Annotated in this window: 107 protein-coding genes and 7 pseudogenes (1 of these 114 only partly in view); 43 read left to right on the top strand and 71 right to left on the bottom strand. The window is 69.1% G+C overall.

The window, feature by feature from the left end; all coding sequences use genetic code 11:
• Together OG522_RS40255 and OG522_RS40260 are read left to right on the top strand one after the other, a co-directional pair.
• Positions 1 to 176: pseudogene (locus OG522_RS40255) on the top strand (IS5 family transposase) (it extends 824 nt beyond the left edge of the window).
• Positions 177 to 348: 172 nt separating this feature from the next.
• Entirely contained in the window at positions 349 to 852 is a 504-nt protein-coding gene (locus OG522_RS40260; protein WP_329468461.1) for a hypothetical protein, read from the top strand.
• A gap of 74 nt (positions 853 to 926) precedes the next feature.
• Here OG522_RS40260 and OG522_RS40265 read toward each other — a convergent pair whose 3' ends face one another.
• On the bottom strand, positions 927 to 1,445 hold the full coding sequence (locus OG522_RS40265) for a nitroreductase family deazaflavin-dependent oxidoreductase (RefSeq protein WP_329468463.1): 519 nt from the start codon (positions 1,443 to 1,445) through the stop codon (positions 927 to 929).
• Between the two features lie 287 nt (positions 1,446 to 1,732).
• Here OG522_RS40265 and OG522_RS40270 point away from each other — a divergent pair, with 287 nt between their 5' ends.
• The 3 genes from OG522_RS40270 (at position 1,733) to OG522_RS40280 (ending at position 3,974) form a co-directional block, all read left to right on the top strand.
• Complete coding sequence (locus OG522_RS40270; RefSeq protein ID WP_329468651.1) at positions 1,733 to 2,731, top strand: PP2C family protein-serine/threonine phosphatase; 999 nt, start codon at positions 1,733 to 1,735, stop codon at positions 2,729 to 2,731.
• Between the two features lie 59 nt (positions 2,732 to 2,790).
• Entirely contained in the window at positions 2,791 to 3,333 is a 543-nt protein-coding gene (locus OG522_RS40275; RefSeq protein WP_329468464.1) for a MarR family winged helix-turn-helix transcriptional regulator, read from the top strand.
• Positions 3,334 to 3,482: 149 nt separating this feature from the next.
• Entirely contained in the window at positions 3,483 to 3,974 is a 492-nt protein-coding gene (locus OG522_RS40280; protein WP_329468466.1) for a hypothetical protein, read from the top strand.
• Between the two features lie 47 nt (positions 3,975 to 4,021).
• Here the strand turns inward: OG522_RS40280 and OG522_RS40285 are convergent, their stop codons facing one another.
• Positions 4,022 to 5,950 (bottom strand): galactose oxidase early set domain-containing protein, encoded by a 1,929-nt coding sequence (locus OG522_RS40285; RefSeq protein ID WP_329468468.1) that lies wholly within the window; start codon positions 5,948 to 5,950, stop codon positions 4,022 to 4,024.
• 381 nt (positions 5,951 to 6,331) lie between these two features.
• Here OG522_RS40285 and OG522_RS40290 point away from each other — a divergent pair, with 381 nt between their 5' ends.
• The 6 genes and pseudogenes from OG522_RS40290 (at position 6,332) to OG522_RS40320 (ending at position 14,517) form a co-directional block, all read left to right on the top strand.
• Positions 6,332 to 6,664 (top strand): FAD-dependent oxidoreductase, encoded by a 333-nt coding sequence (locus OG522_RS40290; RefSeq protein WP_329468470.1) that lies wholly within the window; start codon positions 6,332 to 6,334, stop codon positions 6,662 to 6,664.
• A 170-nt stretch (positions 6,665 to 6,834) separates the two neighbouring features.
• On the top strand, positions 6,835 to 7,935 hold the full coding sequence (locus OG522_RS40295) for an IS110 family transposase (RefSeq protein ID WP_329468427.1): 1,101 nt from the start codon (positions 6,835 to 6,837) through the stop codon (positions 7,933 to 7,935).
• A gap of 13 nt (positions 7,936 to 7,948) precedes the next feature.
• Complete coding sequence (locus tag OG522_RS40300; protein ID WP_329468652.1) at positions 7,949 to 8,875, top strand: FAD-dependent monooxygenase; 927 nt, start codon at positions 7,949 to 7,951, stop codon at positions 8,873 to 8,875.
• Between the two features lie 267 nt (positions 8,876 to 9,142).
• Entirely contained in the window at positions 9,143 to 10,495 is a 1,353-nt protein-coding gene (locus OG522_RS40305; protein WP_329468472.1) for an APC family permease, read from the top strand.
• 1,124 nt (positions 10,496 to 11,619) lie between these two features.
• Positions 11,620 to 12,697, top strand: a pseudogene (locus OG522_RS41495) (IS630 family transposase).
• Positions 12,698 to 12,969: 272 nt separating this feature from the next.
• A complete protein-coding gene (locus OG522_RS40320) occupies positions 12,970 to 14,517 on the top strand; it encodes a Na+/H+ antiporter (RefSeq protein ID WP_329468474.1) in 1,548 nt (515 codons plus the stop codon).
• A 52-nt stretch (positions 14,518 to 14,569) separates the two neighbouring features.
• On the opposite strand, the gene OG522_RS40325 is transcribed toward OG522_RS40320, so the two are convergent.
• The 3 genes from OG522_RS40325 to OG522_RS40335 form a co-directional block, all read right to left on the bottom strand.
• Positions 14,570 to 14,980, bottom strand: coding sequence for a hypothetical protein (locus OG522_RS40325; protein WP_329468476.1), 411 nt, complete (start codon positions 14,978 to 14,980; stop codon positions 14,570 to 14,572).
• A gap of 349 nt (positions 14,981 to 15,329) precedes the next feature.
• Positions 15,330 to 15,698, bottom strand: a complete 369-nt coding sequence (locus OG522_RS40330; RefSeq protein ID WP_329468477.1) for a hypothetical protein — start codon at positions 15,696 to 15,698, stop codon at positions 15,330 to 15,332.
• 30 nt (positions 15,699 to 15,728) lie between these two features.
• Positions 15,729 to 16,157: a MerR family transcriptional regulator gene (locus OG522_RS40335; protein WP_329468479.1), complete on the bottom strand. Its 429-nt coding sequence runs from the start codon at positions 16,155 to 16,157 to the stop codon at positions 15,729 to 15,731.
• Positions 16,158 to 16,583: 426 nt separating this feature from the next.
• Here OG522_RS40335 and OG522_RS40340 point away from each other — a divergent pair, with 426 nt between their 5' ends.
• Positions 16,584 to 18,086: a SulP family inorganic anion transporter gene (locus OG522_RS40340; RefSeq protein ID WP_329468481.1), complete on the top strand. Its 1,503-nt coding sequence runs from the start codon at positions 16,584 to 16,586 to the stop codon at positions 18,084 to 18,086.
• 152 nt (positions 18,087 to 18,238) lie between these two features.
• Here the strand turns inward: OG522_RS40340 and OG522_RS40345 are convergent, their stop codons facing one another.
• The 4 genes and pseudogenes from OG522_RS40345 to OG522_RS40360 all read right to left on the bottom strand — a co-directional run bounded on the left by OG522_RS40345 (position 18,239) and on the right by OG522_RS40360 (position 20,798).
• Positions 18,239 to 18,394 carry a hypothetical protein gene (locus OG522_RS40345; RefSeq protein ID WP_329468482.1) on the bottom strand — a complete coding sequence of 52 codons (156 nt, stop codon included), beginning with the start codon at positions 18,392 to 18,394 and terminating at the stop codon, positions 18,239 to 18,241.
• A gap of 31 nt (positions 18,395 to 18,425) precedes the next feature.
• A complete protein-coding gene (locus OG522_RS40350) occupies positions 18,426 to 19,094 on the bottom strand; it encodes a recombinase family protein (RefSeq protein WP_329468656.1) in 669 nt (222 codons plus the stop codon).
• A gap of 283 nt (positions 19,095 to 19,377) precedes the next feature.
• A pseudogene (locus tag OG522_RS41500) lies at positions 19,378 to 19,482 on the bottom strand (IS6 family transposase); the annotation flags it as partial.
• 1,139 nt (positions 19,483 to 20,621) lie between these two features.
• Positions 20,622 to 20,798 carry a hypothetical protein gene (locus OG522_RS40360; RefSeq protein WP_329468486.1) on the bottom strand — a complete coding sequence of 59 codons (177 nt, stop codon included), beginning with the start codon at positions 20,796 to 20,798 and terminating at the stop codon, positions 20,622 to 20,624.
• A 101-nt stretch (positions 20,799 to 20,899) separates the two neighbouring features.
• On the opposite strand from OG522_RS40360, the gene OG522_RS40365 reads away from it, so the two are divergent.
• From OG522_RS40365 to OG522_RS40385, 4 genes are all read left to right on the top strand, one after another.
• On the top strand, positions 20,900 to 21,943 hold the full coding sequence (locus OG522_RS40365; protein ID WP_329468487.1) for an IS630 family transposase: 1,044 nt from the start codon (positions 20,900 to 20,902) through the stop codon (positions 21,941 to 21,943).
• An 897-nt stretch (positions 21,944 to 22,840) separates the two neighbouring features.
• Complete coding sequence (locus OG522_RS40375) at positions 22,841 to 23,053, top strand: hypothetical protein (protein ID WP_329468489.1); 213 nt, start codon at positions 22,841 to 22,843, stop codon at positions 23,051 to 23,053.
• 540 nt (positions 23,054 to 23,593) lie between these two features.
• Complete coding sequence (locus OG522_RS40380) at positions 23,594 to 23,737, top strand: hypothetical protein (protein ID WP_329468491.1); 144 nt, start codon at positions 23,594 to 23,596, stop codon at positions 23,735 to 23,737.
• A 199-nt stretch (positions 23,738 to 23,936) separates the two neighbouring features.
• Positions 23,937 to 24,728 (top strand): SAM-dependent methyltransferase, encoded by a 792-nt coding sequence (locus OG522_RS40385; RefSeq protein WP_329468657.1) that lies wholly within the window; start codon positions 23,937 to 23,939, stop codon positions 24,726 to 24,728.
• On the opposite strand, the gene OG522_RS40390 is transcribed toward OG522_RS40385, so the two are convergent.
• Together OG522_RS40390 and OG522_RS40395 are read right to left on the bottom strand one after the other, a co-directional pair.
• The gene (locus OG522_RS40390; RefSeq protein ID WP_329468493.1) at positions 24,729 to 25,559 is read right to left on the bottom strand and encodes a DUF5753 domain-containing protein; all 831 of its coding nucleotides are present in this window, start codon (positions 25,557 to 25,559) and stop codon (positions 24,729 to 24,731) included. It abuts the gene before it with no gap.
• Positions 25,560 to 25,771: 212 nt separating this feature from the next.
• Positions 25,772 to 25,987, bottom strand: coding sequence for a DUF397 domain-containing protein (locus tag OG522_RS40395; protein ID WP_329468494.1), 216 nt, complete (start codon positions 25,985 to 25,987; stop codon positions 25,772 to 25,774).
• 601 nt (positions 25,988 to 26,588) lie between these two features.
• Between OG522_RS40395 and OG522_RS40400 the strand changes: the two genes are divergently transcribed.
• Both OG522_RS40400 and OG522_RS40405 read left to right on the top strand, forming a co-directional pair.
• Positions 26,589 to 26,759, top strand: coding sequence for a hypothetical protein (locus tag OG522_RS40400; protein WP_329468495.1), 171 nt, complete (start codon positions 26,589 to 26,591; stop codon positions 26,757 to 26,759).
• Positions 26,760 to 26,900: 141 nt separating this feature from the next.
• Complete coding sequence (locus OG522_RS40405; RefSeq protein ID WP_329468497.1) at positions 26,901 to 27,101, top strand: hypothetical protein; 201 nt, start codon at positions 26,901 to 26,903, stop codon at positions 27,099 to 27,101.
• A 5-nt stretch (positions 27,102 to 27,106) separates the two neighbouring features.
• Here the strand turns inward: OG522_RS40405 and OG522_RS40410 are convergent, their stop codons facing one another.
• Both OG522_RS40410 and OG522_RS40415 read right to left on the bottom strand, forming a co-directional pair.
• The gene (locus OG522_RS40410) at positions 27,107 to 27,301 is read right to left on the bottom strand and encodes a hypothetical protein (RefSeq protein WP_329468498.1); all 195 of its coding nucleotides are present in this window, start codon (positions 27,299 to 27,301) and stop codon (positions 27,107 to 27,109) included.
• A gap of 51 nt (positions 27,302 to 27,352) precedes the next feature.
• Positions 27,353 to 27,646: a hypothetical protein gene (locus OG522_RS40415; RefSeq protein ID WP_329468499.1), complete on the bottom strand. Its 294-nt coding sequence runs from the start codon at positions 27,644 to 27,646 to the stop codon at positions 27,353 to 27,355.
• Positions 27,647 to 27,992: 346 nt separating this feature from the next.
• Between OG522_RS40415 and OG522_RS40420 the strand changes: the two genes are divergently transcribed.
• Positions 27,993 to 29,339 (top strand): IS701 family transposase, encoded by a 1,347-nt coding sequence (locus OG522_RS40420; RefSeq protein WP_329468500.1) that lies wholly within the window; start codon positions 27,993 to 27,995, stop codon positions 29,337 to 29,339.
• Positions 29,340 to 29,465: 126 nt separating this feature from the next.
• On the top strand, positions 29,466 to 31,217 hold the full coding sequence (locus OG522_RS40425) for a DUF2637 domain-containing protein (protein ID WP_329468501.1): 1,752 nt from the start codon (positions 29,466 to 29,468) through the stop codon (positions 31,215 to 31,217).
• Here the strand turns inward: OG522_RS40425 and OG522_RS41505 are convergent.
• The 18 genes and pseudogenes from OG522_RS41505 to OG522_RS40510 all read right to left on the bottom strand — a co-directional run bounded on the left by OG522_RS41505 (position 31,159) and on the right by OG522_RS40510 (position 48,845).
• On the bottom strand, positions 31,159 to 31,809 hold the full coding sequence (locus OG522_RS41505; RefSeq protein ID WP_443074881.1) for a Mu transposase domain-containing protein: 651 nt from the start codon (positions 31,807 to 31,809) through the stop codon (positions 31,159 to 31,161). The genes OG522_RS40425 and OG522_RS41505 overlap by 59 nt on opposite strands.
• Positions 31,755 to 32,027: pseudogene (locus OG522_RS41510) on the bottom strand (transposase family protein); the annotation flags it as partial. The gene OG522_RS41505 and the pseudogene OG522_RS41510, both read right to left, overlap by 55 nt.
• A gap of 250 nt (positions 32,028 to 32,277) precedes the next feature.
• Positions 32,278 to 33,843 (bottom strand): annotated as a pseudogene (locus OG522_RS40435) (ATP-binding response regulator); the annotation flags it as partial.
• A gap of 60 nt (positions 33,844 to 33,903) precedes the next feature.
• Positions 33,904 to 35,688 (bottom strand): annotated as a pseudogene (locus OG522_RS40440) (serine protease); the annotation flags it as partial.
• 5 nt (positions 35,689 to 35,693) lie between these two features.
• Complete coding sequence (locus OG522_RS40445; RefSeq protein ID WP_329468504.1) at positions 35,694 to 36,014, bottom strand: CU044_2847 family protein; 321 nt, start codon at positions 36,012 to 36,014, stop codon at positions 35,694 to 35,696.
• Positions 36,015 to 36,691: 677 nt separating this feature from the next.
• Complete coding sequence (locus OG522_RS40450; RefSeq protein ID WP_329468505.1) at positions 36,692 to 37,396, bottom strand: prepilin peptidase; 705 nt, start codon at positions 37,394 to 37,396, stop codon at positions 36,692 to 36,694.
• Between the two features lie 217 nt (positions 37,397 to 37,613).
• Entirely contained in the window at positions 37,614 to 40,967 is a 3,354-nt protein-coding gene (locus OG522_RS40455; RefSeq protein WP_329468506.1) for a LysM peptidoglycan-binding domain-containing protein, read from the bottom strand.
• Positions 40,968 to 40,976: 9 nt separating this feature from the next.
• Positions 40,977 to 41,426: a hypothetical protein gene (locus tag OG522_RS40460; RefSeq protein WP_329468507.1), complete on the bottom strand. Its 450-nt coding sequence runs from the start codon at positions 41,424 to 41,426 to the stop codon at positions 40,977 to 40,979.
• Complete coding sequence (locus OG522_RS40465; RefSeq protein WP_329468509.1) at positions 41,423 to 41,869, bottom strand: TadE/TadG family type IV pilus assembly protein; 447 nt, start codon at positions 41,867 to 41,869, stop codon at positions 41,423 to 41,425. The genes OG522_RS40460 and OG522_RS40465 overlap by 4 nt, the downstream gene beginning before the upstream one ends.
• Positions 41,869 to 42,222, bottom strand: a complete 354-nt coding sequence (locus OG522_RS40470; RefSeq protein WP_329468511.1) for a pilus assembly protein — start codon at positions 42,220 to 42,222, stop codon at positions 41,869 to 41,871. Before OG522_RS40470 ends, OG522_RS40465 begins: the two co-directional genes overlap by 1 nt.
• Positions 42,223 to 42,272: 50 nt before the next feature.
• Complete coding sequence (locus tag OG522_RS40475) at positions 42,273 to 42,515, bottom strand: hypothetical protein (RefSeq protein WP_329468512.1); 243 nt, start codon at positions 42,513 to 42,515, stop codon at positions 42,273 to 42,275.
• Positions 42,516 to 42,571: 56 nt separating this feature from the next.
• On the bottom strand, positions 42,572 to 43,456 hold the full coding sequence (locus OG522_RS40480; protein WP_329468513.1) for a hypothetical protein: 885 nt from the start codon (positions 43,454 to 43,456) through the stop codon (positions 42,572 to 42,574).
• On the bottom strand, positions 43,453 to 44,364 hold the full coding sequence (locus tag OG522_RS40485; protein ID WP_329468514.1) for a type II secretion system F family protein: 912 nt from the start codon (positions 44,362 to 44,364) through the stop codon (positions 43,453 to 43,455). Before OG522_RS40485 ends, OG522_RS40480 begins: the two co-directional genes overlap by 4 nt.
• The gene (locus OG522_RS40490; RefSeq protein ID WP_329468515.1) at positions 44,361 to 45,731 is read right to left on the bottom strand and encodes a CpaF family protein; all 1,371 of its coding nucleotides are present in this window, start codon (positions 45,729 to 45,731) and stop codon (positions 44,361 to 44,363) included. Before OG522_RS40490 ends, OG522_RS40485 begins: the two co-directional genes overlap by 4 nt.
• Before the next feature lie 100 nt (positions 45,732 to 45,831).
• On the bottom strand, positions 45,832 to 46,677 hold the full coding sequence (locus OG522_RS40495; RefSeq protein WP_329468518.1) for a hypothetical protein: 846 nt from the start codon (positions 46,675 to 46,677) through the stop codon (positions 45,832 to 45,834).
• The gene (locus OG522_RS40500) at positions 46,677 to 47,384 is read right to left on the bottom strand and encodes an SAF domain-containing protein (RefSeq protein ID WP_329468519.1); all 708 of its coding nucleotides are present in this window, start codon (positions 47,382 to 47,384) and stop codon (positions 46,677 to 46,679) included. The genes OG522_RS40495 and OG522_RS40500 overlap by 1 nt, the downstream gene beginning before the upstream one ends.
• Positions 47,385 to 47,409: 25 nt before the next feature.
• A complete protein-coding gene (locus OG522_RS40505) occupies positions 47,410 to 48,039 on the bottom strand; it encodes an ATP/GTP-binding protein (RefSeq protein WP_329468520.1) in 630 nt (209 codons plus the stop codon).
• A 224-nt stretch (positions 48,040 to 48,263) separates the two neighbouring features.
• Positions 48,264 to 48,845 carry a hypothetical protein gene (locus OG522_RS40510; protein ID WP_329468521.1) on the bottom strand — a complete coding sequence of 194 codons (582 nt, stop codon included), beginning with the start codon at positions 48,843 to 48,845 and terminating at the stop codon, positions 48,264 to 48,266.
• A 465-nt stretch (positions 48,846 to 49,310) separates the two neighbouring features.
• On the opposite strand from OG522_RS40510, the gene OG522_RS40515 reads away from it, so the two are divergent.
• Positions 49,311 to 49,556: a hypothetical protein gene (locus OG522_RS40515; protein WP_329468522.1), complete on the top strand. Its 246-nt coding sequence runs from the start codon at positions 49,311 to 49,313 to the stop codon at positions 49,554 to 49,556.
• Between the two features lie 51 nt (positions 49,557 to 49,607).
• Here OG522_RS40515 and OG522_RS40520 read toward each other — a convergent pair whose 3' ends face one another.
• The 10 genes from OG522_RS40520 to OG522_RS40565 are packed head-to-tail and all read right to left on the bottom strand — an operon-like array spanning position 49,608 to position 62,468.
• Positions 49,608 to 50,525, bottom strand: a complete 918-nt coding sequence (locus OG522_RS40520) for a replication-relaxation family protein (protein ID WP_329468659.1) — start codon at positions 50,523 to 50,525, stop codon at positions 49,608 to 49,610.
• 5 nt (positions 50,526 to 50,530) lie between these two features.
• Positions 50,531 to 53,167, bottom strand: coding sequence for an ATP/GTP-binding protein (locus tag OG522_RS40525; RefSeq protein ID WP_329468523.1), 2,637 nt, complete (start codon positions 53,165 to 53,167; stop codon positions 50,531 to 50,533).
• Complete coding sequence (locus tag OG522_RS40530; protein ID WP_329468525.1) at positions 53,143 to 53,814, bottom strand: hypothetical protein; 672 nt, start codon at positions 53,812 to 53,814, stop codon at positions 53,143 to 53,145. Before OG522_RS40530 ends, OG522_RS40525 begins: the two co-directional genes overlap by 25 nt.
• Positions 53,811 to 54,977 carry a C40 family peptidase gene (locus OG522_RS40535; protein ID WP_329468526.1) on the bottom strand — a complete coding sequence of 389 codons (1,167 nt, stop codon included), beginning with the start codon at positions 54,975 to 54,977 and terminating at the stop codon, positions 53,811 to 53,813. The genes OG522_RS40530 and OG522_RS40535 overlap by 4 nt, the downstream gene beginning before the upstream one ends.
• A complete protein-coding gene (locus OG522_RS40540; protein WP_329468527.1) occupies positions 54,974 to 57,604 on the bottom strand; it encodes a hypothetical protein in 2,631 nt (876 codons plus the stop codon). The genes OG522_RS40535 and OG522_RS40540 overlap by 4 nt, the downstream gene beginning before the upstream one ends.
• Positions 57,604 to 57,966, bottom strand: a complete 363-nt coding sequence (locus OG522_RS40545; RefSeq protein ID WP_329468528.1) for a hypothetical protein — start codon at positions 57,964 to 57,966, stop codon at positions 57,604 to 57,606. The genes OG522_RS40540 and OG522_RS40545 overlap by 1 nt, the downstream gene beginning before the upstream one ends.
• Positions 57,963 to 60,647 (bottom strand): ATP-binding protein, encoded by a 2,685-nt coding sequence (locus OG522_RS40550; RefSeq protein WP_329468530.1) that lies wholly within the window; start codon positions 60,645 to 60,647, stop codon positions 57,963 to 57,965. Before OG522_RS40550 ends, OG522_RS40545 begins: the two co-directional genes overlap by 4 nt.
• Positions 60,644 to 61,210 (bottom strand): hypothetical protein, encoded by a 567-nt coding sequence (locus tag OG522_RS40555; RefSeq protein ID WP_329468532.1) that lies wholly within the window; start codon positions 61,208 to 61,210, stop codon positions 60,644 to 60,646. The genes OG522_RS40550 and OG522_RS40555 overlap by 4 nt, the downstream gene beginning before the upstream one ends.
• Positions 61,207 to 61,539 (bottom strand): hypothetical protein, encoded by a 333-nt coding sequence (locus OG522_RS40560; RefSeq protein ID WP_329468534.1) that lies wholly within the window; start codon positions 61,537 to 61,539, stop codon positions 61,207 to 61,209. The genes OG522_RS40555 and OG522_RS40560 overlap by 4 nt, the downstream gene beginning before the upstream one ends.
• A complete protein-coding gene (locus tag OG522_RS40565; RefSeq protein WP_329468535.1) occupies positions 61,536 to 62,468 on the bottom strand; it encodes a conjugal transfer protein in 933 nt (310 codons plus the stop codon). The genes OG522_RS40560 and OG522_RS40565 overlap by 4 nt, the downstream gene beginning before the upstream one ends.
• A 1,099-nt stretch (positions 62,469 to 63,567) precedes the next feature.
• Between OG522_RS40565 and OG522_RS40570 the strand changes: the two genes are divergently transcribed.
• The 3 genes from OG522_RS40570 to OG522_RS40580 all read left to right on the top strand — a co-directional run bounded on the left by OG522_RS40570 (position 63,568) and on the right by OG522_RS40580 (position 66,223).
• A complete protein-coding gene (locus OG522_RS40570) occupies positions 63,568 to 64,659 on the top strand; it encodes a hypothetical protein (protein ID WP_329468537.1) in 1,092 nt (363 codons plus the stop codon).
• A gap of 45 nt (positions 64,660 to 64,704) precedes the next feature.
• Positions 64,705 to 65,763 (top strand): hypothetical protein, encoded by a 1,059-nt coding sequence (locus OG522_RS40575; RefSeq protein WP_329468539.1) that lies wholly within the window; start codon positions 64,705 to 64,707, stop codon positions 65,761 to 65,763.
• Positions 65,764 to 66,076: 313 nt separating this feature from the next.
• On the top strand, positions 66,077 to 66,223 hold the full coding sequence (locus OG522_RS40580) for a hypothetical protein (protein ID WP_329468540.1): 147 nt from the start codon (positions 66,077 to 66,079) through the stop codon (positions 66,221 to 66,223).
• 337 nt (positions 66,224 to 66,560) lie between these two features.
• Here the strand turns inward: OG522_RS40580 and OG522_RS40585 are convergent, their stop codons facing one another.
• Positions 66,561 to 66,878, bottom strand: coding sequence for a hypothetical protein (locus OG522_RS40585; protein ID WP_329468541.1), 318 nt, complete (start codon positions 66,876 to 66,878; stop codon positions 66,561 to 66,563).
• Positions 66,879 to 67,016: 138 nt separating this feature from the next.
• Between OG522_RS40585 and OG522_RS40590 the strand changes: the two genes are divergently transcribed.
• Together OG522_RS40590 and OG522_RS40595 are read left to right on the top strand one after the other, a co-directional pair.
• On the top strand, positions 67,017 to 67,253 hold the full coding sequence (locus OG522_RS40590; protein WP_329468542.1) for an antitoxin MazE7: 237 nt from the start codon (positions 67,017 to 67,019) through the stop codon (positions 67,251 to 67,253).
• 5 nt (positions 67,254 to 67,258) lie between these two features.
• Positions 67,259 to 67,645 carry a toxin Doc gene (locus OG522_RS40595; RefSeq protein ID WP_329468660.1) on the top strand — a complete coding sequence of 129 codons (387 nt, stop codon included), beginning with the start codon at positions 67,259 to 67,261 and terminating at the stop codon, positions 67,643 to 67,645.
• Between the two features lie 228 nt (positions 67,646 to 67,873).
• Here OG522_RS40595 and OG522_RS40600 read toward each other — a convergent pair whose 3' ends face one another.
• On the bottom strand, positions 67,874 to 68,122 hold the full coding sequence (locus OG522_RS40600) for a DUF397 domain-containing protein (RefSeq protein ID WP_329468662.1): 249 nt from the start codon (positions 68,120 to 68,122) through the stop codon (positions 67,874 to 67,876).
• Entirely contained in the window at positions 68,086 to 68,952 is an 867-nt protein-coding gene (locus tag OG522_RS40605) for a helix-turn-helix domain-containing protein (protein WP_329468544.1), read from the bottom strand. Before OG522_RS40605 ends, OG522_RS40600 begins: the two co-directional genes overlap by 37 nt.
• A gap of 420 nt (positions 68,953 to 69,372) precedes the next feature.
• Here OG522_RS40605 and OG522_RS40610 point away from each other — a divergent pair, with 420 nt between their 5' ends.
• The 11 genes from OG522_RS40610 (at position 69,373) to OG522_RS40660 (ending at position 77,720) form a co-directional block, all read left to right on the top strand.
• Positions 69,373 to 69,837, top strand: a complete 465-nt coding sequence (locus OG522_RS40610) for a hypothetical protein (RefSeq protein WP_329468546.1) — start codon at positions 69,373 to 69,375, stop codon at positions 69,835 to 69,837.
• A 127-nt stretch (positions 69,838 to 69,964) separates the two neighbouring features.
• The gene (locus tag OG522_RS40615) at positions 69,965 to 70,150 is read left to right on the top strand and encodes a hypothetical protein (RefSeq protein ID WP_329468548.1); all 186 of its coding nucleotides are present in this window, start codon (positions 69,965 to 69,967) and stop codon (positions 70,148 to 70,150) included.
• A complete protein-coding gene (locus tag OG522_RS40620) occupies positions 70,147 to 70,779 on the top strand; it encodes a class I SAM-dependent methyltransferase (protein ID WP_329468550.1) in 633 nt (210 codons plus the stop codon). Before OG522_RS40615 ends, OG522_RS40620 begins: the two co-directional genes overlap by 4 nt.
• A 234-nt stretch (positions 70,780 to 71,013) precedes the next feature.
• Positions 71,014 to 71,199: a hypothetical protein gene (locus OG522_RS40625; protein ID WP_329468552.1), complete on the top strand. Its 186-nt coding sequence runs from the start codon at positions 71,014 to 71,016 to the stop codon at positions 71,197 to 71,199.
• Between the two features lie 51 nt (positions 71,200 to 71,250).
• Complete coding sequence (locus tag OG522_RS40630) at positions 71,251 to 72,048, top strand: hypothetical protein (protein ID WP_329468554.1); 798 nt, start codon at positions 71,251 to 71,253, stop codon at positions 72,046 to 72,048.
• Between the two features lie 744 nt (positions 72,049 to 72,792).
• Positions 72,793 to 73,548, top strand: a complete 756-nt coding sequence (locus OG522_RS40635) for a hypothetical protein (RefSeq protein WP_329468557.1) — start codon at positions 72,793 to 72,795, stop codon at positions 73,546 to 73,548.
• Entirely contained in the window at positions 73,545 to 74,207 is a 663-nt protein-coding gene (locus tag OG522_RS40640) for a hypothetical protein (RefSeq protein WP_329468559.1), read from the top strand. Before OG522_RS40635 ends, OG522_RS40640 begins: the two co-directional genes overlap by 4 nt.
• A gap of 94 nt (positions 74,208 to 74,301) precedes the next feature.
• The gene (locus OG522_RS40645; protein WP_329468560.1) at positions 74,302 to 75,138 is read left to right on the top strand and encodes a hypothetical protein; all 837 of its coding nucleotides are present in this window, start codon (positions 74,302 to 74,304) and stop codon (positions 75,136 to 75,138) included.
• On the top strand, positions 75,092 to 76,606 hold the full coding sequence (locus tag OG522_RS40650) for a B12-binding domain-containing radical SAM protein (protein ID WP_329468561.1): 1,515 nt from the start codon (positions 75,092 to 75,094) through the stop codon (positions 76,604 to 76,606). Before OG522_RS40645 ends, OG522_RS40650 begins: the two co-directional genes overlap by 47 nt.
• A complete protein-coding gene (tmk, locus tag OG522_RS40655) occupies positions 76,603 to 77,256 on the top strand; it encodes a dTMP kinase (RefSeq protein WP_329468562.1) in 654 nt (217 codons plus the stop codon). Before OG522_RS40650 ends, tmk begins: the two co-directional genes overlap by 4 nt.
• On the top strand, positions 77,253 to 77,720 hold the full coding sequence (locus OG522_RS40660; protein ID WP_329468563.1) for an NUDIX domain-containing protein: 468 nt from the start codon (positions 77,253 to 77,255) through the stop codon (positions 77,718 to 77,720). Before tmk ends, OG522_RS40660 begins: the two co-directional genes overlap by 4 nt.
• Before the next feature lie 366 nt (positions 77,721 to 78,086).
• On the opposite strand, the gene OG522_RS40665 is transcribed toward OG522_RS40660, so the two are convergent.
• The gene (locus tag OG522_RS40665; protein ID WP_329468564.1) at positions 78,087 to 78,860 is read right to left on the bottom strand and encodes a glycosyltransferase family 2 protein; all 774 of its coding nucleotides are present in this window, start codon (positions 78,858 to 78,860) and stop codon (positions 78,087 to 78,089) included.
• Positions 78,861 to 78,925: 65 nt separating this feature from the next.
• On the opposite strand from OG522_RS40665, the gene OG522_RS40670 reads away from it, so the two are divergent.
• Complete coding sequence (locus OG522_RS40670; protein ID WP_329468566.1) at positions 78,926 to 79,204, top strand: hypothetical protein; 279 nt, start codon at positions 78,926 to 78,928, stop codon at positions 79,202 to 79,204.
• 26 nt (positions 79,205 to 79,230) lie between these two features.
• Positions 79,231 to 79,449 carry a hypothetical protein gene (locus OG522_RS40675; RefSeq protein WP_329468664.1) on the top strand — a complete coding sequence of 73 codons (219 nt, stop codon included), beginning with the start codon at positions 79,231 to 79,233 and terminating at the stop codon, positions 79,447 to 79,449.
• A gap of 124 nt (positions 79,450 to 79,573) precedes the next feature.
• Here OG522_RS40675 and OG522_RS40680 read toward each other — a convergent pair whose 3' ends face one another.
• A complete protein-coding gene (locus tag OG522_RS40680) occupies positions 79,574 to 80,881 on the bottom strand; it encodes a helix-turn-helix domain-containing protein (protein WP_329468567.1) in 1,308 nt (435 codons plus the stop codon).
• Positions 80,882 to 81,088: 207 nt separating this feature from the next.
• On the opposite strand from OG522_RS40680, the gene OG522_RS40685 reads away from it, so the two are divergent.
• On the top strand, positions 81,089 to 82,138 hold the full coding sequence (locus OG522_RS40685; RefSeq protein WP_329468666.1) for an NAD-dependent epimerase/dehydratase family protein: 1,050 nt from the start codon (positions 81,089 to 81,091) through the stop codon (positions 82,136 to 82,138).
• Positions 82,139 to 82,143: 5 nt separating this feature from the next.
• Here the strand turns inward: OG522_RS40685 and OG522_RS40690 are convergent, their stop codons facing one another.
• Entirely contained in the window at positions 82,144 to 82,974 is an 831-nt protein-coding gene (locus OG522_RS40690) for a glycosyltransferase family 2 protein (protein WP_329468667.1), read from the bottom strand.
• A gap of 63 nt (positions 82,975 to 83,037) precedes the next feature.
• Between OG522_RS40690 and OG522_RS40695 the strand changes: the two genes are divergently transcribed.
• The 3 genes from OG522_RS40695 (at position 83,038) to OG522_RS40705 (ending at position 85,705) form a co-directional block, all read left to right on the top strand.
• Positions 83,038 to 83,796, top strand: a complete 759-nt coding sequence (locus OG522_RS40695; RefSeq protein ID WP_329468569.1) for a hypothetical protein — start codon at positions 83,038 to 83,040, stop codon at positions 83,794 to 83,796.
• 11 nt (positions 83,797 to 83,807) lie between these two features.
• On the top strand, positions 83,808 to 85,151 hold the full coding sequence (locus OG522_RS40700; RefSeq protein ID WP_329468570.1) for a hypothetical protein: 1,344 nt from the start codon (positions 83,808 to 83,810) through the stop codon (positions 85,149 to 85,151).
• 149 nt (positions 85,152 to 85,300) lie between these two features.
• On the top strand, positions 85,301 to 85,705 hold the full coding sequence (locus OG522_RS40705) for a hypothetical protein (protein ID WP_329468571.1): 405 nt from the start codon (positions 85,301 to 85,303) through the stop codon (positions 85,703 to 85,705).
• Positions 85,706 to 85,841: 136 nt separating this feature from the next.
• Here the strand turns inward: OG522_RS40705 and OG522_RS40710 are convergent, their stop codons facing one another.
• The 24 genes and pseudogenes from OG522_RS40710 to OG522_RS40820 all read right to left on the bottom strand — a co-directional run bounded on the left by OG522_RS40710 (position 85,842) and on the right by OG522_RS40820 (position 107,078).
• The gene (locus OG522_RS40710; RefSeq protein WP_329468572.1) at positions 85,842 to 86,099 is read right to left on the bottom strand and encodes a DUF6221 family protein; all 258 of its coding nucleotides are present in this window, start codon (positions 86,097 to 86,099) and stop codon (positions 85,842 to 85,844) included.
• On the bottom strand, positions 86,084 to 87,010 hold the full coding sequence (locus tag OG522_RS40715; RefSeq protein WP_329468573.1) for a hypothetical protein: 927 nt from the start codon (positions 87,008 to 87,010) through the stop codon (positions 86,084 to 86,086). The genes OG522_RS40710 and OG522_RS40715 overlap by 16 nt, the downstream gene beginning before the upstream one ends.
• Before the next feature lie 265 nt (positions 87,011 to 87,275).
• Positions 87,276 to 88,130 (bottom strand): hypothetical protein, encoded by an 855-nt coding sequence (locus tag OG522_RS40720; RefSeq protein ID WP_329468575.1) that lies wholly within the window; start codon positions 88,128 to 88,130, stop codon positions 87,276 to 87,278.
• 215 nt (positions 88,131 to 88,345) lie between these two features.
• Positions 88,346 to 88,861 carry a DUF7691 family protein gene (locus OG522_RS40725; RefSeq protein ID WP_329468577.1) on the bottom strand — a complete coding sequence of 172 codons (516 nt, stop codon included), beginning with the start codon at positions 88,859 to 88,861 and terminating at the stop codon, positions 88,346 to 88,348.
• Between the two features lie 31 nt (positions 88,862 to 88,892).
• Positions 88,893 to 88,967: pseudogene (locus OG522_RS41515) on the bottom strand (DUF7691 family protein); the annotation flags it as partial.
• A gap of 76 nt (positions 88,968 to 89,043) precedes the next feature.
• The gene (locus OG522_RS40730) at positions 89,044 to 89,265 is read right to left on the bottom strand and encodes a hypothetical protein (RefSeq protein ID WP_329468579.1); all 222 of its coding nucleotides are present in this window, start codon (positions 89,263 to 89,265) and stop codon (positions 89,044 to 89,046) included.
• 78 nt (positions 89,266 to 89,343) lie between these two features.
• The gene (locus tag OG522_RS40735; protein WP_329468581.1) at positions 89,344 to 89,601 is read right to left on the bottom strand and encodes a hypothetical protein; all 258 of its coding nucleotides are present in this window, start codon (positions 89,599 to 89,601) and stop codon (positions 89,344 to 89,346) included.
• A 29-nt stretch (positions 89,602 to 89,630) separates the two neighbouring features.
• On the bottom strand, positions 89,631 to 90,566 hold the full coding sequence (locus OG522_RS40740; RefSeq protein WP_329468583.1) for a hypothetical protein: 936 nt from the start codon (positions 90,564 to 90,566) through the stop codon (positions 89,631 to 89,633).
• Positions 90,567 to 91,327: 761 nt separating this feature from the next.
• Positions 91,328 to 91,528 (bottom strand): hypothetical protein, encoded by a 201-nt coding sequence (locus OG522_RS40745; protein WP_329468584.1) that lies wholly within the window; start codon positions 91,526 to 91,528, stop codon positions 91,328 to 91,330.
• 291 nt (positions 91,529 to 91,819) lie between these two features.
• Positions 91,820 to 92,179: a hypothetical protein gene (locus OG522_RS40750; RefSeq protein ID WP_329468586.1), complete on the bottom strand. Its 360-nt coding sequence runs from the start codon at positions 92,177 to 92,179 to the stop codon at positions 91,820 to 91,822.
• 121 nt (positions 92,180 to 92,300) lie between these two features.
• On the bottom strand, positions 92,301 to 93,320 hold the full coding sequence (locus OG522_RS40755; RefSeq protein ID WP_329468587.1) for a hypothetical protein: 1,020 nt from the start codon (positions 93,318 to 93,320) through the stop codon (positions 92,301 to 92,303).
• A gap of 86 nt (positions 93,321 to 93,406) precedes the next feature.
• Positions 93,407 to 94,060: a hypothetical protein gene (locus OG522_RS40760; protein WP_329468588.1), complete on the bottom strand. Its 654-nt coding sequence runs from the start codon at positions 94,058 to 94,060 to the stop codon at positions 93,407 to 93,409.
• 89 nt (positions 94,061 to 94,149) lie between these two features.
• Entirely contained in the window at positions 94,150 to 95,709 is a 1,560-nt protein-coding gene (locus OG522_RS40765; protein ID WP_329468590.1) for a ParB/RepB/Spo0J family partition protein, read from the bottom strand.
• 113 nt (positions 95,710 to 95,822) lie between these two features.
• Positions 95,823 to 96,290: a hypothetical protein gene (locus OG522_RS40770; protein WP_329468591.1), complete on the bottom strand. Its 468-nt coding sequence runs from the start codon at positions 96,288 to 96,290 to the stop codon at positions 95,823 to 95,825.
• Between the two features lie 241 nt (positions 96,291 to 96,531).
• On the bottom strand, positions 96,532 to 97,668 hold the full coding sequence (locus tag OG522_RS40775; RefSeq protein ID WP_329468593.1) for a DUF6573 family protein: 1,137 nt from the start codon (positions 97,666 to 97,668) through the stop codon (positions 96,532 to 96,534).
• A gap of 173 nt (positions 97,669 to 97,841) precedes the next feature.
• Positions 97,842 to 98,729 (bottom strand): methyltransferase, encoded by an 888-nt coding sequence (locus OG522_RS40780; RefSeq protein ID WP_329468594.1) that lies wholly within the window; start codon positions 98,727 to 98,729, stop codon positions 97,842 to 97,844.
• Positions 98,730 to 98,847: 118 nt separating this feature from the next.
• A complete protein-coding gene (locus OG522_RS40785; RefSeq protein WP_329468596.1) occupies positions 98,848 to 99,438 on the bottom strand; it encodes a hypothetical protein in 591 nt (196 codons plus the stop codon).
• The gene (locus OG522_RS40790) at positions 99,401 to 99,862 is read right to left on the bottom strand and encodes a hypothetical protein (RefSeq protein WP_329468598.1); all 462 of its coding nucleotides are present in this window, start codon (positions 99,860 to 99,862) and stop codon (positions 99,401 to 99,403) included. The genes OG522_RS40785 and OG522_RS40790 overlap by 38 nt, the downstream gene beginning before the upstream one ends.
• A 56-nt stretch (positions 99,863 to 99,918) precedes the next feature.
• Positions 99,919 to 100,344 (bottom strand): hypothetical protein, encoded by a 426-nt coding sequence (locus OG522_RS40795; protein ID WP_329468600.1) that lies wholly within the window; start codon positions 100,342 to 100,344, stop codon positions 99,919 to 99,921.
• Positions 100,345 to 100,404: 60 nt separating this feature from the next.
• Positions 100,405 to 100,725 (bottom strand): LPD29 domain-containing protein, encoded by a 321-nt coding sequence (locus OG522_RS40800; protein ID WP_329468602.1) that lies wholly within the window; start codon positions 100,723 to 100,725, stop codon positions 100,405 to 100,407.
• A gap of 91 nt (positions 100,726 to 100,816) precedes the next feature.
• Entirely contained in the window at positions 100,817 to 101,068 is a 252-nt protein-coding gene (locus OG522_RS40805; protein ID WP_329468604.1) for a hypothetical protein, read from the bottom strand.
• Positions 101,069 to 101,148: 80 nt separating this feature from the next.
• On the bottom strand, positions 101,149 to 105,393 hold the full coding sequence (locus tag OG522_RS40810) for a DUF3560 domain-containing protein (protein WP_329468606.1): 4,245 nt from the start codon (positions 105,391 to 105,393) through the stop codon (positions 101,149 to 101,151).
• A gap of 116 nt (positions 105,394 to 105,509) precedes the next feature.
• Complete coding sequence (locus tag OG522_RS40815; RefSeq protein ID WP_329468608.1) at positions 105,510 to 106,265, bottom strand: hypothetical protein; 756 nt, start codon at positions 106,263 to 106,265, stop codon at positions 105,510 to 105,512.
• 27 nt (positions 106,266 to 106,292) lie between these two features.
• Complete coding sequence (locus tag OG522_RS40820; protein ID WP_329468609.1) at positions 106,293 to 107,078, bottom strand: hypothetical protein; 786 nt, start codon at positions 107,076 to 107,078, stop codon at positions 106,293 to 106,295.
• Positions 107,079 to 108,035: the final 957 nt, after the last annotated feature.

Consider the following 108,035-nt stretch of genomic DNA (forward strand, 5'->3'; position numbering starts at 1 on the left):
CCCGTCGGCCACAAGAGCGGCCTCTACAAGGAAAGGAGAGGAACACTGTAGAGCGCCTGATCAACAAGCTGAAAGCCTGGCGCGGCATCGCCACCCGCTACGACAAGACCCCGCAGAGCTACCTCGCCGGCCTACATCTGCGCGCCTCCATGATCTGGATCAACGACCTCACGTGAACCACTCCTTGATCACAACGGGAGTGTCCCTGGGTGTTCGTGTGATGCCGGACCTGTTGGCCCGGCATGATGAATGAGACCGTGCTTCACGGCTGTTGGCGGCACCCTCGGGAGCCCGGGAGTTCCGCCGGTGCCTCGAAGGCGTGACGTTGTGCGGACTCACGGGGGCATTGTGGACGCCAGCTGGTCGGGGTTGTGGATCGCCGTGGTGGGTGTGGCGGGGACGCTGGGCGCCGCGGTGCTGACACAGAGCCGCGCGGACCGTGCCAGGCGTATGGAAACTCAGAGCGAGAACCTTGAGCGGCGGCGCACCTGCTACATCACATTGAACACCGCCGCACGCCAGTACCTGACAGAGATGGGGAACTACCTCCACGCGCTGAAACGCGACGAGGGAGTTGCCGCGTCCCTGGAGAAATTGGAGGCGGCCAGGATGACCTATCGGGACAGCTACGCGGAGGCCCAGATGGTCGTCCCGAATGCGGTGCTGGGCGCCTCCCGCGCGGCAAAGGAGCGCCTAAACCACGCGTACGGCGACCTCAAGAGGTACGGGACGGAACCCTCCAGGTACGCGGAGGAACTGGCGAACCTGGAGAGGCATCTCCACCGGGAGGTCTGGCCCTCCGTGGGGGCACTGAGAAAGTCCATGCGCTCCGACCTCGGCGTCGATGACTGACTGGGGCCCATATTGAGTTTCCCGTCGTTCGCGCACCCTGGGTACAGGGCGCAGACGAGAACTCAAGACAGGCCCTAGGGCTGGCCCGCATGCTCGCCGGGGCCCGGCCGCTCCTCCAACCGCACGAAGGGGATCTGTTCGCCGGCCGCCCGGAAGCTCTCGGCGCTCCCGTCGGTCTCGAAGCCCATGTACCGGCACAGGACGCGGGCCGCGCGGGGGTGCTTCGGTGCGTACGCGGCCATGATCCGGCCGCCCTCCTCGGGGGTGAGGAAGCGGGCGGTGACCGCGTGGTAGCGGCGGCCGAACTGGATGGTGGCTTGCGGGGTGCGGCGCAGGTTCTGGTACCACTGCGCCTTCGGGCCGAAGCCGGACGCCACGGTCCAGGTCCGCCGCTCGGCGTCGTAGGCCACCACCTCGATGACCACCCGCCGGGCCTGGCCGGAGACCCGGCCGGTATGGATCAGCAGCAGCATCCGCCTGCCGAACAGCGGACCCAGGCCCGCCCGGTAGAGGTGCACGGGCAGCCTCGCCACCAGCCGTTTCCAGCTGGTGGGGGGCTTGGGCCGCTGAGGTTTGGAGCGGGTGTCGGCCACGGGTCTGCCTCTCTGGACTGTGGGCGAGCCGGACGCGCCGGCATTGCATCGGTCACGATCAGGCCAAGAGAATGATTCAGCAGCACAACCTTTGCATAGTCTAAGCGTGAGCGGGAGGGAGGTGCCTATTGGCCGCACATTTTCGGTCAGCACGTCGCGCCAGTAGCCGGGCGCCGGCCGCGTGGTGCCGTTGGGCCGTTCCGACGAAGCCCACCTGGCAGGGGCGCAGAGGACCAGACCTGGCACCGGCGGCGTTGCCCGTGCTCCGTGTCCTGCCGTACGCGGTGATGGCAGTGGTGGCGACCGTCGATGTGGCGGCGGGCCCGGGAGTGGGCCTGCTGCCGATGGTCTCGCTCGGGCCCGCGTTCGCCGGGCTGATCGGTGGCTGGCGGCGTACGGCATGCGTCGGCGTGTTCGCGTTCTTCCTCTGCCTGGCGCTTGGGTTCTATGACGGGGTGTTCGCGGAGCGTCGCGGCTACGCGGCGGTGGCGGCGGTGGCCGGGGTAACCGCAGCGGGAGTGGCCGGTGCCGTGATGCGCCAGCGCCGGGAGGCGGCGTTCGCGAGCATGTGCTCGATTGCCGAGGTGGCCCAGCGGGTGCTGCTGCGGCCGGTTCCGCGCGCGGCGGGCCATCTGCGGGTGGCGGTCTCCTACGCCTCGGCCGTGGCGGAAGCCCGGATCGGCGGGGACCTGTACGAGGTGGTCGCCGCACCGGCCGGGGTGCGGGTGATCGTCGGTGACGTGCAGGGCAAGGGCCTGGAAGCGGTCGAGACGGCCGCCGCGATCCTCGGCGCCGTCCGGGAAGCCGCACACGAGGAGGCGGACCTGGAAGGCGTCGGCGCCCGGCTTCGGCGGGCTGCTGACCGCGCCCTGCGAGGTGAGAAGTTCGTGACGGCGATCATCGCCGAGGTCAGCCCCGAGCGCGGCGCGGTCTTCCTCAATCACGGCCACCCGCCGCCCCTGCTCGTCCGCGCCGACGGATCGGCACATTTTCCCGAACCCACCCGATACGCCCTGCCCCTGGGCCTCGGCCTCCACCAGGCGGCCGGCCCCGAGCCCTACCAGGTGGACTTCGGCCCTGGTGACCAACTGCTCCTGTACACCGACGGGGTTACCGAGGCCCGCGACGCGCACGGCACCTTCTACCCCCTCGCCGAACGCACCGGCCACCTGTCCGACCCGGACCCCCAGGCGGCGCTGGAGGCCCTACGAGCCGACCTGGCGCAGCACACCGCCGGACCGCCGCACGACGACGCCGCCATGCTGCTGCTGCGCCACCGGACTTGACGGATTCCACACCCTGCCCGGCAGCGGGAACCGCCGGGCAACACGGTAGAAAGAGGGGTATGAGTGAGCACCAGCAGCCTTCCACCCCTGCCAGGAACGACGTCGACGCCGTGACCCGCGCGGTGCTGACCGCCTCTCGGGTGCTGGTCGCCGTCTCCGCCCGCTCCCTCGCGGCCGTCGAGGACCGCGTCACCCTGCCCCAGTTCCGGCTGCTGGTCGTCCTGTCCACGCACGGCACGGCCAAACTCGTCGCCCTCGCCGACCTGCTCGGCGTCAACCCGTCCACCGCGATGCGCATGGTGGACCGGCTCATCGCGGCCAACCTGGCCGACCGCCAGATCAACCCGGACAACCGGCGCGAGACCCTGCTGCGCCTGACCGACGACGGACGGCGGCTCGTCGAGGAAGTCACCACCCGCCGCCGCGCGGAGATCGCCGCGATCGTCGAGCGGGTCGCCCCCGACCAGCGTGCCGCCCTGGTGGATGCCCTGACCGCGTTCAGTGACGCGGGTGGGGAGCCACAAGTCACCGACAACGACGGGGCGCTGTACCCGCTGGGATGGCCGGACACCCCGGTGCGCCGCACGGCCGAGAAGAGTTAAGAGGCCGTCAAGAAGCAGGCCGGCAAAGCCCTCCCGTGCGGCTTTGCCCTGGGCAAGATAGACGCGTGGAGCCGTCCTGTCCCGGATGGCTGCTGGCGCGCCGGGAAGTCCGGTCGGCACCCGAACCGACGCGCGCCGGGAGTCGCTTCATGCACGCCATGGACATCGCCGAGCCCTGCATGACCGTCACTGCGGACCAGGATGTGCTGCCCGCACTGCGCCAGCTCCTTGATGGCCCCACCGACTGCCTGGTGGTCGTGGACGAGGCGGGAGAGCCTTACCACCTGGTGCAGGGCCACGAACTGGTCCGGATGCTGCTGCCGGGCTTCGTGGTCGCCCACCCCGGGCTTGCCGCCCTGCACGGCCTGGCTCCCCCCGCGGAACTGCTGGCGACCCTGGACGGCCGCAGGTTCAGTGAATGCCTGCCCCCGGTGCGGCGCAGCCCACCGACCGTGCACACGTCGGCGAGCCTCGCCCAGACCATGCTCTGCCTGGCCGGCGGCCACAGCCCGTATGCGGTGGTCGTCACGCGTGCCGGTCGGCGCACCGAGGTGCGCGGCACGGTCACGGCACGCAGTCTGCTCCAGTACCTGGAAGGGGCAGCCAAGGCGGAGCGGCTCCTGGATGACGCCGCCTCCTGACCCGACGCCGGATCGCCCACCGGGCCGGCGAACCGGGACCGCGGCCGTCAGTGGACGTACAGCCACCTGGCCTGGGACGGGGTGCCGTGCCCGTCGGTGACGAAGAGCATGTGCCAGCCGGCCGGGACCAGGCTCCGGTCGTTCGGCACGGTGACCGTGATGCTGTCGCCGGTCCGCTTGAAGTCGAGGGCGACGGAGCGCTGGTCGAAGTCCGTGACGTGGGTGGCGGATCCGGGGTGGATCAGCCGGACGCTCTGGATCCGGGCGGCGTCCGGAGTGGGGAAGGCTGTGCTCTGCCCGCGCTGCCCGGAGACGGGACCGGGGCCGAGCCGGGGCCGGGTGTCGCGGTAGATGTAGGGCGGGGAGTAGACCTCGACGCGCTGCTCGAAGGTGCCCGGCCTGGTGTTGTCCGCGTCGCCGAAGAGAGGGTCGGAGCCGAAGACGGCGACCCGGCCGTCGGGCAGCAGCAGGGCCTCGGTGTGGTAGTTCCGCCCGACGGTGGGCTCGGCGGCCCTGCGGAAGGCGTTGGCCTTGGGATCGTAGAACTGGGCGGCGAGGATGTTGCTCTGGCTCCGGCCCCGGTAGTCACCGGAGCCGCCGGTGGTGAAGACGGTGTCGTCCGGCATCAGCACGGTATTGAGATAGCGGGTGGCGTTCGGCAGTTCGGGGCCTTGGGCGAAGGCCGGGTGGGCCGCCTTGAGGTCCACGAAGGCGGTGCGGGCGGTCACCTTCTCCGACTCTCCGACGCCGCCCCCGCCGAAGACCATCACCTTCTGGTCCTGCGCGGGCGGCAGCAGCACCGAGCCCGAGGTCTCCAGCGCGTCGGGGTCCTTGAGGCCGGGCACGGCCCGGAAGGTGTTGGCAGCCAGGTCCCAGATGCCGGGCGCCCGTCCCTTGTCGGCCGGCCCGTACCCGGCGTTCGAGCCGGAGTAGAAGACCTTCCCGCCGTTGAGCAGGAACAGCGAGGGATAGGTGGGGAAGTAGCGGGTGGGCGCCGCCGACCAGGTGCGGGTGGCCGGGTCGTAGATCTCGTTCTTGCCGGGGACGACCTGTCCGACGTCGTCCAGGCCCGAGGTGGCGAGCACCCTGCCGTCGGCGAGGGTGAGCAGGGTCGGGTACCAGCGGGCCTCGCTCATGGAGCCGACCTTGGAGTACTTTTCGGTCGCCGGGTCGAACTCGTAGGCGTCCTTGATCCCCTGGAAGTCCTTCTTGTCCAGGCCGAGCTTGTTGGCGATGCCGTAGAAGTTGTCGTCGTCCTTGCCGCGCAGCCCCTGGATCTCGTACTGCTCAGTGCTGTTGGTGATCCCCGCGGGGCCCGCCTGGTCGGCCTCCACATACACCCGCGCCTCGTTCGCGGTCACCGTCGCCATCCCGGTGGCCGGGTCGATGCGTTTGTGTGCGGCGGGGAGGTGGACGGGGAACTGGGAGCGGTAGGTCTTGCCCGCGGCGGACAGGAACGCGGTGCCCTTGGGGAAGGTGCGGTCCTGGTCGGGGTCCTCGTTCTTGACGAGCATGGCCCCGCCGGCCCGTTTCACGTCGCCCCCGAGCATCTCGTACCGGGCGGTGCCGCCCGCGATCAGCACCTTCCCGTCCGGGAGTTGAGCGTGCCCGGCGCAGAACATGTCCTTCGGCGTGTCGATCTTCTTGAAGGTGTTCTTCACGGGGTCCCACAAGGTGCTCTTGAAGGTGCCGCCCTCGAACAGCTTGAGGTTGTTCCCCGACCCGGCGATCAGCAGCACCTTGCCCGTCCGCAGCAGCACCGCGTGGATCGAGTTGAGCTGGTACTGCTCGGGCATGGCCATCAGGTCCCAGTGCCCGCGCTCGGCCTTGTAGTCGTCCGTGTTGATCTCGTACGCGTGGTACTTCTCCTGCGCGAAGCCCAGTACGGCGGGCGCGTTCAGGGCGGCCAGCACCAGCGCGGCTCCGGCACCGAGCCAGGTCTTGTGGGATTTCAGGCGGGACGTGCGCGTGGCCATGGCATACCTCCTGGGCGGTTGGCCTGGCGGGAGCCGGGCTCTCGACAGCTACCGCAGCGGAGCGGGAGGTTCACCATGACACGCATTTTGCATAGTGCAAATTAGCTCGGAAGGTGGCATTCCGGCCCCGCCTCGCGCCCTCGGTCTGCCGTATTGCTTCTGCGGGTGACTGCCGATCATGTCGCACCTTGACATCGGGGCATGGCCGTCGCGTTCGCGCGCGAGGCGCCAAGGTCGTGGTTCCCGTGCATTCGTGGCACGGCTTGCGCATCCTCTTCGGCGGCGACGCGGGCACACTCTTGACAGGATGATTTTGCATAGTGCAAATATGTGGCGCGGGCATGTTGGTCGGTGCCGTCCGAAAGAGAGTGGGCCATATCGATGAAGGCAGTCATCTGCGGCGCGGGAATTGCCGGACTGGCTCTGGCGGGACGGCTGCACAACGTCCTGGGCTGGCAGGTCACGGTCCTGGAGAAGGCTCCAGCGCCGCGCGCCGAGGGCCACATGGTCGACGTTTTCGGCCCCGGCTACGACGCGGCCGAGGTGATGGGTGTCGTGCCGTGGCTGAGGGAGCTCAGTTACCCGGTCAGCAAGGCCGAGTTCGTCGACGAGAGCGGGCGGTGCCGGGCAAGTCTGAGGTACGACTGTGAGGATGGTCGGGTGCCGCCCCGGGCGGTGGTCTGGCCCGAGGTACGACTGGCGCTGATGCCTTGAGCTTGATCTGCCGACCACTGCCCGAGGCGGTGCGTGCTGCCGCCGGACCAGTGGGCGTGTCCCGATAGGGGCCTTCGCGACGCGCACCGTCACAGTCCTGACCGCCTCACCGGCCCGGCGCCGGCCACCAGTCCCCCCAGGCGTTCAGGAGACAGACGACCGTGCCCAGCATGACCCGGCAAGCCCCTCCGCCGCACGACACGACCAGCCACCCAGAGGACATCGTGCTGGGCGTGGACACCCACAAGGATGTGCACGTCGCTGCGGTGATCACTTCTACCGGAGCCATGCTTGACACTCGTAGCTTCCCGACCACGCGAGAGGGATACCGACAACTCCTTTCATGGGCACGGGCCTTCGGAATTCTGAAGCGGGCTGGAGTCGAGTGCACCGGCTCCTATGGTGCCGCGCTGACCCGCTACCTTCAGAGCGAAGGCATCGCGGTCACCGAGGTCAACCAGCCGGACAAGGCCTTGCGGCGCCGACGAGGAAAGACCGACGCGATCGACGCGGCGGCCGCCGCCCAAGCGGTGCTCTCAGGCCGCGCCACCGCCACCGCCAAGACCACCGACGGTCCGGTGGAGGCAGTCCGGATGTTGATGGCCAAGAGCTCTGCGGTCAAGTCACGCTCGCAAGCGATCAACCAGCTCAAGGCCGTCCTGGTCTCCGCAGACCCCGCGCTGCGTGAATCGCTGGCAGGCCTCAGCAACCCTAAACTCATCCGTCGATGCTCCGAGTTGGAGGACTCAGCCGGGGCCACCCCGGCCATGGCTGCACGCCACACCCTGCGGCTGCTAGCCAGCCGGATCCGTCACCTCACCGAGGAGATCAACGACCTCACCAGACGGATCACCTCGGCGATCACCTCCTACGCGCCGAAGCTCCTGGACTGCTACGGCGTCGGCCCTGACACCGCGGCCGCATTGCTGATAGCAGCCGGCGACAACCCGGACCGGATGGGCGGCGAGGCTTCCTTCGCCGCCCTCTGTGGCGTCAGCCCGGTGGAGGCATCATCCGGCAAGACTCAGCGTCGCAGGCTCAACCGAGGCGGTGACCGACAAGCCAACTCCGCCCTCTACACAATCGTCCTGGCCCGACTGCGCTGGGAGAGCCGCAGCCGCGAGTACCTGGAACGACGCATCGCCGAAGGCAAGACCCGCCGCGAGGCCATCCGCTGCCTCAAACGCTACGTCGCCCGCGAGATCTACCAACTCATCACCATGCACGGGAAGGCCACTCCTGCACCAGCGCCAGCCGCAGGACGATATTGACATCCATAGGGGCATCAGGCTTGCCCGCTCCGGCGGTGGACGTCTGCTCAGCATGATGCGGACCGACCTCGAACTCGCCCTGCGGGAAAGGCTGTCGTTCGCCGTCGATCTGCGCTTCGGGACCGGTCCGGCCCGTGTCGAGGACCGGGGCGACGGCGTATGCGTCATCCTCACCGACGGCAGTACCGTCGAGGCCGATCTGCTGGTCGGAGCCGACGGCATCCATTCCACCGTGCGCGGCCTGGTCTTCGGCGACGAACCGCGCTACGTACGCCACCTCGGTCTCAGCGCGGCGGCGTTCACCATTGACGATCCCGGGCTGCATGCCGAGCTGGGCGACCGCTTCGTAGTCACCGACACTGTCGGCCGCCAACTGAGCCTGTACGCGCTGCGTGGCGGGATCGTCGCAGTCCTCGCCCTGTACCGCGGTGCCCACCCGGAGCAGCCGGCAGACCCACGCTCCGTGCTACGGGAGAGGTTTCGCGGAGTCGGCGGGGCGGTGCCGCGGGTCCTGGAGTGCTGTCCACCCGCGCACGAGCTCTACTGCGACCAGGTCGCGCAGGTCGAGATGGGTATCTGGAGCCAGGGCCGCGTCGTTCTGGTCGGCGACGCCTGCCACGCGGTGTCGCTGCTTTCCGGTCAGGGCGCGTCGCTGGGTATCGCCGGCGCGTACATACTGGCCGACCAGCTCGGTTGCGCCGGCAGCGTGGACGAGGCATTGCGGCGCTACGAGCGCATCTGGAGGCCCGTAGTGGAGCGCGGGCAGCGGGCAGCCCGGGGCGGCGTCCGCTGGGTCGTGCCCGAGTCGCCGCTGCAGCTGCGTGTCCGGCGCGCCGCACTCGAACTGGCCGGCCTGCCCGGGGCGAGCCGTCTCGCCGGCGGTCGCCTTGCGGCACGGCGCCTTCCGGCCCTCGGTGAACTCGCCACGACCACAGCGTAGTTACACCGTTTCACGTACCTGCTCGTGAACTCCTCGTCCGCGCTGTGAGGTCCCTGATAGCAGTCGGCTCCAGCCGCACCGCAACCCCCAGCGCCGTCACCGTCCGTCTGCGTGCCGCCCCGAATACCGCGGACTGCCACGCACTGGCCACACTTCTCCACGCCGACGCCCAGCGGAGCACGCCTGACGGGGGCGGCGCGTCGGAACACGGAGTACGTCGGCACATGAGGGGGCGAGAAAGCCGAGGCGGGCCCTACGCTTGCCAGCGTGAACCGGGACGGGCAGGGAGCCGATGCCGCCGAGCACGGCGGCAGTCCGTATCACCCAAGGACCGAGCGCCACCAGCGCCAGGGCCGGGGCCGGCTGCGGCTGCGTGATGCCTCGGCCATGGCCATCGGCGGAATGATCGGCGGCGGTATCTTCTCGGTGCTGGGTGTGACCATCCAGCTCGCGGGCCACCTCGCGTTCGTGTGCTTCGTGCTCGCGGGCGCGGTGGCGCTGGTCACCGCGCACAGCTACGCGGGGCTCGCCCGGCGCGCGGGACGCTCAGGGGGCCCATACACCTACCTGTGCGAGGCAGGCCACCCGCGCTTCGCGGCGATCACGAGCTGGTACCTCGTCTTCGGCTACGTCCTCGCCCTGGCCGTCTACGCCTTCACCTTCGGCCACTACGTCGCCCGCGTCCTCGGTACCGGAGACCTCGTCGCCAGGGCAGCGTCCGTCATCGTCCTCGGGGCCTTCCTGATGATCAATATTCGGGGTGTCGGTGCGTCGCGCCTCACCGAGGACTCCGTGGTGCTGGCCAAACTTGTCATCCTGGCCGGCATCGCCGGTATCGGGCTATTCGCGTGGACACCGCACCGGCTCACCCCACTCACCGACACCGGCTACCTGGGCGTCTTCGTGGGCGCCGCCTCGATCTTCATCGCCTACGAGGGCTTCGAACTGCTCTCCTACGACTACGACGCCATCGAGCGGCCCGCCCGGACGCTGCCCCGGGCGCTCTACCTGTCGGTGTTCGTGGTCATCGCCGTCTACGTGGCTGTGACGCTGAGTTCACAGATGTTGGTCCCGGACTCTCTGATCGTCTCCCAGCGCGAGGTGGCCTTCGCCACCGTCGGCCAGGAAGCGCTCGGCACCTTCGGGCGATGGCTGGCGACCGGGGCCGCGGTGCTGGCTACCTCGTCGGCCATCAATGCCACCCTCTTCTCCACCGCTAGGCTCGTCCGCGACCTCAGTGCTGCCCGCGAACTGCCGCCCTTCCTGGGCCGGGCACCTGTGGGAGTGGCCGCCAACGCCATGTGGATGCTCGCCCTGCTCGGCGCGGTCTTCGCCATGCTGCCCGGCATCAACGAACTCCTCGCCTTCGGATCAGCCACCTTCCTCGGCGTGTTCGCGCTCATCAACCACCTTCACGCCCGCACCACCGACTGCACTCGGGAGCGGGTGCTCGGACACCTGGGGGCAACCGCATGCACCGTCGCCATCGTCGTGCTCATGGCCCAGCTCGCTGTCCATGAACCCACCACCCTGGCGCTCATCGCCGGCTGCGTCCTCGGCGTGGGAGCACTACGACTGGTCTTCGCGAGAAACAGACCCCCGGCACCGCACCAGCGCTGACTCCCGATGGCTCCGCCGTCGCGCGCCTACAGCCCGTGCTGCGACCCGGCGGGGCGTCCGGTCGCAGCCGGCGTGAGGACAGACACGATGCCAAGGCATGGACCGCGGCTGCGAGGTCGCAGTCCCGGGGCATTCAGGTGACAACGATGGTGCGCATCAGGACGGCCGGACGCCAACCAGTGGCAGCGGCCGCGTCATGGAGCAGCCCCTCTCACCCGAGTAGGGAACACCCGCATGGGATCCATCTCGCCGAAGGCCGTCTTCCGCCCGCCCCGGCCCCGTCCTAGGCTGCTTCTGAGGGAGCAGTCATGCATGGAGGCGCGATGCGACCAGCCGTGCGGGTTGCCCCGCCCAGGCTCCCAGCCCCGAGCCGCAGTAGACCGATGCCTGGCTGGAGCTGTATCGCCGACACCACGGGTCCCGCCTTCGCCCTGCGGACTCGCGCGAACGGTGCACTCCCGCGCACTGCCGCCGCGGAGGACACGGGCCGAGGAGACGACGAGGGGAGCTTCGTCTCTTCACGCCCACGGCCGCCGCCGGTACCGCATGCTGGCGGCGGCCGTCTCCCAGACCGCGTCAGGACGCGTGTCAAACGTTCGGCCGCGCCTGCTGCCGGCGCTGATTCCGAAGGAAAGACGGAGACTGCCGCTGCGGCAGGTCCACCCTGGCGTCATGAGCCACAGACCGCTCGTGGCCCGCTTTACGATCATGGCGGGGTTTTCGCCGAGGAGCAGGCAGCCGGAGCCTTCCAGGGCGTGGAGGCTGATGCCCAGATGGCGCTGTGGGTGAGGCCCAGGCGCCGGGTGGCGGGAAGGGGGAGCCGCAGGCAAAGGACACGACGGAGCCTTCGCCCCTCCGGCATGGCTGAGGGGTGCGGCACCCTTCAGGCGGCGATGAACCCGGCAGAGTAGTCAGGGATCTGCCGGAGGCTCGAGACAGGTACGGGTCCCCGAGGATGGCCAAGGTGGCTGCGAGGGTGGGGGCTGGGACCGACCCGGCCGCGCGCCGACGATGTCAACGTTGCGTCAAAGGGCAGCTCGCCGGCGTTACTGATCTCGGCGCGTCAGGGTGATGTTGGTTGAACTTGCCGATGGTGGTGGGACGTTGGCGGTAGACGGTGGTGTGTGAGATGTGCGGATGGGGGCGGGCTGACGCCAGTGGCTCGGCAGCGCCGGGAGTTGGTACGTATGCAGGCAGCAGAGCTGTTTGCTCAGCAGGTCAAGGCGCCCGAGGTCGCCCGGCAGCTGCGGGTGAGTGTGAAGTCGGCCTACCAGTGGCAGCAGTTGTGGCGTTGGGGCGGAGTCGAGGCACTTGTCTCTCGGGGGCCGAGCGGGGGCCGGTGCCGGTTGTCTCCGCACTGTCTGGACAAGCTCGCCGGGTATCTCGAACAGGGGCCGGCCGCGCACGGCTGGGTGGAGGGCCAGGTGTGGACGGCGGCGCGGGTGGCGACGCTGATCGGGCGGAAGTCCATGTCTCCTACAGCGTCTCGGGCGCGACCAGGCTGATGCGCCGGCTTGGCTTCAGCCCGCAGGTGCCCGCACGGCGCGTGGCCGAGCGCGACGAGGACGCCTTCGGGGTCTGGAAGGAGGCGACCTGGGCGGAGGTAAAAGGGCCCGGGCGGCCTGCGGGGGCTGGATCTGCTTCGAGGACAAGGCGGGCTTCACCCGGCGGCCGCCCAAAGGACGCACCTGGGGCCGGCGCGGCGTCACTCCGGTCGTGACGGTCAGCGGACGGCGCTCGGGGCGTCTGTCGGTGGCCGGGCTGATCGCCATGAGGCCCGGGTCCCGCACCCGCCTGTGTCACCGCCTGCTCGCCCACCCTGCGGGCCGGGGCAAGCGCCGGAGCATGGGCGAGCGCGACTTCATCGCACTGATCGACAGCGTCCACCAGCTCGTCAGGGCGCCACTCGTGCTGGTGTGGGACCGGCTCAACACCCACGTCTCGCACGCCATGCGGGAGTTGATCGCCCGGCGGGAGTGGCTGACGGTATTCCTGCTGCCCGCTTACTCGCCTCAGCTCAATCCGGTGGAAGGGGCATGGGCACATATCAAACGCAGCCTCGCCAACCTTGCTGTCGTGGCCCTCGACCGCCTCGAGACACTCGTACGCAACCGCCTCAAACGCCTCCAGTACCGGCCCGGCATCCTCGATGGCTTCATAGCCGGAACCGGCCTCTCCCTCGACACACCAGCATCACCCTGACGCGCCGAAATCAGTAGCGCTAAGCCCGGGCACCCGGTCTGAGATGCGGCGCTGGGGCGCCCGGTTCGCTGCGGGAAGCCGGCTCGTGCGCCTCTTCAGTCGAGAGCGCCTACCAGGGGTCGCAGCGCGCGCCCCGCCTCCGCCCTTGCCGAGCCCTGCTAAAGTCCCGATAAAATTACCTTTGGTGTGCCGGGAAGTCTGGTCGGCTCGGGGGACGACTGCGGCGATCAGGCGGCGGCGACCCCGTTCGTCGTGATGGGGTCTTTTCGCAGATGCGCGCCGTGGGGATCGTTCTCTTCCTGGTGGTTCTGGCCACCGCCGTGGCCACCTTCGCCCGACGCTGGCGCGTGCCCGCCCCCTCCCTGCTGGTCCTGGCCGGCATCGGGGTTGCACTGATACCCGGCGTGCCCGCGCTGCACATCCCGCCGCAGGCCATCGCGCTGGTCGTGCTGCCCCCGCTGCTGTACGCCTCCGCCGAGGAACTGTCGCTGCGCGACCTGCGCACGGTGTGGAAGCCGGTGACGATCCTCGCCTTCGGCCTGGTCTTCGCCTCTGCGGCGGCCGTCGGCTTCGCGGCGGTCGCGATCACCGGCCTGCCGCCCGCGATGGCCTTCGTCCTCGGGGCCGTACTCGCCTCCACCGACCCGGTGGCCGTCACCGCGCTCGGCCGCCGACTCGCCCTGCCGGGAAGGGTCCAGGTCCTGGTGCAGGCGGAGAGCCTGTTCAACGACGCCACCTCGCTGGTGCTGTTCAAGGTCGCCGTCGGCATCGCCGTGGCGACCGGGGCTGCGGTGAGCCTGCCCTCGGCCGGCGCGGAGTTCCTGCTGCTGGGAGGTGGCGGCAGCCTGATCGGCGCGGCGGTCGCGGGCCTGGTGTGGCTGATCCGCCGCCGCACCACGGACCCGGTGCTGGAGACGGTGATCGCCCTGATCACCCCGTACGCGGCGTACGTGGTGGCGGAAGCCGCGCACACCTCCGGCATCACCTCGGTCGTCGTCGCCGGGGTTCTGCTCGGCCGCAGTGGCCACCGCCTCACCGACGCCCACATCCGCCTGCAGCTGCACGCCGTCTACGCGGTGGTGGTGTTCATCCTGGAGAGCGTGGTCTTCAGCATCGTCGGCCTGGAGCTGCCCGCGCTGGTGCGGGACCTGCCCGCGGGCAGCGGCTGGTGGCCTCTTCAGGCGCTCGCTCTGGCCGCCGTGCTGATCGCGGTGCGGGTGCTGTCGACGCTGCCGCTGACCCGGGCGGTCAAGCCCTCCCGGGGCCGGATGTCCTGGCGGGTGGCCGGGGTGGTGACCTGGGCCGGCACCCGAGGTGTGATGCCGCTGGCCGCATCCCTGTCGATCCCGCTCCTCGCGAGCGACGGCAGCGCGCTGGCCGGCCGACCGCTGGTGCTGGTGCTGACCACAGCGGTCGTGGTGTTCACCCTGGTCGTCCAGGGCCTGAGCCTGGCGGCGGTGGTCAACCGCTCCGGCCTGGCGCTGGAGCCCGAGCACACCGCCCGCGAGGAGGCGGAGGCCCGTGATGCCCTCAACCGCGCCGCGCTCGCCCACGTCGACGACCTCGCCTCCCTGGAGGCGATGCCCGAGGCCGTGATCGACCGGGTCCGGCGTGGGCTGAGCGCCCGGCTCGACCACAGGGTCGACGGCCCGGACGGCAGCACCGTGGACGCCACCTACCGCGAGCTGCGGCATGAGGTGATCGCCGTCCAGAGCACGGAGCTGCACCGCCTGTACGACGAGCACCGGATCAGCGATGCCACCCGCCGGAGCCTGCAGCACGACCTCGACCGCGAGGAGGCCGCACTCGGCACGTCGTGAGCGCGCCGGCCCAGGTCGCCTGAACCTGGCCGCTACGCGTGTGCGGCCAGGTTCAGGCGACCTTCACGGGCCGGGACAGGGCGTCCATCGCGCGGCCGGCCTGGTCAGTCAGGGTCACCGCCACGAGCAGCGCCTGTCGGGTGGGTATGCTGCCGGGGATGGGGTCGAGCATGAACCGGCCGATGTAGCGGCCATTGCCGAACAGCCGCAGCTCCACCTCCTCGGCGGGCATGCCGAGCTGGTCGGTGGCCCAGGTCCTGCGTCCGACGACGATGGAGCCGTCGTGCTCCAGGCGCGGCGGACGGCCGAGCAGCGTGCCGTACTCGAAGCGGCAGCCGCGCAACTGGAGCAGGTCGGTCAGCTGGGCGCGCACGTGGTCGACCACGGCCGGGGCCGAGCCGACGGAGTGGGCCAGCACCGCGCTCTCGTGGATCTGGGCCAGGTAGCCGGCATCGGTGACCACGCGGCGGCGCTCAGCGCGGCGACCGCACCCGCGAGCCGGTGCCCCAGTGCGGCGACCGCGACCACCGCCACGACCAGGAGCAGGGTCACGTTGGTGTTCGCCAGGTGCCCGCGCCACGGCAGCAGCACCGCGCTGAGCGCGAGCGGAACCAACGCCGCGGTGACGAGTGAGACCGGGCCTCTCATGACGTACCGGCGCATCATGCACCTCCCGACCTCTGGTGTAGCAGGACCAGGGCGGGGCGCAAGTGCTGAGGACGGCCGTTAACGCAACTCTTGCGCACGTCTTCGGCGGTCCCGTGCGCCGCACGGCGCGTTCGTCCTGGTGGCTGCCAGGGGCGGCCCGCGCCTCACGGGGTGTCGTCGCTGTGGGCGAGGACCCGGTCCAGGCCCAGGGCTCGCAGTGAGGCCCGGGTGCGGGGGGCGGCGTGGTGGACGGTGACCGCGACGGCGCGGGCCCGGGCGGCGACGGCGAGCGGGACGAACACCGCGCCGGTCAGGGACGGGCCCAGGTCGCCGGCTCGGGTGAGGTCGATGTGGGCCTGGTGGGGCCCGGCGTCCAGCAGGTGTGCCAGTGCCCGGCCCGCCCGCTCGGCGCTCTTCTCGTCGAGTGGGCCGCGCAGGCTCACCACCAGGCTGTCGGGCCCGGTCTGGCGGACGTCCACGGTCTTGACGGGGCTGTGCGCGGCCAGCCACTTCCTCCAGGCTCGGTCGGGCACGGCGCCTCAAACAGGGACGGGGAGCGGGTCTCAGCGGTTCGGGGTGGCGGGGGAATCGCCTGCTGCTTGGAGTCTGCCGCGCAGGGTGGCGGCGAAGTCCTCGGCGCGCGAGAGCTGGACGCGCAGGTCGGCGATGCGGTCCTGGGCGGCCTGCTCGTAGCCGCGTACCCGTTCCAGCAGTTTCTCCCGCTCCTCGGCCCCTGCCTCGGCTGGCGTGTCGGTGTCGAGGAGGTCGGTGGCCTCCAGCAGGTCGCGCATCTGGTCGAGGGTGAAGCCCAGTGGCTTCATCCGGCGGATCACCATCAGGCGGGCGACGTCGGCCTCGGTGTAGAGGCGAAAGCCCCCCTGGGAGCGGGCGGAGGGGACGAGGAGGCCGGCCTCCTCGTAGTGGCGGATGGTCCGCAGGGACAGTTCGGTACGGGTGGCGACCTCGCCGATCTGCATGTGCTCGGATTCCACGCCCGTTGCCCTCGGTCCTTCTCGTCCACGGTTTGCCCCGGGGCCGACGGCCCCAGCAATCCCTACTCTAACGTTAGGGTAGAGTTCACGGTGTGCGGGAGCGGCACGCGTGTGCCCCTTTCGCCGACCCGCGGACCGTGACCATGAGCGGTCCGCCCGCCCGTCGGGGCCGATGGCGCCTCCGCGAAGCCCCCTTCGGCAGGAGATCCAGCGTGCGCATGCCCCAGGTGCCCCGCGCCGCCACCTGCCCCCCGTGACCCTACGCGGACCGTGAGCTGATCGGCCGCCTGCGGGCCGGCCTCGCTCCACCCCTCAGCCTTTCCGCCCGCCACCTCGGGCGATCCGCGGGATGCCGCCCTGGCCTTCCGTGTTCCCGTCCCCGCGCGCACCGCCGGTCGCGCCCGAGCACGACAGGTTCCCGCCGTCTTGCAGACTTCCCCGCTCACCGCTGCCTCGCGCCTGCGCGGCTCCCGCCCCGCCTGGTTGTCGAACCCGAAGGTCCTGCGCACCGAGGTGCTGGCCGGCCTGGTGGTCGCCCTCGCGCTGATCCCCGAGGCGATCTCGTTCTCGGTCATCGCCGGGGTTGACCCGAAGATCGGCCTGTTCGCGTCCTTCACCATGGCCGTGACCATCGCGATCGTCGGCGGACGCCCCGCGATGATCTCCGCCGCCACCGGCGCCGTCGCACTGGTCATCGGCCCGCTCAACCGCCAGCACGGCCTGGGCTACCTCATCGCCTGCGTCATCCTCGCGGGCGTCCTCCAGATCGTGCTCGGCGCGCTCGGCGTCGCCAAGCTCATGCGCTTCGTGCCCCGCAGCGTGATGGTCGGCTTCGTCAACGCTCTGGCGATCCTGATCTTCATGGCGCAGATCCCCAACACGGTGGACGTGTTGTGGGCGGTCTACCCGCTGGTCGCCGCCGGCCTGGCCCTGATGGTGTTCTTCCCGAAGGTCACCACCGTGATCCCGGCGCCGCTGGTGTCCATCGTGATCCTGACCGTCATGACGGTGGGCGCCGGGATCGCCGTGCCGACCGTGGGCGACAAGGGCAAGCTGCCCTCGTCCCTGCCCGTGCCGGGCCTGCCGGACGTGCCGTTCACCCTGCACACCCTGACCGTCATCGCCCCCTACGCGCTCGCCATGGCGCTGGTCGGGCTGATGGAGTCGCTGATGACCGCCAAACTCGTCGACGACATCACCGAGACCCGCTCCAATAAGACCCGCGAGTCCATCGGCCAGGGCATCGCCAACATCGTCACCGGCTTCTTCGGCGGCATGGGCGGCTGCGCGATGATCGGCCAGACCATGATCAACGTGAAGACGTCCGGCGCCCGCACCCGCCTGTCCACGTTCCTGGCGGGCGCGTTCCTGATGGTGCTGTGCGTCGTCTTCGGCCCCGTCGTCTCCGACATCCCGATGGCCGCCCTGGTCGCCGTGATGATCCTGGTCTCCGTCGGCACCTTCGACTGGCACTCCATCGCCCCCAAGACGTTGAAGCGGATGCCCGCCGGTGAGATCACCGTCATGGTGATCACCGTCGCCGTCGTCGTCGCCACCAGCAACCTCGCGATCGGCGTCGTCGTCGGCTCCATCACCGCGATGGTCATCTTCGGCAAGCGCGTCGCCCACCTCGTGAACGTCACCGCGGTTACCGACCCCGACGGCGGCCAGGTGGTCTACTCGGTGACCGGCGCCCTGTTCTTCGCCTCCAGCAACGACCTCGTCGGCCAGTTCGACTACGCCGGCGACCCCGGCAAGGTCGTCATCGACCTCACCGACGCCCACATCTGGGACGCCTCCTCGGTGGCCGCCCTCGACGCCGTCGAGACCAAGTACACCCAGCGCGGCAAGACGGTGGAGATCATCGGCCTCAACCAGCACAGCGCCAGGATCCACGAAACCCTCAGCGGCGAACTCACCAGCCACTGACACCGCGCTCCACCTCGGGAGCCGTGCCCGCACTGCGGGCACGGCCCCCAGCCGTCCCGGGTCCGGCGCCAGGAGCGCAACCAGTTGTCGTGTCCCGATTGGTTGGTGGTCCAGCGGTTCACGGCGAGATGCGTCCTGGCCAGCCGTCAGGTTCAGCAGTGCGGACCGGTGTCGTCCTGCTCGGCCGCATCGGGACTGTCGTCGCCCTCCCGGCCGACGCCGGTCCAGGCCCCGGATGGGTAGGGCAGGTCGGCGTCCTCGATGCCGAGCAGCGGGCAGCCCCTGGTGCGGTTCGGGCCGGGGATCACCGGCGGGCCTCTTCCCGGCGGTCGGTGGCGGTCAGCTCGGCGGCTGAGCGATCAGCCGCCGGCGGAGGTCGATCTCCTCGGGGGTGAGCGGTTCGTCGTCCTGGCGGATGCGTGCCGGACGGGGCCGCAGGGGCAGGCCGTCGTCCGCTGCCGCGTTGGCGGCTTCCTCCGCCTCGGCGAGCGCCCGGTACACCGAGGCAACCCACGGGTGCTCGCCGGCGTTCTTGCCGGTCTTGATGACGAGCTTCTTGGCGATCTCGGGCACCGGGGTGCCCTTGTCCTTGAGCGCGACGGCGAAGGTCAGCATGTCGTCGTCGATGACCTTCGGCCGGCCGCCGTGGTTGCCCTTGCGGGCGGCGCTCTGCTGGCCCTCCAGGGTCTTCTCCCGGATGTAGTTGCGGTCGAGCTGGGCAGCGACGGCCAGCACGGCGAAGAGCATCGAGCCCATGCCGTTGGGGTCGTAGACGCCGGTGAGCGGGCCTGTGAGGAGTTCGAGCAGGATGCCGGCTCCCTCCAGGTCGGCGGAGAGCTGCATCAGCTCGGCGGCGTTGCGGGCCAGGCGCTTCATCTCGTGGGCGGTCAGGATGACGACCTGGTCGGGGGCCGCCTCCTTGAACTCGGTGGCGAGCTTGAGAACCTGTCTTTGAACCGTGTTGATGCTCTTGGAGCGTTGGCCTGAGGTTGCTACGGATCTCGGTATGGGTTGACGCTGCGGGGAGTGGGGTCGCGACTTGTCGTCGGCGGCATTGTTCGCCGCGCCTCGGCCTCAGGGGGTGGGCGGTATGCCCGCAGGGACCAAGATCGGGAATGTGAGCCGGGGCCGGTACCAGGAGATCATCGCCGAGGACCGGAAGCTCGTCGAGATCGATACGAAGATCCAGTTCGCTATCGGTGACCACGCGTTGGGGCGTTGTCACGTTGTTGGGTGTGCGGGTGTCTGACGGTGTGTCGAGGTGTGGTGGGGCCGGGTGCCGGCCCTGGGCTCAGGCGGCGGCAGGCCGGCCGGTGACGCCGGTGATCTGCTCCCAGATGGTGAAGCGGACGGTCATTTCGGCGCGGTGTTGGGTGCCGGTCATCAGGTGGCGGCGGTGCAGGTCGTTGGCCGCGCGGTCGCCGTCGAGGGAGATGCCGACCTTGACGTAGCAGTCGTCGCAGGCGAGATCGCACCTGTTGTGCATCTTCAGCACGAGCCGGTTGAAGGGCCGTGCACGCGGCCGCGGCTCGTGGCGCCCGGTCGGGCGGGCCGCGCCGAACTTGTTGCCCGTCCGCGGACCGCCCCACGGTCCGGTGAGGGCGTGGGGCGGGATGCTGCCGATTACGGACCAGTCATCGGTGCCGGGCCCAGACCCACAGCGCGGTGACGAACACTCCGCCGCTGGTGTAGGCCGCGCCCATCGCCGCCGTGAGGGCCAGGGCCCGCAGGTGGTGACGCGCCCGGCCATGCCTCTTCTGCTGAGGCTGCCTGGGCTCGACTGGGGCTGGAGCCGTATCCTCCATGCCAGGAACTCCAATCTGTGTGACTGCAGAGCGGTGGACAGTTCCGAAGCAGGGCCCTCGGCGGAGCGGGAACTCAGGGCCGGGGGCTTCCTGCTGTTCGGCCGTCTGCATATTAGAGCTGCGCCGCGACGACCGCGGATAGAGCCGGGATACGCGAACAAATCGGGCATGCGTCCGATGCTTCACGCGAAGAGGGAATGCAAATCGCTCGGGCAGCGCGACCGTGTGCGGGACATCTGTGCGGCGGCCCTTGCTGCCCAGGCGTCAGTTCACCTGGGCGCCGTACGCGTCGATGAACGGCGGGCAGGCCGCCCGCGCCAGCTCCAGCGCAGAGCTGCGCCGCGACGACCGTTGCCACCGCCGTGCTCGTCGGGCGCATGTTGAACCTCGCCTTCGGCTGGTGGCAGGCAGACCCGCTGGCCGGCTACTACGCGATCCGCGAGGCGCGGGAGAGCTTCTTCGGCGACCGCTGATGCCCAGGCGCCCTTCCGCTCAGTCGCTCAATCGGCGGCGGATGGCTTCCTCTCGGTCTGTTCGCGGGCAAGGCCCTGCCGGTGGACTTCGGGGTCACGGTGGGGTCGCGCACGATCGCGGCCAGGATGTCGGGCGGCACCCGAGGCCGCCCCGCCCACCAGCACACCAGCACCGTCGGCCCCGGGCGCGGCGCGCCGACCGGCATCGGGCTCAGGCGCCGGCACCAGTAGCGTTTCCGCCGGCTTCGAGCCGCATCTCAGCCCGTGCTCCCTCGGTTGAGCCGCATGGTGTCGATCAAGTCCGGGAAGTCGTTCTCGCGGCGGGCCTGGGCAAGGTGGGAGGACAGGTGTCGGTACATCGACGGCGTGTTCGAGATCCGCCCCTCGCTCACCAGGCGGTAGTGGATTTGTTCTCCACCGTTCCGGTGTCTCATGAGACACCGCTGGTGGGTCCTGACCTGCTCTGGTGCCGGGCGAGTCGTGTCCGCGGGTTATTGAGCCGAAACTATCTGGTTGCCTTGCTCGTTGAGGGTGTGTGATCGAGCTTGGGGGTGCGCGGGGGCTGTCGCCTGCCGTGCAGGAGGTGGTGCGGCTTCGGGTGGTGGCCGCCCTGGAGTCGGGGCAGGTGCGGACGTACCGGCAGGCAGCCGAGGTGTTCGGGGTGTCTCAGCGGTCTGTGGGCACATGGTGGCGCAAGTACAAGGGCGCGGGGAGGGAGTCGCTCGCGGCACCGGTCAAGTCCCGCTCCGGTCCGGGCGAGTTGATCGGGGCCCAGGACCGTGCGGTGCTGTTCCAGGCGATGGCCGACTATACGCCCGAGCAGTTGCTGATCGGCGGACCGATGTGGACCCGCAAGCTGGTCGGCGAGCTGATCCGGATGGTGGTCGGTGTCGCCATGACCGAGCAGGGCGTGGGCAAGTGGCTGCGCCGGCACGGCTTCTCCCCGCAGCGCCCGGCCCGCCGCTCCTACCGCCAGCAGCAGGAGAAGGTGACCGCCTGGCTCGAAGAGGAGTACCCCGCCGTTGCCGGGCGGGCAATGGCGGAGCACGCCGTCGTGGCCTGGGTGGACCAGTGCGGTCTGCGCTCGGACACCGGCCCGCCCGGACGGTCCTGGGCGCCGGCCGGGCAGACCTCGACCGTGAAGGTCAGCGGCCGCCGGTTCCGCGTGAACATCATGTCCGCGATCGCCTCCCGCGGCTCGCTCTGGTTCACCGTGTTCACCGGGAAGTTCACCGCGAAGGTCTTCATCACCTTCCTCGACCGGCTCGCCCGCCAGGCTGGACGGAAGGTCCACGTCATCGCCGACCGGCACCCCGTCCACCGCGCCAAGGCCGTGACCGCCTGGCTCGCCGACAACACGGACCGCGTCGAGCTGCACCTGATGCCCGGATACAGCCCCGAACTCAACCCCGACGAGCTCCTCAACGCGGACATCAAGCGGAACGTCCACGCCGCACGCGCCGCCTCCGCCGACAACCTCGCCCACGAGACCCGCCGCTTCCTCCACCGACGCCAGCACCAACCCCACCACGTCCGCGGCTACTTCCACGCCCACCACGTCCGATACACCCTCGAATAGGCAACCAGACAGTTTCGGCTCAATAACAGGCTGTCCCTGTGCGGTCGGCTCGGGGCGCGTTCTCACAGGCGACAGCTCCTCCGGGCCAGCGGCGGCGCTCCCAGCGGCGGCACGGTCGCAGTCGGCTTGTGGCCCGACTGGTACGCCGCCGTCATCGAGCTGGTGACGCGAACCCTAATTGTCCTGGGATTCGGTGCAGGGGCGGCTGCCTCTGGCTTCCGGCTCGATGACCTACGCGCACTTCACCGTCGACGAGCCCCTGGCATGGTGGCCCTTGCAGAACGGCGGCGAAGCCTCCGTAACGTTTGCTGGCGGAGGATCGCCGGTTTGGTAGCTGGCGACCCGCCGCTACAATGCGCGCCATTCTGTCGGTGTTTGTCATTGTCATCTGCGGAGGATCCGCCTGGAATGGGTTGTCAGCGCGCGATGTGGCCGCGCTGTCGTCTGCCATTGGGCGTGGGCAAATCCTGATTGACAGGCCGTGACAATTCCAGAACGTCAGCGTGATGGGCCAGTGATGTCCCTCGAACGAGTGGAGGTGGGCCGAGGGCAACCAGTCACTTTTCAAGCGCAGCGATCGTTTCTGTTCGAATGAGATCACGCAGTGCGTCATATGTGGCCACTGGTGACTTCGTCCTTTCATGAATCGAGCGCTGCTGACGTCTATTTCGGGGCACGTCAAGAGTTCCCGGTTCCCTTTTCATTATTTGCAGCTCGTACGGTTCTCCGAGCGATGTGACTAGCGTGCGATCGGCATGGAACAGGGCCCCGAGTTGGCTGGCGCTCGCCTCGGGGCCCTGTTCCTCGTGCCTAACCAATCGACTGCACCAGGAGGTACGAGAGTTGATTCAGCACGTTCGGCGGGGGCTGTCCCGCCTTCTGCAGACGGAGCCCGCAGTGAGCATTCCGCTGCCGGTCCTCCTCCAAACAGCTGTTGCCAGCGTCTTCCTGCTCAACTTCCGATTCGGCTCCGCGCTGACCGTCGCGGTGATGGCGGTTGCGGTCATCTGGCCCGGCGCTCTGGCGCCGGAAGTCCAGATGATGATGACGGCGACCGCATGGTCGGACCGGAGCGCCATCTCATTTGTGAGGATCAGCTACACCCGCTAACGCGCCGGCCAGCCCGTGCAGCTTGCGCCGCGACGTCAAGCAGAAGACACGGCCACGACGGCTGCTGTCCGCTTGTGACGTCGGGGGAGCGGGCCTGGCTACTGCGCGTTCTGCCGTTCCAACATCTGCTGCGGCCCCGTGCCGCGCTTGACAGCGTCGTCGAGCGCGGTCGGAGCCGCTGCTCTTTGAACCTGCGGGGTGGACACCATGCCCAAGCGCCACGACCTTCGAAGGCCGCGCGCGAACTGCAAGCCGTCCGTCAACCACTCGCAACTCTGCCGACCGCCGACGCGGCCCGGGAGCGCTCCGCTGGCATACATGGTCTTCTGCAACGACCACTGGCCCGTCTACTGGCGCTTCAGCAGTGTCGTCGTCGGGTCGCCGCACCGGGGCGAAGAACTGGCCCGCGCTGCTTTGTCGAAAGTCGCCGCTCGCTGGCCAGCTGTACTGGGAAGCGCATCTCCGTCAGCGGCCGCCTGGGACCTGCTCTCCCAGGAATGCGCGTCGCGAAGGACGGACTCAGCCGACCGAATGCACCACATGCTTGAGCGAAAGGAAGCGGACGCGCTCATCCTGCGCCACAAACTGGGCCTGACCCCCCGGCAGGCCAGCTATGCCATGGGGCTGGAGGAAGCCCAGTTCAGCCTGCTGCACAGTCGGGCTCTGCACAACCTCAGCACCTGATATAACACCTCGAAGGCCACCCGGTGTGCGTCGGTGCGCGACAAGCCAAGGGGCGTGGCTTGTTTGACTCGAAGGTGCGTCCCTCGATGGTGGATGGCGCTGGCATTCCTGGAAACAACTCTCATAGCATGGGCGTCTGTTGTCGACGGCGCGCGCTGCCGCAGGTGAGCGCGGCCGTCGCGAGCCTGGGGAGCGCCTCATCGTTGATACCAGCAAGCCCAGCGTCGCCAGAATGTATGACTGTCTTCTGGGCGGCACAGACAACTATGCCGTAGACCGGGAGGCGTGTGAGGAGCTGCTGCGCCTCGCTCCCAGCGCCCGCGAGCTGGCGCTCGTGAACAGGGCGTTCCTTGTGCGAGCGGGCAGATACCTTGCCCGCGAGCATGGGGTGCGCCGCTTTCTGGATCACGGTTCAGGGTTGCCGACCCGGCCTAACTTGCACCAGGTCGCGCAAGAGGTCGACCCGGCCAGCGAGGTCGTCTACATCGACAATGATCCCATCGTTCTGGGTCATGGACGCATGATGCTGGCCGAAGACCCGGACACCACAGCGGTCCTCAACGCCGACATGCGCCACACTGAAGCCATCTTTAAGAGCGAGGAAGTTCGCCACCTGCTCCGAGACGGTCAGCCGGTTGCGGCCATGTTCGTGAGCGTGCTCCACTGCATTCCTGACGCAGACGACCCGTGGGCGCTGGTTGGCAGGGTCGCCGGCCTACTGCCGCCCGGAAGCTTCATGGTCATCTCCCAACTGGCCAGTGATCAGCCTGAACTGCGGGACAGCGTAACGCAGTTCATGAAGGAGATCACGGGTGACAACTGGGGCCGCGTGCGGTCGATCGAGGAAGTGGAGAGATTCTTCGTCGGCCTTGAGGTGCTGGAGACTCCAAGGCCTGTCGAGGTTTCACACTGGCTCCCGGACAGTGATCTCGCTCCGCGTCAGTACACCACCGAATGGATCGAGTACGGCGCCGTAGCCCGCATCGCGTGACTACTCGTCAACGCCGGGGGCTAGCTCGTCAATACGTTTCTGCAGGCAGTCGAGGGTCTCCCGTTTAGACAGAGCCCTGGCCCACCAGTCGTCGATCGACGCCTGGTAGATCTCCACCTCGTTCGGTTCGGCCAAGAAGGTGCCGCCGCGGTTCATGTCCTCCAGGTAGATCGTCCGGCCGGTGGCGCTGTCATGCGGTTTGAACAGTGTCATCGCCGGATGGACAGGATCGTCGTCCAGCGTGGCGGACTCGGGCAGGATGCGGATGTGCACGTTGGGCTTGTTCTCGGCGAAGTTGTACAGCTGGCGCAGCTGTTCGCGCATCACGATCTTGCCGCCTCTGAGCTTCTTCACCGCCTGCTCGGCGATCAGGGCCTCAAACATGGGCGCGTCGGGTTGATCGAGCAGGTGCTGGCGGTGGAGGCGCATCTCCAGCCGCCGCTCGACCCTCGCGAGCTCCTTCTCCCTCTCCTTCGGGTTGGGGTAGGAGCCGTAGAAACTCTTCATGACCGCACGCGAGTAGTTGGCAGTCTGCAGCATGCCAGGCACAAGGATCTGCTGACAGGTCCTGATCATCTTGGAGTGCGTCTCCAGAGCGAACAGGCCGTTCATGATCTCGCCAGCGACGTCGGCGTAGTGTGTCCACCATTGTTGCCCGTGGGACTGCTTCATGAGCGCCTCTGCCTCCCGGACGACGACGGAAGGAGCGTCGTAGAAGCGGAGCAGTGCATATACGCGCTCCTCTTTGAGCCTGCCAGTGGCCTTCTCGCACCGCTGGAGCGTCGCGAGCGACCCGATCCCGGGGATCTTGTGGGCGACTGCCTGTTCCAAGGTCAGCTTCTTTTGGACACGCAGATGCCGCAGCAGGGCTCCGATGAGCTGTGCTGCGGCATGCGGCGTAGCAGGCGGCGCCTGCCCCTCCCGACCTACCAGGGCAAGAACCCGAGTGGACATCTGAACTCCTCGCAATGAACGACGGTTTCCCGTCGGCGCGCCAAGGAGAACAGTCTGCCCGCTCGAAGGGCAACCGTCCTCTGCTTCTTTTAGACAGGCATGTTGCTGAACTCTCCCAGGCCCGCTCCGTGTGCGAACGCGTCCATCTCTTCCTTCGTGAAGATCAGCGCGGGACCGGTGGGGAACCGCGAGTTGCGTACCGCGAACTCGTTTTCACCCAGTCGTGCAACCTCGACACAGTCGTTCTTGGCATCACTGGCCCGAGCCTTCTGCCACCGAGCAGCGCCGATCTGGTCGGCTGCCATTCCGTTCTCCCACTTGCCCATGCCCTATCTGCCTTTCCGCCTGTGGTCAGCAACAACGCCTCACTGCTGGCCCGCTCGCACTGAAGGCCATTCATTTTCACATCGAGTCGAAAATTTTCACCAGCTGTGAGAACGATCAGGATTCTAGACCCTGGGCAAGCTTCGCTGACGTCCCTCGAAAGGGTGTTCTCGCCTGAATGGAAATAATTAGTACTATCAACGGATAGATGGTGGTTGAGGGGAGGCGGCGGCTGCGAAAATGGCCGGAGATGCACCGTAGCGAATGTGGCGCGTCAGGTGGCGTGGTCTGGCGTCCCGAGCTGCGCAAGCTTCCGAGAGAAGTTGCACAGCGCTGGATCGCCGCAGTGGGGACTGTAAGACGTTCGGCCCTGTCTCACTTTCGGTGGTGACTGTGGGGGCTGTTACCCGAGGGGGATTCGGTGGCGGAGCAGGGTGAAGCCTGCTCGTCCGTGCATTTGGCGCGCGATTGTGGAGCGACTCTCCTTGTGATCAGGAAGGTGGGGGTCGGCGACGAACCCGCGGGACGAATGTCCGGAGTTGGACCGACGTCACCACAGCAACGCCCCCATCGGGTTCCAGAATGACCGCGTCCACAACCCCCGTCCCGAACGTCCACCGCGGCCACGATCGAGTACGGCGGGCCGGGCACCACCTGGTGCTTGCCTTGAACCGCAGGACGACGTACCACCCGGCCTGCGCGGCCCACCTGGAAGAGGTAGCCATGATCCCGACGCGGGTCGCGACCGTCTGACGGTCACGGACTCCTCGTCGGGATCTGCATCGGCGCCGCCCTCGCGCTCCCCACCGCCTACCGGCGGATTGTGCAACGCGCCTGGACGGGGGAGCGGCGGCGCCAGTGAACGGTGTCTCGTCAGCCAGGTATTGTGCGGCTGTGGTCAACGAGACGGACGACGGTGGCAGACTCTCAGATGGTGAGTTCCAGCAGATGAACGTCCTGCTCCGTCGATTCTGCAGCCATGACCTCGACCAGTTCGAAGCGCTCCGCTCCGAAACCCCGTATGGCCCGGTCTACATCATCATGACGCGGTCACTTCCCCAGGCGCTTGCCGACACCGAGTTCTACGATCTCTGACCCGCTCACTCCGACGGCAGCCGGCCGGCGATGTCGGTGGCCAGTGCGAACGCGTCGAGTTCCTCCTCCGAGTCCCCGTCGGCGACCTCGGCGAAATGCATCAGCAGCCGGACCGCCTCTCGCGCCTCCATCAGCGTGATCAACGGCTCGCGCGGTGTGTTGGAGTACGTGCCCACCACAGGTGCTGAGAGATCATCCATGGTCTGGGCAACGCGCGGTTGATGTACCGGGTTACGGCCCGCAGCGGACGATCAGTCGCCGACGAACAGCACGTATCCACTGTTCCGGATCGCCAACTGCGCAGCGTCGAGCACCTTGTGCACGATGGGCACCTGCTCATGCTCGGGCAGGGCTTCCAGCTCCTCGACCAGCCGCCGGAGCTGGATGGCGTTGAACAGCGTGTGCGCATTGGCGTGCACGCCCCGCCGCAACGAGTTCCACGGCGCCCCCTCACGGAGATTCCTGAAGGACTCGTCCCTGTCGTCGCTGAACGACGGTGCGACGTCGGCGTGCGCGAAATTTTTGGTGTAGATACCCAGGCTCATACAACCCCCTAGCAGACAACCATCCGACCTGACATTCTCAACTATTCCCAAAAAACAGCAGAAAAGCGACGTGCAGAATGGCGCCAGAGAGCCCCGAACTCGAGACCGCCGGTGTGATGGGCCATGCGAGAGCCTGATAGGCGGTCAGGGGGCCGTACAGCGCTTTCAGCCTCCCCGGAATGCCTTTTGTCCTCGTCGCGGCGATGGAGGAAGGGAGCTGTGACTGGTCGAACTTCTTGTGGCGCCAGGCACTGTCACGGCAGCTGTAGTTCCGGCGTCTGTGCTGGTCAGTGCCTCGCAGGGGCGGGTGAGGACATGAGTACGGCCACCGCGATCATGAACGTTTGTGACGACGTATCAGGACGCGGTGGCCGTGGAAGCCACGATAGCCGAGCAGGTGTGGAGCGAGACGTTCGGGAGGGCCATGGGGGCGGTCGCGGGCTGCTTCGGGCGGCGTGAGGCGCGGGCGACGGCGGCGGAGTTGGTCGTGGGGCTGCTGCTGGAGGTGGACACGCGCAACTGCTGGACGCTCGGGCAGGCGCTGGGGCACCCTGGCCCGCACCGGCTGCAGCATCTGCTGTCACGCGCCCGCTTTGACCACGAACGGGCCCGGGCAGAGATCGCCCGTCTGGTGGCCGATGAACTCGCCGGGCAGGACGTGATGTTGGTGGTGGACGAGACGGGCGACGCAAAGTCCTCCACGGACTGCGTGGGGGCGGGGCGGCAGTACTCGGGTGCGATCGGCGGTGTCGGTCTGTGTCAGGTGGCGGTGCATCTGGCGGCGGTCACGACGACAGTGAAGGTGATCATCGACCGGGTCTTGTACCTCCCGGCGGACTGGGCCGCGGACGAGGAACGCCGCGAGGTGACCGGGGTGCCGGAGGAGATCGTGTTCGCGACGAAACCGCAGCAGGCACTGGCCATGGTCACCGACGCACTCGCCACGGGGATCGAGGAACGCTGGTTCGCGGGCGACGAGGTGTACTGCGGGCGCGAACTGCGCCGGGGTGTCCGGTCGTTGGGGATCGGCTACACGGTTGGCATCGCCGCCACGTACCAGGTCACCGACGGAGCGGGCCGCCGGTGGGAGGCCCGCAAACTGATCAACAAGGTGCGGCCCGGACAGTGGATGCGCCGGCAGACCGGACACGGCACCAAGGGCACCCGCGAGTACGACTGGGCCTGGCTCGACATCCGCCACGACGACGCTCCCGACGAGAACGAGAACCGGGCGGGGACGAGCGTTCTGGTCGCGCGTCGGCACCGCTACACCGGCGAGGTGTCCTACTTCCGCTGCTGGGCTCCCGGTGACGTCTCGCTCGGCACGCTCGTGGAAGTGATCTCCCGCAGGTGGCGGATCGAGGAGACCTTCCAACTCGCCAAGGGCTTCACCGGACTCGACCAGGGTCAAGTGACCTGCTGGAACTCCTGGATGCGCTGGTCACTGTTCTCCCTGATCGCCGCCGCTGTCCTCGCCCTTACGGCCGCCACCGTCCACGAGGCCACCGAGGAGCGGCCCGAGCTTGTCCCGCTGACCTGCCCCGAACTCATCCGTCTCCTGCGGGCCCTCACACTGCCCCCACCAGTCCGCGATCGCGATCACGTCCTGTACTGGACCGCCTGGCGCCGCCACCACCAAGCCATCGCGACAGCCTGCCACCAGCAACGACACCGCCATCACGACCAGCCGTGATCAAGAACTACAGCTGCCGTGACTGTGTCCCAACTGCCTGAGGAATGTCGCCGACCGTGAAAGTGTGGACGGATCTTCAGGCCGAGGCACTGCAAGGAACGGTTGAACGAGACGAGGAGGCTGTTGGTGAGTCACCCGGCTCAGCTGACGCGCACGCACCGCATTCTGATCGGGGTGGTGGTCGCGGGTGCCGTGGTGATCGCCGGGATCGGTTTCGCGGGTTCGTACGCGGCGGTCCGCGAACTCGCGCTGCACAAGGGCTTCGGGAACTTCTCCTACGTCTTCCCGATCGGCGTCGACGCGGGCATCTGTGTGCTGCTCGCCCTCGACCTGCTGCTCACCTGGATGCGCATCCCCTTCCCGCTGCTTCGCCAGACCGCCTGGCTGCTGACGGCCGCCACCATCGCCTTCAACGGCGCCGCCGCCTGGCCGGACCCGCTGGGCGTGGGCATGCACGCGGTCATCCCGGTCCTGTTCGTGGTCTCGGTCGAGGCGGCCCGGCACGCGGTCGGCCGGATCGCCGACATCACCGCCGACAAGCACATGGAGGGCGTGCGCCTGACCCGCTGGCTGCTCTCGCCGATCCCCACCTTCCGGCTGTGGCGCCGCATGAAGCTGTGGGAGCTGCGCAGCTACGAACAGGTCATCAAGCTCGAACAGGACCGCCTGATCTACCGCGCCCGCCTCCAGTCCGTCTACGGCCGCGCCTGGCGCCGCAAGGCCCCCGTCGAGTCCCTCATGCCGCTGCGCCTCGCGAAATACGGCGTCCCACTCGCCGAGACCGCCCCGGCCGGCCTCGCCGCCGCCGGCATGGAACCGGTGCTCCTGCCGCCCCCGCCGGCCGTCGCCCTTGAACGTACGGATGTGCCCGCAGCTCCGTCGGAGTTGGAGGGCGAGTCCGGCCCGCTCCTGGAGGCAGGCCAGGCGTCTGCTCCCGGACTTGAGAGCTTGGTCCAGCCGGATAGTGCGAGCCCTGTTGAGACGGCGCTTGTGGGGGAGTGGGAGGGGCCGGAGCGGCAGGTGGACTTCGCCGACGCGGTCCGTGCGTTCGCTGCGCAGTTCGGCTATATGCCGGATCCGGGTCAGCTCGGCTGGTTCCTCGCAGAGGCTTACGGCATCACGGATCCCGCCACGGGCGGCTCGCTTCCTGCCGCCGTGCTGGCTCCCTTCCTGTCGGCGCCGGAGCACGCCCCGGTGCCAGAGGCGCCCGCAGCACCCGCTGTTGAGGAAGACGCCCCGGCGGCCAGCAGCCATCCGTTCTTCGGTACACCGCTGCACACGCCGGGCCCGGTCGACCAGGTCCTGCCTGCCCAACCGGCCGCACTGTCCGAGATGGTGCCCGCTCCGCGCCCCTCGACCGGATCGGATTCCCAGCCTGAACAGGTGCCAGAGACCGGCAACGAGACCACTCTCAGCGGGCCGCAGCCCAGCCCGGAGGAGCAGCCTGCGGGCGATACAGGACCGGCGCAGGCGAGCGGCGGACAGAACGGCAAGGTTGTGGACCAGACGCTGACCGTCGTGGACCGGTACTTCCTTGCCTGGGAGGGCTACATCGCCGAGCACGGCCAGGAGCCCACCGGCCCGCAGCTTTCCCGGCATCTCGCCGCACTGGGCATCCTGAACCGGAACGGCTCACCCGTCGCCCCGGCCACGCTGCGCCGCTATCTGCTGGAGTTCCGTATCTACAACGTGTGGGCCGAACAGCGCGAGACCCAAGCCGATCCCGCCGTCCCGGCGGTGCTGGAGGAACTCGCCCGGCGGGGTATCACGGGTCAGTACAACCGGCCCCTGGAGGCGCCGACCGTGGAGGAGTTGGTCGTCAACTTCCGCCGCCGCTATCAGGTGTTCTCGCTCGACATGAGCAACTCCAGACCCTGACCCGGCGATCGGGCCATTGGCTACATAGGCGAGGGGTAGGAACGAATGCCGGTGAGTGCTGGCAGCGGGCCTTGCCCGAGAGTTCGGGGATGTCGGGCAGAAGTAGAAGCGGCTGGGCGGTCAGACATCGATTCGGCGCATGCACCACGGCAGACCTGTGGCTGCGAAGGGATTGTTGAGTGTGTGCCGGAGGTTGCGGTCGTCTGCGGGGCCGATGGCTGCGGCAAGTTCGCGTCGTGCCTTGCATCCAGTCGGGCCGGGGGGCAAGCGCCGACAGGTCGACCATGACGACGAGTTCGTCGCCGTCCGCGCGGACCCAGGCTTCGCATCCGACCAGGCCGGGCGGGGTGGAATAGCGCACGGAGCCGAAGCGGACGGTCTGGTCGGGCAGGACCCGCCGTGCTTCGCCGAGCGCGAGGGTATGCGGAGCCGACGGCAGCTGGTGCAGCCGACGTATGTACTTGGAGACCGTAGTGCCGCCCCGCGGCAACGATTTGGGGGTGGCGGACCGGCCAGGACCCGCCTGGGCAGAAGCGGATCGGGGTCGGCGCCGACCTGTTCCAGCACATACGCCGGGGCATCGGCGATCCATTCGCCCACCGCCAGCAGCGAGGTCGCTCCGGCCAGCACCGCGCACGCGGTGAGTGCGAGCACGACGGCCAGGCGGTGGCACACCCCGCGCGGGTCACGAGGGTCCGGCACCTCGGCCAACCGCTCCAGCAGACCCGGGACCTCCTCGGGTCCGGCCTGCGGATTCGCGCGCAGTTGGTCAAGGGCAGGCGGGATCAGAGATGATGCGTCGGCAGGCACCGTCTTCCACTTGGATCACGGGGCGTAGAGAACTCCATGATCTTGGAAGCCGTGCCTGTCACGTTCCGGGAGCACTGCCGAGCTGGCAGATCGACACGAACCGGGCGTCACGCGACTACGCCGAAGCCCTGCCCTGCCAGGCAGGTCGCTGGTCCAATCAGTGAGCTTCCTCTGAATCGGTACGACGTGCCTCAATCCAACGACGCAGCAGCGGCAGCAAGATGTTGGGAACGGCGGACTTGACCATGCAGTCGGAAGCTCCCGATTCGATCGCCGTGTCCCGATTAATCTTCATCGCCATGGCGGCCACCGCGATGATTGCTAGTCCGGCGCACGCGGGCATGCCACGGATCGCTGTGATTGTTGCCAAGCCGTTCGCCTCGGGTGTCGCGATGTCGATGAGGGCAAGCGCCACGTCGTCTTCCTGCTTCAGTACTTCGATTGCCTCGCGACCGCTCGCGGCGTAAAGGACGTTCAGTCCGCACTCCTCCAGGACGGCGGTGATCAAAAAAAGGTGGCGGATGTCGTCGTCAACGATCAGCACTTTCTCACCGCTGAATCGGATATCCAAGCGGGGCTCTGTCCCTGCTGGCTGCTCCAGATCACCCCATCGATCAGGGTCGGAGATTTCGGGGCTGCGTGGCGCGAAGAGCGCGGATACATCGTCGTGAGCTTCTGCCAGGGCGAAGGTACGCGGTGGCAGTTTACTCGGGCGCAGCGGCAAGTAGATGGTGAAGTTAGAGCCGCGTCCCGGCTTGCTCTGTGCATGGATCTCACCGCCGAGCAGCCGCACGACCTCCCGCGCGATAGACAGGCCCAGGCCCGTACCGCCGTACGTTCGGCTGATCACGTCGGCCGCCTGCGTGAACGCCTCAAAGATCACCGGCAGTTTGTCGGCCGCGATCCCGATACCGGTGTCAGTCACGGAGAATGCGACCAGTTCCGCATCGGGATGGGCCAGCGAACCGGCCTCCAGTAGCTGCTCCCGTATGGCCATCGGGACATCCGGGCCGGCGGGCCGGACGACCAATGCCACCGATCCGGACTCGGTGAACTTCACCGCGTTGAACAGCAGCTCGCGTACCGCCTGCAGCAGCCGCTGCTCATCGGTGAGAAGTATGTCTGGAAGGGCGGACGCGACGCGCACGGTGAAGGCAAGCTTCTTCTCTGTAGTAAGCGGTCGGAACCTGGTCTCAAGGCTGTGGGCGAGCTGCGCAAGCGACGCGCTTGTGGCCATAACATCCATCTTGCCTGATTCGGCCATCGAAAGGTCGAGGACGTCGTTGATCAGCTGAAGGATATCTCTGCCGGTAGAGAGGATCGTTTGGGCAAATTCGAGCTGCTTCTGCGAGAGTCTCCCCTCTGAATTTTCGGTGAGCAACTTGGCCAGAATTAAAAGGGAGTTGAGGGGGGTTCGTAGTTCGTGCGACATGTTGGCGATGAACTCGGACTTGAACCGCATAGAGACAGCTAGCTGCTCAGCGCGCTCCTCCAGGACCTCGCGTGCCATCTCGATTTCCATGTACTTTGCCTCGATGTCACGGTTTCGCTGCGCGAGAATTTCGGCCTGTTCCTCTAGCCTGGTATTGGATTCATGCAGGTACCTCTGCCGCACTTCCAGTTCGGCCGACCGTTCACGGAGCTGCTCGGTGAGTTCCTGGGATTCGCTCAGCAGTTGTTGGGTCTTCTGCTGTTCGAGAATGATTACGCTACTGAGTTCGATGAGATCGGCGACCCCGTGAGGGATATCAGGTTGACGTTCATCCAGCCATCGCTGCGCCTCGGCCAGTCGGGTGGCGGACAACAGATCTCCGTCTCGGGCACGTTCTTCCATCATCGTCAGCCATTGCTGGAAGTCCGCGTCTTCTTCAACCCACACGGACAGCCTGCTCCACTCGCGGATCAGGGCCTCGTGGGCGATCTCGGCCGTCTCGGGGCCATCAGACCCCAGGATGACCAGACGGCGGTCCGGGTCCGCGAGCAGTTGGGCGATATACCAGTCATTCCCGAGATAGGAACGATCTGCCGTAACGCGGACAGCGCTGGAAGATCCACCACGGGCGCGAATCATGGAAAGGAGTACACGACGGACGCGTTGTTCGTCCAAGCGGAGCTGGTGCCGTAGCCATTCGTAGGCCTTCTCCGCATGCTGGTTCAGTGCTCCGGATACGCCTCCGAGGCCGCGATAGCTGTCGAAGGTAATCTGGCGCTCGCGCTGCAAGGGCCACAGCTCGGTCAGGGTGAACTCCAGCAGTGGCAGGCTTCCCGCTGCCTTGCTGGCTTCGGAAGCGATCTCTTCGGCCAGCCCTGGGCTGAAGGCCACGCCGGCAAGCTGCGCAGGCTCCACGATCACGCGTGTCAGTGCCACCTCGTCCAGCGGAGAGACGTTCAACTGTCGGTCCTGTAGCCGGGGACCGATATCAGGTAGTTCCAGCAGATCAGGAAGAAAATCGGCGCGCAGTGTGCAGACCAGACGGACGTTCGCATCCTGCACTGTGTCCGGGGGCGGGAACAGACGCTGCAGGAATCCCAGCGCCTTCTCCGTGTCCGGACTCGCACTTAACACTTCCTCGAACTGATCCCCGACGAGCGCCAGACGCTTGCCCGTCAGCAGCGCAACCCGTGAAGCCACCGGCCAGAATCCGTCTTTTCGCAGGACCTGGGCGCGGTGGTCCAGCTGCTCAAGAGAATGGTTTGCTCCAGGATGCTCAAGATCCAGCAGGGCCCGGGCAACCGATTCGTACGGGGTTACCCCCGGTCGGAAGGAGGCCACGCTCCACCCGTCGGCCGAGAGTGCGGGATGCAGACCTGCCGCAACAAGGGAGGACTTGCCTACCCCGGAAGGACCTGTGACCACAACGAGTGGCTGCCCTTTGACCATGTCCCGGAGCCGTTTGACCTCACGCTCGCGCCCCACGAACACGCCGGCCTGAGCGTCCGCGGCCGTGAACGCCTGAAGTCCTCGGTACGGACAAGGTGGCAGCACCAACCGGCCCAGAGCCTCGGGCCATACCGCCGCCACTTCCGACAGCGGTATCGCATAGGCATCTTGCGCTGCGCCTCCCCTGCTAGCGATTGCGAGCATTCCCACTGCTGCGTCGCCCCAGCGATCCGTCGCCACGACCGGCGAGCCGCTGTACCCGGGCTGAGCTCGCAAAGCTGCCTCGGCCCGGGCGTCGAGCTGGATCAAGCCACCGCCGACCGCTCCCCGAATGGAGCAAGTGGCCCAAGCACCCTTGTCTCTTCGGTCGGGGGTGCTTGGATAGCCGAACACCGAAACCTGCGCGTCGGGGGCCTGGCCTATGCGCGCGTCGACCAACCGCGCTGGCCCTGCGCCGACCGGCAGCGTGTCTCCGCCGACAACCACCAAGCCAGCTACATCACGTCCGGATCCGCTTGATCCTTCAGGCGGATCCCATGCCGCCACCCGGCAGATGCGCAGCGGTGCGCCGTCAACGTCGCCGAGCAGCACGAACTCGACCTGAACGCGTGCGCCGTCGTCAGGGCGTTCACGGTGGTGCTTGTCGCGGCCGAGCGCCGCATTGACGACGTGTGCGCACGTGACCATGTACCGGTCCCCGACAACGAACCCGAGGCCAACGGGAGCCCCTGAGGCTGGTGACCGGATCGCTACGATGAAACCCTCTCGGCCAGCGTGCACCTGGATCAGGAGCTCTTCCAGACCACCCGGACGGCGAAGTTCACCTCTGTTGTTCCCTTGGCGATGATCACGCCGCTTTCGCCGCCGATCTTCAGCCCGAACTGGATCTCCATCTCATCGGGCTTGAGTTCTCGGACCGTCTCAGAGACCTGCGACAAGGCTGGCCTCACACGGTCCAGTGCTTCACGGAGCGACGTTTGGGCACGTGCCACCAGGCCATCGTCCGCTGCAAGTTCCAGATCCGAGCCCCCCAAGCCGGGCTCAACCTCGAAGACGGCAGCGCCTTCGCCGTCCCCGTCCACCGCCATCATGACGAGCTCTGCCACAGTGCCCCCTAGTGCCCCGCCGGCCCCAGGCAGTGGGGTCGGCAACGATTCTTCCCATCCTGTGCTACCGGGGACTGACGCCGCAGGGAAATCCAAGAGAGAGCCGGACAGTATCGAGCCACTCTCATGTCAGGAGGCACGTTCCACCGGTGAAGTCTCCGGCAACTGCATCAAGAGGGATCTCGGACGAGAGGCGGACAGGTTCGCCGTGCTCGCTGCGAGAGAGATCAAACTGGCAGACGTGCCACAACAGCTCAGCGAGACCGGAGTCCTGCCGGATCGAGTCCAAAACCTCTTTGTCGCTCGTCACGCGGCGGACGATAGCAGTGGACGCTGACGATCGAAGCGGCCAGGGAGGCCGTGACCGTCGAACCGTCACGTGAAAACGAACCGCACTCACCCGAACTCGCTACAGGGCCGCCGACGATGCGCTGCGCAGTGAGATGGGGCAACGGCTCCGGGCCTGCGCACCTACCGCCAAAGCCGCTTCGACGGGCTCGAAGTGGCATCCCCTGAGGACGGCGGCGACGGTAGGTCCGCGATGGCGGACGGGACCATCCTGCCCGGCTACTTGCTGGCGAGCGGTCAGTGTCCGGAGCGGGCTCGGTAGTGTCATCGCGCGATCATGGCCACCAGGGTGCCGCAGATGAGGAATGGACCGTAGGGGATTGCAGATTTCACATGGGCTCTGCGCAGCGCGATGACCCCAAGTCCAAAGGCGGCGGCGAGGAGTTGGCCGGCGATGACACCGAGGCGAGTGTGTGCCAGCTGTACCAGCCGACCATGGTCCCGAGCGCGACGGCGGGTTTCACGTCGCCGAACCCGAGGCTCCGAGGACTGATCAGGAAGAGCACGAAGTAGCCGCCGCCCAGGGCCAGCGCACCGCTCAGTGCGGTCGGCCAGGATCCGCCTGCGTTCGGGAAGAGCGCGGCGGTGCCGAGCAGGAGCAGCGTTGCCGCCGTGAGGGGGAGGGTCAGGATGGCGGGCAGGCGGTGGACGGTGGCGTCGACCCAGGCGAGCAGCACAAGGATCGGAGTGAGGAGCAGCCAGATAGCCATTTCGGGCCTGGGCTCCGTCGTATGGGCCAGAACACCGCATCCCAGGATGGTGATCAGCGCGCGACGACTGGAGCAGAGGGCCCGTACCAGCGCCGGGCGCGGGGAGCGGTCTGATTCTCGGTGGCGCAGTTCTTGCAGTGGGGGGAGTCCGAGCCAGGCCTGTGCGGGGTGTCCTGCCGGGCAGTATGCCCGCCAGGTCTCGCCCGCCGGGACGGCTAGTTTGTACGCGGCACGCGGCAGGAGCAGACCGGCCAGAGCACCGTAGGCGACGCGAAGGTCACGAGCATGCGCACCGGCGGGGTCTGCGAAGGTCGCTGAAGGCACAGACGCTGGCCCGATGGGCGGCGGATCCGCGCGCGCCATCGGGGCCTGGGCGATGGGCGGTTGGCAGCCTGCGCAGGTCCTGGACAGTCGAACGCGCACTGCGCACTGGCGACTGCGCACTGCCCGGTGGGGTGCGCACACGCCCGCGGCGCGGTGTGCACTATTACGTGCCGGCGACAGTGCGTCTGCCTGCGGACGTCGGATGGTCCCGGCTGTCCTAGAAGCCTTGTGCACGCTGCCCCGCTCCGAGAAGGCTGTCGATGAGGCGTTCGGTCTCGGGGTCCAGCGGGCACCGGTTTTCGCGGCTGATCTGCTGGACGCGAGTGGAGGCGGTGAAGAGGCCGGGACGGCTTCCGGCAGCATGTTCGATTCTTAGCCAGTCGCGGTAGATGATCTCTGCGGTCTGGTCCACGTCGAGTGCGGTGGCGACGGCCTGGCGGGCGGCGGCGAGGTCGTGGTGGGGGCCGGGGGCCATGCGCCAGGTGGCGACGGTGTGGGCGACGTCGACGATCCGAGTGATCATCTCCTGCTGGTGCGGCAATGCCCAGGGCAGGGCGTTGGCGCCAAAGGGCTTCCCACGGACCAGTCCGAGGGCGCGCTCCAGGTCGCCCACGCAGGCCGGCCCGTTGGCGAGGGCGCGCTCGGCGAGCTGCTGGAACTTGGTCCAGTCGCAGCGGACTTGGGGGGAGAGGTTGTAGGTGTCATCGCGGGTGGTGCGCCGGGGGACGTAGGGGTTGCCGTGTGGGTCGTCGCCGAAGCCGCGGCGGAGATCGCCCAGCCGTGAGTCGAGGGTCTTCTTCGACCAGGGGGTGAGCGGGTCCATGTCGACGCACAGGGTGTCGGCGCGGCGGCCGGGCTTGAAGAACATCAGGGCGGCGAGTTGGGCTGCGCGCGGGCCGTGACCGGAGCTGGAGAGGCCGGGGACGTGTACGGGCCCGAGCACGCTGATTTCGGGGGCGTGCAGGTCGTGGGCCTCTGGGGCTTCCCTTTCGTCTTCTGCGGCGGGCACGGCGCTCCCAGTGGAGGAGACCGGCTCGGATGCCTCGGCCTCGGTGTCGGAGGTGACTGGGGTGTCGGTGGGCTGTGGACTGGATGCCTGGGGCCCGGCGGGCACGAGGTGGAGGGCGGCCGGGTCGGTGCTGGCGGTCACCAAGGCCGGGAACGCCCCGAGGCCCGTGGGAGCAGGGGCCTGCGGGCTGGCCTCGGCCTTCGGGGCGGTGGTAGCGGGTTCCGCCTCGACGGGCGTGGGCGTGGTGGGAGTGGTGGAGGGAGGTGCTGCGGCTTCGGCCGGCACGTTCTGCCAGACGCCTTCGGCGAGGATGGGCGGTTGACCGGAGATCCGGAGCTCGGCTGCGATCTGCTGGAAGGCCGCGTCGTCGAGGCGCTGCAGCCGGAGCGGGAGACCGATGGCGTCCAGGTCCTGGAGCTCGGACGAGGAGGCGTCGAGGATCTCGGCGTCGGGGAAGTGGTGGCTGGTTGGGGAGGCGGAGGCGACCAGGGTCACCGGGAGGTCGCCGGCCTTGTCGAGGGCCTCGGCGAGCTGCCAGGCGGTGTCGCCGTCCAGCTCTGCCGCACACAGCAGGAGGTAGGGCAGGGCGGCTTCGTCGGGTTGTTGATAGGCGGTGAGCATCCAGTCGCCGAGGTCGCGCACGGCGTGGGCGGGCTCGCGCTTGTGCGCGATGCGCGAGGTGGGCAGCAGCTGCGGCAGCTCGTCGCCGAACCCGAGCGTCACGATCTCCACGTGCTCGGCCCAGGGGCTCATGCCGAGCTCCAGCGCGATGGAGGTGCAGGCCTCACGGATGTGTTCGGCCGTGCCGTCGAGGAGGACGACGCGCGGGTGGGCCAGGTTGAGGAGCACGACGCTGTCGTCCTCGGTGGCGCCGATGGTGGTCAGGACCGGGTAGGGGGCCGCGACGGATGCGGCCTCGTCCCCGCTGAGCAGTACCGCGGTGGTGGGGAGCTCCCACCAGCCGTCCGTGCCCGCCACGAAGGGCCGTTGAGGGTCGGTGTCCGCTTCGCCCGGCAGGACCTCGATGGCCTGCCGGCTGAGCCGGGCGCCCCGGAGCACGGGGAGCGGCCGGTTGTCGGCCTGGGCGTGGTGGGCCAGGGTGCGCAGGGCGCAGTCGAGTTCGTCGACGAGGGTGGGCGCGGCAGCCTCGGACAGCTGGGCTGCGGCCGGCGAGGTTTCCTCGGCGATGGCGATTGTCTCGCCGGGTGCGCGGCGTCGGCGCTGGAGGATACGGCGCAGCGTGAGGGCGCCGGTGATGGCGGCGGCCAGGAGCACGAAGGCCCCGGCCACGGTGGTGAGTTGGACGCGCTGGTGTGTGGAGGAGCCGGGCTGCGCAGCTGCGGGAGTGGAGGGCGTGGCCGGTGTGGCGGGGACCATGGAGGGGGCTGTGGAGGGGGTCGAGGCGGGAGGGCGGCTGGCGGAGGGGGTGGCGGGTGCTGGGGTGGAGGGGGCCGTCCGGGCCGGTGTGCTGGTCGGCGCTGCGGGTGTGGCCGAAGGGGCCTGTGGCCGGGGGGCGTCGTGGGGTGCGGCAGGCGCAGCCGGAGCCGGGTTCTCGGTGGTGGGCGGCGGAGCGGTGTGCCCCGGATCAGTGGGCGCGGGTGCGGCGGGTGTTGGGATGTCGAGGCTCCAGCCCACTTCGAGGTCGTCGGGGTCGGTCAGTTGGCCGCCGGCGGGCTGGGGCTTGTCCCGGTTCGCGTCGAAGATCTCCTGGTAGCGGGAGCCGTCGTGGTACTCGCGGTCGGCGATCGTCCAGAGGCTGTCGCCGGGGCGGACGGTGTCGCGGTGCGGCGTGCCCGCCGGCGTGGTGCCCGTGGTCTGGGCGTGGGCGGGCGTGGGGTTGAGCAGCGGCAGGTCGGCGGGAAGCTGCAGGATCCAGCCCGGCTGGATGGGGGAGTTGGTGCGGAAGACGGTGCCGTCGGCCATGGTGTGGCCCTCGTTCGCGGCAGCGATCTTGGTGTAGAGCTCGCCGTGGCCGGTGAGGTGTTCGGCGATGCTCCACAGGCTCTCGGCGGGGCGCAGCTCGCGGACCGTGTAGGTGTGGTGGGCCGCGGGTGCCGGGGAGGTGTCGGCGGCTGGTGTGGTGGAGGCTGCCGGTGCGGCGGCGTGCGTGGTGGGTGCGGGGGAGGCCTGGCTGGGGAGTTGGGTGGTGGTGACGGCGTGCGCGGTGGCTGGGGCGGCCAGTGCCGTGCTGGTGGGCAGCAGTACCAGGATGCTGCCCACCAGCGTGGCCGCGGCGCGCTGGCTCAGGTGCAGCCCCGGCAGGTGGGGCGCGCTGCGGCCCCTGAGTCGGGCCGGGATCTCCACGAGCAGCGAGACGACGAAGGACAGCCAGCCGATCCAGCCGACGGCCGCGACGAACAGCAACGCCACGCTGGTGGTGTCGGTTCGGGTGAACAGATGGCTCAGTCCGTCCAGGCCACCGGGCAGCAGCGCGGCACTGGCCTGCCACAGCAGCCAGGGCAGGCCCGTAAGGAGGGCCGCCAGCGCCAGGAGCGCGGCCAGGGCGCGCAGGACGGCGGGCAGTGTGCGCCGACGGCGAGCAGCGGTGCGGGGCAGGGCCATGAGCAGTCCCTATCGGTCCGGTTGGGTGATGCCGTGCAGGAGGGCGGCCGAGCTGGTGGCGTGCACCGTGAACGTCTTTGGCAGGAATGCGGCGGGGTAGCGGCCGGTGACGGTGACCGTCACCGTGTGCCCGGCGTCGGTGATCTGGACGGTGCCGGTGACCCCGGTCTTGGCGAGGTAGACGCGGGCGGCGGCGGACGCGGCGGCGGGGTTGGCGACGAAGGCTTTGCCGGGGATCGCCTGGGCGGGGTCGATGGCCTGCTGGGCGGCGCGCGCCGCCTCCACCGAGAGATCGTCGGCGTGCTGTTTGGCGCGCAGGACCCCGAACGCGTCGATGGTGAGGAGCCCGCACAGCAGCAGCAGGGGCCCGATGATGAGGGCGACGAAGACCGGGACGGCGCCGCGGTCGTCCCACCGCGAGCGCCTGGCCATCAGCCAGCACTGCAGGGTCGGGTTCATCCGCGCCCCCGGTAGGCGTCGACGATCGAGGTGAAGGTGGAGTGGACGGTGCGTACGCCGGGCCCGCCGCCGATGAGGACCAGGTCGCCGATCGGCACGGTGCAGGACACGGTGACCGTCACGGTGGACACCTGCCCGACCGGCACAGCCAGCCCTTCCACCTGGGCCTGGACACTGGTGTGGCTGCAGACCTGGCCACTGGAGGCGAACGCGTCGGCGGCCGCGGCCTTGGCATCGGCGCTTCCGGCGGCGGGAGTTCGCGCCAGCGAGGCGGCCCGGGCGGCGGCCTGGGCGGCGGCATCCGTCTTCTGCCCGGCCAGGGAGAGGCGGGCGCCGGCGACGAACAAAAGCACGAGCACGATCAGGACCGGGACGATGATGGCGGCCTCGACGGCGACGCTGCCCTCGTCCGCCGGGCGCCGCAGCCAGAATGCGCGGGTCATCAGGGTGCTCCCGCCGTGGTCCACCGCTCGATGGGCCCGGACACGGTGGCTTGGACATGGATCCCCGATATGCCCGGAATCATCGACAGGGCTTGTGCATCGACGCGGACCCGCAGCCGCTCGGGCGTGCTGCCGTCGGTGGACACGCTCCGGTCGGTGAGCAGGCTGGAGCCCACCTCTTCGAGCACGCGCTTCGCCTTGGCGGCACCGTCGCCGGGGGTGGCCCTGTACAGCCGGCCGGCCGCCACGCCGGCCCTCGCGGAGCTGTAGGCGGCGTTGCGCGCGTACGCCCACATGATCCCCTGCAGCAGCATGAGGATCAGGACGATCACGAAGGGATAGATGATGGCCATCTGGATCGGGTTCGAGCCCCGGTCCGAACCCCAGGGCCTGCGCGGTGCGTTCACTTGCCGTCAAGGTTCACGTTGTCGACCTTGGTGGACGCCTTCGTGCCGAGCGCGACCAGGGCGGCAACGATGCTCAGCGCGATGCCGATGCCGGCAACCCACAAAAGCACGGTCACCACGGGATTGTCGCCGCGCTCACCGCGCTCGGTCATCTCCTGGTACGCCTCGTTGAGGTGTGCGCGGACCTTGCCGGTCAGCAGCGACACGGCGACGCCGGCCTTCAAGTAGGTGTCCTTCACGGCTTGTTCTCCTTACACAATGCGGGGGATCGGCGGGGTGTGAGGTGGCTCTGTCGTCAGGACAGCGCGAACAGTTTCAGCACCACGGGGAAGCCGAGCAGGCACATGATGAGGACACACATCACGGCGCCGGGGATGTGCATCTTCTCGCTGTCGGCGTTCGCCCTGGCCACGGCGGTGGACAGCTGCTCATCGCGGGTGCTCTTGGCGCGGGCCCGGACGGGTGCGTAGATGGAGGCGCCGTCCTGGCCGGACATCTGGGCGAAGTCCGCGACGTCCCGCAGCACAGGGATCCCCAGCTGGGTGCCGAGGTCTTCGAGTACCTGCCAGGGCGAAGTTTTCTCCATCCGGGCGCGCAGCAGGGCTTCTTGCAGGCGCACGAACGACCAGCTGGAGCCGACCCGGGCGGCTTCTTCCAAGGCTTGGTCGACGGCGATGTTGGAGGCCAGGCGCAGGGCGACCAGTTCGAGGTAGACGGTGACGGCGTGGGTGAACTCTTCTCGGGCCCGGCCGGCATCGCGGCGCACCATGAGGTCGGGCACGAACCACAGCAGGACCGCGGCCAGTAAGCCGGCCACGGCGGGCACGAACAGGGGCAGCGTGATGTCGAGCAGGATCCAGGCTGCGCTCAGCACGGACGGCAGGACCAGCCCGACGAAGGCGAGCAGGCACTTGTTCAGCAGGAACTGTTCGACCGGCTGGTTCAGCAGATTCAGGTCGGCCCTGGGCAGCGGAGCCGGAATCCGGGCCACCAGCCACGCGCCCACCAGATTCTCGGCGCGCTGTTCGGGCAGGGCGGTCCCGGCCGTGGGGGCGGGCGGGCTGAGCCGTTTGAGGGCCGGGCCCAACTTCGGTGGCGCCGGGGCGAGTTCCCGCACCACCAGGGCCAGGCCCGCGCCGATCAGGCAGCCGAAGGCTGCCACGACCGCTGTTGTCGTCACGGGGCGACCTCCATCCGGGCGGGCGCCTTGACGGGGCTGCGCGCGTCCGGAACCAGGACCCGGGCGGTGCGGCCGCGATTGGCGTAACTGCGCGACCACACCAGCACGGCGACGAACGCCGCCGAGAGCAGTCCCAGGACCAGCTGGCCCAGCAGCGTCGTAAAGACGTCTGTGACCTGGGGGACGGTGAAGCCCAGCGGCACCAGGGCCAGGGTGATGAAGGTGAGTGTGCGCACGACGGTGCGTGCCTTCTCCCGCTCCGCCTCAATCTTCTGACGCGCACTCACCTCGTCCCGCAGGGACGCGGACATGTCCTGCATCGCCTGCGCGAGGCCGGGCCCGGGGTCGGTGACCGACAGCTTGAGTGCGGCACACACCTTGTCCGCGGTCGGGTCGTCCAGCGCGCGCCCGAAGTCCTCCACCGCCTCGCCGAGCGGCCACCCGGCATCCACCTTGTCGACCAGCTCCTCGATCTCCCCCTCCAGCGCCTGGGGAGCATGACGGCGGCTGGTCCTCAGCGCCTGCTCGATCGCCACACCCAGCCGCAGTACTTCCGCCAGGCGCTGCGTCCACTCGGCGAGCGCATCCCGCTTGGCCATCTGCTCCCGGGTCGCCGCCACCGGAGCCGTCAGCCACGGCACGCCCACCACCGCGGCGGCCGCGATCAACGCGACCACGAACACCCCGCTCACCAGCCACACCGCCACCCCCGCCACCAGCGCCCCGCCGAACAGGGCCCGGCGACGAGCCGCTTTACGGGCCACTGGACCCGACCGGGACTGCTGGCGCCAACCGTCCAAGAGCCCGGGCCCCTTGGGCACAGTTGTTCCGACCAGCCCGGCCACCAGGGCGACCAGACCGCTGCCGAGCAACGCCCCGGACAGCGCCCACCACCATCCGGTGATCATGCGCCCACCTCGTGCGGCCAGGCAGAAGGCTGCGCCACCAGGTTGGTGCGCAGGCCCGCGGCCTCCAGTTTCTGCCGGTTGCGTACCGACAGCGGGGCATAGGGCACCGCCCGCTGGTCCCACTCGCTGGCCGGCCGGTAGATCTCGTTGTAGGTCGGGCGGCCGTCCGGACCCACGGGCTTGACCTCCCAGATGTGAGAGACGAAACGCCGCTTGACGGGCCCGGATTCATCGACCGACAAGAACACCACGAAATGCAGACCGTTGGCGATCTGGCGGTAGGCCAGTTCCGGCGTGAAATTGGACTGCGCCAGCAGGTACAGCTCCGCGATGCGGTCGAAGACCGCCTCGGGCTCGGAGGCGTGGATGGTGCACATGTTGCCGGGCCGGTCCGACGTCATCGCCTGCATCATCGCGGTGATCTCCTCACCGCGGACCTCCCCGACCACCACCCGGGCCAGCGACATCCGCTTCGCGCTCTTCAGCAGGTCCAGCAGCGTGATCTCGCCCGCCGCCCGGCCGTCCACCCGCTCCCCGTTGGACGCTCTGGCCTCCATCGGCACCACATGCTGGTGATAGCCGTTCTTGTGGGTCCACAGCTCGAACGTCGTCTCCAAGGTGCCGAACCGCTCGCTCGCGGGAATCTCCCGCAACACCGCCCGCAGCATCGACGTCTTACCGGAGGACTGCTCCCCGGCGAAGATGATGTTGCGCCGCGCCCGGACACAGGCGCGCAGGAGGTCGGCCATCTGCTCATCGAGCGCACCCAGGCTGACCATCTTGGGCAGGTCAGCGTCCTTGAGGCGGTGGCGGCGGATCGCGACGTGCGTGAACTCGCCCGTGACCTGGGGGCCCAGGGCCTGGACCCGGGAGCCGTCCTTGAGGCGCAGCTCGACCTCCGGGCTGAACGTGGAAAACGTCCGCCCGCTCTGCCCACTGGCCCTGATCAAGTCCCGGACCAGCTCCTGCAGTTCCTCCTCGGAATCGGCGACCGGTGCGACCTGGACCGGCTCCGCGTCGTCGCTGTACTTGAGGAACACCCGGTGCGGGCCCTCGATCCAGATGTCCTCCACCAGGTCGTCGTCCAGGTAACGCTGCAGCCGCCCGGCCCGAAAACACATGTCGAAGACGAGCCCAGCCAACTCCCGCTCCTCGACCGGGGAATATCCGCCCCCGTGGGCGGTCGCGTCCAACCAGACCGCCACTTGCTCATCGATCAGAGCACGGCCACGCTGCTCCTCCACTTCTCCGACCAGCGACGGCTTGTTCTTCTTCTCCTTCAGCAGCTGCTCAACGACGATCCGCTTGATCTCCTGCGCCGCCCGGTAGTCGATCCGCACCTGGGGAACCGCCCCTTGGCCCACCATGCGCGGCAGGGTCGCGCCGGACGGCACGCCAGGCAGCGCAGATGCTCCGGTAGGGGCGGCCGGCGGACGCGGGGGATAGGGCTCTGCGTTGTAGACCGGTTCAGCGTGCACCGGGGCCTCCCATCATCCGCTGGTGCAAGGGCGAGGCGAGGCGGGCGCGCTGGGTGGCCACCCGCTGCCGGATCGGGGTCGAGGCGTCCAGGACGGCCCGCATCAGCTTGCTCTCCCGAAACCGCTTGCCCTCCGCGGCCCCGTCGGACAGCACGGCGGCCTCCTGCGGCCGAAACGGCAGACTCGCCACCACCGGCACCTGCAAGTGCTCCTCCACCTCCCGCGCCGCATACGGCCCCTCGGTAATCAGCAGCACCCCCAGGCGCCCCGAGCGCCGGCCCTCGCCGTCCAGCAGCGCGGTGAGCATCCTGACGCGGGCAGCGGCCATGTGCAGGCTGCGCAAGGTGCTGCGCATCACCAGCAGCACCAGGTCGGCACGCTGGGCCAGGACCCGGGCCGGGCCGAAGGCCCCGTTGCGGCCCAGGTCGAGCAGCACGTCATGACCGTGCTGCTCGATCCGGTCGATCCCGACGAACAGATCCGCGATCGCCCCCCATTCCGGTGCGAGCCCGGCTGCCTCGGCGGGGCTGGTCAGTCCGGGCAGCAGCATCCGGGTGGGGTCATCACGCCGGTCCTCGTCGGAAATCCGCACGAGCTGGGTCCAGAACGCGTCCTGCAGGCTGACACTGCGGCGGGAGGCGGCCAGATTGTGCAGGCCGCGGTCGGCCGTCAGCCGGCTCTGCAACGCCCCCGCCAGCACGGCGCCCCCGTCAGGGCAGCACTCGGCCAGCAGCACCCGCCGGCCGTGCTCCACCGGCCACATCCGCAGCAGGCCCAGTGCCGTTGACGTCACCCCGGGCGCCCCCGGCACCCCCACCAGAGCGATGACCGCCATCAGGAACCGGCCCCGCTCGCCGCCTTCACAGCCAGCGCAACCGTTCCGGCCGCGGCCTGAGCTGCCAGCCGCGGTCCGTCCGCCGACTTGACCGCTACGTCGATCACTTGCTGGCCCGTGCTGTCCTGCTTGGTGCCCACGCGGACGATCCGTGCATCCACGGTGGCCGGGCCGCTGTCCTGGCCCGGCTTGCCGTTCTTGCCCGGTGCTGTGGCTCCGCTGTCGCCGGTGAACACGACCTGGACTTGGTCCTCCGGCTTCAGCGGGGAGTCCGGCATCTGCCCCGGTTTCAGGTTCAGCCCGACCAGCTGCTCGTCGGGGTGCACCAGCGTGCGGCTGGTGATCTGCCCCGGCGCGAGCAGCGCACCGGGCAGCAGTTCGACAGCGGCGCGCTTGCCGACCACCTGCGCGCGCTGTCCCGTCCCGATCGCCTTGAGCGCGGGATCCAGCGCCACCGATGCCTCCGCGAGGTCCGCGTCCTGGATCACCGTGCCCGCTGCCACGTCCCGGGCCATGACCAGGACCGGGGTGCGCTGGCCGTTCTGCGTCCAGTACCAGTAGTTGCCCACCGCGCCTGCCGCGATCAGTGCCGCGGCCAGGGCGAGCACCCTCGGCCGACGGCGCCGGGCCTGCCACCGCAGGGACGGGGGGCCAGGCTGTGCCGGAATGGGACCCGCCGCTGAGGCGGGCGCTGCCGTCTTGCTCACGCTGTAACGCCTTTCGCTCTCACGCTCAGTTGCCGACGGCCTGGAGTTCCCCGACCCCGACCTGGGTCTGAGACTGGCGGACCTCGGGGAATTGGCCCGCGTCCACGGCGCCGGCCGTGACCGTCCAGTTGACCTGCCATGTCGCCGTGGCCGTCAGCGCGAACTTCTGGCCGGACTGTCCCGCCGACGACTTGGCGAAGGTGTGGCCGCACGTCGGTGACGGCTTCATGCCGGACGACGCCTGGTACACGGTGCCGGGGCCGTGGCAGGTCACCGACGTGCCGTCACCGAACTTCCAGATGATGGAGGCAACCTTGGCGGTCGCTGACACCGTCACCGCGCCCGCGGACGCGGTCGCCGTGTTCGGACCGAACGTGGTGGGGGACTGGTTCACCCACAACCACATCGGCACCCCCACCGCGTACGTGCCCGCAGCCTGCGGACTGGCGATGTCCGGCCCCACCAGCTTCATCGAATCGACCGCGCGGTGGGCCAGGACTTCGGGGTCAACCGGAGGCGCCGCAGGGCCGCCGTCCGGGATCCACGACACCCCGATCCGCATCGTGTCGGGGCAGTACACCTGATACACCGCACCCTTGTCGCCGGGCTTGTGCCCCTCCCAGCCCAGGTTCCCGGGCGGAGGCTGCGGGACCAACTTGTTATAGGTGCACGGCGGGGGAGTGCTGGTGGAGGCTCCTGACTTGGCTGCTGTTGGTTTCTGTCCGCTAGATCCGGGGCTGTCGATGTTGTCTCGGGCGCACACGCTGACCCATGCCTCCGAACCCTGGCATCCTGGGTCATTTCCTACAGTCGGCCCGCCGTCGGCTTGCGCGACCGCCGTGGACATGGAGCTGGCTAGAAGGATCGCGGCTGTGGTTGTCAGCCGCCGCATGGCTGGCTGCCCTTCGTGGTGAAGTCCGTGATCATCCACCTGCCGCCATCCCACCGTTCGGCTTTCACCTGCGCGAGGTAGCGCATGGGCTGAGCGCTCGGAAGGGGGATGGGCTTGTTGGCCTTGGTATCCCATGTCTGCCAATTCGACAGGTCGACGCAGTCAGTCATTGCCGCAGTCGGAGTCTTGGCGCTGAGATCTAGGTTGGTCACGGTGACTTGGTGCCCCATGTCACCCCGGATCACCGTGCCTCGCTGCTTCATCTTGGCGAGGTCGATCCGTACCTTGCCCAAGGCATCAAGCGTCGCGTACTTCTCCAGGTCGGTGCCCGCAGCATCGGCCTTGCGGTAAGCCTTCATCTGCTCCACCCACATCGCGTTGTACGACGCGAGGACGGCCGCCTTCTCGGTGGCTTCCGGAGACGCGCTCTGCGGCGTCTGGGACGTTGCCGTCGACGGTGTGACAGCCGTGGTGGGGTCCTTGTCCGAACTCTTGTCGGCCTTGTTGTCGCTGCAGGCGCTCAGCAGGACTAAGGCGGCGACTGAGGCAGCTGCGGCTTGCCAGCGCATGGGCGTGGTGTGACGGTGACGTCGTGGTGCGAGGATCAACTGGTCCTCCCCGTATGGCGCGTTGGGTCTCGCTTGCCTGGTTCTGGAGCGTGAAGCCCGGAACACCCCTTGGTGTGGAAACGCAGTTACGCGTGAGGGGTGTCTTCCGGTTTTGCCGTAGAGGGGCACACTAGCGCCACGCTCCGTGAAGAAGCCATGCTGTTCTGGTAGCCGTGTGGCGCAGTTCGGTACGTTTTGGTCGTAACTTCGGCACTGGTCAGTCGGGGTGCAGTCGATCGGCGGGGCCGGAAATCTCCGCTCTGACGCCAATAAAAGGGGTGACTGTCCGTACAGGTGATGGCATATGCGGAATCCAGACCGCTGTCTCAACTGCCACTTCTGTGGCAGGAGTTGCATGGGTAGCGGAGCGGGTCGACAGAGCCCGTGGGACCTGTTGGGCAGCTGCGGGACGCAAGGGGGTGCGCGATGGAGCCGCTGGATGCGGGAGATCCAGCCAACATTGGCCCATACACGCCGCGGGCCCGGCTCGGCAGCGGTGGCAGGGGCACGGTCTACCTCGCTCACTCGCGCAGCGGTCGTACCATCGCCGTGAAGACGGTGCGCCCCGAACTGTCCGGCAACAGCGGCTTTCGCGAACGCTTCCGGCGGGAGGTCGAGGCGGCCCGCAGCATCCTGCGGTACGCGCCGATGCAGAAGCGCAGCAGCCTGTAGACGGGTGGCGCCGGCCAGCGCGGCAAGTAACTGCGCGCCTTCGGGGCTGGTTCACAGCTGGGTCCAGGAGCGGCGTTCGCCCTGCGCGCTGAGCGGGGTCCAGACGGGCCCGGTGGGGCCGTGTTGTTCGAGGTCGTCCAGGAGGGCGGCGCCGAGCGGCACCTTCCGGGCGAGTTGGGCGACGGCTGGGTGTTCGGCGGTCATGGCCTGGAGGTCTTCGATGCGGTGGGCGAGGGTGCGGGGGCCGGCGCCGGTGAGGATGAACAGGATGCGGGGGAAGACGGGGTACCAGCGCTGCCAGGCCGGCAACGTGTTCGCCTGGGCGGCGCGCCGCCCCGGTGTGCTGGGGGTGTAGGTGTGCAGGCGGGCGTAGTCGATGAGCTTGGTGGCCAGACGCTCACTGCTGGTGGTGGCACGGTCGACTTCGACCAGGGCGCGGAGCTTGGTGCGGCTGCCGTCACCGGCGTGCAGGACGTAGTACATCAGCGCGTCGGCGATGACGCGCTCGCTGTCTCCGAGTGAGTGGGCGACCTCGGGAGTCCAGTCGAGGTGGCCGTGTTCGTCGCCGCGGCGGCGCGCGTCACCGACGAAGGCGAGGTGGGCACGGACCACGGTCAGCACGTGCGGCGTTTTCATCGAGGCGGCCGAGGCTGAGGTGATCGGGTAGGGCGGTCGGCCGCGCAGCTGCGACCAGTCACGGGTGATGCGAGCCCCCTCCGGGGTGAGGAACCAAGCCCGCCTGCCGTTGGACTTGGGGAGCACAGTGAAGGCGACCAGTCCCTCCTTGTGCAGCCGGTTCAGTGGAATGGAGATGGTCTGCCGAGCGGCTTGGGGGCGCAGCAGGTCCTGGAGTTGCTGGTTGGTGGCCATGCGGTGCTGGGCCAGGGCGGCGAGCAGCTGGTGGGGGAGTGGTTCGACCGGGCTGGGCAGGAAGGCGGGCACAGCCCTCGTGCCGACGGGGAGCGGCAGGTCGGTCACCGGTACTCCTTGTTTGATTTGGTGAGCGGGACGGGGGCGGCGGGTGCGTGTTCGAGGAGGAAGGTCTGGACGCGCTGCTGCTGGGCGGCGGCACGGTCGGTGAGTTCGGACAGGGGCAGGGCACCGGCGGTGCGATCGGCGGCAGCTTCCAGGGCGGGGACGTTGCCGGACTCACGGAGATCCTCGAACACCACGTCGAGCAGGGGGCCGTGCAGGAGGACCGGGCCGATGCGGCGGCCGTCGACGGTGAACTGGGCGTAGTGGTCGTAGCGGTCGAGGTTGGCGACGTGAGCGGGGCTGGGCCGGTCGCCCCATTCCTCCGTGATGGCGGAGACCGCGGCCCGGGAGCCGGTGGTGGTGGACAGGGTGGAGGCGTTCTGGAGCAGCGACTGGCGTACGGAGAGGGGGAGTCGGGCCAGGATCTGGGTCATGCCGTGAATGTGGACGCGGAACTTGCGCAGGTCTTCGAACATCGCGGCGATGGACTCGGCGGCGGTTCCGGTCAGGGTGATGAGCTCGTCCAGGTAGACACGGAACGCGACGCGTTGGTGTTCGGGAAGGTCGGTGCGGGAGCGGCCGGCACGGAGCAGGTCCCGGGCGAGCAGGGCGATGAGGAGTTTGTCGGTGGGGCCGTTGCCGTCCGTGCACACCCACACGATCATCTGGGCGTCCATGGCGGCGCGGATGTTGTAGACGCCGTGGCCCTGGCCGAGGAAGGCCCGGGTGACGGGGTTGGCGGCGAGCCGGGTGAGCGGGTTGAGGAGGATGTTGAAGGAGTCGGTGGGCAGGGTGGGGAAGACGGTCTGCCACCAGGCCCGTGACTCCTCGTCCAGGTGGTCGTGGAGGGCGCCCAGGGCGCGGGTTCGGAAGTCGGTGTCGGTGAGCAGGGCGCGGACGTGGAAGATGGTGGCCTGGTCGTGGGGGCGCTGGGCGCGGCAGGCCAGCTCGTTGATTGCGGTCAGGATGGTGAGGGCTTGGGTGAAGATGGCGATCGCGCGGGGCGCGTTGGTGTCGTCCCAGGCGAAAGCGGAGGCGAAGGCGTCGACGGTGTCCTCGACGACTTCGTGCCGGGCCCGCCCGTGGTGCATGCCGATCAGATTCCAGGAGCTGATCAGTGAGTCGGGGCCGGTGGCTTTGAGGTCGATTCGTGCGATGCGGCTCATGATGTGGTCGTGGGCGAGGTAGGGGGCGCCGCGTTTCCAGGAGTCGCGGTGCGGGTCGACGAAGAGGAGTCCGCTGCCGGCGTGCGCGAGCGCGATTGCCTGGGCCAGGGCCCGTTCGGTCTTGCCGCCGCCCGCCTTGCCCACGGCGACCTCGAAGAGGGTCTCGGCTGCGTGGGTGGCCACCAGGCGGCGCCGTCCGTCCGGGCTCTGGTACCAGCCCTGCAGCAGCAGGGACGGATCGTTGAAGGCGAAGGACGGCAGGTCGGCGGGAAGTAGCGGGATCCGGCAGTGGACGGTGGGCGGCTTCAGGAGGCCTAGGAGCTCGGTCAGCTGGACCCAGTTGGCGCTGGGCGGCTGGCACTGCCCGGTGCTCCAGCGCCGGTCGAATCGTTTGCGGTGGGGGAAGCGGTCGGCTCCCAGCCGCCACGGCCCGATCTGCCATCCTCTTATGGCGAACCGGGCGGAGCCGCCGAACACGTCCATGGCGGCCTGGATCCGGGCGAGATGAGCCTCGGCGCGGCCCGTGGTGTCGGAGGCGCAGCGCACCAGGATCTGCACCCGCACCAGGTGGCTGTCCTCGGCGAGCTTGCCGAAGGCCTTGGCGGTGTCCACCCGGACCGGCGGCGGCGTCATGACCATGCGCCCGCCCTCCCGGGACCGGCGGCCGTCCGGGGTGAGTATCTGGCTGAACTGGAACAGCCAGGAGTCCTCCAGGCGCTGGTGATCCCGGTGCATCCAGCGGGTCAGCCGGGTGGCCTCGCCCCGCTCGCTGCGCCGGGCGGCGTCCAGCAGCTGCCACCGGCGGGCCTTGAGCACCATTTTGGGGGCGCGTTGCAGGTCGATGCAGAGCTCGGCCAGGTCGCGGAGGTGGGCGCGCAGGTCGGCGACGGCGTCCACGAGCGGTTGCAGGGGGTCCGGGTCGAGGGGGACGTCGCGCAGGGTGGCGACCGGGTTGCCGCGCAGGATGAACTCCGCCCGCACTTCGTGCTTGCGCTGCTTGTCCGCCAGCGGGGCGGCCTTGGTCACCTTGACGTGCGGGCCGAACGGCGTGGTGGACAGCAGCCGTTCGGCACCGGCCGGCCCCTCGACCCGGTACAGGAGGGGGCTGGCGCCGTCGGCGCGCAGCCGGATCCGCACCGCCTTGGCGCGCCGTGGCACCCACCACGGCATGGAGGTGGAGGCCCGGGTCAGCTCGATGCCCCGGCGCAGGATCTCCTCAGCAGAGGGGTCGAAGTGCCGTGCCGGGGCCAGGTCGAGAGCCATGCGCTCCTGGGAGGCGCGCGTGGCCAGGCGGCGTACGACATGTTCGCCGGCCACGGCGGCGGTCACCAGGACCAGGAGCAGTAGCCAGGCATGGTCGGTGATCCACTCGACACAGTCGACGAGCTGCTGGAGAGTGCCAAGGACGGGGCCCGCAGCAGTCGGCGTCGGTGTCGGCGGTGGGGTCAGGACAGCGGCATGGGCATCCATACGGTCGCTCCGTTCGGTGCTGGACTGCGGGTGAAGGACAGGTCGGCCAGGCGTCCGTCGGTGTAGGTGCCGCCGCGGTCGGCTCCCGCCCACACCAGGTGCACCACCGCCCGGTCCGGGTGGGCGGGGTCGGTGCGGGCGATGGCGGCCTGGACACGGATGCGGGTGAAGGCCGGCACCACCACACTCCGTTCGCCGGGCGGGAACAGGGCCGGGAACGCATCGCGGCCCACGCCCGTCGCATCGGCTGCCAGGAGCCGGCGTCCGCTCGCCAAGAGCTGCTGCTCGTCGTCCTGGGGCAGATCGCGGGGCCATGACTGGTCCAGGAGTTGCTGGATGGCCGGGTCACTGGCCGGGCCGTCGCCGAGTGGGGGGACGGCGGACAGCGCGGTGGGGCTCGCGGAGGGGGAGGCCGCGCGGGACGGGGCAGCGGAGGATGTGATGAGCGGGCCCGTGCGGTGTGACTCCGCTGGATGCCGGGGCGTCACGGTCGGCGAGGACTGCGTGCGGGTGGCTGTCGTGACGGGGACTGGTGGATGAGGAGAAGGCAGCAGCAGGGCCAGACCGCCGCAGGCCAGCAGCGCGGTGGACAGGGCGAGCGGCCAGACGGGACGCCGCTTGTGAGGCTGCGGGTGTGGGGAGTTCACAGCAGCCTGGCCCCTCCCGCGAAACCCGACATGGCATCGACGGCGTCCAGTCGCACCGAAGCTCCGGGACGGGGGGCGTTGACCATCTGTCCGTTCCCCGCGTAAATCCCGACGTGGTAGATCGTCGAGTCCCGGCCCGGGGCGTAGGCGTAGAACACCAAGTCGCCCGGTGCCAGCGCGCTTTGTCCCTGCGAGGCGGGGATACGTCGACCGGCTCCGGCCTGCTCGGCCGCGGTTCGTGGCAGCCGGATGCCGGCCTTGGCGTACGCGTACAGGGTCAGGCCCGAGCAGTCGAAGCCCGTGATGCTGGCTCCCGATTTGCCGCTGGGTGAGCAGCAGATCCCGGTGGTGGGGCCCGACGTGTCGCCGCCGCCCCACGAGTAGGGGACGCCCCGTTGGGACAGGGCCGCATCGAGGACGGTGCGCGCGGTTCCGGCGACATGGCTCAGGTCGACGCTGCTCTTGGTGGCGGCCCGGTATTGGTGGATCGAGCCGAGGACTTCGTCGGCGTAGGTGCCGGAGTGGTTGTACTGCAGGATCGCCGAGCGGAGCTGGGCCGGATCCTTCAGGTCGCGTCCGTTGCCGCACAGGTAGACGGCCGCGCCGAGCGCTGCGTCGTCCGCGTTGTGCGGGTCTTTGACGCCGTCGCCGTTCGCGTCGCGGCCCGCGCTGTCATCCCAGGTGGAGGGCAGGAACTGGAAGGGTCCGACGGCTCGTTCGCCCTGCGCGGTGCCGTCCCACCGTCCGTGGTCGCTGTCGGCGACGGTGGTGGTGTTGCCGCCGGCCCCGGAGCCGTTGAGGAGCACGCCGTAGATGCGCGGGGTGATGTCGCCGTTGGCGGCGATGCTGTGCCCGGCGGCATGGTTGGACTCGATCTTGGCGATGCCGGCGAGGACCGGCCAGTCCAGGCTCCGGCAGCCCGGCACTTCGTGCCCGATGAGGGATGCGGCCTTCTGGTAGGCCTGCAGCATCCGGGGCGGGATGTCGGCGATGGTGCCGTCTCCTTTGTCGTTGCTGGTGGTGGAGCGCGTGGCGGCGAGCGCTGCCAGCGCGTTGAGCGTCCCGGCGAGCGGGGCGGCGCAGCACACCGCCGTGAACAGCACGAGCGTGAGCAGCACGGCCCACTTGGCCCGCCGGGGGCGGGGCAGGGAGGGGAGCCTCATCCGCTGTCACCGCCCGCGTCCGGGTCGCCGTAGCGGTCGCGCATCTCGTCCCGGATGCGGCGGCGCGCCTCGGGCGGATCCCCGGCCCCGAGCCGGTCGATGATCCGGCGCCGCAGTGCCGCGGGATCCGGGGCAGCCGCAGGACGTGGTGCAGGAGGAGGAGTCGGCGTGGCCGGGGGAGCTGCTGGACGGGGTGGCGGCGTGGCTGGGGGGACCGGGGGAGCAGCGGGTGCGCCGGGAGCGGGGAGGCCGCTGCGGGGGGTCGCCGAGCGCAGGGTCCGGCCGGTGAAGGGAGCGGGTGCGCCCCGGTCACCGGGCTGTTCGCGCAGCCGCTGGGCGGCGGTGCTGCCGGCATGAGCCCAGGCCCGGCCGTCCTCCCGGACGGTGTTGCCCCAGACCCTCACCTGCTGGCGGGTGTCCTGGGTGTAACGCGAGCCATGTTCGCGGCCGCGCCGGATGTTCTCCGGCAGGCCCCAGCTGGAGCCGTACGCGATCCGTCCCGTGCGATGCAGGATCCGGTAGCCGCGCAGCCGCACGAGACGGTTGTGGGCCCGGGTGGACAGCAGGGTCCGGTCCTGGTGCTGGTCATGCAGCACGGTTCCCGACTCCCCGTCGGCGATGATTCCGTCCGGATCCCGGTAGCGGTCTGCGGCCCCACGGCGACGCGTCAGACCCCCTGCACCCACCTCCCCTTCTGCTTCAGCGCTGTCTGCATCGGTGGTGGGCTTGCGCCACCGTTCCAGTGCTTGGTCGTCCGGGCGGCGGCCCACCACCAGCCCCCAGGCACCGCGCGCGCTGAGCCGAAGGCCGGTGGCGGCCAGCGCGAGCGGTGCAAGGCCGCGGGAGGCCTCGGCCCCCGCATCGGCCAGCAGCCGGCCGGAGTCGACGGGCATGCCCGTCCCGTCCACCAGCGAGGCCAGGGAGGCCATCAGCCGGTGCCGGGTGCCGAGTTGGCCATAGGAACCCGACAGCGCCAAGGAGCGCAACCCGCCGATGCCGAACCCCGCTCCTCCTGTGGAGTGCACGGCCAGGGCGGCGCCGATCTCCGACGTGTCGCCGGGCAGGTGCGTGCCGCCGACCTTCGCGTAGCGCATCCGGATGGCCAGACGCTGCCCGAAGGAGGAGATCCCCCGCATGAGAGCACGGTGGAAGGCCAGCCCGACGATGCCCAGGACGTCCAGGACCAGCAGGCGTTCGGCCGGCAGCTCGGGCCCGTCGGTGAACACCACGTCCACGCCGATGCCGTAGAACGGCAGGAACATGCAGCACAGGAACAGGACCGCGACCGACATGACGAAGACCGCGGCCCACTTCCACACCACCTGCCGGCTGGGGCCGGGCAGCATCCCCCACACGAAGGAGACGCCGCCGACCGCAGCTGCTCCGGCGTCGGCGGCCTGGGTGCCGAGCAGGACCACCGACGCGGACAGCGGGATCGCACAGATCAGCAGCGACGCGATGAACAGCATGAGCGCGCCCGCGGTGCGCCAGCCGGTCGGCTGGGAGGCGTACTCGGCGCAGGCCTTGCCGACCGGACCCCCGTTGTCCTTGAGGTCCTTGAGGAACGCGGCGAACTGCTGGTCTTCCTCCGTCAGTACCGGCTGGGCAGCCTGCAGCAGGGCATCGCCGGTGGTCAGCGAGGGCAACTGGTCGGCGTCGGGGCCCTTGACCTGCCCGGTGGCCCCCTGTTCGCAGTACTGCCGGGCGACTCCTCGGATCAGATTGCAGGCGTCTTTGTTCTTCTTGGGCTGGTTCTCGGGCTTGTAGCCGCCGGAGACCCATTTGAGGTGGAGGGTGTAGGCCTTCTGGTCGGCGTCCTTGGCGGGGTCCAGGACGCGGCCGTACTCCAGCAGCATGTAGCCCTTGACGACCAGGGCGTTGGTGAGGGAGTCCTGGATCGGGCGGGCCACCTCGGACGCGGAGAGCGGTTTGGCTCCTTCGATCTGGAGGCACTTGAGCTCGGCGCGGCCGGCCATGCCTTTGCACGGCCCCTGATCGCTGGCGATCTTGCCGCCCCAGTAGTGGGAGTTGACTGTGTCGCGGGCGACTTCGGCGGCGGCCTGCTCGGTCTGGGCGAGCGGCCCGTTCTGCGTGAGCAGGTAGTCGGGGCGGACGAACGCGGACGCGGCGAGCGCGCCGATCACCAGGGTAAGGAAGATCTCGCCCAGGCCCTTGCCTGCCTTGCCGCGCACGAACAGGATCAGCCCGAACACGAACGCCCAGGCCAGCAGCAGTCCCTTCAGACCGAGGCTGTCGACGACGGCATGGTTGTAGGCGTCGGCGGCCTTCTGCGCCGGGTCGGCCAGCATCTTGAGCAGCGGGAACCTGAAGGCGAACTCGATCGCCCAGCACGCCAGGCCGACCACCAGGCGCAGCAGGGTGAACAGACCGGACATGATGAAGGCGTACGCGTTGGACTTGAAGGAGAAGACGCTGCCGCCCTCGGCCGACAGCTCGTAGCCGTCGATGGGCACGCCCTCGGAGCTGGTGATGTTGAGCGGGGAGAGCAGGCCGCTGCCGCTGCTCTGCGCCGCGTGTGCGACCTGGGCGTTGACGAGCAGGAACACCACGGTGAGGAACACGGTGGAGCCGATGGCCCGCAGTCGGCCGCGATCCAGGTGCCGCATCAGCGCCTCCGCCGGCCGCTGGAGCACACCGCGTACACGAGGACCAGACCGACGGCGGGTACCGCCAGCCGCCAGGCGTCCGCCGCGCCCGTCCCGCCCTGCTGCGCACCGGAGGGAGCGGGGGCGTGGGTGCAGGAGTCCTGGGCCGGTCCGGTGATCAGGGCACACGGATCGGCAGGCGCCGCCGTGGGCGGGACGGGGTGCGGGCTGGCCGCGAACGCCGAACCGATCTGGGGCCACCAGGCATCGGGGACGCCCACCGTGGCGAACACCGTGAGGGCGGCTGCCAGAACGGTCAGGACCGCGAGCGTGCCGACGGCCTGGGGCCGGCGCCGGGAACGGTCCCATGCGCTGCTGGTCATCCCACCTGCTCCTTCGCCGTGCCGGACGCGGTGAGGCCTGTGGTGGTGGGCGTGGGGTGCTGGCCGGGGGTGGTGGTGATGCCGGACTGGATGCGGTGCAGGCGGGGGATGGCGACCTTGACGCGGCAGGTGTTCAGGCGCGGCGCGGTCAGCAGCATTTCGCCCTTGCGGCTCTTGTCGCGGAGGGGGGAGAGATCGGTGGTGACGATCCGCAGCAGCGCGGGATCAGCGCTGTCGAGTCCGATGAACTCCAGGCCACGGCGGGCGGTCTTGTGATCCTGGGTGCGGGACAGCGCGCGGTAGGCGAACAGGCCGCGGTCCGGGCCGAGTTCCTTCTCGTCCTGGGCGCCGGCGAACAGCCCTCCGTTGTGCTTGCGGCCGTCGTGGAGGATCTCGCTGATCAGCGCGGTGCCCTCGGCGGAGCCGGTCAGCCACCACAATTCGTCCGCCACGATGGCGCAGAATCGGCTCGGGTCGGCGAAGGCGGTCTGCCGGGCGAGCGCCGCGATCAGATACAGCACCGCCCGGCCGATCAACGCCTCCAAGGGCTGCTGGCGCAGCACCTCGGGGTGGGCGAAGGCCTCCTGGGGCGGCAGGGTGAGCCCGGCGGTGGTGATCACGATGAGGTCCGAGTCCAGGTCCTGCTCCAGGCGGACCGGAGGCAGCTTCGGGTCGAACACCATCTGCGCGAGCGGGTTGGAGGAGACGATCCGCATCAGGTCCACCAACGTGGCAGCGGCCTCCTGACGCGCCCCCGCACCACCGCCTGCCATCATCTGGAGTTCGGCCATCACATGGTGCATGGACGGGGCGGCACTCTGCGCGGCCTGTTCCACGGCCCGGTGCAGGACCCCGCCGGCGGCGGTCATCGGCCCGATGCCGAGCTGTAGGGTGAGATAGCTGAGCGCATAGTGCGTGCCCTGAGTAGTGCCGGGGAACATGCGCAGCGGGTCGATGGAGATCCCGGCCGCGGCGGCATCGATGATCTGGCAGCGGCCCGGGGCGGCGGCGCGGGCGAAGGTTGCCCACTCGCGCAGCGGGGTGCGGTCGATACAGATCGCCCGCCCGCCCCGGTCCACGGTGGATTGGGTGAGCAGTTTCAGCAGCACGCTCTTGCCGCCGCCGGGATCCCCACTGACGGCGAACGACGCGGAGGCGTCCGTTTTGGGGGCATCCGCGATGTTCAACAAGACCGGCCGGGTGGTGCCGGTGTCCTGGTCGAACCCGAGCAGCATCCCGTCCGGGTCGCCCGCCTCGGTGACCGTCAGCGCGCCGCTCATCGCCCAGTCGTCGGAGACCTGGTGCTGCACGAACTCGCGGACCGTGTGCGGCCGCACCGTGCCGGGCAGACCGAGCGTGAAGAGGGCTTCCTGGAGGCCGGCCGGGCGCACTGCCCGGTAGTCCGCCCCGGCCAGCAGCGCGGTGAGCGCCCGGGCGCGGGCGTCGCAGTCGGCCGCACGGGCCGCCCAGACGCTGAGCACCGTGACGGACTGGACCTCGACCTCGACGGAGGTGCGCGACAGGCGGGCGTCGAGCTCGCCGAGATCCCGGGCGGCATCCAGCAGGGTGGAGGGCATGCCGGTGGGGCGGGCGTCGTACTGGTCGGCCTGGTCGACGAGCTCGTTCTTCTTCCGCTGCACCTGCGCCTTGGCTTTCTCGGCCGGCACCAGGGTCAGGTCCACGACGTAGTCGACGGGAAACGCCAGCCCTTCCAACTGAGCGAAGAGATCGGCTGCGTCGGCGCCGACGGCCGGAGGGCACTCGGCGAGCGCCAGGTGTGCCTGGTATCCGCAGCCGTCCTCCGTCTCCACCTGCAGCCAGCGCCGCAGCAGCGGGGAGGACGTGCCGCGCCGCCACCACGGCCCGCGCCGCCCACCACCAACATCCCGGTCGTCGTCCTCGTCGTCGACACTGCCGCTCTCGACCTCTTCCATGCCGCCTTCCAGCAGGCGGACTTGACCGAGATCGGCGTAGCTCGGCGAGCGCAGCTCACCCTCCTGCACACGGCCGCCGTACAGGGCGCTGGACTCCGCCTCGGCCAGCAACGGCTCCGCCAGCCCGCGGCGCAGCGCGTGCTGGAGCATCCACACGACCTCGGCCGGGCGGGCCGGGCGGAACGCCACCGCCCCCGCCAGCTGCGCCTCGACCTGTTCGGCCTTGCGCCGGTAGGCGCTCACCTCACGGCGGGTGACCGGGGCCGGGGCCAGACCGAGTTGAGAGGAGAGATCCGCCCACACCGCCCCGACGCCGGCCGACCACGTGAGCGGCCCCTTCTCGGTGTTAAGCGGCACCGCCAGCCACAGCGTGCGCCGGTGCATCTCCTGGCCTGCCAGCAGGTCCAGCGCAGCCTCGGCGGTCTCCGCCCAAGGATGCTGGCCGGAATGTTGGGCGGCGCTGCCCGCCTTCGGGTCGACCCCCTCCAGCATCCGCAAGGCGATCTCGCCCGCATCGACCTGGGCGCACAGCCCGTACAGCCGCGGCGCCCCGGACAGAGAGCGCACCAAATGCGCGGCCTTGGCCAGCAATTCCTCGCGCACCCGCGTCGGCACGTAAGTCCCCTGGACCGTCTCGGCGAGTGCTCCCTGAGCGTCGGGCCCAGGATGCAGGCGGTAGATGGCCCACACCCCGCCCTGGGCCGACCACAGGAGATGCCCGGCGAGATGACGGATCGGCACCCTCACGACGAACCCCCCTGATTTCGGCGCGCGGTGGCCTGGGCCATCAGGCGCTGTGCCGGTGAGGACACCCGCACGCGTGCTGCCTCCGGACGGCCAGTGGCCGGCCGCAGCTGCGGGCGCCGCGGGCGTCCCAACGCGGAGCCAAACGGCGGCGTCCGGGGAATCCGTACGGCCTGACGGTCGGCCAGGTCCTCGATGACGAAGCCCCCGCGCAGCGGACGCGGTGCGCGATCCCGCGCCGTGCGGCCGCCAATCCGTCCGGCGGCGGGCTGCGTCAGCAGAGTCAGCCAGCCGACCGCCGCGGGCAGCGGCGCCCGCCCGCCGAACTTCGGGCGGCGCACCACCCAGATCGCCACCACCCACGCGGCCAGCGGGAGCGGACCCAGCCAGGACCACAACGTCACCGTCTCGACCAGCAGCAGTCCGCCGCCGGCCGCGACCGCGATCTGCGCGGGTGTGTACGGGCCGAGCGGAATCTTGAAATCTGCGACCTTCCCCAGCACCCACGGGTGGCGGCGGGCCGCCGTATAGAAGCGCCCCACGCGGGGAGCAGCGCTCGCGCTCACAATTCGACCCCCGCCGCAGAGGACGTCGCATCCAGCGGATGCACGGGCACCACCACGGCGGGCGCCGACTTCTTGGTGGGGTTCTTGACCTGGTCCGTGAAGATCGCCGCAAGGTCGTCGCGCGACTGATAGATCCCCAGCGCGATCGCCATCAGCAGCAGCGCCCCGATACCCGCCTTGATGGAGAACCGCTGCACCATGTAGACGACGACGATCACGATCAGGGCAGCCTTCAGCCCGCGGGTGCCCCACGTGGTGAACATGTCGATCCACGAGTTGCCGAGATCGTCCAACTTCCCGGCCAGCACCACCGAGTGCACGGTGTTCACGACCGGCCACCCCCGCCCGCGGTCGAAGCGGTGGCGAAGGCAGAGACTTCCCAGCGACCGGCCCGCGCGGTGAGCGTCATCTCGTAGGCCAGCGGCCACGCCCCAGCCTTGTCCAGGGCCTTGATCTGGACCCGCACCCGCGCGGTCGTGCCGTCCGCCGGGACCGCCTCGGCGGCCGCCGCCTCCTCGATGGCGCTCGCCTGCTCGACCTGGAGGTCGGTGTACGACGTCCCGGACAGGGCGGCGAGCTTCACTCCCGGGGCCAGATAGCGGTCCACCTCGCCGAGCCCGGTGAGATAGGTCCGCAGGAACTCGGCGACCGTGGAGGCGAGGAGTCCCTTCGCGGGCACGCTCACCCCGTACGCCGACTCCGGCGCCTTCGCCGACGCGGGGCCGGCCACCTGACCGGGCGCCCCCGTGACCGTGAACGAGCCCCCCGCCGCGTCGGCCACGACCGGCACCGCGAAGTAGCGCACCGAGAAGTCGGCATACTGCGCAGCCACCGTCACCGACCACTGCCCGCCCTCGTGCTGCGCACTGCGCACCACCACCGCGCGCTCCAACACCGACTGCGCACCCGCCTGCTGCGGCAGCGCAACGGAAGGCGCCAACGCCTGGGCGAGCCGCGCCTGCGCACTGCTCTCATCCGAGGAGGTACTGCGCAGCCAAGCCGCCAGGAAGAGCTCGGCATACCCGGACGGGTCGGCGGCCGCCGTAGTGCGCACCGTGCCGGTCGACGGCGCCGGGGCAGCCACCGCCTTCGCCGCCGGCGACGGCATGGCCGCCACGGCCAGGGCGAGGGGCCCGCACGCGAGCGCGGCCCACACCGCCCAGCGGCCGAGCCGGACCTGACGGCGCATCCGGGCAAGGCCCACCCCCGCAGCCATCGGCGGCGCTTCGCCGCCCGAGGACCCAGTCGCAGGAGACATGTGAAACTCCCAGGTAGAAGCGATGTGTTGCTACCTGGACGAAACCCGTCAGCCCCGACCGATTCGCCGACCGATCAGCCCCCTCCACGATCACGAAGCGGCCACAAAACCATGGAGGGGGCGGTGGAGGGACCCCTCCACCGCCCCCTCCACGGCAACTGCCCCTTCCAGAGCCGCCCCCAAGTTCGCTGGCCGCTCACAGTGCGGCGCCCAGGACAGATCAACGGTGCGCACTCCCTACATCGACGGGCGATGCGCACGCGGCCTGGCCCGGTGCACAGAAGCCGACTGCGCACGGCGACCAGACCCGACGACACCATGCGCAGCCCCCGAAGCGGAGCGAAGGAACGCCGAACGCCAGGCTGGATGGACTGCGCACTGCGCAAGGCGGTTCGGCAACGTCCAGCTGGCTTCGCTCGGCTGCCCCAAGCCTTGGAGAACTTGGCGTTGGGGTTTATGCCGGTCACGGTCGTCGATTGACACCGCGGCGCTCGCCTGAGTGGCCTCCAAGTCTTGAGGAGGCTCGCAGTTCGGCCATATGGCGGTGCGTGATGCGCCCGGGTCGCGATCGCCTCGGCGCACGCGTGGCGCAGTGCGGTGAAGTCGACGGCAGCCACGGCAGCTCCGGCAGCTCCGGGCTGCCCGTGGACGGGGGCGACGGGTCGTCCTCGCGGTGGCGGCTCTCCGGCGGCTACTGGGGCGTGGGGGACTGCGGAACCTCTTCGGGGTCCTCGGGCTGCGGGCCATGACCGTTTGTGTGCGACACCGCCCCACCTCCTTGACGCTCCGCTGCCTATGCTCGTCACTCCGCTGACGGTGCGGAAGACACCCGCGGAGGAGGCCCCGCAGGGTGCTCACCTCCTGTGGAGGGGCCCCTCCACGGCTCCCTCCACGCGGTACGGGCTTGAACGTCACCGGACCGTGACGCCTGGTGGGAGCATCCGGTCGGAGTTCCGGTCGGAGGCCGCGGGTGGACTCTGGACATGGAACATGCGCACCACGCCCGGCCCCTCGCCCCGTACCCCGACGCGACCCCGCGCCCGGGCTCCGCTCTCGCCGGCTTCCGTCAATCTGCCGCGGCTTCGGCGGGCGGCTCGCGATGAGCGGCTACGGGACGGGGATCCGACGCGGGACGATGGCCGGTGACCGGTTCACGCAGATCTCCAATGCCCTCTTCCGTGACCCTCGGATCAGCTTCAAGGCCAAGGGCCTGTTCGGGCTGGTCTCCACCCACCGGGACGGTTGGCGGGTCACCGTCGCCGAGCTTGCCAAGTGCTCCACCGACGGACGGGACGCCGTCATCGCGGGGCTCAAGGAGCTGGAGCGCTACGGCTATTTGGCCCGGGACCGGGCGCGGCGCGACGACGGGACGCTTGGTGAGGCCGTCTACGCCATCACCGACATGCCCGCTCACCTCTACGACCTGTTCGGCGACGCGGCTCCGGCCCTGTCGGCACCACAAAACCGCAGGTCGCAACCTGTGTCGGAAAATCCAGCACTGGATAATCCTGCGCTGGCAAATCCGACACCAAAGAACACCAAGAGAAAGAAGACCACCAAGCAGAACACCAGCCCCGTCCATCCGTCCGTCCGTACCGCGCCCGCGCGCGAAAGCGACAGCCGGCCAACGGCCCCCACCGCACCGCCCGAAGCACCGGAACAGATCGAGGCCACTACCGGCGTGCAGCTCCTGCTCGCCCTCGGGACCCGGTACCCGGAACTGCTGCTGACAGGACCGGCGCTCCACGACCAGGGCGCGGTCGTCACCGCGCTGCTGGACAACGGCTGGGGCGCCCAGCAGATCGAGCACCTCATCGCCGGCCGCCCGCTTCCTCAACCAGTCCATACCTCGGTTGCCGCGATCATCGCCGCCCGGCTCCGTGCCGCCCAGAGCACCCCAACGCCCCACTCCGTCGAGCTCACCCTCAGCGAGCCGACGACGGCGGGAGCCGCCGAACGATCGCCGGCCGAGGCCATCGCCCGCCGGGTGCTCGTCGAATGCGCCGCCTGCGGCAACCCCGGCCCCGCCCCGGGCGAAGACCTCTGCCCGGCCTGCCTCAACTGGCCGCCGTGCACCACCTGTACCGGCCCCACCCCGCGACGCGCCCACCCCGGCAGCGACGGCCGCTGTACCCCCTGCACCCTTGCCGCCGCTGCCCCGTGGGACCCGACGGCGCCGAGCGGCACCTGAACCTCCATCACACGCACGCCCCTTCCCGAGCGGACCGAGGAGACCATGACCACCACACCCCACCGCCCCATGCCGGACCCGGAACTGCGCCCCTTCACCACCGAGCCCGGCCGCTGGCGGCACGAACTCCAGCAGGCCCAGGCCCGGATCAAGGCTTCGGCTCTCGACGGGGGACCCGGCTACCGACAGGAGGGCCACCGCGGGGAGGAGCTCGCCCGGATCGACGAGCGCACCGACTGGGGATGGCTGCGCTGGCCGGCCCCCCTATCCGAACACGCGCCGGTGGCACCGCTGCAGGTCGCCGTGCTGTCGCCGCCGCCGTCCCGTACCGCGCGACTGGCCGGCCGCTGGCTCACCCGGCGACCGCCGCTGCGGATCTACTTCGATGCGCGCTACCGGTACTGGATCACCAGCACCACCGCGCTCGCCGCCTTCGTCTCGCTGACGCTGGTGGGCGCGGCGATGGCCAACGGACTGCCGGCCGACATCGGCCTGCCCCTGATGCTGCTCATCCCCGCGCTCGCCGAGCACCTGCCCGGGCGCCTTGACGCGCGAGCCCGGGTTCACGCACGCATCATCCAGAACGAATCCGGTCTGCGGGAGATGGAGGCCTTCATCGTCTGCCACCAGATCATTCAGGCCGCCGACGACCACGAGACTCACGAACTGGCCCAGGCCGTCGAGCTCGGCCACCGCCTGCTGTGGGACATCGCCGGAGTGCTCACCCAGCCCGCTACATCCTCCGTCCGCGTCCGGCTCCGTGCCTGCCAGGACTTGTTCACCCAACTCGCCTGCCAGGCTACCGAGACCCGAGCCGCGAAGCAGGAGCGGGACCGCCGCATCACCCGCTCCGGAACAGGCGAAGGCACAGCCGGGACCATGGAGCAAGCGGTCCAGTGCGCACCGGAAACGGAACTCCTGCCCGATGCACTGAGCGAGGAGGCGACCCACGCACTCCACCAGGCCGCGGTCGCGTACCGCGCGGCCACGGCCCATCTCCAGCAGCTGGACCATCCCGGTTGGAGCCCGCGCCCCACAGCCGCCGGCCCCGGACTCGGTTGCCCCACCGTCCCGTCCGCCCACCCGCGAGGAGACGACCAGTGACCGAGCCCCAGCAGATCGACGCGTTTCCGGTGCCCGACCGCGTCATCGACCCCGACCTGCCCCCGCGCCAGCGCACCCAAGTCCAGCGGGCGCCCCACGCCTTGCTGGTCCCGGCCGGCGCGGATACCCCTCCCCGCCCCCGGCTGCACTCACCGCTCAGGACCGCCCTGCCCGTGCTCCTCAAGGGCAGCATCCCCGTCGCAATCGGTGCGCTGCTCGTCTACGGCCTGCACCGGGCTGCCGCCCCAGCGAGCGGCAGCCGGATCTCCTCGCTGCGCTCGAACAGAAGCTGCCCTAGACAGCCGTGCCCTACGTGCGCACCACAGTGACATTCACCGCCGTGTTCGTCGCCGTGGTCGCCCTCCTCGCAGCCTTGGGCCACGCGATCGACAACAGCTGGCGAAGGGCACTCGCCGTCGCGCACGGTCGCTACGCCCTGGCTGACGAACTCGCCAAATGAGCCTGGGACTTGCTGTATGGCGCCCACCACGCTCAGTACGTCATCGTGGAGTTCCGGGTGCAGCGCGAAGATCTGATCGACTGCGCCGCGAACGAGCGCATGCTCCCCACGCAGATGTGGGAGATCGCGCTGTCGCTGGCTCTGTACAGCAAACTGTGTCGCCAGGAACCTGACCATCCCCAGGGCGTCGCCCAGATCAAGATGCTGCAGGACCGGCGGTGCGCGCTGGTAGTCAGTCTGCGCGGGATCACCTGCCGGATGCGAGCCCTGGAGGACTACAGGCAGCAGAGCGCGGAGGCGGACGCACGGTACGCGGAGCTCGAACAGATCCAGTACCTCAGCGACCGGAGCGACCAAGTGCTTGACCTGGTGGCGCGGACGCTGCGGACGAGCACGCCGTCGAGGAGGGCGCGGGCACGGCCACGCAGGCCGCGACCGTCACGGACGCCTTCGAACTGTCCCGCCAGACCTGGATCTCAAAGGCGCTGATGGCCGCCGCGCCGAACAGGAGCCGCGCGCCCCTCATGACGTTGAGACCCTCCAGGATGAACAGCGCGACACACAGCGCCTTGACTCGGCCGGGCACGGTCATCGGCGGCGGACCGTAGCCGGGGAAAGCGAGCGGGGGCAGGCTGGTGTCGGGCAGGGTGCTCAAGGAGTGCTCCTCGTAAGTGCATTCGGGTCAGCAGGCGTTCAGACGCGGTGGGCCCGAATTTGTTACAGCGCTCGTGCAGAGGCTGGCATCTTCAGCGAACGGATCCTCGGGCGGGTCCGGCGGGTGGATACTCGGTACATGGCCGACACCACACAGATCGAAGTGGACACCACGACCGCCGAGCGCCTCGTGGCACTGGCCGGCGACGTGCCGGTGGGCGCCTATCTCGCGTCGCTCGTCGAGACGGCCGAGAGCCAGATAGCGCTGGAGCGTGGGGCGAAGGCCTTCGACCGAGTCACGGGCGCGCCCGGCATCCGAGAGGCGTTCGCGCACGACTTCGGCCCCCACGGTTCCGCGGCCACCCGGGCTGCGTGACCTCGGTGGACCTGCACGTCGATGTCCGCTGGCTGCTGGAGCGCCAGGAAGCGCTTTTCAAGGACGTGTCGGTGCGGGACCACTCCGCCCTAGTTGCGGCCGTGGCCCGCCACCGCGTCAACACCCCGAGCCTGGATGTGGATTCTCCGGATACCCACTGGCGGGCGGCCGCGCTGCTGCACTCGCTGGTGCTGCTCCGGCCGCTGCCGGACTACAACGAGTTCTTCGGGTACGGCATCGCGATCGCGTACCTGGAGGCCTCGGGCGAGACGGTCACCACCGTGTACGAACCGTGGCGCGACCTGATCACGGACATCCGGCTTTTCAGGGCCGATGTGCACGACGTTGCCGACCGACTACGGTCGATGCAGCCGCCGCCTCCGACCCCCTGACACAGCAGTGCGGGCCCCAACGACCGCCTGATACGGCGTCAACGGTGGCCTTGCGTGCGGAGTGACAGACGGCGGGCAGCGGATTGGCAGTGCCCGGGTAACGGGCCCGTACGGCTGACCTGCCCCGAGGGGCACCGGTAGGTTGCGTGGACCTTCGGGTGTAGATGTACGAATGTGGCCTGGCTCCCCCGCATGCGTCGTGGGGGAGCCGGGCCGCACTCACGCTGCTCAAGCCTTGGCGTACTCGAGGAAGGCCGCGAACGCGGCCGAGGTGAACATCAGAACGGGACCGTTCTCGGCGTTCTGCTTGGAGTCACGGACACGGACGGCTTCGAGTTCTGGGCAGGCCTCCAGGCACTGACCCCCGCCCTCGCTGCTGTATGAAGATTTGAACCATTCGCCGTAGGAACGGCCATTGGCGGTGTATGCGTTGATGATGATCAGACCTCTCGTGCGATTCGTTCGACTACTGCAGATGTCTCGTGGGCGGGTAGTGCGGCGCGTGACAGGAAGTCGAAGCGACGTTGAAACTGCTTGACCACCCTCGGCTTCGAGATGACCTGTACCGCATGTGAAACCGTGTCCATCGACAGGACCGGCCCGGGCAGCGATGTGGGCTCGAAGTGTAGGAGCGTGAACGGACCTGCCGTCACGCGGTATGCCGGAGCGGAGAACGGGATGATCTGCACCGTCACGTTCGGAAGCTCGTTGAGGCGGATAATTTCCTCGTACTGGCCGCGCATGATGCCTGGATCACCGACCATGTTGCGCAGCGCCCCCTCGTCCATCACGCAGACGAGCTCCACCCCCTGCTCAGTGATGATCTTCTTGCGGTTAGCTCGAACCGCGACCGAGCTGTCGACGAACTCGGTGGTGCGCTCGTCTGCCGCCTTAGCCGACTCGATCAACGCGCGTGCGTACTGTTCCGTTTGCAGCAGGCCGTACACGACGCTCGGGACCCAGGTGTTCAGGCCGACCGCGCCAGACTCGAACCCCAGGTAGGCGGGCATCCCGGACGGCAGAACGGATGTGTTTGGCGTCCACCAGTCCTCGCCCTTGGCGTTCTTGTACCAGTCGACGAGCAGTTCCTGACCGACGTCATCGATACCGTACGCGTCGAGCAGATCAGTGAACTGCCCTATGCGCCGGAACCCAGTCGTTCCCTTCTCCAGGTTCGTGATGGTCGACGGTGCGCAGGCTGCAGCCTTGGCGGCTTGTTCGCCGCTCAGACCTGCTTTCTCGCGCAGACGCCCCAGTTCAGCTCCCAGCATGATCCGCAGGAAGGTGGAGCCGGTATTCGCCGCCATGTCGCTGGTACCCCCCTTCACCGGTTCGCGCCGATGAGCCCTCGGTGTCGATGATGTCACCGTCGGTTCGCCGCACGTAAGCCCCGGTTCGCGTGGTGGAGGCCTCGGTTCGTCTCGAAGGCCCCTCGGTTCGCGTCCAGTCATATACCGATTTCCCCTCCCGGGCAATCGAGAACGCGATTCTGATTGCAATTCAACTCGCAATGCAGCGAGGCTAGTTGGTGCGCGCTTCGGGCATCGCTAGCAAGTCGGCCTCCGGAAGGGGGGCGGTGCTCGTCGGTGGCCATGCTCCCGAGCCGGCCGACATCCACTCAGCTCATGGGCCCGGGGCGCGCAACTGAACCCTTGCTGCCCTTCTACGGAGACACCCTCATGTCACCGATCTCGGCACGACCCGTCGTGTTACCCGATACGTCATGGATGGACATCGACAACGCCTACAGCAGGCGCTACGGAACTGGCGGCCCGCGGGTCTCGCTCGACCCCGGTGTGCGCCTGAGGCGGCTGCGTGAAGCGCTCAACGAGCCCGCTCTCACGTTCCGGTCGAGGGTACGTTCGCGACGCGTCATCACCTACGTGAGGACGATGCCCGGCGTTGATCCGGCGCCCTTGCAGGAACTGTTGCGTGCTGAGGCGAAGCGCAGGGGCTGGGAGGTCCGGGCCTGGCAGGAGCTGGTGGACTGGTGTGGTCCGCGGGCCCCGCAGGCGTCGGATCAGTGGAGGAAGGCCCGGAAGATGCTGCACGAGGGTTTCGCCGATGGGGTGCTGGTGCTCGACCGCAGCCACATCAGCCGTGATGACGCCGAGTACGAAGTCGAGCTGCGCTTCGTCCACCAGCGGATGTGTTTCACCGCCCTTGTCCATCCCGAATCGGCTGCCGCATGAAGCGCCTGGTCCGCTACATGGACGGGCGGCGGTGTGGCTGGTGCCAGTGGCTGGTGCAGATCCTGATCGTCATCGCTGTCGGGGCTGGCATGACCCCGCTCATCTTGACCGTCCGTTGAGGAGAACTGTGAAACCCCGTCAGCTATCGCGTCGTGAGCCGGTCAACGACCTTGCTGAGTTGCTGCCCGAGCTGCCCGAGCCGAGCGAGGTCAACCTGTTCGGCGTGCCGTCTGGTGAGTCCTTGGATCGCCGCTTCCATCCCGACCGGCTGGCCCGGTTCATCGCTACAAGCACAGGAGACGATGCTGCATGACAGCTGTGGGCGTACGGCGCAGAGACGCCGCGCACTGGGACCGGGCCTTCAAGCACGGCGCCGAGTATGTGCCGGTCGACGAGGACGAGCTGGAGCTCTTCCGGATCCATGTGAAGGCGGAGCCCGGGATGCGGGCTGTAGACCTCGGATGCGGAACCGGTTCCTGGACACGGGAGCTCGCCAAATTGGGCCTGGACGTCATGGGCTTCGACTTCTCGCACGTGGCGATCAAGAAGGCGACCGCGCTTACGCAAGGCCACGAGTGGGCAGGCCCTCGTCGCAAGGGCGACGCCGAGATCACTGCCCCCCGATTCGGGGTTTGGGACGTCACCGGTGACGCCATCCCTCTGCATCTGGCGCCGCGATGCTTCGACATTGTGACGATGCGTCACTCTGCTGCCTACTTCGGTGACTTGCAGCGTCTGCTGGGCGACGCCCGGCGCTGGCTGACGCCCGACGGTGTCGTCTACATCGTGACTCCGGTGATCGAGCAACTCCCGTCCAGGCTCACCCACCGCGGACTGACCGAGCACGAGGTGCAGACCCTCCGCACGGGATGGCGGAGCACGGAGTACAACGTCAGTCTGGACGGGTCCGTGATTGCGGTGATCCTGCAGTACCCCCGATAACAGGATCCGCCTGCCGTCCGGTGCCGGGGCCCGACGCCCGTGACGGAGGCCCGGCCGGCAGGCGGTATCAAGGTCCCGGCACGGTCCGGCTGCGCGGATGTGGTTTCCAGGCAGCGGCCGACCCTGACGGGCGTCCCCCGCGCAGCGCCGCCTGTCGGGCCGTCATCCCCCGGCCCTACGAGGCGGCGGGCTGTGTCGGCTCTCCCTCGAATCCCACCCAGTGACCGGAGCGCCATGAATGGTTTCGTGTCGGCGGCCGCCGCCGTGAACATGACCGCCTCTGCCTCGCCCCGGCGGGTGCCGCTCGCGGCCCGCGCCCAGGAACAAGCCCGCGGGCGCACGCCTGTATCCCTGGCCCGCGTTACCGCGCCGAAGGCAGCCGCCCAGCCGTCTGTCTCCGGATTCCAGTCGGCCTTCTGACCCCCCTCAGAGGGCTCCAGCACAGCCCCGAGGGGCACATAAGGAGCTTCCGTGAAGACCAGCCACACCACCGCTGTTGACGCGTGCTTACGCCTTCGCCGGGCGCTGCATGCGGCGGACATTCGCTCGCTGGACCCGGCGGTCGACGGCGACGGGCTCACACACCTCCATAACCTGGACGGTCACGAGGCCGTGCGGCTCTGTATCCTGTTGGAGGCGGGTGCCGCTGGGAGCGCCGCCCCTGGCCTCTCCCGCTCCGTGAACAGGCCGGCGATGTCCGTGGGTGACACCATCGCCGTACGCAAGAACCTGAACCGCCTGCTGACGGCCATGGCCATCGGAGACCTGAGCGTCCGGATCTTCCGGCACGAACCCGTCATCCACATCAGAAATGTGGACACGGCAGGGGCCGACACCCTGGCGGAGATGCTCTGGACAGCCCTGGACCAGTACACCGAGGCCGCTGATTACCTACGCACGGCCTTGCAGAGGCACGGACTGGTCGGCGACGGGATCGAGTTCGTGCCCGATGTGCGTGCGCTGCGGATCACGCTCGGCGACGTCAGCGTGCGGAGTGCGGCAATCCTCGCCAGTGTCCTCGACGGAGCACCCGTACCCGACGGGGATCTCGACAACGCCGACTACCCAGAAGCGTTCCAGGTCGAGGAGCGCCTGCACGTGGCGGTGAAAGCGACGGGCTGCGCCATGGCCACCGCCGTCCACTCCTACTGCGAGAAATGCGGGACCGGCCCCAGCATCACGCTCGGAGACCTCGACCTCGACAGCGCCCACTGTCTCGTGGCGGCCCTCGGGAGCTCGACCGTGCGTCCGGCTGAGAAGACCTCATGAGTGCGGCGCTCGCCCTGGTCGTTGCCATCCTATGGCCGCCCAGCGCAGGGAAGAAGACCCTGCGCGATGGCGCGGCCACCCCCCCCTCGGTGGCTTCGCCGCCTGAGAGAACCAAGAACGGTCTGGGACTCACAGGGGCCCGGACCTGGGCATGAAGCAGGCCAACCAGAGCTACGGCTTCAGCTCTGGCCCCTCCCTGCTTCGTGCCCGCCGAGCCCGGTGCCCCCTCCGGACACCGTGTGCGGCCGCTGTCTGGTTCCGCCGCTTTCCTTTCCACCTCCCGAGGAAGGCGGCGGCCCGGTCGGCCCACGAACTCCCCGGCCTGGCACGGGTTCGACGACCGGAAGGAGATACGGACATGCGTGAGCAGCATTAGGTTCAGGTCAGGCATGCGAAGCCGGTCGCCCAGCGGATCCGTTACCGCATCCAGTACGGGTCCTTCCATCGAGGTCAACGCCTGTTCGTGTCGCAGGTCGCTCGCTCGTTAACCATGTCTCCTGCCGACGTCACCAACCCGTTCGCAGAGCTGTCCCGCGAGGCCCGGTCACGCCGACGTACAGCAGCGACTACTTCCGCACGGTGTGACCAGGACCGCCGGCCAGTGACGGCCCACCCATGCGGACGGCCGATCCGCCACACGTAAGGCGACAACCGTGCGCCACACCGGCCCCGCGCTGGAGACGGCTTGAACGCGCCTTGCCGTCGAAGCGCTGCGCACGGCGGACTTAACGCACTCCTCGTCCCGTGCCCATCAACCAAAAGACCTGGTCGATGGAGCAGGCGACCGGACAGCCCATCAGCCGGGCCGTGGCCAACCTCCTCATCGAAGGACGCACGGGGAGGACCCGGGGCCCGCCCCTCATCACACCGGAGAAAGGACCCGCGTTGAACGGTCTGTCCCTTCCCCCGATCGCCCTGGCCCTCCTGGACCAAGGACCCGACCCAACTGATCTGCCCGACCTGGCTGCCTGCGGCGCCCGCCGCCACTGGGCCTACCCGATGGCCGAGCATCTGCGGGGCCAGATCGCCGCGGCTGGCTCCGGCCGGGGCACCGGCTTCCAGGCGAACGGCCACCTCTACCTGCTGACCGGCACGCCCGAGAACGGCACCGCGGGTGGCCTCACCACGTTCCTACAGCTGTCCGGACCTGGACATGCCGCACCGCGTCAGCTCGCGGGCACCGTGGTCGTCATCACGCTCAGCGGGAGTGTCGACCTTGCGGTGTACCGGCATCAACAGGACATCGACAGTCAACAGCCCCACTATGCACGGACGTTCGGACCTCAGAGCATCTTCGCCTGCCACCAGGGAACCCTCTGCTGCCTGCAGAGCAGCCAGGACAGCATGCAGGTCGTCGTCACCCGCGACCGCCCGGTCCATGTGAGGGATCGGCTGCCGCTGTCGCCGACCGAGGTGCGCGACGTCGCCCGCCGCGCCCACGCCGAACTCGGCGGCTTGCTGCGCTTGGCCTACGCGCCATCCACGGAAGGTGGCCGATGAGGACCAGACGGCACTGGCTGGACGGCTGGCCCTCCCTGCAGAATGCCGCCGACCTTGTGGCCTTCCAGTCCAGCAGCGAGGCCCTGCTGGAGCGGCTGGCAGATGACCGGCGCCTGCTGACCCAGCTCGTCGACGAGATCGAACGCGATCCAGCCCGCCTCGACGGCAGCCGCGTAACCCTTCTGCTCAATCGGCTGTGCGTCTATCAGGCCCCCGAGCGGGGCTTCGAGGTACGCATCATGAACCCCCGCTCGGCCAACCAGCTCGTCCCGCACGACCACGCCTATCACCTCTCCAGCCGCGTCCTGCGCGGCGGTTACTTGCACGCGGTACACCGCCGCACCGACGCCTGGGAGGGATTCTTCTCCGGCGACGATCTGTTGCCCAGCGTCGTCTCGGTGGAACAGCCCGGCTCCAGCTACACCCTGGGGCACGCCATGGTGCACCAGGCGGTCATGCTGCCCGGCACCGTCACCCTGTTCGTGCACAGCCCACGCTGGAAGCCCACCTCGCACGCGGCTACCGATCTGATGCCCCCGGTCACCTCCTGGCCCGCGCCAGCCGACCCCGGCGACGCACCGCAACACTCCCGGCCCGCCCGCCTGGACGAGTACCGCGCCATGCGCAGCGAGCTCCTGGCCCAAGGAGTGATCGGATGATCCGCCGCCTGCCGGTATCGACGAGACGGTCACCGCCCGCCCGCTCACGCGACACCATGGGCGCACCATCCGCACCACCGGCAAGGAGCACACCGTGAGCACCGTTCTGACGCTCGATCACCCCGCATGGCAGTACGGCGACAATGACCTCCCGGTACGCGCCGTGCGCAGCGGCAATGGCCTGTGGGCCCTTGCCTGGACTGCTGACGGGCTAGAAGCGAGCTGCGTCGAAGGCGACGAGGACGCCAAGCCCTGCACCCTGGCAACCGATCCGCGTGACCTGCCTGACTGGGCGCCGGACGCCCTCGCTGGGGCCTTGCGTGATCTCGGGCAGACGCATCGTCTGGCCAACCCGTGGCTGTGGGACGCGGTGACCACCGCGATCCTGCGCCAGGTCGTCCGCGCCGACCAGGCTCGCAAGGTCTACCGCCGCTGGTGCAGCACCCACGGAACCCCCGTCACCGCACCGCACGCAACCCTGGCGGTCGCCCCGACCCCTGAGCGGGCCCTGGACCTGTCCGATGCGGCGTTCGAGGCGGTCGGCGCGAAATTCCACCGCTCCAAGCTCCGCGCGGCCGCCGCCGCCTACCTTGAGCATCACCAGTGCTGGGCGTCCATGACCCCCAGCAATCTCGTAGCGGCGCTCACGGAGGTCCCGGGGATCGGCCCGTGGACGGCCGCTGCTGCCGCCGCTGACTTCACCGGTGACTTCAGCGTCTACCCGCACAACGACCTTGCCGTGCGCACCTGGGCGGCCCGCATCGCCCCCGACCACCCCTGGCCCGCCGGCGACAAGCAGTTCGGCCAGCACTGGCTGGAGCTCGCCGGACCCAAGCCGCACCAGCTGCACACCCTGACCCTGACCACACTCACCTGGGGGGCTCATGCCCGCGCCACAGAGCACACAGAGCACGGAGTTACCGCGAACTGAACAGCTCGACTTCATCGCCGGCGCCGACTCGACCCGGCCCCTCGACGCCGTCTTCGTCAACGCGCCCCTGCGCGACTACAGCAAGCGCCCGCGGGTCAACGACTACACCCTGCCGGTCCTGGGCTTGGGATACATCGCCACCTACGCCAAGCGGGAGGGCTTCAACACCGGAGTGCTGGACGCGGAAGCCCACGGTCTGGGCATCCAGGAGACCGCGGACATCGTGAACGCGGTGCGGCCGCGCTGGGCAGGCTTCAACCTCCTCGCCCCGACCTACGCCATCTCCGCCCACATCGCCTCCCTCCTCGACCCGAACGTCCTGGTCATGGCAGGCGGCCACCATGCCAAAGCCGCCCCCGAAATGGTGCTGCGCGATGACCGGTTCCACAACCTGTCCGCTCTGATCCTCGGTGAAGGCGAGACCCGGGTCGCCGCCCTCCTAGAGGACGTACGCCGCCGCGCCGAGATGGCCAAGGTCATGTGGCGCGACCGGCTGCTGAACACCACCGCCTGCGGCATCCCCGACCCCAAAACGTCCGCCCGCTGGCTGGCACCCGACATCAACGAACTCCCCTTCGTCGACCGATCATTCCTCCCGCAAGACCCATACCTGGCAGAAGACGGCCGCCTGGAGGCAAACCTGGTCTGCTCGCGCGGCTGCCCGTACGAGTGCGGGTTCTGCGGAGCCGCCGCGAGCATGAACCCAGAAGTCACCATTCGCACCCGCCATCCGCTCAACATCCTCGCCGAGATGGACTTCTTGCACGACGAGTATGGCGTCACCGCGTTCCGCGCCGTCGACGACCTCTTCCTCGGCTTGCGCCGCGTCATCCACCCAGCCATGGACGTCTTCACCCAAGCCCGGGTCGGTGAGCGGTACGTGTGGGACGCCACCGGTCGCATCAACATCCTGGCCCGCGAGGACGACGCCATGCTCGCAACGCTCGCCCGCAACGGGCTGCGCGAGGTCGCTCTCGGCATCGAATCCGGCTCGGACCGCATCCTCAAGGCGATGGACAAGCGAATCACCGCCGAGATGACCCTCACGGTCACCCGCCGCCTGCTGGCCCACGGGATCAGCGTCAAGGGGTACTTCATCCTCGGCTACCCCGGCGAAAGCCACAGCGACATCGCCGCGACCATCAAACACATCCGCGACCTGTGGAAACTCTCCGACCAGCTCCGCGGCACCTTCCGCGCCAGCATCTTCACCTTCCGCCCCTACCCGGGCTCCCCCATCTGGGACGACCTCGTCAAACAGGGCTACGACCCGCAGCAGATGCAGTCCTACAGCGATGTCGACCTCACGTCCCAAGGTGCCGACGAAGCGATGCGCGGCCGGGACGAGTACCAGTTCACCACCGGCCTCCAATTCGGCGAAGTTCCGCTGCCCGAACTCGACCAGCACCTCGTCGACCTCATGCGCGAGCAGTACCAGCGCACCCACACCCCGCAGGCCACCGCATGAACAGAGGCTTGTTCATCACCGTGGACGGACCCGGCGGCACCGGAAAGTCCACCACCATCCAGCACACGGCACCGCTGCTCACCGCCGCAGGCCACACCGTGCACACCACCACCCAGCCCTCACCCAACCCCTTCGGAGCCACCATCCGGCACATGGCCAACGAGATGCAGGGCCGCTCCCTGGCGCTCGCCGTCGCAGCCGACCGCTTCCACCAGCTCGACACCGAAATACAGCCCCATCTCGAGGTCGGCCACACCGTCCTCCTGGACCGCTACCTGCCCTCCACCCTGGTCCTGCAACGCCTCGACGGGCTGAGCATTGATTACCTGCTCACCATCAACGCGCAGCTGGCAGTCCCCGACCTTGCGGTCATCCTCCTCGCGGATCCGGACGTGATCCTGGCCCGGCTGGAGAAACGCGGAACCCGGCACCGCTTCGAGCTCGACCCCAAGAGCACCCTGCGGGAGCTGGAGCTCTACCGGGAAGCCGTTCCGGTCCTCAGCCAACTCGGCTACCCCACCGCGACGATCGACACCACACGCCTCACTCCGGAGGGCGTCGCCCACGCGATCGCCCACGCCGCATCCGCCCCAGGCGCTAGCGTCAACTCAACTGTTCCTCCAGCCAAGTTAGAGAATCCGAAACCATGAGCGACAGCACCTCCACCGTCACCGCCCCGATCACGGACGTCCACATCATCGTCCGCAACGGGCAGGAAATCCTGCTCTCCCAGCGCGGCGGCGCCTACGGATACGGCCAGTGGCACCTGCCCTCCGGGAAGCTCGAACGCGGCGAGAACGAGACTCCTGCGCAGGCAGCAGCCCGCGAACTTCACGAGGAGACCGGCCTCGAAGCCGACCCCGAGACATTGACGCTCCAGCACACCGTCATCCATCACCAGGGTGACGGCACACCCGACCGGCTCGGCTTCTTCTTCGAGACCACGAAGTACGCCGGCGACGTGGTCAACCGAGAAACCGACAAATGTCTGGCCCTGGAATGGTTCGCCGAGCACGACCTGCCCGACAACCTGATCCCATACCCTGCCATCGGCTTGACCGGCAGCCTCACGCAGCCCGGAGGCCTCACCTACCACAACTGGCCCGAAGACTGAGCGCATCCACCAGCTCCGTGCACGTTGCCGCGTGCCTCGCCGCAGGCAGGCCGTCGGGGGACGCCGCTTCATGGGAGAGGTCAGCACGTGACCGTGAGTCCACCGCCCGCTGTCCCTCAAGCCGGTCCAACGCCCCCACGCCTGGCTGGTCTCCGCCGAGATCGTCGTCAGCGGCTGCTCCTCCAGCTCTTCCTGCGCGCGGGGGCCGGCGACGGCTCGGGCGCATAGCCGGCCCAAGGCGCACCGGTGCCCCGCCGAGTCCCGCTTGCAGGGCCAGCCTTCGAACACGCGGCAGAGCCGCGGGGCGGGGCGCGGCCGGGAAGACCCGGAATCGGTCGTGTGTACGGCTCCCCGGGTCTGTTCGCGCTAGATGCGCGAGTTGCGCAGCGACTGCCATACAGCTCCGGCCAGCGCCCGCGTCGCCTGCGGGACCGACAGTTCCTCGTGCTCGCGGTACAGCGACCAGTTGTACTTGACCAAGGACATCTTGTTGGAGGACAGCGATCCCGCCTGGCCCGCCCGGTACACCGCAAGCGGCTCGGCCAGGCCGCGGGCGTCGGCGCCGTCCCGCATGATCGACAACCACAGCGCGTAGTCCTGTCGCTTGCGCATCTCTGGCATGAGCCTGGTGCCCAGGGCGTTGCGGTCGTACATGGCGGTGAGAGCACCGATGCGGTCCCGGACCAGCATCGCGCGGTAGTCCACGTGCGCCCGCGCGCGGATCACCCGCTCGTTGGGGACCCAGTCGGTGCTCTCGCCGTCGTAGTCGGCGTCCATCTTGAAGTAGCTGGTGAACGTCAGCGGCGCATCGCCTTCGGCGGCGAAAGCGAGCTGCTTCTTGGTCTTCTCGGGCAGCCACATGTCATCGGAGTCGAGGAAGGCCACGTAATCCCCGCGGGCCCGCTCGATAGCCAAGTTGCGGGCTCGGCCCGCACCACCCCGTTCGGGCGCCGACAGGGGCAGTACGCGCTCGTCCTGGGCGGCGAACTCGCGCAGCAGATCCATCGAGCCGTCGGAGGACTGATCATCGGTGATCAGCAGCTCCACGTCGCTGTGCGTCTGCGTGAGTACCGATCGGACGGCCGCGCCGAGGGTGGCCGCCGAGTTGTAGACGGGCATCACGACAGACACCAGAGGCACAGCACATCTCCTTGCCAGATCAGGAATGACGGTTCATTCAAGCACCGCACCGAGGAGGAGCTGACATGCAGATAGCCGTCGCTGGTCAGGGCTATGTAGGGCTTCCGCCGGCTGTACGTGCCGCGGAGGTGGGGCACCGCGCGATCGGCTACGACGTGGACGCTCACCGGGTCCAGCAGCTCATCGCCGGCCACTCCTACGTCGAGGACGTGACCTCCGCGCGGCTGCGCCCCGTGCTGGACGCCGGGACCTACTCGGCGACCACCGACGCTTCCGCGCTGGCCGGTTTCTATATCGCGGTGATCACCGTGCCGGCCCCGCTGCGGCACGGCGTTCCCGACTGACCTACATCGAGACCTGCGCCCGGCCCCTGGGCGAGCACCTTCGCCCAGGCGTGACCGTGATCCTGAAGTCCACGACCTATCCCGGCTGCACTGAGGAACTGCTGGTGCCGATCGTGGAGAAGGCGTCGGGCCTGCGGGCCGGCGACGACCCTGGGCAAGCACCCCAAGTCCCTTGGCTTTCCGAACATGCAGCACCGCCCAGTGCAGTCCACGGAATGGATCACCGTGCCGATCATCGCCGATGAGATCGCAGCCGCGCAGGGCACTCCGGGCGTTCTCACGGACCGGGCTGCTCTGGACAGACGGCGCCCAGCACGTCGTCTCAGAGACAGGACGCAGACCGCACGTCCCTCGGCGGTACAAGCCGCGCTATCGGGCTAGCCGGGTGCCGGCGTACTCGCTGAGTTCCAGGAGGGGTTGCTCGTTGCGCTGGTCGAGGCGGGTGATGAAGGCGGAGACGAGTTCGATGCAGCGTGCGGCTCCGGAGTCGAGGGCGGTGTCGAGTGCGGTGCGGGCGTCGGTGGCGGCTGCGGCTGCGTCGTGCCTGTGGAGGGCGCCTTCGGCTCGGTAGGTGAGGAAGACGGCTTTGGTGCGGGCGCGGCGTGGGTCCAGTTCGGCCAGTCCGGTGCCGATGGCTGCGTTGGCGCGGCTGGGGTCGCCGAGGTCGAGCCAGCACCGTCCGGCGTCTGCGTTGACGTCCGCGAGTGACATCCAGGAGACCACGGCGGGTGTCGACTGAGGGCGCATGCGCTCCAGTTCGGTTTCTGCTGAGGCAAGGGCGTGTGTGGTTGCGGAGCGGTCCTGGAGGATCGCGCAGGCTCGGGCGCGGCGTACGTCGAGCAGGGAGCGGACGGCGGGTGTTCGGGTGCGGGTGCGGGCGTGTTCGAGGATGCGGATGGCGTCGGCGGGGCGGGCGAGCCAGGTTGCCTGGTAGGCGAGGTCGGAGAGGGTGGCTGCGGCCAGGTCCCGGTCGTCGGCCTGGTGGGCGGCGTGGACGGCGGCTTGCCAGTGGCGTTGGGCGTCGGCGTGGCGGTCGGCGTCGAAGCGGAGCCAGCCGGCGCGGTGGGCCAGGTTGGCGGCCACCGTGTGCAGGCGCCGTCCCTGGGGCAGGGTGTGGCGGTCCTGGGCGATGAGCTCGATCGCGGTGTGCAGGTGCGCGTCGATGAGCGCGGGGACGGGCGAGCCGAGCCCGATGGGCATCGCGCTCAGCTCACTGGCGCGTTGCTCCAGCCATTCCAGTAGTTCGGCATCGATGCCCTGACCGTCGAGAGCCCGGTTCAGGTGATCGGGTTCGACGCGGGCCCAGTTCGCGGCGGCATCGACCAAGGCGCTGCTGCTGAAGACCAGGAAGGATCGTCGGTCCATGCGGGTGACCTGAACCTCTCTCAGGGCTGCTCGGCTTCCCGACGGGCTGAACTCGGCGGGCTGTTCGAAGGCGGGCAGCCAGTGGGGCCACGGGAGCTGTGCGATCACGGCGGCTGGCACGTCCAGGAGGCAGGCCAACAGGACCTGGCTCTCCGCGGTGGGCGTGGTGCCGGTTTCCCAGCGCCAGATCCTGTTGCGGTCGATGCCGCTGCGTAGTCCTAGAGCCCTGGCCTCGGTGCGCAGAAGCCGGGCGAGGTCGCCCATCGACCAGTGACGCTGCCGGCGCAGGTATGTCAGCGGATGTCGGTCCATGTCCATGCTGCCCCCGGAACGCCAGCGCCGATGCCTTCCCGTCCCACCATGCCGCAACGCGCAGCGGCACGCCGGTGGTTGGCCAGGCGAGCACACGCCGGGCACACAGTTTTCCCCTGGGGCGGGGGTGCGTGCGCTGCTGTTCTGGGGGCGTGCCGCACACCGGGCGCGGCCTCGACGTACAAGGGGTGGACCTGCATGAACACCGTGGACTGCTTGGCTGATCTGAAGGATGCGAGGGTGACCGTGACGGGCGGCTTCGGCCTGGTCGGCAGCCGCATCGTGCACCGGCTCCGTGGGCTGGGTGCCCGGCCCGTGGCCGTGGGCCGCCTGGACGCGTACGGTTCCGGTGTCTACTCCTCCGTCTTCAACATTTCCCCGCGTGACCCGGATGTGATCGTGGGCGACATCACCGATGCCGCGCTGATGGACGACCTGGTCGGAGGCAGCGACTTCGTCATCCATGCCGCGGCCCTGGCCGATGTCGCGGAGTGCACGCGCAACCCGGCGGCGGCTCTCGCGGCCAACATCCACGGAACCCAGACCGTGCTGGATGCGGCGGCCCGGCATTCCTGCACGCTCAAGCGGCTGGTCTTCGTCTCGTCGGCGAGCGTCTACGGCCTCGGATCCAGATCAGAAGGCCGTGCCGCCCGGTTCAGTGAGAACGACGCGCTGACACCGGGGTCGGTCTACGCCAACACCAAGCTGTGGGGCGAGCACCAGACTGCCCTGGCCCTGAGCAGCGCAGCCGCCTCGTACGCGGTCGTGCGGTACTTCTCGGTCTTCGGCGAACCGCAGGTGGTGAAGGAGAACAGCCACAGCTGGGTAGTGGCCTGGTTCGCGATGCGGGCCGCGCTCGGTCTGCCCCTGCACCTCAACGGCGGCGGCGGGCAGGTCCGTGACTTCGTGCACGTCGACGACATCGCCGACGCGACGCTCCTCACGGCCGTCGCCGGCGACGCGCACCGGGCGACGCTCAACGTCGGTACTGGCCGCGCCACCTCCATCCGCCAGATCGCGGACCAGGTGCGACGCCACTACCCCGACGCGCAGGTCATCGAGACGCCCCGGCCGCAGGACGATCCGCTTGGAGGCTGCGCGGACACAACGCGCATGCGCCAGTTGCTGGGCTGGACGCCCCAAGTGACCGTCGAGGACGGGGTGGACCGCTACGTGCGGTGGCTTCGACAGACGCCCGAGGCGATCCCGGAATGGCTCCACACGGCGGCCCGGGCCCAGGCGACGGCCGTGGCGTGAAACAGTCAGATCACGGGTGGCCGACCGAGGCAAGCCAGCTTCCACACCGTGCGCCAGCGCATCGGCCTCCGCCGCCCGCACGGTGTGCGCCAGCCCTCGGCGAATCCGCCGAACCACGCCCTCAGTCCGCCAAGGCTTCGGGTGCGGGCCACGGTCAGCACCACCCACACGCCCAGGTAGAGGGGGACGAGGGGGGCCGGGAGGTGGCGGCGTGCGAGGTAGACCCGGTTGCGGGCGTTGACCTGATAGAAGAACGCGTGCCGGGCCGGGGACGTCCGCGGGTGCTGCAACAGGAGCTCCGGCGCGTAGCGGACCTGCCAGCCGGCGTCGATCGCCCGCCAGGCCATGTCGGTCTCCTCGTGCGCGAAGAAGAAGGCGTCCGGCCAGTCACCGACCTCGGTGAGCATCTTCTGCGACAGGACGTGCGCGCCGCCCAGAAAGCCGGTCACCAAGCCACCGCGCATCGGGTCACCAGCCCGCAGCCGCGGCACATGCCGGCGCTGGGTCACTCCGGTCTCGTCCGCGATGCGGAAGCCGACGATGCCCAGCCGGGGCTCAGCCCCATAGAGCGTGTGAATGGTGGCGAAGACGTCGTCGGCAACCAGCAGCCCGTCGTCGTCCAGGTCGAGTACCAGGTCCATGTCGCGCAGGTGATCAAGCGCGACATTGCGGCCGCCGGTCACCCCGAGGTTCTCGCTCAGGTGAACCGTCTCGACCCACGGCGGCAGCTCCGGCACCTCGCAGCCCTGCGCGACCACCACGGTCCGGGCCGCCGGAACCGTCTGACGATGCACCGACGCCAGCAGATCCGCCAGCTCCTTGGGACGCGTGCCCATGGTCAGGATCGCCACACCCAGCTTCACGCCCGCCCGTACCCATCTGTCCGTGGAAGGAACACCGTGTCCCCACGAGCCCCGCAGCCGATCGCCAGCCTGCAAGAACTCGCCCAACAGCGCCGCCTGCCCGCCCACCAGCCCATGGACCACGTGACGCTGGAGTGGATTGAGAGCAACCGGCCGGCGAACTTCGACGCTGCCCCCAGCTTCCCACGGTCCGGGCTGATGCTCGTACCGCCGTCTTCCTGGTTCACCCGGCAGGACCTGGCCGACTCCAACCACGGCGTGCGACACAACGCCCGCGTCAGCCTGCTGGCCGCACTCTTGGCCCAGGAGTACCGGCTTGACGCCGACGACACGGCAGCAGCCTGCGCCGCGGGAGCCGTCCACGACTGCCGCCGTCACAACGACCGCGACGACCCCGCCCACGGGCAGCGCGCGGCCGACTGGCTCCTGCACAACGCCGACACGGTCACGCACGCCCTCGGCCGCGCTGTGCCGCGGGAAACCCTCCACCGCGCCGCGACCGCCATAGCCCTGCACGACGTGCCGTTCGCGCAGTTCACCGACCGGCAGCAGCGCGCCTACCAGGCATCCCCGCATCTGGTGGACGTGCTCAAGGCAGCCGACTGCCTGGACCGCTACCGCCTGCCCCTCCAGCGCTGGTGGCCAGATACATCCCGGCTGCGCCGCCGCCTGCCGACCTGGGCCCCCGCGGCTGCCTTCGCCTTCGTCACCCGCAGCGAGAGGGCCCGCCTGGACGGCGCCGACAACGCCCACGCCCTGCACCACGCACTCCAGACACTCAACCGCGGCCTGTAGGAGAACTCACCGTGGACACCGAACTCGACGACGCCCATACCGACTACACCCAAGCACCGATCCGCCGGGCACCGTCCGGCCTCGCCGAGACCGAGACCGACTGGCAGCGCCGCCTTCTCCACGACACCCCGAACGGCTGGCTTCTGACGGACAACACCATGACGGAGACACTGACCAGCGGCCGCCCGATCCACCTGATGCACACCACGACCGCGCTCGACGACATCCGCCGCAGCGGCCAGCTGCACGTCTCCTCCGGCTGCCTCGTCGCCGCCCTGTACTGCGCCCCACTGACACCAGAGTCCGCAGGCCTGCGCCCTCACAACCTGGGCGCCTACCTGCTCCAGACCAAACCCCACACCCGGACCCTGACCATTGAGGTCACCCCCGCCCGCCCTGCCCCGGCCAAAGGCATCGACTACCTCCGCCTGGGCTGCATCCACCTGCGCACCTACCTCCAACACCGCAGCTTCCTCACCGAGACGGAAGACGCCCGACTGCGGCACACCGCCGAACAACAGATCCGCCGCACCGCTCCGTTCCTCGACCTGCTCCTGGCCAACGCCTCCGGCACCCGCACGCCTCCGGCCGCCTTCGTCGACCAGCTCGCCGCCGCCGTACCGGGCCTGCCGTTCCTGGGCTACCTGTACTTCGAGGTCCTCTCCGAGTACCTGATGCTGCACTCCACCAGCCCCGAGACCAGAACCTGCGCCGCAGCCGGAGAGATGAACAACCGCCTGTACAAGCGGCTGGCCTTTTCTGCAGTGACGGGCATGGACAAGCTCTTCGACCTGTCCCGCTTCCATCCCAGCCACACGCTTTTGTGCGAACTCATCGCCCGCATCGAACCCCACCTGGTGTCCAACGCCGCCGCCTACACCCGCGACCGTCTCGCCCATCTGTTCGCGGCCATCGCTCTCGCCCCCCACCAGGACGTCACCGCGTACAGCTTCCGCGAGGCGATGTTCGACGAACTCGCCCTGACCGCACCCGCCTTGCTGGGTCAATCGGTCTTCCGCGAAATGCGGATCCTCGACAGGTACCCGCAGCTCTACCTCGCCTTCGAGCAGGCCAAAGCCCTCCCGGCGTGGAGCTACTGGAACGGCAACGGCATCGCAACACCTTTTAACGGCTTTCTCCCCAAAGGAGAGATCGGCGTCAACCCCGCCTATCCCGACGCGGAGATCAAGGTATGGCTCGCCGAGTGCTGTGGGCGCGGCCTGCTGCATCCCATCGAACCGCTGGACGTCGCTTTCGTTCCTCGCCTGGCCGACCTGGGCATGACTGCCATGCGCCGTGATGCCACCGGCAAGGCGGCCGGACACCCGGCCCCTGCTGGCGCGACCGCCTCATGACGGCAAGCTGCGTCGAAGCAAGGTCACAAACTCCAGCCCGGCAGCCCTACAGCTCCATCCGGTAGAACACCTTGTCGCTCTTCGGGGGCACACTGTAGGTCTCGTCGAAGTGGAGTGCTGGCGGGTTGCCGGTGTCGCCGGTCCACTCGATGCGCGCCGCCGTCGCGGCGTGGCTGGCCGACAGCCTCAACAGGCCGGACGACGCACGGCAACAATGGGCAGACGGACACATCGCCCTCCTCGCACTGGGCCGCCGCTTCTTGGCCGCCCGCCTGGCCGACGAGCTGGTGTACGCCCTCGCGTCCGGCGCGGATCCGGCGACCGCCAGCACCGTCTTGCAGCCGCTGCACGGCCCCGTCATCCACGACCCGCGCAGCCGCCGCTTCTACGCCTTGGTGCCCTGCTCCCCGTCCGGCCCGAGCCTTGGCCGGTATGCGGTGCATCTCGGGCTCAGCCACTACATCGGCGTCCCTCGGGTCGGGGACGACGAGCCGGATGGAACCCGTGCGAGCTTAGTGGGCCGCACCCCCAACCTCCCCGGGGGCCTTGTATGACCCGGCCCGACTCAAGGCCATGATCGAGACGGGCGCCGGCGCACTCGATGGCCAGGTCGAGTGAACGCCGCGCAGGCAGACGTCACTGCCGTCCCGGGCCATGGCTCGAGATCGGCCCCTGGCTCATTAAAGTGTTCTACGGGCGCCATTCCTGCTGGTAGGCGGGGTGCTTCGCATACGACTGGGCAAGGACACGAATCGCGTAGGTGAGGCCCGCGCCATGCGCGTCGGAGGGGTCCATGTCCTTGCACTGCCTTGCCAGCATGTCGATGAGGTCGAGCAAGGACAGGTGGCTGTCGAGCAAGGCTTCGCCGCCGTACGTCTGGGCGACGTAGGCGTAGGCGTGGTTGTCCTCCTCGATGCGAGCACGGAGGAACTTCAAGAGGTCGTCCATGTGCCCATCCTCGCGCGCCGCTTTCCTGCTCGGCACCGTTGCGGGGCGCTGCCCTGGGCTGACGGCCTGGACGTCGGGGCGAGGGGGCCGGTTCCTGCTTGGGCAAGGGTTCGCAGTGGCCGGTCCGCGGCGGCGTGTGCCGCCGCGGGGGAGGAGTTGGCGACTCCTCCATGCCGGCCACCGGACGGTGTTTTCTGGCCCGCCTGGGCATCAACAACCCTGACCAGACACCGTGTCTGCACGTCACCCTTGGGGGACGAAGTCCTTCTGGTCCTGCTCTCACGCTCTGCAGCCTGGGCGAGGATACGACGGCGGGTCCAGGCGGGGCGGCTCCCCCGTGCGGCAGGCAGGGTGCCGTCAGTTTCTCTGAGGCGGGGCAGAAGACCTTGCGACAATGAACTGCTGAAGCTGCTGGTGTTCTTGTAACCGAGCAGCGCGTCCGCGGCGGGGGCCGGCAGGAGCTCGTCGGGGTCACCGTCGGGGGAGACCTCAGGCAATACTTGCTCACGGGCAAGGTCACGTCGGTTCCCTTTGCCGCGGCGGGTGGCAGCCCATCCGGCGACGGTCGAGCGCCGCCACTTCTTGCGAATCCAGGGGCGTTCGGACGTGCCGAGTTCTTCCACGACGTCGGGCTCGGGAAAGTAGCCCGGGTTGTTGCGCAGATAGTTGGTGATCTGGTTGGCGTTCTTGTAGCCGAGCATCTTGGCGACCTGGGTCGCGTTCAGCAGCTCGTCCGGGTCGCCGGCGATCGCTGCGCCGGCTTCCTGCAGGCGGGGCTTCTCCTTTGCCGCGAACCAGTCGCTGACCGCGCCGTGCTCCCACTGACGTGCCCGGCCCTTGCTGCCGGCGGTGTCCGGGAAGCCCGTGGTCTCCCGGTTGTTGTACCAAAGGGTGACCGTTCCCGTGCTCACGCCGAACTCTTCGCCGATCTCTGAGGGGCCCACGAGGCGGGCCCGATCGGGAGAGGAGGGCATGGCGGAGTCCGTCCCGCAGATGTCGGCGGGGGCGGTTCCCACGCCTTCTTGCTCCCGTAATGGCAGAAGATGGCGGGGTGGGGCCCAGCGAGTGCTGGCAGTTTCTCCCTCGGGTGCGGTGCTGAGCCGACGCGGCCACAATGGTCGGGCGCCCCCAGACGGTCGCGGACTGATCGGCCCAGGGGTCAGCCCTTCGGTGCCGTCAGTCGGCGTTCAGGCGGCTGCCCCAGGCGTGGCTCCAGCCGCCGCGCCAGATGGCCAGTCCGGCGAGGGTGAAGGTGCAACCGACGCCGACGCCCCAGTCGTCACCTTCGTACCAGACGCTGGGATCAGCCAAGGCGGAGCGAAGGCTGCCGATGGGGATCACGGTGAAGGCGTCGCTGTTAGCGTCGGGGTGGTGCTGGACCTCGATCCAGCTGGCACGGACAAAGGGGACCAGTAGGGTGAGTTGCCGGTCGATCCAATCGAGACGCTCTGCGTCACTCTGGTCGCCTGGCGGATCCTCCCAGATGCCGAACGGGCCGGTCAGCATGCCGCTGGCCTCAGCAGCACAGACCAGGACTTCGCGCTGGGCGATGCTCAGCTCGTCCCAGGCGGGAAGGTCGATGGCGTCCGCCGTCGGATACACATCGTTGCCCCACTGTTCACGCACGGCGTCCGGGGCAGCGAGATAGAAGCGGCGAGATGAATTGGGATTCCAGAGCCAGTTGGCCGGGTCCGCGAGAACGGCATGAAGCTGCCCGCCAGCCACGGCAGGGTCAGAAGCGGCGGGGAAACGGCCCTCAGCCTCCTGGACGCTAACGAGGCCACGATCGGCGAGTCCCAGGACCACTGCACCAAGTCGCGGGACCAGTTCCCGTTGCTCGGTCTCTGAGTAGCTGCGCGGAGGCGGGGCGTCCTCGGCACCCGCCCAGCGCAGGGCCATACCGTTGGCCTGGATCGTCCCGGCCAACGGATTCTGGGCCATGGCCCGACGCATCAGCGTCTGTTCGGTGATGGTCAGAGAGTCCCAGGAACACACGACGCGAACGATCCCACCCTCATTGCCCTGATCCACAACTCTTGACAGTCACTCGACCTGAATTGTGTGCAGCCTATGCGGTGACGCCGGTGACAACTACGGAGCCTTGGCACAGGTGCCCCAGGATTCATGGCACTCACGCTGTCGCCTGGACTTCGGCCACAAGAATCTGGGAGGCACCGTCCGGACACGCGTCTGTGGACGTCGACCCGCATGTAGACCCGCATGCGGATCGTCTCGTGCGCTGCGTCTCAGGCGCGGAAGCCGATCACGCCGAAGCCTGGCTTTGCCGCTGCGTGGCGCATCCAGTCGAGGCATTGCGTGACGGCTTCGACGACTTCCGGCTCCAGGGGCGGTGCCTGGCCCGAAGCGTCGATCGCCTGCTTGGAGCTTTCGAACTGGGCGAGGGCACTGGTGATTTGGGCGGATGTCCATTCGCCGCAGCCCGGTGTGTGGGCGTACGGCGGAGGGTCGGGCAGGTCGCTGTTGCTGAAACTCTCGACGGACACGGCCGTGATGACCAGAGCCTTGAGGCCCTGGTCGACCACGGACAGCCAGTCTCCGCGGTGTGGGGTGAAACTGCTGTTGTCCAGAAACGACCCGGTCAGCTCACACAGCCGCTCGTACGCGTATCCGTACTGGAAGGCGACTTCCTGGTCGTCGCTGAAGGGACCGCCATGGAGTACGGCCTGCAGAGCTTCGTACGCCGTGGGGGCGCCTCGCTCGATCTCGCCACTGAAGTAGTCGTCCGTCGCGGCACAGTTCATCCCCGTAATTGCTGAGGATCACCTCCAGCAGCTGGTCATCGCGGGACCCGACTAAGGCGCGCGTCGCGGCCACATCGAGCAGGTAGACACTCAAAGAAGAACTCATGAGGTGAACCTAGGGGAAGCCTCTGACACTGCTTCCGGGCGGCGCTGACCGGAGTGTCAGCCGTCCAACAACGCCACTACCGGACTTCCTCCTCAGGCAGCAGCCTCACGCCGTGGAGGGCGGCACTCCTTTGCGTGGGGGTCCGTGTGCAGATTGATCCACTGGAACTGGTCCCGGCGTCGGCGTCGCCGCGGGTGACGTGCAGGACGTCGGTGTCGGCGGCGTGGACGGTGTAGTGAGTCACGGATCCGTCAGATGAGACTGCGTGCGCCGTGCCGATCGGAGTGCGGAGCGTCATCTTGGTCTCCTTGTACCCGGGCGTGCTCGGAGCGGAAGGTCGGTGGCCGGTGCCGAGTATCGGCGAGGGCTGCGGCTGTTACAGACGGGGAAACAGCTCCGCGTCGTTGACGCCGAGGAGGAGAACATGGTGCCCGACGGCCGTGGCAATGCCGCCGGTGACGCGTTCGATGTCGAGGCGCAGCCGGATTCGGCCAGCTCCTTCGCCGTTGCGATGCAGGGCGTGTTCGAGTTCGTGGTCGAGGCGGTCGAGCGCGGCTTCGGCTGCGACGTAGTTGGGCAGGTCCTGGGCGAGGAGCTGGTAGGTGGTGGTGTCGCGGAGTTGGTAGCGAGGCATTCGGGCCCGTCCTTGGGGTGGTGGGGCGGTCAGGCGCTGGATTCGGCGAGCCGGGTGCGTGCCGCGCTGACCGCGCGGGACCAGACGTCGGGGCTGCCGCCGTGCTGGCGGGCGAGGGACGCGGCCAGGCCGCGGACGTCGCCACGCTCCTTGAGAGCAGCCAGAGCAGTGACGGTGCGCTGTTCGGCGGCCCCCGTGGGGGACGACGGGACTGCGGGATGGTCCTTGAGGGCCTGGCGCACGGCGTATTCCCACGAGCTCTGCGGCCCGCCGTACTGCACGCTGAGCTGCGCGGCCAGGCCGGGGCGGTGGCCGTCGCGCTCGATGGCCTCGATGGTGTACTGCTGGGCGAGTTGTGTGGCCGTGAGCGGTGTCTCACCGGTGTGGGCGCGCAGTTGGGCCGCGAGAGCTTCCTCGAGGGCGGAGGGGCGGCCGACGGGTGCGTCGGGCTGGGGGCCGGGACGGCGTCCGGCCTTTCCGAGCTTGTCCCCGGTGCGCTTGCGGTCGAAGTTCTGCAGGTCGCCGACGCGGAAGCCGGGGATCATACGGCCGGTGGGTCCCTGTACCGGCTCGTCGACGGAGTCCGGGAAGTAGCCGGGGTTCGCCTGCCGGTACTTGCGGATCACGGAAGGCCCGCTGAACTTCAGCAACTCGGCGGCCCGGTTGATGGAGACGACATCATCGGGGTCGAGCTCGTACAGTTCGGGGTCAGCCTTGAGGACCTTGCCGGCCTTCTCCTCCTGGAACCAGGCGTAGAAGTCGCGGAAGGTCTGCTCGTCGTAGAAGTCGGTCCCCTCGATGCGTTCCTTCTCCGGGTGGCGGTGCTCCTCGGGCTGATCGAGGCGCAGTTTGTACCAGCGGGCCGCGGTGCCGATGCTGGCACCAGTGAACTCGCGGATCCAGTCGCGGTTGACCACGGCACGGCCGCCGAGGACGCGTCGCTGAGCATTCAGGGCTTTAGACATGGCACGCTCCGGTCCGAGCTACGGCCCTATACTGAGGGCTTGCTCCTCTTGGCCCTTCGGCGCATTCGCGTCGGCGGGCGGGTTGAGTTGGTGAAGGTGGTCGGCGGGACGTTCGGCCGGGGTTGCCGCCCTGGGTCGACACCCTCGTGAGAGGGTGACTTCCGCCGTCCACCACTTTTTACCGCAGTATCGCGTAATCAATATGGCGCTCTCGGTGGGTGGCTGTCAATCTTGCCGACGCACACCCCGCCACGAAGCCACCGTCCACGCCTGCTCGGGTCGCCTCGCGTGACCTACTGATCGCGGAGCAGGCTCAGTGGTAGGGGTCGGCTTTCGCCGCCGCGGCGCATGCGGAAGCCTGACGTCGCCGAGTAGTTGCCGCAGGTCCTCTTCCCGCTCTCGGGCGTACTCCCGCCGCGCCTCGGTGTCGGCGTTGGATGGTGTCTCAGCCGAGTCGCAAGAGTTTGCCGTCTTGGATCCGCTGCAGTCGCCGCTGGCGACTCGGCACACCGCCCGTCAGCCACCCAGACGGCTACCTGTGGAAGCGCCGGCGCATGGCTCGGTAACGCCGCGGCAGTGTGGGCGGACGACGCCTTCACCGACCTCGACCACCAGTGGACTGCCGAGCGCTCGGCCCATGCCGCGGCGACGCTGCTGATCCAGTCGGACCTGCGCGTCGGACTATTTGCCGGAGCCTCTCGTGGTGGTGCGGGATTGGCTCGCACGGGTCGGCGCCCCGTGGACTGTGGCCTGACCGCGGTCTACCGCTCTGCTTCCGCCAGAGCGAGCAGGCGCTGAACGGATACGGACCTCGCGTCGAATGTCTCCTTGTAGCCGCCGATCGGCATCTGCGCGTCGTCCAGGAACACCGCGTGCCCCTCGGCCCTGAGCCGGCGGATCACGCTCTGCTCCACGCGGTACGCGTCCGCACCCGTGGCGAACAGGAGTTGGGCGAACGGCACCCAGCCCCGACCTTGGAACCGTGCAACGCGGTCCTCCCGAGTTCGTACTCCGGTGATCCCGATCTTCACCGCGCCGTGCCCGGCGTGGGAGAGGATGTACAGGCGGGCCGGGGCTCCCGGATCTAGGCCATAGCGCGCACAGTGCTGGCAGCACTCACCCCTGCTCCGGACATTGTTCAACCGGGGGGCGGAGGTCTTCACGCATCGCTCGCACAGGGAGAGCCAGGGCGAGGCGACGTTCTTGAACGGCTCCAGCGGGCGAAAGCCGACGGCCCGCATGTCGGCGAACGCCTACAGTGCGTCTCCCGGCCCGTGGCGCGTGCAGAACCTGCAACCGCCTCTGCGGCCGGTCACGTTGTCGTAGCGGGGAGCCACGATGTGCCTCGCCGCGACACACTCCGACAGCCACGGCTTGCCGGTCCCGAGGAAGTCCACCAGCACGATGAAGCCCTGCTCCAGCATCGCCGCCGCAGCCTCCTCAGGGTTCTTCGGGGCGTTCGGGGCACACCAGATGCAGGCTCCCTGGCCGCTCATCACGTTGTTGCGGTTCGGATAGACGATCTGCTTGCACGGGATGTGACGGCACATCCAGGGTTCACGGGCCCGGCCTGGGTAGGGCTCCAGAGGCTCGGCATTGCCCAGTCGGCGCATGTCTGCGACTGCAACACTTTGGGGGACCGAAGGGGGCATATGGCGAACCAGCTTTCCGGGAGGCTGACGTGGCCTTGATTGGTGGTGGCGAGGCGACCGTCTTGGAGCGCTCCGGCCTGGCCTACTGCGCTGGGTAGGTGGTGAGGTACTGCAGCACGGCGGCGAATGCAGTCACCATTTCGCTGAGGCCGATCGCGTCCTTGAGTACTACGGAACTGCCGTGTCCGCCGCCCACGTACCCGTAGTACCGCGGGTGGCCCTTTGCCCCTGACTTCTTCTTGAATCCGTCGCCTTCCGGGTCCACCACCAGCGCTTGCACGCTGGGCCCGCCATGCCGGACGAAGCTGCTACGGGCGAGCCAGTCTCGTTGCCGGTCCGCGAGAGCTCCGTTGGCGGCGGAAGTCGCCTCCGGCGTCTGAACCATGATGCGGATCTCGAAAGGACTGGCCGTGCCGCTTCTCGGGTTCAGGCGTTGGATCTCGGCGACGACGTAGCCGTCTTCCGTATGTCGCCAGGCACAGATATTCGGGGCTCCGGCCTCGGAGCGCTGCTTCGGCGCGAAGACCGTGCCGGGTGGGGAGGTCGCCTGCGTGATGCTTGCCAGTCGCCGCAGACGCAATGTATCGCTGAGCACGATGGAGGCACGGTTCGCCGGACCTGTTGCCTCGGCCTCCAGCTGCGTGAACTGCTGGAGCGCTCGTATGGACAGGAGCCGGGCGAGGTCGTCCGTCGAATGGTTCCAGTCGGCGAGGAGACTGGCGACAGTGAGCCGACGGGACCAATGGCTCGGCTCGTTCGGGATGGGGTCGGTATTCGGGCCCACCAGGTAGCGGTCTGATGCCGGTATGCCCTTCGCCTCAGCCCAGGCGTCGTAGACCGCAAACTGTTCGCCATGGGCGCCAGCACCGAGCTTCACCTCCAACACCGTGCGCTCAGTGCCGTCAAGCAGGACGACAAAGTCGGCCCGGCCGCCCGGGGCGCCTCGGCCTGCCTTCACCCAGGCCTCCCGCCAGACCGTGATCGTCCCCGGCGCCAGGAGCAAGGCCGACCGGACTGGCTCGGGATCCAGCTCAGCGAGGAAGCACAGCAAGTCCGACCAGTCGTCTTCGGTGCGCAACAGGCGCGTCAGTCCATAAGTCACGGCCGGACGCTACATGCCGCCGCTGACAAGCGAGGCAGGTTCGAGGCCATTGTCAGAGACGGGTGCCTGGCGTCTCAGGCGTGGGGCTACCGGGGCGCGGCCCCCGAGGTCGGCTCACCGCGGGTGATGCGGGACCGGGCCGTCTCGGCTTGGGCGTGGACGGCAGTGGCGTGCGCGGTGGCGCGTATCCTGTCGGCCCACTCGGTGGCACGCTGGGCCAGTTCGGCGAGGCGCGTGAGGTAGGTGTCCTGGTGCTGGCGGGCGCGGTCGGCCAGCCGGGCGTGCTCGGCGGTCAGTTCTTCGGCGGTATAGGCGGCGATCGCCTCGGCGCCGTGGCGGCGGGTGATGCGGCCGAAGGGGCAGGAGCCTTCCTCCTGCTCGATGATGGCGAGGTCGGCGGTGGGCCAGCCGGTGTCTTCGTCGCGTGGGCCGAGCTGGATGTCGAGTACGCACACCGCGTCTGCATCGTGCAGGCCGTCCGCCTGGTAGCGGATGTGCGGCCGGGGCACGGGGCCGGTCTGGTGCTCGGTGTGCGCGCGCCACAGTTCGGGGGAGGGGTCCTCCTGGTCCTGGTGGAGGCGGTGGAGATAGGAGACCAGGGCGGGCAGCTGCCAGGCGGGGGAGCCGAACGGCGCGGCCGGCATGGCGAGCCCGGCCCGGGCGATGAGTCCCGTGTGGTTGCTGACGGCGGCCTGGGCGACGAACAGAGAGGTGCTGAGCCGGAGTTCGGAACGGAGCATGGCGAAGCCTTCCGGGCGGGCGGCGCGCAAGAGGAGGAAGTGGAGGGGGAGCCCGGGCCGGACCTGTGAGGTCCGGCCCGGGCAGCAGGTCAGGACGCGTCCTCGGAGTCCTCGGTGCTCACGCCGTCCGGTGTGTCCTCGATGTCCTCGTCAGTCTGGCCGTCGGTGTCGGCCGCCTCCGGATCACCCTCCTGGTAGGGCTCGTCGTCGACGATCGCCTGCTCGACGTGGGAGAGCGGGTAGCCGATCTCGGCGAGGAATGTCAGCCATGTGCGGGCGTCGGAACGAGTTTCCGGCAGCTCGTAGACGGCGGAATGGGCGGTGCTGTCGGTGCGCCAGGTCCGGACCTCGCCCATCCGCTTCTCGAACGTTGCGGCCAACACCGCGAAGTTCAGCAGCGTGAGTTTGGCCGGGGTCGCCGACTTGGCGCGCTCGGCGGGCCGGTCGTAGCCGGTCAGCTCCTTGACCAGGTCCCGGCGGCCCGTGTCGCCCACCCACTGAGCTACCGGCTTGGGACAGGTGAGAAGTTGCCCGGTGATGAACGCGGCGAGCGGCTTTGGCGCGGTCTTGCGGCTGATCAGCTCCTTCAGCCAACCCTTCCGGGCTTTCTCGGCGGCGCGGTAGGCCTTGTTGCCCGCCTTGATGTATTCGCGCGAGGGCTCCGACGGCTCAGTGGTCGCTCCCGCCGCCTGCGGTTGCTCCTCGGGCTGGTCGCTGTCCGTCCCGGGTGCGTCTTCCTGGGGCGGGTGGTGGCCGAGGCGGTCCGGGTCGGTGCAGAAGTAGTCCACCTCGCCGGGCTCGCGGGGGTTCTCGGCCCAGGTCGCCACGTGGCCGGGGCAGTCGGCGTGCGCCTCGGCGCTCATGGACTCGCCGTCCGGGCCGTCAAGCTCGCTGAGCGGTTCGGCGGTCTGCGGGAGCGTGTCGGAGTCCTCGGCCAGCCGCACCCCGGCGGCCTGGATCTGCTGGCGGACCTGTTCACGGGCGCGCTGTTCGGCGCGGTCGTCGCGCTCCCACTGCACCTGGAACTCGAAGCGGCCCTTGGTGTAGGCGTCCAGCAGCCGGTCCACGGCGGCGCTGTCGTCGTCGAACTCGCCCAGCACGCCGAGGACTTCGAGGTCGAGGTCGTATGTACCGGCCTCGGCGAGTGCCGAGCGGGTCCGCCCGCCGACCGACTTGGCGGTCTTCACCGCGTGGGACACGTCCTTGCGGGAGCGGCCGGTGAGCTCGGCGACCCGTGCCTGCTTCATGCCCGCGCCGACCGCGCCGAATAGCGCGTCAGCCTGCTCCAGCTCGGTCAGGCCCTGGCGGAAGTCGTCGTCGTTCTCGATGAGCTGGTCGATGAAGTCCTCGCCCGCCTCGCGCAGGGAGGGGTCGAGCACGTACGCGGGGACCTCGATCGCGCCCTGCTCCGCCTCGGTCTCCTTGGTGGCCCGGGCGGCGAAGTAGCGCCGGTGGCCCATCTTGAGTTCGTAGGTGTCCCCACTGAGAGGGAGGACTACGACGGGGACCTTCACGCCGTTGGCCGCGATGGACTTGAGGAACTTCTCGTCCAGGCTGAGGTCCTGGCGGACGTTGTTCTCGTTGACGCGGATCTGGCCGAGACGCAGGGTGACCGGCTGCATGGGTGTGGTTGTTGCGGTGGCGGTCATGGATTGCTCCTTGTGCGGGCGGTTGGTGTCGAGCAAGTTGCCGCTTGCTTATGAAATCAATTATACGCCTTGGTGGATGGGGCAACAGCCTTTTTCCTGGGGATGTCGGGCATTCATGGTGATGGGGGCCACCGCGCTGCCTGGGCGCGCCGCAGGGCGGTGAAGAACGGCGCGTGGTGCGCGATGTGGCTCGCCGGGAGAGGTGAGGCGCTGTCCTGCACCAGGGCCAGGGTGTCGAGTACCTCGGTCACCTTCACGAGGGGGGAGCCGTAGGAGTCGCACACTCCGTCGTAGGTGCCGATCCCGGGAAGATGCGCCACGTAGTGGCCGGCGTGCTGGAACACGGGGTCCTGCCACAGCTCGAACGCCGTACCGGGGGCTTTTATGAGCAGGTGCACGGCGAGGTCGTACGCGGAGCCGATCGGGACTTCTTCTGTCTGGTACCGCATCCCGAGCACGATGCCGTTGCCGGAGTCGTCGTACGGCGCAAGGCAGTTGTCGTCGATTCCGAGCTGCACGGCGGCCCGGTCTTCGGCGGGCATGGCGTAGACGTAGAGCTGGAGTGCGGAGCGGTCGGACACGGGAGGCTCCTTCGGGCGGGGCGCGAGTGCGCCGGGTATCAGATCTCGGTCACCGTGACGGGAGGCAGGCTGACGCGAGCGGCCCACGCTTCGGCCGCGCCGTGCAGGGTCCGCAAAGCCTCGGCCCGAGGGGCCTGGCTGTCTCTGTCGCGTAGACGGATGGGTTGGCCCATCCGGGGAACTCCCTCGGTATGGTGGGCCGGAACCGAGGGGCGGTGGTCCGCCCCTCGGGTGGCTGGGGTCAGTCCTCGCCGGGCTGCATGATGGTGATCACGGGCTCGCCGTGGTCGCCGGACCCGATCGTGCAGAGGAGTTGGACCGGGCGGGCCTGCCGGGTATGGCCGTCGCGCGGCACCCGCCGCAGGCGGACGATGGTCTGGGCGTCGCCCCCGCCGCTGCGCCGGATCGCCGCACGGCACATGGTCAACACGTCCCACAGGCGGCCTCGTTCGCCCTGGGGCACCTGCCGGTCGCTGTCGCCGTCGTTCCAGGCCACACAGTCCTCCCATGCGGCGCTGGTGAGGGCGACTGGGACTTGGAAGCCGGCCTCCCGGGCCGAGTCGGCGTCGGCGGCGACCAGGACGCCGTCTGCCAGGGCCTGGGTACGGCTGTAGACGTGGATGAACTCGTCCGCGTCGGCCAGGGGGACTGACCGCATGGCGTCGTTGCTGACGGCGGGGTCCTCGGTGACGGCTGCGTCGTGCAGAACCGTGTCGATGCGGGACAGTACAGTGTCGCTGCTCGCCCGTCCTTCGTGCGGGACGTCAGGGCGGTGCCGGGTGGGCTGCTGCTCAGCGGAGCTGTGGCAGTGGCCGGCGGGAGTGGGGCGGGCAGGTGGCTGGGCTGCGTCCTCCTCGGCCGCCATCGCCGCGTGTGCCGCGAGGATCGTTCCCAGGGCCGTGACCCTCCCGGTGTTCCCGGCGGTCGCAGCGTCGGTCCGCTCCTGCTCCAATTCGTCCCGGATCTGCTCGTGGCTGTAGCCCTGGGCGAGCTTCACGCGGACGGCCTTGCCGACGAGATCGACCGCCATGGCGGACATGTGGCCGGACGGGCGGTTGCGGTCCATGGGCACGGATGCCCGCTTGCGGCGGGCGAGGGTGCGTGCCGCGCCGTGGTCCTGCGTCCTGGCTGGTCCGGCCGTCGCACGCGCGGCCCCGTCGGGTGTGTCGGCGTCCAGTGCGGTGGTGGGCGCTGCGGGGTCCTCGGTGGCCGGCGCGGCGTCCGTCCGGGCCGGGGAGTTGTCCTCGGCGGTCAGGACGTAGAACTCGTTGGAGTGGACATGGACCGCCCACTTCTGCCCGGGGATGTCCTCCGTGAGTCGTGCGCCCGGCTTGCTCTCCCAGGCCTTGAAAGCGCGTGCAGGGTCGACCGGCACCATGTTGCCGGTCGCCGAGTCATAGGCGCGGCAGGAACGGGCTGATGTGCGGATCTGCGCAAGGCGGTTGGTTCAGTTCCGGCGGATCGTGGTCATCGTGCGTCCTCCTGTATGAGCTGATGACGGAGCAAGTTGCCGCATACTCCATAGAATCAATAATACACGGTTCATCTCTTTCAGAACAAGGTGTCACCGTCGCTGTTGTTCCCGGTGTCCTGTGACGAGTTGGGCGCGGCGGTGGTGGTTGCCCTGGGCCGATGTGCCCGGCCGGTTGTCGATTGCTCGGCGCGGGCGGTCTGTTCGGCCTGGGCCTCCAACTCGCCCTCGTCGCGGTTGCGCACCACGATTTCGACGGCCGGTGAGGCGTCGCGCCACTGGTCGCGGAACAGGTCCGTGGGGATGCCGGGGTTGGGGCGTAGCTTGATCCCGGTCTCATGGTGGAATCGCTCGTACGCGGGCGAGTCCTGCGAGACGAATCCGGTCTCGATGCGGAACGGGGCGGACTCCCTCGGGATGATGAACGCTCCCCGCCGGGCCAGGGTTTCGGCGACCGCGATCACATGGAACTCGAACAGTGGCCCTCGGTACCCGGGGGCGTTGGAGCTGCGCTTGATCCGCCCGAACGGCGGATTGCTGATCGCGCAGTCGAAGGGACCGAGGTTCAGGCCCGGAACGTCGAGCACGTCAGCACAGATCCACGTCGCCTCCGGCAGGACGCGCCGCCCGACCCGCACATACTCCGGGTCCTTCTCCACGCATACGATCTCGCGCGGCGGCAGACGCTCCCAGCGCCGGTTCCAGTAGTCGCGAGTGTGCCAGGCCAGGCGTCCGATGCCTGCGCACGGGTCGGTGATGCGGTCACCCGGGGTCACGTGGTGGAGTTCGCCGGCGAGTTCGGCCGGTGTGAAGAACGCGCCGTCCAGGGTGCGGCCCATGTTCGCGGACTCGTGGAAGTGGTCGAGAACGAATTCCCGCTCCCTCTCGGTCAAGTCCCGGTCCATGTCGACCAGTTCGCGCGCCCGGGTGTGCTGCTTGGTCTGCTCCTTGCTGAGCTTTCTGGCCATGACATGCCGCCTTTCGCGGTGGTGTGGGGGAGGGGTCCGGACCGCTCCAGGGCGGTCGTGTGTCCGATGGGGAGCGATATGGCTACGGCGTCCGCGCTGCGCGCCATCAGGGGGTTCGTCAGGTGTCGGTCGGCGGCTGGAAGCTGCTGCAACGGCCCCACCTGCGCGCGGGGTCGTGCTCCGTCTCGTACCAACCGCACGTCCCGCACCGTGGCCCCCATGTCTGGGGTGCGGGGGTGGGTTCGGCGATGTACACGTCTGCGGACTTCCAGGGGAAGCCTCGTGGGGCGAACCTCACGGACTCGTCCGGCATGAGCAGCGCCCAGCCGTCCGGCCAGTCGATCGGGCCAGGGCGCGTGGCTTCGGTAACCGCCTCACGGACGGCTGTTTGTGTCCAGACCTGCGGGAGGCGGCCGTGTCCGGTGACGCGGTATGCGTCAGCCGTGATGAACCGCTCCGGGTGGGTGATGATGACACCGGAGTCGCGATCCGGCGTGAATGTGAGTGCTGAATGCCGGTTGGTCTGGCGGTAGATGATCGTTTCGTCGTCTGTGATGGTGGCCTGGCTGGACAGCCAGAATCCGAGTGATCCGCCGAGGAATGCGCGTACCGCGTCGCCGGTGAGGTGGGGCCGACCGTATCCGGGTGCCTCCCGCACCGGGATGGCGGTGTCATCGTGGTGGATGGTCTGCGTGTAGCGCGCGTACATCCGCGCACCGTCGTACGCCGCAACCGCCGGCATAGCGGCCGTTGCGCTCGGACACCTCTCCCCAGTAGCTGGAGCCGTACCACACGCACCGGGCGGTGAGTTCAGCGACCGTGGTCGGCGTCGGGAATGCACCGGTCAGGGTGATCGTGCCTACGTGGGCACCTTCCACGATGCCCTGGGAGGTGACGGTCACATCCCATCCGTTCGCCGTCGCTGCCTCGACCAAGGTGCGCGCCCTCGTGGGCAGCTCGGCATCTCGGCGGCGGACGGTGTTGCGGGACGGGCCGCGGGGGTGGCCGGTCGGCTCGACCCCGGGGCCGGCTCCGCCGTCCGTCTCCCATGCCGCGACGGTGCCTGGGTCGGTGACGGCGGCGCCCGGGTCCGGGCGATCATCGGTGAGCTGAGAGGGGAGGTGCGTGGACATGGGGGCTCCGCTCGGTGGGCCGGGCGCCTGGGGCGCCCGGCCGGTCGGGTGTCGGTTCAGGCGGTGGGGGTCGGTTCGGGCTGGGCCGTGGTGACGGTCAGGTTCTCGGCGCGCAGGTCGGCGGCGACCGCGTCCATGAATCCGGTGTCGGCCTGCTGGTCACGGCTGCCGGGGGCGTACCAGTACTGGTTCTTTCGGTGCCACTTGAAGCCGTGGCGCTTGAGGACGTCGGCGGCGCCGTCGCCCAGACGCGTACCGGTGACCGTCGTCCCGTCCTCGTCCGTGTGCTGGAGCGCGAGTCCCTCCGCGCCCTCGTCACCCTGCTCGCGGGCGTTCGCCGGGCGGGCGGCCTGGGTGGCGGTCTGCTCCTTGGTGGCGGCCCAGCGCTGGGGAAGGACAACGGCACTGGCGATCTGCCACATCTGCTGCGGGGCCCAGTTCTCCTGGATGACGTGGCCGTCGACGACGCAGGCGGCGAGCATGCCGCTGTTGGGGGGGCTCGGTGCCGTCGTGGGCTGCGGACCACAGGACGGCGGCGGCCTTCAGAGCTTCGTCGGAGACGCCCCGGTGGGTGTTGATGCCGTCGACCAGCGGTTTACCGGTGACCTTTCGGCCCTTGACGGTGAGGGTGACCGTGTTGTCGGTGGACTCGTAGCGGTCTCCATGCCGTTGAACTGCGCGCCCTGCATGGGGCGGGTGTGCTCCCCGACGTCGGCCGTGGAGGGGCCGTCGGTCCAGTGGACGGAGATCCATGCGGAGGCGGTACCGGTGTCCTTGCGCACGCTGAACTTCACGCTGGGGAATGCGTTCTTCAGGCGGTTCTTGAGCTCGGCGGCCACGTGCTTGGTGTCGATGTAGTCCATGCCCTGTCCTTCTGGTGCGAGTTGGGTTGGCGGCGAGAGAGTTGCCGCTCTCTTGTGAATCTTGCGGTGTGGGTGCAACGCTTCTGCTGTATCAGTCGGCGCTGAAGACGCACGCACCGTTGACCGTGATCCGGATCGGGATCGTTCCATCCGGGCTGATCAGGTCGCCGGGTACCTCTCCGGTGTCCAGATGGACGGACACCACCAGGCCTTCACCGCAGCTCCAGTAGGCGTAGACCTGGGTCCCGCCGGTCTCCAGGCACGGCAACGTGCCCCGCTGCTTCCGGTGATGGTGCCGCGCGCGTCGGGTCAGGGTGGTCGCTCGGCGCTTGCTCAGTCGCATAGCTGTGCTTCCTAGGAGGCGGCCGGCGCCGTGGGCGATCGGCCATGGGGTGGTCAGGCGGGGGGTCGGCGTGGTGACGGTCAGGCTGGCGGCGACGGCGGCAGTGAACCCGGTGTCGGGGCGGGCTCCGGGGTGATGTCGCGCGGGTCGGCGGGGATCGGCTCACCTGCCAGGGCGGCCCGCATCTGCTCGGCCGACATGCGCCCGCTCACTTCGTTGTAGGGGAGCGTGTACGTGCTGCCCTTGTGCCGGGTCTCAGCCGTTGCCGCGCGGGTGACCACGCGGCAGTCACCGACGGCGCCGACGGTGCCGCCATCGAACGCGGCGTGGATGTGCGGCACGGTCGCCGTCTTGGCGTTGGCCCGGGTCACCTCGTACCAGGACCCCCGCCACTGCACGAAATCGCCCTTCACAAAGTCGGCCCGACCCCACACCTTGAAGCCGCGCCGCTCCGCCTCCTTGATGGTCTCCGCCCAGTACGTCAGCTCTTCGTCGTACTCGGCCAGACGGCGCGTCAGCTCCTGGCGGCGCGCCTCGGACGGCTGGCGTCGCCACACATCAGCCCTACGGCCCTTGTCGTCAACGCCGTCACGCTCCCGCAGGACGCCGCGCCGCTCCGCATCCAGCTTCTCGATACGGCGTAGCGTGCGCCCCGGGTTCTTCCGGTACCGCTCGTAGGCGTCCGCCGCCGCCGCACGGGATGCCCAGTAGCCAGCCCGCTCGCCCTCGGCGATGCTCTTGCGCATCGCGTTGTGCATGCGCTCCTGGTCCCTGCGGGCGCGCCCTTCCGAATGGTGGCCCACCAGGATCGGCTGACCCATCCAGAACCGTTCGCCGATCCGGTCCGAGGCATCCCGCGCCGACTGCGACGATGCCGCCGCACGTCCGGACCGGTCGGTGAACCGCTCCGCCCGTTCCTCGGCCGCATCCACGCGGGCGGCCTCCCGCTCGGCGAACGACAGGGTTTCTTCGATCGCCACGGCGCACGACAGGCCGAGTGCGCGCACCGCGTCGGCGGCCCGGTTGATCTTCCACCGGTCGGCGCTCTTGTAGCGGCTGCCCCGGATGAAGATCCCGGGGTTGCGCCGGTAGGTCCAGCCCAGCGGGCGCAACGCGTCCCACACCCCGTCACCGCGGGAGGAGCCCTCAACGGTGGTGCCGTGCTCGTGGGTGTGCCGGATGACGATGTCTGCCGCCTCTGCGGTCTCCTCGGCCTCCGCGATGTCCCCGGGCAGGGTGAGCGCGCGCAGCGCCGCCGGGGTGTGCCCCATGAGCCGTGCGGCGCACTCGGCGCAGCGCGGAGCACAGCCGGGCACGTCCCACAGCAGCATCCCGAACCCGCCGCACGTGTTTGCCGCCGCGCAGTCACCGCGCCCGGCAGGCTTCGCCCAGTCGATCGGCATAACCGCCACAGCCGCCGCGACGGGGGCCGGGGTGTCGACGTCCGGCACCATGCCGCCCTCTGCATCCCACACGTCCACCCCGGACGGGTCGGACACCACGTCAGCCGTGGCCTTACGAGCCCGCGTCACGGCCTGGCGCTCCCGCAGCAGCACCGAACGGCTCTTGGGCTGCCGCGCGCTCCACACCGCCTCATCACGCCTGCACGGCCACGCGTGGCGGCATTCCTGCGGGTAGTAGCCGCACCCATCGAGCGGCGCACGCTCGTCGCCCGCGACCGACGCGGGCACGTCGCCACTAGTTGCCGGCGGGGAGAGCTCTCCTTGTTCGTCCCGCTCGACCGCGCCGCCGTCGCTCTCCCACCCGTCCACTCCGCCCGGATCCGACAGGACGTCGGGCAGCGCGACCGGCGCCGTGTCCTCGACCAGGACGCCGCCCACCTTGCACACCTGGGCAACCGTCGTGTTCATCGCGTGCAGCGTCGGAGTCTTGTCGACCGGCGCGCCGTTCACCCATGCCCCCGACGCGTCGACGTCGTACAGGCTCCCACTCCACACCGCGCGCATCTCCCCGGGAACCCTGCCCGTGGCCGTTCCCGCCGCCCGCACCGTCACCGTGACCCCGTCCGCACTGCGCTGCACGGCCACCGTCCACCCGTTCCCCGCCGCCGTGTCCGCCATGGCCACGGCAGCCATGGGCAGCCACACTTCCGGCGCCGCTTCGGTCTCCGCGATCACCTCCGCACCCGCGTAACCGCCCTGCCAGTCCTCCAGCGTCGACACCGACGGCATGCGCCCGGTCTCGGTCCCCTTGGGCGCCTTCCACGGCTGCACGAGGGGCTTAACCGACGCGGATGCCTGCCCCTTCTCCACCCCTGCGGTACGCCCGTGCTTGTTCTTCGTGGGCAGGTCGGGACCCTTCAACGCGCGCCCCTCATCTCGCGCGGCCACAGCATCGGCCAACAGGTCCACGAACGCCCGACGCTCCGCCATCCCAGGCGCGTGTTCCATGTCGGGCGCGTACTCGGCATCGGCGGGAAGCTCGAACATCACCGCCGTACCGCCGTCCTCGGACAGCCACGCGCCACGACCGGCCGGAACGTCACCGGCCGCCGCACGGGCCAGGAACCCGCGCGCCGCCGCCGCACGCTGCGCCGGTTCCTCCGCCTCACGCTCCAGCGCGGACAGCTCCCACTCACACCACCGCACCGCATCCCGCGCACGCGTCCGCCGCACGTCCGCCGCATACGACGCCCTACGCGCACGCTCCGACCACTGGCCGGACGTCTCGTAACTCACCCAGACGTGTTCGCCGAGCACACCCGCCGACCGGCGTACTTCCTGGTGAAGGTCATACGCGTCACGGCGCCACGCGGCGCACTCCCACGCGTCCTCCTCCGCCACGGTGAGCCGCTCACGAGCCATCGCCAGAGCACACCGCGCACGCTCCGCAAACCACGAACGCGACACCCGCACCGTGCCCTCGTACGGGCCACGGAACGCCACCGGGAACACCCCATCCCCGTTGCCGTGGCAGATCACCGGCAGCACCTCAACCGCGCCCCCGTCGGTCTCCCACCCGTCCACCCCGCCGGGGTTCGACACGACGTCGGGCAACACCGCCGGGGTCTTCTTGACCTCGTTCTCCTCCGCCGGAACGTCCGGTGTCACGCCGCTACCGGCCGGAGCATCACCGGCCGGACCCTCGGCCGTTTCGGCAGGTCCCTCCCACCCCGGGCGCGTGATGCGCAGGAGGAACGCCGACGCTTGCGGCCGCACCCGCCCAGCAACCGCGCGCGCTTCCGGCGCACGCTCCGCGCACTCCTGAGCCGACGGCACGTCAAGCCCGAACTCACGCACGACGGCGAGAGCGTCACGCGCTTCCCAACGGGCCCTGTCGACGTCGCCCCGCCCGTACGCGGACTCTGCGCCCTCTGCGCACTCCTCGGCCTCACGAACCGCACCCCGGGCGCTGTCGTACTGCTCGTCCGTCAGCCCATCCCAATCGATGCGCTGAGCGAACGCACGGACCGTGTCCAGGGCAGCGCGCGCCATGCCGACCGACACGGCTGTCTGTGCGTTTTCCTCCGCCTTCTCCGCCGCGCGCTCCGCATGGATGCCGTACACGCGCGCCGTCTCGGCCGTTGCCCGCAGCACCGACGCGGGACGCTCGGCGATCACGTACGCGATAGCGGCCCCCGTGACCTGACCCCACGTACCGCGCACGTCCCCCGTCGGAAGGGCCACGGTGTGTCGGCCGCCCGACTCGAAATGGAAGCGGAAGGGGAACCGCTCACCGCACACCGACAGATCCGACAGCAGGTCGGAGCGCCGAAACTTCCCCTCGTAACGGTCGTCCAGCGACCGCGCTTCCAGCGCTTCCGGCCACTCCTCCGCCGCCCTACGCGCACGCTCGACTTCCGCCATGGACGGCGCCTTACGGGCACGCTTCCGGGGGGCCGAAGCCTCCCCCGCGGTCTTGGCCGGAGAGTCCACCGTCACGGGCTGCGCGGTCGGCTGTGTGCGGGCGGTGGGCGCCTCGGCGGTCACCAGGGCCGCGACGGCGCGCCATGCGATGCCCTCGGCGGCCTGCTGGCCGTAGCGGGTCAGGGTCGCGCCGTCCCAGCGGTGCTCCCGGGTGGTGAGTCGCCAAACACAGCGCAGGACGGTTTCCCCGGCCTTCTGGCGGGCGGTGAGCAGCAGCGCGCAGTATCCGGGCTGCGTCTGGACGGTGGCCGTCCATCCTGCCTCCTCGGCCTGGGCGGTGAGGCGGGCCAGGTTGCGGGGCAGAACCACTCCTTGGGCGTCCGCTGTGTGGGGCTGCTCGGCGGTCGGGGCGGTGGGCGCCGGCACTTCGGCAGGGGTCGGGGCCGGCTCCTGGGCGGCGGTGCGCGAGCTGCTGGCGTGGCGCGTGGTCGCGGTCATGTCGGGTCACTCCTGGTCGGGTTGGTGCCGGGTGAGTTGCCGCTCACACCGGGAGGCAGGGGCAGGGCATTCCCGCCCGGGGCCGGTCGCGCGACCGGCCCCGGGCGGAGTAGTGCTCAGTTGGAGCGGTTCGGGGGGCGCCGGTCGGGCGTCGCGCTGCGGCTGTGCCTACCCCGGTCATCCCTGGGCGTGGACTCGGCGGAAGGGCGCGTGAGGACCTCGGCCGAGAGATAGTCCACTTCCTGTTCCGGCTCCATGAGGGCGCCGGACTCCGGATTGATGCTGTACGCGTCGAGTACCTCGCGTGCGGTGAGCGGGTGCAGCCACCCGTCCCGGACGGACCACCCGCGCGCGGACTCGGCATCATCCGGTGTGGTCGTGCGCACCACCACACCGCCAGTGGCCCCAGGCAGGAATCCGAACGAGAGGGTCAACCAGAACGAGAGGGCCTCGACCTCGTCCACCGCGATCAAGTCGCCGTCATCGGCCAGCAGTTGGAGAAACCCCACCTGCTGACCGAGCGCCGATGCGACAGAACACACCACCGTGTGACTCCCGGGACCGAGAACATCCAGCAGAGCAAAAAACGCGTCCTGCGCCTGCTTCACGACGGCGGCCGTCTCGTCGAGAGAAGGCTCCGTGTCTGCCGATAGGTCCGCTTCGGTGGGGGCGTCCACCAACGGCGGTGCCGGGGACCACCGCATCTCGTTCCTGTGCTGCGCCTCCGGGTTGTGGTGGCCGTCAAGAGTCAGTCGTACGTGATCTTTGAACTCGCTCATCGTCCCCTGCCTTGGGTTGGTCGAGTTGGTGGCGAGAGAGTTGCCGCTCTCTCTTGAAATCAATAATACTCCCTTGCGGGGGGTGGCCGTCAACCCTCAACCACCCCCCGCAAGAGGGACCTACGACGACTCCACCGGCCTCACGTTCGTACGAAAGAGCTCGTCGTCCGTGAGACTGAACGCGACGCGCCGGACTTCGCCCGTGCTCGCGCGCCTGCCGTAGATCTCGATGTCAGTCAACTCGCGGTCCGCGTAGACGACTTGCAAGACACGTCCCTCCCATACCTCAGGCCTAACGGGCTGGCCCCGGGACGGGCGGCGCTGGACCTGAACCTGCTGCCCCTGGCTGATCCGGCGAACCGTCTGCTCCGTGGTGGCCGCCAGCAGCTCGTTCGCCCCGTGGCGAGCCTGGTCGGCGTGGACACGCCTGGCCACCTCGTCGGCGCACGGAAGACCGAAACCCCCGTCACTGGCGATCACGCCATACGCTTCGCGCCACCCCCGCACCTGGCACTCAACCGCCCTGCGCGACGCACACACGATCGTCAGGCCTTCCACGGTCACAGACAGGGCACCGATCCCGTCAGGGCTCACCGTGGCGCTCCGGCCCCGGACCTTGGCGCGACGGGGCGCGTCGTCAAGAATGACAAACGAGTTGATAGCGAGCGAAGGTGCGCGCAATTCGCCTGCGTGGACCTGCTCGGGAAAGATGCGGTCGAGCAACTCGCTTGCCTCGCACCATCCTTCCCACCACACGCGTGCGGCGATAGGGTGCCGGAATTCGATGATTGCTGTCGGGATCTTGAGGAGCGGGATGAGCGTCAGACCGATATGCGCGTCGGTCTCATGCTCTCCCGCCAGGTGGATCGCGAGTCGGCTTACCGCGTCAATGGCCTCTGTTTCCAACGGGACTCCTCGGGTTGGTGAATGACGGTCAGCCAGTTTGCCGCCTGACTAGGAAATCAATAATACACCATTTAGGCTGGGGTCGGACCTGTATCTACTGCACCACCTGCTGCACAATCTGCTGCGGTATCTACTGCACTATCTGTTGCACCCCGCTTCTTTCGGGTGGCGACAAGTTCCTGGTGAGGCGGCGTGGTTGGCTCTGGTGGGGGTCAGACATCCCCTTCTACCCGTCTCCCTGCGCCCAATGATCAAAAAAGGAGGGTGGGGGCTTGGTCTGCGGGTGCGGCGGGGATGGGTGGGGGTTGGTTGGTGGCGCGCTCGGCCGGGGGCCTCGCGCGGTTGGGGTGGCGCGGGGGCCTGTGTGGCCGTCTGTGGGCCTAGGGCTCGGCCGGGCGGGTCCTGGGGTCGGTTCGCGGCTTGGGTCTCTGGCGGGGCTCTGTGTTCTTCGGTTCTTCGGGTTATTTTGAGGTTTCGTCAGGATCCTTCGTGGGGTGTGGTGTTGAGGGCGGATGGGTATTCTGCTTTCTGGGTGTGCCGATTGCTGGCGGGTTTCCCGGTCTCGGCTTTTTGTGCGGCCCTTGCCTAGGGTTCACTGGGTGGCGTGGAATTTGTTGGTGGTAGTGGTCTAAAATCCCCAAAGCTACATGCTAGTTTCAATGTGATGCACCAGCCGCCCTGTTCGTAGCCAGCTTGCCCGCATAGCGGGCGGTTTTGGTCCTGGAGGCGGAGACGGAAGAGCTGTGTGGGGCTGCGGAGCTGGCCCGTTGTCAGGCCGCGCAGCGGCCGTTTGTCTCTTCGGTGGTGTGGCGGAGCCACACCTACAAGTCTGGAGCGGAGCGGAGGACTTGACGGCCCCTTTCAGGGGCCGGTGCCCGCGAAGCGGGCGCAACTCCGTTGCGAAGCAACGGAGTTCGAGCCGCGCGGAGCGCGGCTCTTCACTGCACAGCGCGCAGC

Origin of the sequence: Streptomyces sp. NBC_01431 (assembly GCF_036231355.1) — a bacterium.
Taxonomy (GTDB): domain Bacteria; phylum Actinomycetota; class Actinomycetes; order Streptomycetales; family Streptomycetaceae; genus Streptomyces.

Excerpts from the sequence above, each read along its gene's own strand:
- OG522_RS41505 (WP_443074881.1), bottom strand. The coding sequence starts at position 31,809 with ATGGATCGCCGATGCCCCGGCGTATGTGCTGGAACAGGTCGGCGCCGA.
- OG522_RS40570 (WP_329468537.1), top strand. The coding sequence starts at position 63,568 with ATGAGCGGCTACGGGACGGGGATCCGACGCGGGACGATGGCCGGTGAC.
- OG522_RS40270 (WP_329468651.1), top strand. The coding sequence starts at position 1,733 with ATGGCAGTGGTGGCGACCGTCGATGTGGCGGCGGGCCCGGGAGTGGGC.
- OG522_RS40775 (WP_329468593.1), bottom strand. The coding sequence starts at position 97,668 with ATGGTGCCGGTCGACCCTGCACGCGCTTTCAAGGCCTGGGAGAGCAAG.
- OG522_RS40810 (WP_329468606.1), bottom strand. The coding sequence starts at position 105,393 with ATGACCGCGACCACGCGCCACGCCAGCAGCTCGCGCACCGCCGCCCAG.
- OG522_RS40650 (WP_329468561.1), top strand. The coding sequence starts at position 75,092 with ATGCCCGCGCCACAGAGCACACAGAGCACGGAGTTACCGCGAACTGAA.
- OG522_RS40525 (WP_329468523.1), bottom strand. The coding sequence starts at position 53,167 with ATGGATGCCCATGCCGCTGTCCTGACCCCACCGCCGACACCGACGCCG.
- OG522_RS40545 (WP_329468528.1), bottom strand. The coding sequence starts at position 57,966 with ATGACCAGCAGCGCATGGGACCGTTCCCGGCGCCGGCCCCAGGCCGTC.
- OG522_RS40320 (WP_329468474.1), top strand. The coding sequence starts at position 12,970 with ATGCGCGCCGTGGGGATCGTTCTCTTCCTGGTGGTTCTGGCCACCGCC.
- OG522_RS40620 (WP_329468550.1), top strand. The coding sequence starts at position 70,147 with ATGACAGCTGTGGGCGTACGGCGCAGAGACGCCGCGCACTGGGACCGG.
- OG522_RS40485 (WP_329468514.1), bottom strand. The coding sequence starts at position 44,364 with ATGATCACCGGATGGTGGTGGGCGCTGTCCGGGGCGTTGCTCGGCAGC.
- OG522_RS40625 (WP_329468552.1), top strand. The coding sequence starts at position 71,014 with ATGAATGGTTTCGTGTCGGCGGCCGCCGCCGTGAACATGACCGCCTCT.
- OG522_RS40765 (WP_329468590.1), bottom strand. The coding sequence starts at position 95,709 with ATGACCGCCACCGCAACAACCACACCCATGCAGCCGGTCACCCTGCGT.
- OG522_RS40795 (WP_329468600.1), bottom strand. The coding sequence starts at position 100,344 with ATGCTCGCCGCCTGCGTCGTCGACGGCCACGTCATCCAGGAGAACTGG.
- OG522_RS40455 (WP_329468506.1), bottom strand. The coding sequence starts at position 40,967 with ATGGCCCTGCCCCGCACCGCTGCTCGCCGTCGGCGCACACTGCCCGCC.
- OG522_RS40380 (WP_329468491.1), top strand. The coding sequence starts at position 23,594 with ATGCTTGAGCGAAAGGAAGCGGACGCGCTCATCCTGCGCCACAAACTG.
- OG522_RS40410 (WP_329468498.1), bottom strand. The coding sequence starts at position 27,301 with ATGGATGATCTCTCAGCACCTGTGGTGGGCACGTACTCCAACACACCG.
- OG522_RS40680 (WP_329468567.1), bottom strand. The coding sequence starts at position 80,881 with ATGGACCGACATCCGCTGACATACCTGCGCCGGCAGCGTCACTGGTCG.
- OG522_RS40400 (WP_329468495.1), top strand. The coding sequence starts at position 26,589 with ATGACCGCGTCCACAACCCCCGTCCCGAACGTCCACCGCGGCCACGAT.
- OG522_RS40760 (WP_329468588.1), bottom strand. The coding sequence starts at position 94,060 with ATGCTCCGTTCCGAACTCCGGCTCAGCACCTCTCTGTTCGTCGCCCAG.
- OG522_RS40670 (WP_329468566.1), top strand. The coding sequence starts at position 78,926 with ATGCAGATAGCCGTCGCTGGTCAGGGCTATGTAGGGCTTCCGCCGGCT.
- OG522_RS40295 (WP_329468427.1), top strand. The coding sequence starts at position 6,835 with ATGACCCGGCAAGCCCCTCCGCCGCACGACACGACCAGCCACCCAGAG.
- OG522_RS40565 (WP_329468535.1), bottom strand. The coding sequence starts at position 62,468 with ATGTCTCCTGCGACTGGGTCCTCGGGCGGCGAAGCGCCGCCGATGGCT.
- OG522_RS40460 (WP_329468507.1), bottom strand. The coding sequence starts at position 41,426 with ATGAACCCGACCCTGCAGTGCTGGCTGATGGCCAGGCGCTCGCGGTGG.
- OG522_RS40575 (WP_329468539.1), top strand. The coding sequence starts at position 64,705 with ATGACCACCACACCCCACCGCCCCATGCCGGACCCGGAACTGCGCCCC.
- OG522_RS40780 (WP_329468594.1), bottom strand. The coding sequence starts at position 98,729 with ATGGCCAGAAAGCTCAGCAAGGAGCAGACCAAGCAGCACACCCGGGCG.
- OG522_RS40360 (WP_329468486.1), bottom strand. The coding sequence starts at position 20,798 with ATGAGACACCGGAACGGTGGAGAACAAATCCACTACCGCCTGGTGAGC.
- OG522_RS40515 (WP_329468522.1), top strand. The coding sequence starts at position 49,311 with ATGGAGCCGCTGGATGCGGGAGATCCAGCCAACATTGGCCCATACACG.
- OG522_RS40640 (WP_329468559.1), top strand. The coding sequence starts at position 73,545 with ATGAGGACCAGACGGCACTGGCTGGACGGCTGGCCCTCCCTGCAGAAT.
- OG522_RS40540 (WP_329468527.1), bottom strand. The coding sequence starts at position 57,604 with ATGCGGCACCTGGATCGCGGCCGACTGCGGGCCATCGGCTCCACCGTG.
- OG522_RS40800 (WP_329468602.1), bottom strand. The coding sequence starts at position 100,725 with ATGGACTACATCGACACCAAGCACGTGGCCGCCGAGCTCAAGAACCGC.
- OG522_RS40705 (WP_329468571.1), top strand. The coding sequence starts at position 85,301 with ATGCGCGCCGCCGTCGCGGCGTGGCTGGCCGACAGCCTCAACAGGCCG.
- OG522_RS40490 (WP_329468515.1), bottom strand. The coding sequence starts at position 45,731 with ATGGTGGGCCAAGGGGCGGTTCCCCAGGTGCGGATCGACTACCGGGCG.
- OG522_RS40510 (WP_329468521.1), bottom strand. The coding sequence starts at position 48,845 with ATGCGCTGGCAAGCCGCAGCTGCCTCAGTCGCCGCCTTAGTCCTGCTG.
- OG522_RS40735 (WP_329468581.1), bottom strand. The coding sequence starts at position 89,601 with ATGCCTCGCTACCAACTCCGCGACACCACCACCTACCAGCTCCTCGCC.
- OG522_RS40605 (WP_329468544.1), bottom strand. The coding sequence starts at position 68,952 with ATGGCGGCGAATACCGGCTCCACCTTCCTGCGGATCATGCTGGGAGCT.
- OG522_RS40690 (WP_329468667.1), bottom strand. The coding sequence starts at position 82,974 with ATGGGCACGCGTCCCAAGGAGCTGGCGGATCTGCTGGCGTCGGTGCAT.
- OG522_RS40280 (WP_329468466.1), top strand. The coding sequence starts at position 3,483 with ATGCACGCCATGGACATCGCCGAGCCCTGCATGACCGTCACTGCGGAC.
- OG522_RS40535 (WP_329468526.1), bottom strand. The coding sequence starts at position 54,977 with ATGAGGCTCCCCTCCCTGCCCCGCCCCCGGCGGGCCAAGTGGGCCGTG.
- OG522_RS40725 (WP_329468577.1), bottom strand. The coding sequence starts at position 88,861 with ATGAACTGTGCCGCGACGGACGACTACTTCAGTGGCGAGATCGAGCGA.
- OG522_RS40285 (WP_329468468.1), bottom strand. The coding sequence starts at position 5,950 with ATGGCCACGCGCACGTCCCGCCTGAAATCCCACAAGACCTGGCTCGGT.
- OG522_RS40275 (WP_329468464.1), top strand. The coding sequence starts at position 2,791 with ATGAGTGAGCACCAGCAGCCTTCCACCCCTGCCAGGAACGACGTCGAC.
- OG522_RS40415 (WP_329468499.1), bottom strand. The coding sequence starts at position 27,646 with ATGAGCCTGGGTATCTACACCAAAAATTTCGCGCACGCCGACGTCGCA.
- OG522_RS40730 (WP_329468579.1), bottom strand. The coding sequence starts at position 89,265 with ATGACGCTCCGCACTCCGATCGGCACGGCGCACGCAGTCTCATCTGAC.
- OG522_RS40470 (WP_329468511.1), bottom strand. The coding sequence starts at position 42,222 with ATGGCCATCATCTATCCCTTCGTGATCGTCCTGATCCTCATGCTGCTG.
- OG522_RS40790 (WP_329468598.1), bottom strand. The coding sequence starts at position 99,862 with ATGTCCACGCACCTCCCCTCTCAGCTCACCGATGATCGCCCGGACCCG.
- OG522_RS40495 (WP_329468518.1), bottom strand. The coding sequence starts at position 46,677 with ATGGCGGTCATCGCTCTGGTGGGGGTGCCGGGGGCGCCCGGGGTGACG.
- OG522_RS40610 (WP_329468546.1), top strand. The coding sequence starts at position 69,373 with ATGGACATCGACAACGCCTACAGCAGGCGCTACGGAACTGGCGGCCCG.
- OG522_RS40805 (WP_329468604.1), bottom strand. The coding sequence starts at position 101,068 with ATGCGACTGAGCAAGCGCCGAGCGACCACCCTGACCCGACGCGCGCGG.
- OG522_RS40740 (WP_329468583.1), bottom strand. The coding sequence starts at position 90,566 with ATGTCTAAAGCCCTGAATGCTCAGCGACGCGTCCTCGGCGGCCGTGCC.
- OG522_RS40465 (WP_329468509.1), bottom strand. The coding sequence starts at position 41,869 with ATGACCCGCGCATTCTGGCTGCGGCGCCCGGCGGACGAGGGCAGCGTC.
- OG522_RS40710 (WP_329468572.1), bottom strand. The coding sequence starts at position 86,099 with ATGGACGACCTCTTGAAGTTCCTCCGTGCTCGCATCGAGGAGGACAAC.
- OG522_RS40750 (WP_329468586.1), bottom strand. The coding sequence starts at position 92,179 with ATGCGCCGACTGGGCAATGCCGAGCCTCTGGAGCCCTACCCAGGCCGG.
- OG522_RS40660 (WP_329468563.1), top strand. The coding sequence starts at position 77,253 with ATGAGCGACAGCACCTCCACCGTCACCGCCCCGATCACGGACGTCCAC.
- OG522_RS40395 (WP_329468494.1), bottom strand. The coding sequence starts at position 25,987 with ATGGCAGCCGACCAGATCGGCGCTGCTCGGTGGCAGAAGGCTCGGGCC.
- OG522_RS40785 (WP_329468596.1), bottom strand. The coding sequence starts at position 99,438 with ATGTACGCGCGCTACACGCAGACCATCCACCACGATGACACCGCCATC.
- OG522_RS40290 (WP_329468470.1), top strand. The coding sequence starts at position 6,332 with ATGAAGGCAGTCATCTGCGGCGCGGGAATTGCCGGACTGGCTCTGGCG.
- OG522_RS40590 (WP_329468542.1), top strand. The coding sequence starts at position 67,017 with ATGGCCGACACCACACAGATCGAAGTGGACACCACGACCGCCGAGCGC.
- tmk (WP_329468562.1), top strand. The coding sequence starts at position 76,603 with ATGAACAGAGGCTTGTTCATCACCGTGGACGGACCCGGCGGCACCGGA.